Here is a 115,343-nt window from a genome sequence, read left to right as displayed (position 1 = left end):
TTGCTCCCCCACGCAACAGAAATGCCAATACTCGAACTCCGGATCGCACGATCCAACCGGTCGCCCTGTCGCTGGTCCTGCCGATACGTGCCCTCAGGCCTCGCAATGATGCGGCATCAAGCGCTCCCGCAACGTCGCAAACAATCTGTCGCCGACAACGATATTACCGCTTTTGAGTAGCGAAATCCCGTCCGGCACCGACTTATGGATAGGCGATAATCCACAATTTCAGGTGGCACTTGCCGGCTTTCCGCCGCAATCTAGGGCTTAGTAGAGGAGCGATTTGAAGTGATGTGTCGCCGCGCCCCAGCCGATCCGAAACTCGCGGCGCCGAAGAACGGTTCTCCAGGAAATGCTGCACGGCCCGACTTCGCCGTCAGGCCCAATTTCCCGGCGGGAGGTTCGAAATTTGCAGGCACTTTCTATTCCGTTTCCTTCTGTCTCGATTGAAGCAGACACCGAACTATTAGGAAGGAGGAAGGAACCAAGATGACGATTCGAGTTATTGCTGCGGCCGCCGGATATTATGTGATTTGGCCACAGCCAGGGAACATGCGGGGCTTTGGCCGTTCGCCTGTTGTTGCTTGGCAGATCACCCTCGACGACGAGGGTCTGGCCAGTTGGTCCGAGCCGGTGGCGGAAGGCGTTATTTGTTCGGAGCCTTATGCGATCTTGTGCCCCGACGGGACAGTGCAGGAATCGGACAGCGGCGTTTTTCACGACAAGATCGAGGATTGGGTGCGCACCCTGCCGCGAAAGATCACGGCATGACCGGAATGTCGATATCTCCGGTCGATTGGGATCGACCAATCTAACACGCCTGCCGTCGAACGGGACAAATCGACGTCCCGAATTTGTCGCGGTTTGGAAGCAAAGACCGGCTGCCCGTCTTGGTGTTGCGTGGGGGATCCTCCGATCCTGCTCCCGCAGAGCCAGGCAGTTGGACTGGAATTTTCCACCCATTGACATGCCTTTCCGACCTCGAGCCAGCGGATGCTGGAGTTTTCCGGGAGCAGGTCGCAGTGTCTCCGCCTCTGGCTTGCAATCGAGCCTTCGTCGGCGACGTCGGCACGGCACCAATTGGAGCTCGTATCGGCCCTGTTTCAGAATAAGCGATCAATTCCGACCACCCCGCCATCGCAGGCGCCATCCGGCTCGATCCCGAGGAATTCCGTTCCCGTCGCATTGCCGATGCCGTCACGGCCGGTCGCCAGCCGAAGGTCGAAAGGCGCAGCCGCACTCGGCAGGTTCAAGATGGCCTTCCATCCTCCCGTCCGCAGACACTCGTCATAGTCTGTTTGGCAGGTCTTGCCGGTCACGGGGATCCTGAACCACTTGCCGTAGGAACCGCCACGCTCGGCAAGTGCCGCATACTCATAGGCGACATCGGTGATGTTTATGACGCACAGCATCCAGGCCGAGCCCCCGGGTGGGGATTTCAGCGGGTCATAGGAATGATCGATATCCGCATCCTGAATGACGAAATTGTCGAGGTTCGCTTTGCTTTGTAGCCGCTGCAATTTCATCGTCTTTCCTCCCGTTCGTCAGAATGTGAATTGCGCGCTCCGGCATTCTGTCACGATTGCCGAGCCCGGCCGCGCCGCGAGTCCGGGCGGAGCGGCTGACAAAGGCCGGCATTGTTGCCTTGCCGGTCGCAAAGCAACACGCATGCCAAAACAAAAACGGTGGGAGATCCGAGCTTTTGCCACGCAGGGGTCTCCCAATTTCAGACAAATTGTCAGCCCCGGCGTGGACAAAACGTCCAAACACATCGCGATGACAGTGCTCGCTGCCGGCACACGACTCGCCCGCATCGAGCGACCCACCGCGGCACTGGTCCGCGGCTTTCGGCGCTTTTAAGGCCTGGCGACTATAAGGCTTGGCGACACCCGTATTTGCACTAGGACCGCCATGGTTGGCGATCGCACGCAAACGCGGCCCGGCCGGACATTTTGTTCACCGTCTCGGACAGATTGCCCGCAATCGCCGGCCTCCGGCCCCGTAATCCATTGATATTGCTCACCATGTTGGATGGCACGCGTCTTGCTGACGCCATGCCAACGGCTTTGAGCCGAGCACCAGCCCCGCCAAACGATGGGCCGGATCACATCGACAAACACAGCCGACGGGATGCTGAGAAGACAGGGCGGAATTATCATGACAACGGATGTGGACACACCGGATGACGTATTGTCTGCGCCACGAAAAGCCGGATTTCTCGATCGGCAAAGGATCATCGCCAGGCCGGGCTTCAATCGCTGGATGGTGCCACCTGCGGCGTTGGCCATTCATCTGTGTATCGGTATGGCCTACGGCTTCAGCGTGTTCTGGCTGCCGCTCTCGCAGGCCCTTGGTCCCGCCCCGTCGGCTCGATGTCCTGATCTGAGCCTCGTGGCCGCCTTGTTTACCACGAACTGCAACTGGCGCGTGTCGGATCTGGGCTGGATCTACACGCTGTTCTTCGTGCTGCTCGGCTGCTCGGCGGCCATTTGGGGCGGCTGGCTGGAAAGAGCCGGCCCGCGCAAGGCCGGGGTGGTATCCGCCCTGTGCTGGTGCGGCGGCATGCTGCTGGCCGCAGTCGGCGTCATCTTCCACCAATTGTGGCTGATGTGGCTCGGTGCGGGCGTCATTGGCGGCATCGGGCTGGGCCTTGGCTATATCTCGCCGGTCTCGACCCTCATCAAATGGTTCCCGGACCGGCGCGGCATGGCAACCGGCATGGCGATCATGGGTTTTGGCGGCGGCGCCATGATCGGCGCTCCGCTCGCCAATCTCCTGATGGGCGCCTTCAAGACAACGGACAGCATCGGCGTCTGGCAGACCTTCGTCGTCATGGCCACGATCTATTTTGCCTTCATGATGGCCGGCGCGCTGGGCTACCGGATTCCGCCGCCGGGATGGCGCCCCGAGGGTTGGTCCCCGCCCTCCGCGGCCGGGCGCTCCATGATCACCACCCGCCACGTCCACCTGAGGAACGCCCACAAGACCAGGCAGTTCTGGCTGATCTGGCTGGTGCTGTGTCTCAACGTGTCGGCGGGCATCGGGGTGATCGGCATGGCCTCGCCCATGCTGCAGGAGATCTTCGGCGGCCGGCTGCTCGGTCTGCCGGACCTGAGCTTCGACAAGCTCTCCCCCGATCAAAAAGTCGCGATCGCGGCGATAGCCGCCGGATTTGCTGGACTGCTTTCTCTGTTCAACATCGGCGGCCGTTTCTTCTGGGCATCGCTTTCGGACAAGATTGGCCGGAAGAACACCTATTACGTCTTTTTCCTGCTTGGCATCGCGCTTTATGCGGCAGCACCATCCGCGGCGCATTCCGGCAGCCAGCTCCTGTTCGTGGCGATCTTCTGCGTCATCGTCTCCATGTATGGCGGGGGATTTGCGGCCGTACCGGCCTATCTCGCCGACATTTTCGGGACGCAATTCGTCGGTGCCATCCATGGCCGGCTGCTGACGGCCTGGGCGACGGCCGGCATATTCGGGCCGGTGATCGTCAACTACATACGCGAATTCCAGCTGGCGGCCGGCGTGTCACGCGCGCAAGTCTATGATTTCACCATGTACATTCTCGCCGGGATGCTGGCGCTCGGCCTGATTGCCAATACATTAGTGCGACCATTGGCCGACAAGTGGTTCATGTCAGAGGCCGAGGTTGCAGCCCTTCAGGATGCGCCCGCCTCTGGCCAGAACGGCACGACCGGGTCCTTCGGGATCGGCAAGGGCGGCTTGGACGGCAAAGCCCTGCTCGCCTGGGCCGCTGTCGCCATCCCGATTTTCTGGGGTCTTTGGGTCACGCTCAAGAGCGTCATTGCGTTGTTCTGACGCCTGGCGGCATTCTCGGCCGCCGGGATGGCGGTGGAAGGGGGGGCCCGACCAGATCATCCGCGGTGGTCGAGCCGACGCGGGGCAACACCATAGGGGGAGCTTAGCATGGCGGAAGTCAAATGGCTGAAGGACAACGAATACCCCACGCAGCGGGGGGACTGGGTCCTGATCACCAGACAAGGCCCGGTCTGGTCGATCAACAGCGCCACATCCACCGGCGACAGCGTGCCCTCCGTCCCGATCGGGGCCTTCCATTTATTGAACGATCTGCTCGCCTGCACGATCAGATGGGCCGACCGAGCAGGCATTGACTGGATCTATATCCGCCCGGGCGACGATTTTGCGCATTTTTGAGAGCCGCATGGCCCTCGGATGGAACCCGCCCTATTTCTTGGCGTGCAGGAGGGCGACGGCGGCTTCCGCCGTGAGCAGGCGGAAGGTCAGGCTTTCCTGGAAATAGAGCTGCACCGCCGTTGCCGAATGGCTGGCATAGCCGATGGAGATGTCCTGGCCCACGCAGAGTTCGAAATCCCCGCCCCGTGTCGTCAGCACCAGCCCGCCCTCGATCGCAGGGGCCCAGATCACCGGCCCGTCCACCAGGCGCTCGACATGGTGGAACACCGGATAGCCGTCATCGCTGCCCCCGGCCGCCGCCGTATAGGCATCGCCCCCCAGCACCAGCGCATAGGGGCCCTCCACACCCGCCAGCCGCAACTGGCTCACCGCCTGCGCCACCACGTCCGGATAGGCCTTCACCTGGGCCGGAAGCGTCAGCGCCGGGTTGCTGAGACCCGGGCGGATGCCCCCGATCCCGGCCGCGGCAAAGCCGTCGAACACCGCCCGATCCTCGGCAAAGGCCAGCTTGCGCGCCGCCTCCTTCAGCGGCGACCAGTCCGAGTCGAGCGCCCCCCGCTCCACATCGTCGATCGCCGAGCGGGCGAGCTCGAAGCCCACGCGCAGCTCGACCAGCGCCTGCACCTCCCGCTGCACCGCCTCGATGCCCTCGCCAGGCCCGGCAAGCGGGCGCACATGCCCGGTTCCCACCGCCGAGGCCGCCAGGCCCTGCGGGCCCTCCAGGTCGACCACACGCCGCGCCGCCAGATGACGCTTGAGGGTGCGCGCCGCCTCTTCCTCGATCTGCCCCCACGCAGTCTCGGAGATCGGTGCCAGCTCCCGATGGAGATTATTCATGGTCTGCCTTCCTCTTGAGCGATCCAATGCCGAGCGAACCATCGCCGCCGGACGGGCGTAAGCCGGGACTTGCCGCCGCCTCGGGCTCCGGCGGGGCCGCCTCGCCCGCTGCCGGTGCGCCGGCAGCGGCCGCCACATCGTCCAGGAACGTCGCCGAGGGCACGAAGAACAGCGAACCCGTCACCGCCCGGCTGAAATCCAGCAGCCGGTCGTAATTGCCCGGCGGGCGCCCGACGAACATGTTCTCCAGCATCTGCTCGATCCGGCGGGGCGAACGCGCATAGCCGATGAAATAGGTGCCGAACTCGCCCTTGCCCGCATCCCCGAACGGCATGTTGTCGCGCAGGATCTCCACCGCCTCGCCATTCTCCTCGATCGAGGTCAGGACATTGTGGGCATAGGGCGCCTTGAGCGCATCCTCCTGCTCGATGTCCGACAGCTTGGCACGCCCGATGATCTTCTCCTGCATCTCCACCGGCAGCCGGTTCCAGCCCGCCAGGTCATGCAGGTATTTCTGCACGATCACATAGCTGCCGCCGGCAAAGGCCGCATCCTCCCCGCCGATCAGGGTGGCATCCACCGCCGCCTGCTCGACCGGGTTCTCGGTGCCGTCGACAAAGCCGATCAGGTCGCGGTCGTCGAAATATTTGAAGCCGTGCACCTCGTCCACATTGGCCGCCGCCTCCCCGATCCGCGCCATGATCTGCGCCGCCAGTTCGAAGCACAGGTCCATGCGCCGGGCGCGGATGTGAAACAGGATGTCCCCCGGCGTCGACACCGCATGATGCACACCGTGGATCTCGCGGAAAGGGTGCAGCTCCTTCGGCCGGGGCGCCCCGAACAGACGGTCCCACATCTGAGAGCCCAGGCCCATCACGCAGGACAGCCGCCCCTCCAGGTCCCGGAACCCCACAGCCCGCAACAGACCCGACAGATCCGCGCACAACGCCCGGATCGTCCCCTCCGCCTCCGCGCCAGGCTGGACCGTCACCACCAGAAATATCGCACTGCCCGTCAGGGAGGCTACGACAGGCTGCGAAACGATAGAGGGCAAACTCGACTCCATACGGCGGCCATCGCGCGAGCAGGCGATCAAAGACTCAACGGTGACAACTCACCATATCCCGAGCCTTGTGCACAAGCATCCGGAGCGTTTTATGATTTGACGGATTGTGCGAAAGACGAGCACTCCGATCCTTGCCAAACTCGGTCTTGCAAGGACGCCAATGCGTGACCGAGCGGCCCCTCGCGTCACCTGCCGGTCATCGCGGCAGGCCGGGGGCCGGCACTCCTGAAAAGGCCAGCAACCCTGCAAGGGGCGATGGTTCGCTGGAGGCAGGCTCATAGACGCAGGAAGCTGCCAGGATCGCCAGGCCCAGAATGCAAATCGTGATCCGTTTCATTGGAAACCTCGTCGGGCGCGGCAACGCCGCGCCCTGTCGGTTGGAGATGGAAAAGGCGGGCGGGACGAAGAACTCTGCCCTCAGACGAGGGAAAGCTCGACATTGATGTTGCCGCGCGTCGCCTTCGAATAGGGGCAGGTCTGGTGGGCTTCCTCGACAATGGCCTGTGCAAGCTCATGATCGAGGCCCGGCAGGCTGACCTTCAGGCGCGCCTGCAGGAAATAAGCACCGTCGGTGGTGCCGAGATCGACTTCCGCATTCACGGCCGCATCGGTCGGGAGCTTCAGCTTGCGCTTGCCCGCGGCAAGACCCATGGCACCGATGAAGCAGGCCGACCAGCCCGCTGCAAACAACTGCTCGGGATTGGTGCCGGGCTGGCTGCTGCCGGGGGGCGACAGCTTGATGTCGAGCCGGGCATCGTCACTGCGCGCGGCCCCGTCACGACCGCCAGTGGTGTGGGTCCGGCCGGTATAGAGAACCTTGTCGATCTTGGTCATGATACGCTCCTGTCCAGTGGGGTTGTCGATACCGCCCTCTGCGGCATCGGAAAGACCGGCGTGTTTTGGAAGGAGCGTTTGTCCGGCATGTTTCCGAAAAAGCCGGAAATGTAACAGATCGTAGCTTCGGACGAGATCGACATGCTGGCATACCGCAATGCCTGAAAGCCTTGGAAGACACCCAGGCCTTCACCGGATGACGACTTCCGCCGCCAGCCCTCCGCCATCGCGATTGTAGAGTCGGACGGCGCCGCCGAGGGTCCCTGCCAGCTGCTGGGCGATGGCAAGGCCAAGGCCTGTGCCGCCGGTCTCGCGATTGCGCGACTGTTCCAGCCGGAAGAAGGGCTGCATGGCCGCCTTCAGCATGTCTTCGGGGATGCCGGGGCCGCGATCCAGCACCGTGATGATGGTCTTGCCGTCGGCGCTGCGCTCCACGCCGACCTCGGCGGCACCGGCAAATTTCAACGCATTGTCGATGAAATTCGAGAGAATGCGCCGCAGCGCATGCGGCTTGGTGGAAGCGACGCCATCGACATAGCCGACGACGGTCACCGCCTTGCCGGTGTCCTGATAATCATAGGCGATGCTGTCGATGAAGGAGGCGAGATCGATGCGGGCCGCCTTCTCGCCGCTGCTATGCGAGCTGCGCGCATAGGCGATGCCGTCCTGGACCAGGCGTTCGATTTCGCGCAGGTCCCGCACCAGCTTGTCCTTCTCCGGTGAATCGTCGGCCATGTCGGCCCTGAGCCGCATGCGGGTGATCGGCGTTTGCAGGTCATGCGAGATCGCGGCGAGAATCTGGACACGTTCCTCCAGATAATGGGCGATGCGTTCGCGCATCGCATTGAAGGCCCGGGCCGCATGGGCAACCTCGCTTGGTCCGGCCTCGCTGAGCGGAACGCTCTTCCTGGTGGGATCGAGGGCATCGGCGGCGGCCGCCAGGTCGCCGAGCGGGCGGATAGCCTGCCTGACGGCAAACCAGGTGCACAGCAGCAAAAGCGCCATCTGCAGGACCAGGACATAGGGCAGCCAGTCCGCGATCGGCATGACACCGCGCGGCGTGATCTCGATGGTCAGCGGGCTGCCATCGCTCAAGGTCAGATGGGCCTGCAGGTGGTTGCCCTCGCCCGGTATGGCTTCGATGCGCAGCGGGAAACGGGACCCGGCCGCGCTTTCCAGCTTGGCCGCGATTTCCTGGCCATGGCTGGAAGTGTTGGGCACACCGGCCAGGCCGGGCCCCAGGGTGAGGTTGTAATTGCCGCGGCTCAGCCAATCCAGCAACTCCGGCCTTTCGCTCGCCGGCGTCCGATCGAGCACGGCGATCGAGGTCGCGACATCGTTTTCCAGCGTGCGCAGCATCAACGCCTTCGCCGACATATAGCGTTCGGCATAGAGGATGCCGAAGGACAGGCCATAGGCGATCGCCAGACCCGCCAGCAGGATCAGGAACAGTCGGGCGCGAAGGCTCTTGGGCCACCACAGCGGGCGGAACGCGCCATCGACCATCATGACCTGGGCTCCGAGATCTCGACGGGAACGGAGAGAACATAGCCCTCGCTGCGAACCGTCTTGATGTAGGTCGGCTCGCGCGCGTCATCGCCCAGCCGCTGGCGCAGGCGACTGACCAGAAGGTCGATGGAGCGGTCGAACAGGTCGGCATCGCGGCCCTGGGTGAGGTTCAGGAGTTGGTCACGGTTGAGGACACGCTGGGGGTGGTCGATGAAAACGCGCAGCAGCCGGTATTCGGCCCCGCTCAGCGCCACCTCGGTCCCCTGGCTGTCAAGGAGGTGGCGGCCGACGGTGTCGAGCCGCCATTCGCCGAAGGTCAGGAGCTGGCCGGCCTCGCTGATCTGCAGGTTGGGCGGCAGCATCCGGGTTCGTCGCAGGACGGCATTGATGCGCGCCAGGAGTTCGCGGGCGGCGAAGGGCTTGGGCAGATAGTCGTCGGCGCCCATTTCCAGACCGATGATGCGGTCCATCTCGTCGCTGCGGGCCGTCAACATCAGGATCGGTGTCGCCTTGTGCTTTCCGGCCCGCAATTCGCGGCAGAGCACGAGGCCATCCTGACCCGGCATCATCACGTCGAGCACGATCAGGTCGACCGTATTGGCATCGAGGAAGCTGCGCATCTGGCGCCCGTCGGCTGCGACCGACGCACGCAGGCCGTTCTTCTTGAGATAGCTCGACACCAGATCGCGGATTTCGCTGTCGTCATCGACGATCAAGATGTGGTCGACATGTTCCATGCCTGAACTTTCCGTTTTTCGTGCGGTAAGATTACATCGCTGCACCATTACTTCTTCGTTGGCGAGAAAGCTCGCACGAAACGCAGAAATACCCTGCCCTGTCCTCTCCCTTTCGCACCAGACAGAAGAGACATCGCGATGTATCCCCGATATGTCCCCTGCCCGGGGTGATTGCATACGCATGTAGGATCAGCAGCTGCGGATACGTTGCGATACAATCGGGACATCGAGGCGACCGTGACCGCGGCCTCCAAGGCCTTTGTGTCGTTGTGTGGCAAGGCAGGCCTCCTTCTACAATCGGGTACAAGAAGCTGCCGCCATCGACACATCCGAGATACCTCGTCCCTGCCAGATCGGGGCCTTCCTGCCGGCGCCCTACACGACTGGGCACGGCAATCCGATTGCACAGGAGACGATGATGGCCCTGCTTGCCATTGCCTATCTCGGGGGCGTTCTGACCATTCTCAGCCCCTGCATCCTCCCCATCCTTCCTTTCGTGTTTGCCCGGACCGGGCAACCCTTCCTGCGCGGGACGCTGCCCATGCTCATCGGCATGGCCTGCACCTTCGCGCTGGTGGCGACTTTGGCGGCCGTCGGCGGGAGCTGGGCCATCCAGGCCAACGAATTCGGGCGCCTCGCCGCCATCGCGCTTCTTGCCATATTCGGCTTGAGCCTGCTCTCGCCACGTCTCGCCAGTGCGATCAGCTTGCCGATCGTCGACTTCGGCAATCGCCTGCACAGCGCGTCCACGACCTCAGGCAGGTCGACGGCCGCCCGTTCGCTCGTTCTCGGCGTGGCAACGGGCCTGCTCTGGGCGCCCTGTGCCGGCCCGATCCTCGGCCTGGTGCTGACGGGCGCAGCGCTTCAGGGGGCCAATGCCGAGACGACGCTGCTGTTGCTCGCCTATGCCGGCGGCGCCGCCACCTCGCTGGCCGGTGCCCTCCTGGTCGGCGGCAGGCTGCTTGCCGGCATGAAGCGTTCGCTCGGCATCAGCGCGCGCATTCGGCAGGGCCTGGGCATCGCGGTCCTGGCCGGCGTCGGCGTGATCGCCCTCGGCCTCGACACCGGCCTGCTGGCGCGCCTCTCCTATGCCGGGACCGTGAGCATCGAGCAGGCCATCCTCGACAGGCTGCACGTGGATCCGCGGACCGCCATGGCATCCGGTCTCGCCGGCAGCGGCATGCTGATCGCGAGCGCCAACGCGCAGACGCCCTTCCGCAGCACGCTTCCCATCGAGAGCAAGGCCCCGTCGCTCGACGGCGCCGTCGCCTGGCTGAACTCGCCGGCCCTCGACACGGAGCAATTGCGCGGCAAGGTGGTGCTCGTCGATTTCTGGACCTATTCCTGCATCAACTGCATCCGTACCACGCCCTATGTCCGCGCCTGGGCTGAGAGATACAAGGACCAGGGACTGGTGGTCGTTGGCGTGCATGCGCCCGAATTCGCCTTCGAGAAGAAGCTCGACAATGTCAGGCAGGCGGTCGAGGATTTCGGCATCGCCTATCCGGTGGCCGTCGACAACGACTATCGCATCTGGCGCGCCTTCGGGAACAGCTATTGGCCGGCCTTCTATCTGATCGATGCGCGTGGCCAGATCCGCTACCACCATTTCGGCGAGGGCAATTACCGCCAGACCGAGCAGGCGATCCAGGATCTGCTGCGCGAAGCCGGCAGCGACAAGCTGGCGAAAGAAGCGGTCGCACCCACGGCGAAGGGCGCCGAGGCCAGTCCCGATCTGAGCAATCTCGGTTCGCAGGAGACCTATCTCGGCTATGGCCGCGCCGACAATTTCGCCTCGGCGGAACGGGTGTCGCCCGACGCGACCCGCGACTATTCCGTCGCTGATCCCGGGCTCAACCAATGGGGTTTGTCGGGCACTTGGACCGTCGGCGCCGAACGGGCGGTTCTCGACAAGGCAGGCGGCGGCATCACTTATCGCTTCAGCGCCCGTGACCTGCATCTCGTGCTCGGTCCCGGTGCTGCCGGCAAGCCCGTGCGCTTCCAGGTCAGCGTCGACGGCAAGGCTCCCGGTCCCGACCATGGGGCCGATATCGATGCGCAAGGAAACGGCCTGGTCGCCGAAACGCGGCTCTACCAGCTCCTGCGCCAGTCCGGCGGGGTGGCGGCCCGGACTTTCGAGGTCCGCTTTCTCGACCCCGGCGTCGAAGCCTATGCCTTTACCTTCGGATGACGGCTTTCTGGAGCACACAGTTCCATGTCTCGATATGGAATGGCTTCGATGCAACGGGCGAAAGCAGCGTGCCCTTTCAAAATTTTTTCTTGAACATTCGTTCCCGAATATCTAGATGATCAACATGGCAAGATTACGGGAATTCGACACCGACGCCGCGCTCGATGCCGCGATCGGCGTGTTCAGGGAACATGGCTTCGAAGGCAGTTCGGCCCAGATGCTCGTCGATGCCATGGGTATCGGCCGGCAAAGCCTCTACGCCGCCTTCGGCGACAAGTGGCAGCTCTATTGCGCCGCAGTGCGCCGCTATGGGTTGGGCGAATGCTCCGCCCATTTCGAGGCCTTGCGAAGCGGTGCGCGCGGCATGGACGGCATCAAGGCGATGCTGCGCCGGGTGGCCGACACGGCCAATCAGCCTTGCCTCGGCACCGGTTCGGTCTGCGAGTTCGGTGCGTCTCGTGCCGATCTCGCAGAGATCAATGCGTCATTGGCCAGAAGCCTGGGCGGTGTCCTTGCCGGCCGGGTCCGGGACGCGCAGCGCGAAGGCGACGTCGCCGCCGATCTCGATCCGGAAAGGATGGCCGAATTTCTGATGGCCAGCATCGCCGGCATCCGCATTGCCGGGCGCAGCGGCGCCGACCGCCGGATGCTAACCAGCCTGGCCGACATGGCCTTGAGGGCCCTGCGCTAGGTTTTTTTGCATAATTCAGGAACGAACGTTCAATATTGGAGTTAATCAATGAAAGCCATCGTGATGAATGGAATCGGCGGAAGCGACAGGCTGAGCCATGTCGAGCGCGCCGAACCGGTGCCTGGCCGCGGCGAGGTCCTGGTCGAGATCGCCTTTGCCGGCGTCAACTTCATGGATATCGGCGTCAGGCAGGGCATGGCCTGGACCGAAATGCCCAATCCCAAGATACTGGGCGTGGAGGGTGCCGGCCGCGTCCTGGCGCGAGGCGATGGCGTCGCGGACTTCGAGCCGGGCCAGCGCGTCGCCTGGGTCTATGCGCCGGGCAGCTATGCGGAACGGATCGCAATCCCGGCCACCGCGCTGGTGCCCGTGCCCGACGCGATCGACGACCGGACTGCCGCTTCGATCATGATGCAGGGGCTCACGGCCAGTCACTTCGCCACCGATTTCTATCCGGTTCAGCCCGGCGACATCGCCTTCGTCCATGCGGCAGCCGGTGGCGTAGGGCTGCTGCTGACGCAGATCATCAAGCTGCGAGGCGGCCAGGTCATCGGGCGGGTTTCGACGCCGGACAAGGTGGCCATGGCCAAGGCAGCCGGCGCCGACCATGTGATCGTCGACACCGAGGGGCGATTTGCCGAGGATGTCCTGCGCCTGACCGACGGGGAAGGCGTCCACGTCGTCTATGATGGTTCGGGCCCTACCACGTTCCAGGGCTCGCTCGACATCTTGCGCCGGTCCGGCACGTTCTGCTGGTATGGCCCGGTCCTTGGCGGCCCCGGCCCGCTCGATATCATGAGTCTGCCGCGGAGCATCAAGATCGGTTACGCAACCTTTTTCGATCACATCCACACGCCCGAACTGCTGCGCGGGCGCTCGGCCCAATTGTTCGACTGGCTGGCGGAGGGCATGCTCGATGTTCGGATCGGCGGCGAATATCGATTGGCCGACGCGGCCAAGGCCCATGCAGACATGGAAAGCCGCAAGACCACCGGCAAGCTGCTGCTCGTTCCGTGACGGTCGGGGCCTCCCTTTCGCCGAAGCCCGGATCGGACCGGTCCTGACAGTGCTGGCCCGATGGGCATTCCCATCTTGGTCTTCCCTTGTCGGGTCCCGCCATGCTTTGCTTGGCCGAATCCGATGAGGGAGACCGGCGTGGGCGCAGACGATATTTCCGCATTCGCAACAGCCGCTGAGCTCGGCCGCCTGCTGGCGGAGGGGCGCGTGACCTCCGAAGCCATCACAGGCCGTGCCCTGGAGCGCATCGCCGCCCATGACGGCGCGCTCCAGGCCTTTGTCGGCGTCTTTGCGGAGGAAGCGCTCCAGGCGGCCATCGCCTCCGACCAGCGCCGACGCCGCGGCGAGAGCCGGGGCTTTCTCGACGGCGTGCCCTATGCCGCCAAGGACCTGTTCCACGTCAAGGGCTGGCCGACAAGGGCCGGTTCCAGGGCGCTCGGTTCCGAGCCCCAGGCCGTGACAGCCAATGCCGTAACGCGCCTGACCGAAGCCGGCATGGTGCTCGTCGGCAAGGTCCAGACCGTCGAATTCGCTTTCGGCGGTTGGGGCACCAACCATATCACCGGCACGCCGCTCAATCCGCGGGACCCGGATGTGCCCCGGGCACCCGGCGGCTCCTCCAGCGGATCGGGCGTAGCGGTTGCCGCCGGCCTGGTCCCGGCAGCGCTCGGCACCGACACAGGCGGCTCCATCCGCAACCCGGCCGCGATGTGCGGCATCGTCGGCCTGAAGACCACCGTCGGCCGGATCGGACGCGGGAGCCTGCTGACCCTCGCCACCTCCTTCGACAGCGTCGGTCCTCTCACGCGTTCGGTCGAGGATGCCGCCCTTCTCTTCGCCGCCATGGCCGGGCGGGATCCGCTCGATCCGGCGACATTCGGCGTGCCGCCGGTCGCGCTGTCGAGCGCGCCGGAGCATGACCTTGCCGGCCTCCGCCTCACCATCCCTGCCCCACGCGACCTTGCCGGGGTCGATCCCCACGTGCTCGAGCGGTTCCGCGCAGCGCTCGCCGACCTCGAGGCGCTCGGCGCAGACATCCGGGAAAAGGCGATGCCGCGCGCGCCGGAAGCCTATATGGCGCTGACCGGCGAATTGATGTCGGCCGAATCCTGGCACCATCTCGGCCGCTATGCCGGGCCTGACGATAGCCCGGTGCATCCGGACGTACGGTCGCGCATCCTCAAGGGTCGGGAGATCGACGGTGCCCGCTACCAGGATCTCCTGGAGCAGCGGCGTGCCGCACAGATCGAGTTCGCCGCTTATCTGGAGGGCGCGGATGCGCTGCTGACGCCCACGGCTCCGATCCTGCCGCCGCCGCTTGCCGAGATCGACGAGACGAAGACGCCGCTCGGCACCTTCACGCGCTTCGTCAACCTGATGGACATGGCCGCGCTCAGCGTCCCCACCGGCCTCGTCGGGACCGGCCTGCCGACCGCCCTGCAGATCGCGGTACCACGCTTCGAGGAAGCCCTGGCCCTACGCATCGGCCGCGCCCTGGAAATCCGCCGCGGCGGGCTGTTCGAGCCGCCGCCCGCCTATCAGGCGCCCTGAGCCATGCCGTCTGAGCGGAATGATTGACCGATCACCACGCGAGACGGGGTGTTCGGACCTACCCCTTTCAAGGTGTTCGACACCATTGAGCTTTTGTGCCTGCCGTTGAAGTTGCGCTGCCCCTCACCTTACCTCTCCCCGCAAGAACGGGGCGAGGAGACCCCGGCGTCGCGTTTCATGCAGAAAACCTTCCGTCTCGCCCAACGGCAGGGCGAGATGAAAGCTCTGAGGACAGATCGCAACGCTTGCACCCCCTCGCCCCGTTCTTACGGGAAGAGGTAAGGTGAGGGGCAGCGCCAACCTTCGTAATCCCAATAGGTTTCGGACTGTGAGCAAACACCTTGAAAGAGGTGGTCTTCAGACCTGCTCCCCAAAACTGTCGCTCAGAGTAATGGCTTTCCTTGAGGCAGGCCTTTCATGACCCGGTCTTATTCCCCGCTCGCATAAAGCCAGCGCGCCACCAGCGCATCGGTGTCCGTGCCGAAATCGTCGCGTTCGCCTTCCGAGAAGACGGTGCCGTTCTTCACCACATAGACGTAATCGGTGATGGCCAGTGCGGCGCGGATGTCCTGGTCGACCAGCAGCACCGCCTTCGACAGATTGCGCGCCAGGCCCTGCACGATGTCGTAGATGGTCTCGCTGGTCTGCGGGTCCACCCCCGCGGTCGGCTCGTCGATCAGGTAGACGGAGGGGTCGGCCATCAGGCTGCGGGCGATCTCGACCTGCCTCTGCTGGCCGCCGGAAAGCTGGCCTGCCGGCTGGCTGCGTTTCTCCCGGATGACGGGAAAGCGCTGATAGGCGCTATCGAGACGCTCGGCCAGCACCGGCTTCTTCGGCCTCGCATGCCACAGGCCGAGCTTGAGATTGGCCTCCACCGACAGATGGGGAAACAGGCTCGGCCGCTGCGGCAGATAGGCGACACCGAGGCCGAGCATCCGGAACGGCGGGCTGCCGGTAATGTCATCCGTGCCCAGCAGCACGCGGCCGGCACTGGGGCGCAGGAATCCGAACAGGGATTTCAGGAGGGTCGACTTGCCGGTACCGTTCGGCCCGACCACGCAGGAGATGCGGCCGGGCCAGGCCTTCACGGACAGGCCGCGCAGAATGTCGATGTCGCCGGTATAGCCGGCGACGAGATCTTCGCAGGCCAGCAAGCCGGGCCGGTCGCTCCAGCGGGGCTCGGCGGGGGCCGGAGCCGGACTCATCTCAAGGCCCTCCCATGCGCGTGCCGGTATAGGCGCGCACCACGTCGGCATTGCGGAGCACGTCCGACACGGCGCCATCGGCGATCTTGCGGCCCCGCGCCATCACCAGCACGCGGGTGACGACCGAGCGCACCGCATCGAGATTGTGGTCGACCAGCACGATGGTGTGGCCATCCCGGTTCAGGCTGCGGATATGCCCGACGATCTCGTCGAGCAGGCGCGGATGCACGCCGGCAAAGGGTTCGTCGAGCAGGAGCAGGCGCGGCCGCAGCATCAGCGCACGGCCGAGTTCCAGCAGCTTCTGCTGGCCGCCGGAGAGCGCGCGCGCATAATGATCGGCAAGGTGCTCGAGCCTGAGGAAGGCGAGCACGCCGCGGGCCCGCTCCTCGGCCGTTGGGCGGCGTTCCGAGGCGTCCGACAGCGCGGGAACGATCAGGTTCTCCATCACCGTCATGCGCCGGAACAACCGCGGCACCTGGAAGGTGCGCGCGATGCCGCGGCGGGCATAAAGATGGGCCGGCTGGCCCGCCATGTCGGCGCCCTCGACCTCAATGCTGCCGCCATCGGGCTTCGACGCCCCCGTGACCATGTTGATGGTGGTGGTCTTGCCCGAACCATTGGGGCCGATCAGGCCGAGGATCTCGCCGCGCTGCAGGGTGAAGGACAGGTCCTCGACGGCATGAATGCCGCCGAAATGCTTGGCGAGACCGTTGACGGAAAAGAAGGCTGCGCTCTCACTCGGCATGGCGTTTCCCGGCTGGTTGGCCTGCTTGCCTGGTCCGGCGCGCACGGCTCCAGCGTTCGATCAGCGGAAAAAGGCCGTTCTGGGCAAAGCGCTGAACCAGGATCAGCACCAAGCCCATCAGGACGAAGCGCCATTCGCCATAAGCCCTGAGGAATTCCGACAGCACGAAGACCACGACGGCACCGATGACCGCGCCGGGCAGGCTCTCGATGCCGCCGATCACCGCCATGGCGATCACCAGTCCCATCTCGGGCAGGATGGCGATGTTCGGCGTCAGAATGCCGATGAAATGCCCGTAATAGATGCCGGCCACGGCGGCGATCATGCTGGTGACGACGAAGACCAGGATCTTGTAGCGCGTCGTGTCGATGCCGCTGGCCCGCGCCGCGCCCTCATCCTCACGAATGGCGCGCAGGAACAACCCGACACGCGTCGCCAACAAGCCGTTCATCGCCAGCATGGCCGCAACGACGAGGCCAAGGCCGAGATAGTAATAGGGCAGGTCCGACCGGCCCGCGAACAGGGTCGGCACCGGCAGGCCGAGCATGCCGCGGGTGATGCCCTCCTCGGCCACCAGCACCATGCGGAAGATCTCCGCGAGGGCGAGCGTGAACAATGCGAGATAGGGACCGGATAACCGCAGCACCAGGGCACCGATCAGCGCGCCGGCGATCGCGGCGAGGATGATTGCCAGCAGCATGGAAAGGGCGAGCGGCAAGCCGAGCAGGCTGGTGCCGAGCGCCGAGCCATAACCGCCAAGGGCGGCGAAGGCGACATGGGCGAAGGAGAACTGCCCGGCGAAACCGGCAAGCATGGCCCAGCTCGCCGCCAGCAAGGCGTAGTACCAAGCGATGGCGCCGACATGGATCCAGTAGGTTCCGGCGCCCAGTGGCGCGAGCAGCGCCGCGATCAGCAGGATGGCCTGGACGACCTGGGACAGGGAGAATCGCGCCATGGTCTGCCTGGCCTATTCGAGGCGCAGATGCGAGCGGCCGAAAAGGCCGGTCGGCCGCACGAGCAGGGTGATGACGAGCAGCAAGGCACCGAAGGCCTGGGTATAGGCCAGCGCCCGGTTGGGATCGGGCAAATAGCCGACGCCGAGGCTCTGGACGAGGCCGAGCAGGATACCGCCGACGATCGAACCGCCGACCGAGCCCATGCCGCCGAGCACGATGATGATGAAGGCCTGCACGCCCGGCAGGTCGCCCATCGAGGGCGACAGCGCAAAGACCGGTGCGATCAACGCGCCGGCCCCGCCGGCCAGGGCCGAGCCAAGGCCGAAGGCAACCGTATACATGCGATGCGGATCGATGCCGATGACGGCCGCGGATTCACGGCTCTGGCTGACGGCGTCGAGCGCCTGGCCGAGCGTCGTGCGCTTGAGAAAGAAGGCGAGCCCCGCCAGCAGGATCACCGCGACGACGGCCGCAATCAGCCGGTCATAGGGCAGGATCAGCGGGCCGGCGATCAAGACCCCCGCCATGAAGGAGGGCGGCGATTTGGCGAACGGCCCGAAGACGACGAGGCCGAGATTGGTGAGCAGGATGGTAAGGCCGAAGGTGACGATGATGGCATATTCGTCCTTGCGCTCGACCTTGTCGGTATACATCGGTGCGATCACCAGCCGCTCGAAGGCGACGCCGAAGACGAACAGGCCGATCATCGCGCCGGCGACGCCGAGCAGCGGATGCAGGCCGAGGCCGGTGATCAAATAGTAGGAGGCATAGCCGCCCAGCATATAGAGCGAGCCATGGCCGAAATTGACCACCTTCAGCACGGAGAAGACCAGCGTCAGGCCGGAGGCGATGAGCGCGTAGATCAGGCCGATCACCAGCCCGTTGACGGCGAGAAGAAGAAAATAGCTCATGATCCCCTCACCATCGGCTGCGACGGGCGAGGACCGGCGGAAAAAGCCGGCATCCGTCGGTACGCGCCATCAAGGCAGGATCTTGTCCGTGGTCGCCCAGTTCTTGGGATAGACGATGGCCGCCTCCTCCGGGCTCTGGTTCTCCGCCGTGTACTGGATGATGGTGAAGGGCACATCCATGAACTGGTGGAAGGCCCAGGCCGGGGTTTTGGTCGCCGGGAAATTGTAGGTGGCGTTGGCGCCTTCATACTTGACCGCCTCCAGGGCCTTGACGATCGCGGCGCGGTCGGCGGACCCGGCCTTGCGGATGCCTTCGACCACCACGCCCAGCGTATCATAGGCTTCCAGGGCAACGCCGGTGGGCGCCCGCTTGTAGCGCTCGGTGAAAGCGGCCACGAACGCCTTGGCCTTGTCGTTCCATTGCGACTTCGGCTGGGCGACATTGACGATCAGGAGGTTCTTGGCACAGGCACCCGTGACCTCCCAGACCTCCTTCTGCAGCAGGCCGGACGAGCCGATCAGCTTGGTCTCGGCGGTCGGGGCAAGGCCGAGCTGGCAGGCCTGCTTCACCAGCTGGTACTGGGCCTGGCCGGCGATCACCATCTGGATGGCGTCGGGGCGCGGGCTCTGGCTCATCAGGCGCAGCAGGGCCGGGGTGAAATCCTGCTGGTTCAGGTCGATGGTGACCAGGGTGTTGGCAACGTTCTTGGCCTGGAGTTCGCTGGCGATGATCTTGGCGCCGCCCTGACCGAAATCGGTATTCTCGGCGATGATGGCGACGTTCTTGAAGCCCTGCTCCACCGTCCAGTCGGCGGCCTTGACGTAGACCAGCGAGTTGGCGGGAGAGACCCGGAAGACCTCCGGATATTGCTTGGCGGTGACGTCGTCGGCCCAGACATCGGTGCCGACCCAGGGCACGCCATATTTGTGCGCCTCTTCGATCTCGGCCAGGGCCACGGAAGAATGGAACTCGCCGAAGATCGCCGAAACATTGTTCTTGGTGATCAGCCGGACCGCCGCCGCGCTGCCTTCCGCGGGCTGGCCCTTGGTGTCTTCGTAGATGACCTGGAGCTGGCGGCCGAGCACGCCGCCGGCCTTGTTGATCTCGTCGACGCCGAGCTGCACGGCCCACTGCATCTCCTGCCCGCCGGAGTAATTGCCGGGCGGGGAAAGGGGCCCCACCCAGCCGAGCGCGATGGGCTCCTCCGCCAGGGCCGGCGTCACGGCCAGCGACATAGCGAGCATGGCGAGCGCCCCGAGACGGCTGCGGGTCGAGTTGTTCATGCCGATGTCCCCCTTCTCGTTCTAGTGCTTTTTTTCAGACAATTACACCCGTTGGTGAATTGCAAATAAAAAGTCACCCGCCGAAGCGACGGGTGCTGTTGAGATCAATAATATCATTACAATTTCTTCGTCACCTCCGGCTCATCGCGCGTGACGAAAGCCGCGAACACAGCAAAGTTCTCACCGGGAAGCTCGCCGCTGCCTCCAGTATTTCTCAGCGAAGAACCGCATGACCGACGCAACCCTTGCAGGTCCCTCCACGAAAGCTGCCCAGGCGGGCAAACAACAACGTCAAGGTTTCAATGGCGCCCGCCTGGATGGGCGGACGCCGGTGGTGACCGCCTCAGCGCAGCGACCTGAAGGCGGCGCGGACTTCCTGCACGAACAGCTCCGGCTGCTCCCACGCCGCAAAGTGGCCGCCATTCTTCGCCTCGCTGAAATAGACGAGGTTGTGATAGCAGCGCTCTGCCCAGCTCCGGGGGGCGCGATAGATCTCACCGGGGAAGACCGTGACGGCGACCGGCAGTTCGGGAATGTCGACGGCGTTGAAATTGTTGGAATGGTCTTCCCAATAGATGCGGGCCGCCGAAGCGCCCGTCTGGGTCAGCCAATAGAGGGAGATGTCGTCGAGCATCTCGTCCTTGGTCAGCACCTTCTCCGGATCGCCGCCACTATAGGTCCAGGTCGCAAATTTCTCGTACATCCAGGCGGCCATGCCCACGGGAGTATCCACCAGGGAATAGCCGATGGTCTGCGGGCGCGTGACCATCATGGTCGCGTAGCCTGAACTGTCCTTGTAGAAGACATCGAGAGCGTCGAAGGCCCGCCGTTCGTCCGGCGTGAGATTTGCCGGCGCCGGGCCACCGGCCGTCAGGATCGCGGCGATTTCCTTGGGCACCGTTCCCGGCATGTTGACGTGGATGCCGATCAGGCCGGGCACCTTCTGCAGGGCCATGCGGTGGGAGATCACCGAACCACAGTCGCCGCCCTGCGACACATAGCGCTCATAGCCGAGGCGCCGCATCAGCACGGACCAAGCCCGGCCGATATGGTCGGAGCCCCAGCCCCTGGCCGTCGGCTTGCCCGAGAAGCCGAAGCCGGGGATCGAGGGCACCACCAGATGGAAGGCATCCTCGGCCTTGCCGCCATATCTGGTGGGGTCGACCAGCGGATCCATCACCTTCATGAATTCGAGGATCGAGCCCGGCCAGCCATGGGTCATGATCATCGGCATGGCCTTGGCATGCGGCGAGCGGATATGGATGAAATGGATGTCGAGGCCGTCGATCTCGGTGACGAACATCGGCAGGGTGTTGAGCCGGGCCTCGACCTTGCGCCAGTCATAAGATTGCGCCCAATAGGCCACCAGCGGCTTCAGCCTTGCCAGCGTCACCCCTTGCGAGAAGTCGGACACCGTCTCTTCAGGCCAGCGCGTGGCGCTCAAGCGCCGGCGCAGATCGACGATATCCTCCTCGGCAATGGCAATCTTGAAGGGCCTGATATCGCTCCCGGCTTCCGCCGCGTAGAGCGCGGTGGGGATCAGGCCGACGAGCGCTGCGGCGGCGGCCGATTTGAGCAAACTGCGTCGGGACGTACCGAAATCATGTGAAGGCAAATTGCTCGAGGAAGACGAATTGGTCGAAGACATCTTGTTTGAAGACATGGGGCAACTCCATTCATTTCACGGCAGCCCGGCCGCCGGTACCCTGTCTTTGGCGATGCCATGTTTGCCCGATATGTCCCCGCGGCCCCCGATCCGCATCCTGCTGTATCCGGCTGGCGTGCCGATACATTGCCATACAGGCGCCGTTCCCAAAGGCCACCCATGCCGGCGGCTGCGATGGTCGATTGTATCACTGTGTATCGAGGCGGAACGGGCTTACACAGCCTTTCAAATCCAGGCGATGGCGACATAAGGCCGATACAGTGTTGCGGCTTTTTACGGTCACAACTTCAGCAATCGGGAATCATGTCGATGTCGGAACAGATCGATCAATCGCGCCGCGGCCTGCTCGGCACCCTGGCGTTCGGTGCCGTTCTCGCGCAGCTCGGCGCAATCGGTACCGCCAGTGCGCAAGCCAATTCCTCCGCGCCCGCCTCCGGCCGTGGCACCCACACGTCCTTCGCCGCGCTCAAGCAGGTCAGGGCCGGTGTGCTCGATGTCGGCTATGCCGAGGCCGGGCCGGCCGATGGCGCGCCCATGCTGCTGCTGCATGGTTGGCCCTATGACATCCACAGCTATGTCGATGTCGCGCCGATCCTGGCGGCCGCCGGCTACCGCGTGATCGTGCCCTATCTGCGCGGCTATGGCAGCACGCGCTTCCTCTCCGCGGACACGCCTCGCAATGGCCAGCAGGCGGCGCTGGGCAGCGACATCATCGCGTTCATGGATGCGCTGAAGATCGAGAAGGCCGTCATCGGCGGCTATGACTGGGGCGCCCGCACCGCCAATATCGTCGCTGCCCTCTGGCCCGAGCGCTGCAAGGCGCTGGTCTCGGTCAGCGGCTATCTCATCGGCAGCCAGGAACTGAACAAGGCGCCCCTGCCTCCGAAGGCTGAACTGCAGTGGTGGTACCAATATTATTTCGCCACCGATCGGGGCGCGGCCGGCTATGCGAAATATACCCATGATTTCGCCCGGCTGATCTGGGAGCTCGCCTCGCCGCAATGGAAGTTCGATGATGCGATCTTCGCCCGTTCGGCGCAGGCCTTCGACAATCCCGACCATGTCGCCGTCTCGATCCATAATTACCGCTGGCGGCTCGGCCTGGCACAGGGCGAAGCCAAATATGACGCGCTGGAAAAGAAGCTCGCCGCCTTGCCGACGATCACCGTGCCGACGATCACCATGGAGGGCGATGCCAATGGTGCGCCTCATCCGGAACCGGCGGCCTATGCCAAGCGGTTCTCCGGCCGCTACGAGCATCGCCTGATCACGGGCGGCATCGGCCACAATTTGCCGCAGGAAGCCCCTGAAGCCTTCGCCAAGGCGATGCTCGACGTTGCCCGTTTCTGAACCAGGCGAAGGAGCTTCCTGATGAAGACCTCAGTGATCATGCCCTTGGCCGGGGCCTGCCTCGTGGCTGTGGTCGTCGCCGCGGCCGGGGCACTCGCCCAGGACACAGACATCACCAAGAGCAAACCCAAGCCGGCCTCGCCGATCTATGGCGTCACCATTCCGGACGGCTACCGGCAATGGGAACTGGTCGCCCCGGCGCTGGAACACGAGCCCCTCAACGAACTGCGCACCGTGCTCGGCAACAGGACCGCGCTCGACGCCTATCGCGCCGGGACCCTGCCCTTCCCCGACGGGACAGTGCTGGTCAAGCTTGCCTGGAAGCATGTCCAGTCGCCTGAATTCGAATCCGCCTTGGTGCCGGGGCCGGCGACCACGGTGCAGGTGATGGTCAAGGATTCGAAGAAATATGCCGCGACGGGCGGCTGGGGGTTCGGGCGCTTCATCGACGGCAAGCCGGTGGACCAGGCCCAGCATGAGACCTGCTTTGCCTGCCATGAGGCGCGCGTGAAGGCGCGTGACTATGTCTTTACCAAGCTGGCGCCCTAAAGCGCCCTGCTCCTGACGATCCGGGAATTCACATGCCGCTTCATCTCATCCTGTTCGCCGTCGCCGCCTTTGCCTGGCGCCTCATCACGCTCGTGATTTCGGCACGGCACGAGAAGGCCTTGAAGAGGGACGGCGCGACCGAATATGGCGCGAAGAACAGCATCTTCCTCGCTGCCTCTCACGTGCTCTACTACATCTGCGCGGTCGCCGAGGCGGCGGCCGGCCTACATGAGCCGAACACGCTGGTGTCTGCCGCGGGCATCGTGGTCTATCTCGCCTCCGCCCTCGTCCTCGTCTCGGTCATCCGCTCGCTCGGCCGCCTGTGGACGATCAAGATCATCATCAGCCCGCAGCATCGGCGGGTGCAGAGCGGCTTGTTCTCGTTCGTGCGGCACCCCAACTATTTTCTGAATATCCTGCCGGAACTCATTGGTTTTGCTCTGGTTCTCAATGCCTATTGGACGCTGGTGATCGGCATCCCTCTCTATCTCATTCCCCTGGTGACCCGCATCCGGCAGGAAGAGGCCGCCATGCGCGCCACCTTCGCCCCCGAGATGTAGCCGGGCGTTTTCATCCTCCACCCGACACAGGCTGCGGGTGACAACCCGAAGGAAAATCCGATGAAGAACTTCGCGAAGGGGCTGGCCGTCGCCGGCGCCCTGCTGCTGAGCGCGCCCGCACTGGCGGAGAGCGGCAAGCCGACGGTGGTGCTCGTGCATGGCGCCTTTGCCGATGCCTCGAGCTGGAACGGCGTGATCCAGCGCCTCGAAAAAGACGGCTACCCCGTCGTCGCCGCCGCCAATCCGCTGCGCAGCGTGCGCGGGGATGCGGATTCCGTGGCCAGCGTGATCGACAGCATCAAGACGCCTGTGGTCCTGGTCGGCCATTCCTATGGCGGTTCCGTCATCAGCGAGGCAGCTGCCGGCAGGGCCAATGTCCAGGCCCTCGTCTATGTCGCGGCCTTTGCGCCCGATACCGGCGAGACCGCTATCGGACTCACGGGGAAGTTCCCCGGTTCGACGCTCGGGCCAACACTGGCCCCGCCGGTACCGATCTCGGGCGGCGGCAAGGATCTCTATATCCAGCAGGCCAAATTCCCCGATCAGTTTGCCGCCGATGTGCCCAAGGGCGAGGCAAAGCTAATGGCCGCCACGCAGCGCCCGATCGCCGAGGCCGCGCTCGGCGAAGCCTCGACCGAGCCGGCCTGGAAGACCATCCCCTCCTGGTTCGTCTATGGCGACAAGGACCGCAACATCCCACCGCAGGCTCTCGCCTTCATGGCGGAGCGGGCCCATTCCAAGCAGACCGTGGTGGTCAAGGGCGCTTCGCATGTGGTGATGGTGTCGAACCCGGCTGCGGTCGCCAAGCTGATCGAGACGGCGGCCCAGGCTTCGCCGGCCAAATAAATGGCTGATGCCGGCCAGGGCTTCGGGCACCAAGGCGGTCCCGGAGCTTGGCCCGATGCCAGGACTCTCGACAGAAGGAAGCCGTCCGGACTTCGAAGCCGGGCGGCTTCATCCAAGACAGGATTCGTCGATTTTTACGGAAGACCCGCCGCGCGCCGCGCGGAGGGAGCGCCCCCCGCCGAATATCGATGCCGGCAGCAAATGAATGAGAGACGAGCTGTTCGCCCCCTCTGCCTGCTCCTCAATTGTCCCGCGCGGCCGTGACGACCCGCTCGAGGAACTCGACCAGCTGCGGTTCGAACCGTTCGCCGAGAAGGCACAGGCAGTCATGGCGGTCGTAGATGATCGCATAGCCGCGCTCTTCGAGAAACGCGCCGATCGCCTGCGAGGCGTCGGCCGAGAGCGCCACGTGCTCGAACAGGATCGCGGAAGGGCGGTGACGGTCGAAATCGAAGGTGCGCAAGACGATGTCGTCGCAGCCTTCGACATCGACCACCAGCAAATCCGCCGTCTCGAATCCAGTTTCCCGGCAAAGCGAATCGAGCCGGCGCGTGGCGACCGGCACGGTCTCGATCATGCCGGGCAGATCATCATATTTGAGCTCGTGCATCATGATCGTCGGCAATGAGAAGCTGCTCAGCACGTCCTCACCGCGAACGATGTGGAAGTCTCGCCTGCCCTCCTCGGACCAGATTGCCTCGCCGCGAAAGACCAGCCCGGGGCATGCGTCGTAATGGGCACGCAGCCTTTCCATCGCAGCCGGTACGGGCTCGACCAGCAATCCGCGCCAGCCTCCCTGGATGACATGCCGGCTGATGGGATCGCCGCGCACGCCGTCATTGGCGCCGACCTGCACGAAGGTGACCGGCGCCGCATCGGGCTTGATCCTGGAGAGCACGTAGTCGACGATCTCGGCGAAGATGTACTTCGTGTTGCGCGGCTCCTTCTTGCAGAACACCGAGCTCGAAAGGCCGGCAACGCCGGGATAGACAGGTCGGTTCATCGCAATTCGTCACTTTCTTTCATCGTGGTGAGGCGGCATGCCACTCCGCAAGGACATGGCCCTTCGGGTGCGACGGCTTGTCGGATGCCGACGGCCGGTACGAGGCTGGACGAAGACCATGCCTCCGCCACCCCACGATCGCCCGGGTGGTGGGGCACCATAGGAAATCGAGGCAGAGATTGCCAGGGTAGCGCCGATCCTTGCCTTAGCCGATCCTTGGCTTGACGGCGAAGGTCGTGCCCGCTGCAACGGCGGCTCTTTGCTATCGTGAAACCGAGGCTGGCCCAGGAATTTCACATTGCAACAGGATTGCCGCGCTTGAGAGGCTCGGGACATGCACGCTACAGCAAGCCACACAAAAGGAGCTGAGCATGGTTCGTGAAAGCGAAATCAGGCAGAATGAGGTAGCGGTTACCCCTCCCGAGCCGACGGATGCGGGGCTGGTCTTCATTGGCCTGATACGGACGCCATGGACGTCCAGACTGATGGCGCCGCGGCAGGGGCGATCCGACGGACCGGTCTGCCGTATCGAGATCTTCGAGCCCTGGCAGGCAGCACTGGATGGCATCGAGCGCTTCGAACGCCTGGAGGTGTTGTACTGGCTGCATCTGTCGCGGCGCGACCTCGTCCGTCAGAGCCCGGCCGACAACGGCACCACCTATGGCACCTTCGCACTCCGCTCGCCGGTCCGCCCGAACCCGATCGGCACCTCGATCGCGACGCTGGTGGCTCTCGAAGGATCGACCCTGCTGGTCCGCGGGCTCGATTGTCTCGACGGCACCCCGTTGCTGGACCTCAAGCCCGACCGCACCCTGTTCAAACCGATCGCACCGGAGCAGCCCGGCGATCGGGAGACGCAGGCCTGACATGGTCCCCTCACCTTCCTGTCCCGCAGCACTGCAAGCGGGAAGCATGCCGTCAGGGCCATAGCTTTTCGCGTGCCCATCCCGTCGCTCCGTGCCGGTAGTGCAGGCGTCGATGCCGACGTTCCGTGTCGCCTTGCCAGAACTCCACTTCGCGCGGGGCTACGATGAACAGGCCCCAATGCGGCGCGACCAGATCCGGCCCTTGTCGCAAGCGCTCCCGCTGCAGTTCGAGCGCCTCCTCCAGTTCCCGTGGGGATGCCAGCCTCTCGCTTTGCCTGGCCGTGAGCGCAATCGCCCGCGCGCCCAGCGGACGGGCGAGAAAGTCGGCGTCGCGCTCATGCATGTCCGCTCGCCGGACCATGCCGCGAATGCGTACCTGGCGTCCGAGCTTCGTCCAATAGAAGGTCAGGGCCACCTGGGGGTTGAGCGCCATCTGGCGCCCCTTCGGGCCCTGGTCGGTGGATGCGAAATACCAACCGCGATGATCGAGATGCTTGAGGATGAGGATGCGCGCATCCGGCGACCCCTGCTCGTCGACGGTCGAGAGCACCATGGCATGCGGTTCTTCCACCCCGGCCTGCACCGCATCGCGGAACCAGGAGGAAAACAAAAGCCGCGGATCGTCCGGCACCTCCTCCATGTCGAAGGTCGGTAGAGGACCGGCCAGCGACTTCAGGGCGCGTAATTCGTCCTTCATCATCGCACCTCACGGTCTCGATACGATCAATCGCAAGGATCCCTCGAAGAAGGGTTGGTGGCGCAGTCCACCGTAGCGATCGTCCCAGGTGCCATCCTCGAGATCGCGGCTGAGATCGGCCACGAAGCGCGCGCCGACGGCAGGATCGACGAAACTCCAGGCCGAGTTGGCAAGCCGCGCACCGGACTCGAGCAGACGCTCCGGCCTGCCGTAATAGGCTTCGCCGAACCCGTCGATGCAGTTGAGCGGGATGGGTACGGGCCGGATCTCGACATGCCCTGCGAGCGCATCGGCAATGGCCGCCATGGCCGGATAGCGGCGTGCCTCGACGGCGATCATCTCCGGGGCATAGGCATGCAGCCAGCAGCGTTCCAGCGCATCGGGATCGCAACTGAGAACCACCACCGGCCCACGCGTAACCCGGCGCATCTCCCTCAGCCCCTGCCCGAGATTCGCCCATTGATGCACCGTGAATGTCGCCATACCGGCATCGAAGCTGCGGTCGGGGAACGGCAGGCGTTCGGCCGTCGCATCGATTGCAGGCGACAGATGAACCGGCCGCTGTGCCCGCATCGAGACGGAGGGCTCGACCGCCGTCACCGTGCGATCGACCGGTTCATAGGACCCGGCGCCAGCGCCGACATTGAGCACGGTTGCCGCATCGCCCAAGGCCTCCAGGATGAATTGCGCGATGTAGGGATCCGGCTGGCGGTAGGTCCTGTAGCCGCTGCCGATCACGCCGTAATCCGCGTCACCGGCGCTGCCGTCCCCGTGTCTGCTGTGCATGTCCTGTCTCCTGCGCTGGCTTGGAACAAGGCGCGGCATCTGTTTGCCGACCGTCCTTCTTTGTTCCAAAATGGAAAAGTATATCGACCGAGAGATAGAAAACCCTATGATTTACAGAATGAAAATCGATATGATCGAACATTCATTGTTCGGAAATTGCACATGGCAAGGCATATCCCCTCGCTGAACGCGTTGCGAGCCTTCGAGGCGGCAGGCCGACACGGCCTGATGACGCGCGCGGCCGAGGAACTCAACGTCACGCACAGCGCCGTCAGCCGCCAGATCCAGCATCTGGAGCAGGTTCTCGGCGTAGCGCTTTTCGAGGGCCCGAAGAACAGGCTGCGCCTGACCGATGCGGGTTCGACCCTGCTGGCCGGGCTGGTGAAGGCCTTCGACCAGATCGACATCTCGGTTCGCTCGGTGGCCGATATCGAGCAAGGGGCGCTGGACGTATCCTGCCCCGGCACCTTCACCATGCGCTGGCTCATTCCGCGGCTCTACCGCTTCCAGGCCGAGTTTCCCGAGATTGAAGTGCGCCTGACGGCCTCGTCCCGTCCCGTCGATTTCAGCAGGGACGGCTTCGACGTCGCCATACGTGTGGGCGCACCGCCATGGCCTGAGGGAGCTGACGTCATCGGCCTGTTTCCCGAGCAGACCGGCCCGGTGCTTGCTCCCTCGCTGGCCGCGGCATCGCCCAGGGGCCTTGACGGCGTACCCCAGCTTCACACACGGACGCGCCTGCGGGCCTGGGACGACTGGCATGCGCGCTCCGGACAGTCGATCGAGCCCGGGCCGCGCCTCGAGTACGAGCATTTCTATTTCATGCTGGAGGCCGCCCGGGCCGGCCTCGGCGTCTGTGTCGCGCCATGGCCCTATGTCAGCGAGGACATCCATTCCGGCCGGTTGCAGGCATCGATGGGGTTCCTCGACAGTGGCCACGACTATGTCGCCTTGCGCCGGGCGAGGCGCAATCGCAAGTCCAGCCTGTTTTGCGACTGGCTCCATGCCGAAGCCGCCGCCTTCCAGAAATCCGACCCGCCAACCACACGTGGCGCCGCGCCATAAATCTCAAAGGCGGAGCGCTGGAGCGCCCCGCCTTTGCATCGTCGCTACGGCCGCTCGGGCGGATCCGTCAGAGCCTGGCCGCGACGGCTTTTGTCTCGGTGTAATGTTCCATGACTTCCTTGCCCATCTCGCGGCCCCAGCCGGATTGCTTGTAGCCGCCGAACGGCCAGGCCGGGTCGCCGTAATTGTGGGTATTGATGCAGATTGTGCCTGCCCTGATCTTGCGGGCCATCATATGGGCGACCTTGAGATTGCGGGTCCAGACACTGGCCTGCAGGCCGTATTCGGTGTCGTTGGCAAAGCGCGCGACCGCATCGAGATCGTCGTCGTCATAAGATTGGACGCAGACCACCGGCCCGAAGATCTCCTCGCGCACGACACGCATGTCCCGGCTGGTCTGGGCCAATACCGTCGGCTCGACGAAATAGCCCTGATTGCCGATGATGCTGCCACCGGTCACGACCTCCGCGCCTTCCTCCCGGCCCGATTGCAGGAAGCCGGTAACCCTCTGGTGCTGTTCCTTGGAAACCAGCGGGCCGAGATTGACGCTCGGATCCAGGCCATGGCCGACCTTCAGCTTGCCCGCCGCTTCCGAGACCCCTGCGACCACCCGATCATAGATCGACTTGTGGGCGAACAGGCGAGAGCCGGCGGTGCAGCACTGCCCCTGATTGTAGAAAATCGCATCGGCCGTGCCGGCGATGGCGAGGTCGAGATCGGCGTCGGGAAACACGATGGCCGGCGACTTGCCGCCGAGTTCGAGCGATACGCGCTTGAGATTGCCGGCCGCTGCCCTGACGATGATCTTGCCGACCTCGGTCGAGCCCGTGAAGGCGACCTTGTCGACATCGGGATGCTCGGCGAGCGCGGCACCGGCGGTCTCGCCGAACCCGGTCACGATGTTGACGACGCCGGCCGGAAAGCCGGCCTCCTGAATGAGTTGGCCGAAGCGCAGGGCGGACAAGGGCGTCTGCTCCGCCGGCTTGAGCACGATGGTGCAGCCCGAGGCAAGAGCGGGCGCCAGCTTCCAGGCGGCCATCATCAGGGGAAAGTTCCAGGGAATGATCTGGCCGACCACGCCTACCGGCTCGCGCAGCGTATAGGCGTGCCAATTGCCCGCGCTCGACACCGGTATGGTCTCGCCGTTGAGGCGCGTCGCCCAGCCGGCCATGTAGCGGAACATGTCGATCGAGCCCTGGACATCGCCTTGGCGCGCATTGGTCACCGGTTTGCCATTGTCGAGCGCCTCGAGCTCGGCGAATTCGTCTGCATGCTGCTCCAGAAGGTCGCCGAGCCGCCAGACGAGACGGGAGCGTTCCGCGGGAGAAATCCGGGACCACGGCCCCGTCTCGAAAGCCCGGCGTGCGGCGGCAACCGCAAGATCGATATCGGCCTTGTCTCCCGCGGGGACCTCGGCGATCTTCTCCTCGGTCGCGGGATCCTCGACGGCAAAGGTCTTGCCGCTGCGAGCATCGACCCATTCCCCATCGATCAGGAGCTTGTGCCGCTTGGCGATGAACGCCGCGGCAGCGGAACCGAGTGATGGTTTGCGGATTGCAATATTCATAAAATCCTCCCGTGTTCGAACGTTTGCCGGTATTTCATTATATTCGTTAGGATATAACGTTGGTGCCAAACCTGCGTGATGGCGGAGCGATTCCGCCATCGTGGCGTGAGTGAGCGATCGGAAATCAGCGACGATCCACGATCATCGCAATATTCTGACATATATAGCGATAGGCAAAATACTACCTGATGGCAACAGCCTATCTTCGACGGATCCTGCGGATGTCGACAAGGGAACCTCGGTTTGGCGCCCCGACGGAAACTGTGCTCGATGCCACCTGCCGATCCCCCCTTACGACGGGCCTGTGCATCCGAAGCGGGCCCCGATCATATCCCGGCGAGGAAGCTTATTCCGATCCTGTTTCAGTCGATGGCGATCATCACGTCGGAGGCCTTGATGGCCGCATAGGCTTCCTGGCCCTTCTGAAGTTTCAACGCGTCCACTGCCTCATTGGTGATCGAAGCGGTCACGATGGTGCCGCCGACATCGAGCCGCACATGCGCCGTCGTCGCCCCCTTCACGATGTCCACGATCTTGCCCTTGAGCGTGTTCCGTGCGCTGATCTTCATCGAACATCTCCCGTGAAAAGAAAGGGGCGGAAACTTGCCGGCATCGACAATCGCACCGACAGCGTTCTACGATGCCACTATATCTCGTAACGAACCAGATAGGCGCAACCCGAACGCTGGCGGAACACCGCTCCGTCCCTGAGCCTGCGCATCGATCTTGGCCCCGAAGGCCGCATCGGCCTCGGAAAAATCGAGCTTCTCGAGAACATCGCGTTGCTCGGCTCGATCTCCGCGGCCGGACGGGCCATGGGCATGTCCTACCGCCGGGCCTGGGATCTGGTCGAGGAAATCAACCAGATTTTCGGCAAACCCGTCGCCACGCGCCGGATTGGCGGCAAGAATGGCGGCGGAGCTGTCCTCACGCCCCTGGGCCTTGCTCTCATCGCACGCTTTCGCGCCATTGAGCGGGCCGTCAGCGATGTCGCACATGATCATATCGCAGCCCTGCAGAACGAGATCGTACGCCGGCCAGCTCATGAGGAGCAGGCAACACCGCAAGCGCCGCCGCGGGCGAAGAACTGAGCTGCAGATCGGGATTCAGCCCGCCCCGCCTCTCCGAGCAATGTCTGCCTCAAGAATGAAGAGGCGTCGACAAGAAGGCGCCAACAGCCCGCAACTATGGCTTAATTCGCTTCTCCCCTGTCCGACTTTGGAGAAGTTGCAATGGCTGCCATCGATCCCGTGACCGCCGGCGCCGTCCTGCTGGCAACCGCCGCCACGGATGCGGTCTATGTCATGTTCACCGCTGCGGTGGTGGCACGCAAGCGCGTCCCCGCCGCGACCTGGAGCAGCGTCTGGTATCTGCTGTCGTCCTATGCCGTCATCAGCTACACCGAGAACTGGGTCTATGTCGCCTTTGCAGCGCTGGGGTCGTGGCTCGGCGCCTACGCCTCGATCACCTTCCTGCACCGCCCGCCCGGCGGACCGCCGATCGGCGCGGCGCCAGACTAGGCCGCCGCAACCTTGCAGATCCGGCAACAGGCCATGCGAGAACCATCCGCCTTGCCGATACATGCCGCATGCGTCTCTGGTCGGGTCCAGAAACTGTATGGCCCGCCTCGGCCATACAGATTGGCGCAATTTGCATGGGACCGTTCCTGTGCACCTCGATGGTGCGTCTGTATGAGGCTGTCTTCGAGCGGCACGAACGGGTTGCTCCCACGGGCGCCAAGCCTCGCGGCCCTGACGCCCGCCCACGATCCCGACCCATGGCGTCCAATCCCGGGAGATGCCACCTCATGAAGACGTCGTCCCCCCGTCAAGAGCCGACCAACGGGCCAACCATTCGGATCGGTGCCCTGGCTCCGCTCACCCAGCCTGGCTGGGTCGAGGCAGGCCGACATCTGCTCGCCGGGCTCGAATTGGCCGTTGGCGAGGTCAATGACGCCGGCGGCATCGGCGGAAGAGTGCTCGAACTGCTGGTCCGGGACACGGCCGCCGACCCACAAAGAGCCGTGGCAGCGGTCGATGAATTGAATCACTTGGGCGCGGCCGCCCTGGTGGGGGAATATCACAGCGTCGTCGCCCGCGCCGCGGCTGGCAGAGCCGATGCCCTTGGCCTGCCGTTCCTCTGCTCTTCGGCAGTTCTCGACGCGCTTGCCGAGCAACCGACAAACTGGGTCGCGCGCCTCGCCCCGGCTCAATCCCACAGCTGGCAAGCCTACGCCGACTTCCTCCTTGATGCGGGCCATGGCCGTATTGCCGCAGCGACCCAGCCGAGTGTCTACTGGGCATCCGGCGTCCGCCTGCTGCGGGATTACCTTGCCTCACACGGCGGCACCGTCATCGAACTCGACATGACCTCGCTCACCCCCGTAGCGATGTGCGACGAACTCGCCGGCCTTGGCGTAACGGCCCTGCTTCTGCTGGTCGGGTACCCCGAGCCGGCCCTGGCGATCGTCGAGGCCGTCCGCCGCGATCACCGGCTCGCCGGGATGATGATCGGTGCCCCAGCCGGGCAGCCGGAGTTCGCTGAATGGGCGAGGTTGCTCGGCGCCGATGGCATGGCCATCCCGTTCCTGCGCTATCTGCCCGGGCGTCTCGGGCCTCTCGGCACCCGCATCGAAATGCTCCTGCGCGAACGTCTGGCCGAACCTCCCTCCTTCGTCGCCTTCGAAGGCTACGACACCATCGCCGTCCTCGCTGCCGCCCTGCACGCTCACGGCACGGATCGGGCGCGCATTGCCGAATCCTGGCCCCAACTGGCCGTTACAGGCACCCGTGGCGAGATCCGGTTCTCCCGCATGCCGGGCATCGGTGTCTGGCAATGGGCCTGGCCACCCGTCCAGGTCGTCGATCGAGATCCGGCGGAGCCGGATCGGTTTCGGGTCCTCCATCTTCGGTGAGAAAGCCGAAAAGGCCCGATCGTGGCCTTTTCTTTCCGGTCTCTTTTGTTTCGAAGTGTCTTTGCAATTCGACGCCGCCTCGCAGATGGCGGCCCCTTCGGCCCGGATTTGCCGTGAAGCGGCTGTCAAGCCATTCTGCGGCATTCTGTTCGACATCCGAGGTCATCCCCTTCATGCCGATCCTGATCCTCCGTCTCGCCACCGCATGGGCCAGCGTCGCCGCCTTCCAGTTCCTGGCAGATCCCCTGCTGGGACAGCTCGACATGCCACTGGTCGCGGTGGCGGTCTTCGCGTGGCTCCTGGCCGTGATCATGTGGACGGCGTTCGGCGTCGTACATGAGGCGGAGGTGCTGGCGCACCGCCTCGGCGAGCCCTACGGCACGCTGATCCTCACGCTCGCGATCGTCATCATCGAGGTGGCACTGATCTCAGCCGTGATGCTTGGCGCCAAGGGAGCACCGACGCTCGGGCGCGACACCATGTTCGCCGTGCTGATGATCGTCCTCAACGGGGTGGTCGGATTGGGCCTTCTGCTCGGCGGCATGAAGCACTTCGCCCAGCGCTACAATCTGAAGGGTGCCTCGTCCTATCTCGCCATCATCATACCGCTGGCCGTCATCCCGCTGATCCTGCCGAACTTCACCACCTCCGTCAGCGACGGCTCGCTGACGCGTTTCCAGGCGATCAGCTTCTCGATCTTCACGCTCATGCTCTACGGCGCCTTCCTGGTGCTCCAGACCGGCCGCCATGCCGAGTTCTATCGCGAGCCGTCGACCGAGGCGCCTCCGGCGCAAGAGGAGGAGGCGGAAATCGAGGAGGCAGCGGCAGGCGGCCCGATCGCAGCGCCTCTCCTCCTGCTTCTGCTGAACATCCTGCCCATCGTCCTCCTGGCGAAAAGCCTGGCCAAGGTGCTCGACTTCGGCATCGCCCGGCTCGGCGCGCCGACGGCGCTCGGCGGCATTCTGATCGCCATGATCGTGTTCACGCCGGAATGCATCACGGCTTTGCGGGCCATCACCGCCAATCAGTTGCAGCGGGCCATCAATCTGTGTCTCGGTGCAGCCGCCTCGACACTGGGTCTCACCGTGCCGGCCATTCTCGTGATCGGCCTCCTGACCGGGCAGAATGTGGTGCTTGGGCTCTCGGCGACCAACATGATCTTGCTGGCGATGACGCTCGTGCTGTCGACGCTCACCTTCACAGGCACCCGGACGACGATGCTGGAAGGCGCCGTGCATCTGGGCGTGTTCTTCGTCTTCCTGGTCCTGGTCTTCAGCCCGTGAAAAACACGCCGCCGGATGCCGCAGGTCAATCTCCCGCTTTCGCGAAAAGGCGGGACCAGGCCAGCATTCCCAGGATCATTGCGGCGACGAACAGCAACACGACCGGTCTCGCCGTCGACAGCGCCGCGATCGCTGGTCCCGGGCAAAATCCGGCAAGGCCCCAGCCTACGCCGAAGAGCAAGGCGCCGAGGAGAAGCGGCCGATCGATCCTGGTCTTGGCAGGAAGATGGAAGCGCTCGTCGAGCCAGGGACGAGACAGGCGACGCTGCAGGAAAACACCGGGAATGGCGACCAGCACAGCGCCTGCAAGGACGAAGACCAGGCTCGGATCCCAATGGCCACTGGCAACGTTCAGGAAGCCGAGCACGCGGGCGGGATCGATCATGCCCGATATCGCAAGCCCCAGTCCGAAAATCATGCCGGCCAGCAGCGATACGGCCGGCCGGAACAGGTTGCCGTCCTTCATCGCACCAGCTCCAGCAAGGATGCCGTGAGCAAGCCGCCGCCCAGGAACATGGCGGTTGCCGCAATCGAGCGCCGTGAAAAACGGGCGAGGCCGATAATGCCGTGCCCGGACGTGCAGCCCGATCCCATCCGCGTGCCGAAGCCGACCAACAGGCCTGCCAGCACGACCAGCGGCCAGGGCGTGGATACGGTCATGGCAGGCAGAGATCCATTGGAGACGGCAAGGACGATCGGGCCGAGCACCAGCCCGACGACAAAGGCGCCATTGTCGACAACGCGCTGGCCTGCCAGAAGGCGACCGGCAATGCCGCTGATGCCTGCCACCCTGCCATTGGCAAGCAGAAGGAGCACGGCGGCGGCTCCGATCAGCATTCCGCCGAACAATGCATTCCAATAAGCCGCCATGGCGTCCTTCCGGCCTGATCGGGCATGGCGCAGCCTTCCGGCCCAGGCTGCCTCGCCCCGCTCCTCGTCAATTCGGCGAGCATAGGTTCGCAGATCCTAACATTCGCCTTCGCGGGCCGGAAACGCCGCCACGGCCAGCCGGCCCGATCAATGCGCCATCAGAACGGGGAGTTCTGCTCTGTCGAGCACATGCTGGGTCAAGCCGCCGAGGAAGGTCTGGCGCAGGCGGCTATGGGTGTAGGCCCCCATGACCAGCAGCGTCGCGCCAGCCCGGTCGCAGGCTGCCAGGATCTTTTCGCCATCGCTTCCGGCGAGATCCGGCACCAACCCCGCCTTCTCCACGATCACGCCGTGCCAGTGCAGATAGTCGGCCAGATCCGCGATGCCGTTCTGCCGGTCTGCTTCGGAGGGAATGGTGACGATCGAGATGCGTTCCGCCTCATGCAGCAATGAGATGGACTGGCCGACGGCACGCGCCCCTTCCAGGCTGCCGTTCCAGGCGATCACGACATGCCGGAGCAGATTGTCCGGCAGGCGCTCCCCCAGCATCAGGGTCGGTCGCCCCGAAGAAAACACCGCCGCGTCGAACGCCGCTGCATCGAAGGGCCCGCCTTTGGTCGGGTTGTCGACGATGATGAGGTCATTGACGCGGCCATTGAGCGCCACGAGCGTCTCGACGTCGCCGCCCCTTTCGGTCCAGGAGGCGAAGGTGGCATCGAGCCGGCGATTGGGCTGCAGCTCGACCCGACTGCTGAAACACCAGCGTTCGAATGCCTGCCTGCCAGCCGCGGCCAGAGCCTTGGCCTCGCAGGAAGCATTGCATTGGGGCGGGACACCGCCTGCGCCGACCAGAAGAACGGGCGGAGCCACGATCTCCAGGTCCGGCCTGACATAGAGTGTGTTGATATGGGCATGCGTGCGCCTGGCGAGCCCCAATGCGGCCGCCAGACGACGCTCGGGCCGGATGCCCGGGCCGGTGGGAACCAGAATGCAGCGAAGTGGCACGGCGGATCTCCTTGGATGACACTCTTGTTCTAGGCTCGGCGTTTCCCCCGACATTGAGCTGCATCAAGGCCAGCCAAAAGCGCTCTCGAATAGGTTGGCCTGCCGCCCACGCAGGACCGATGGACACTCTGGTCGTGCCGGGGCTCCAAGCCGGGAACATCCCGGGCCGGCAATTGATTTACCAAAAGAGTCAGATGCGGCGGGTCCCGCCTTCTGCGCTCTGACACCAGGCGTCCTCACCGGCAGATCATACTCGGCCGACGTTGCTTCCATCTCGATCGCACTCGCCAGAGTGGCGGCCAAAGGAAAATCTTTCGATGAACGGCATCCTTCTCACCTGCAATCCCGGCTCCTCCACCATCAAGCTCGGGCTGTTCAAGCGTGAGGACAGGAAGCTCGAACGCCTGGGCATGGGCATCATCGACCTTCGCCGCAAGCCGCTCGGTCTCCACATCGTGGAGGGTCCCGAGGTCGTCGATATTCCCCTGAAGGCCTCAGCCACCGAGGACTTCCACGACGTCATCGACGAGACCCTCGACCTGTTGAGCAGACATTTTTCTCTCGACGAATTGGTGGCCGTCGGCCACCGCGTCGTCCATGGCGGCGACGTCTTCTCGCGGGCCGCCCTGATCGACGATGCGACCTTGAGCGCCATCGAGGACCTGGTTCCCCTGGCTCCGCTGCACCAGCCCCAAAGTGTGCGGCTGATCCGGGCCGTCCGGCACCTCCGCCCCCACCTGGTGCAGACCGCCTCCTTCGATACCGCCTTCCATCATGCCCAGGCCGATATCGTCCGTCGCTTCGCGCTGCCTCGCGATCTCTTCGACCAGGGCATCAAGCGCTACGGCTTCCACGGCCTGTCCTATCAATTCATCGCCGGCAGGCTGAGAGAAATCGCACCACGCCTGGCCACCGGACGGGTGGTGGTCGCCCATCTGGGCAGCGGCGCAAGCCTGTGCGCACTCGCCGACGGGGTCAGCCGCGATACCTCGATGGGGTTCTCGACCCTGGACGGCATTCCCATGGCCACGCGCTGCGGCGCCCTGGATCCCGGCGTCCCGCTCCATCTCATGAAGCAGCGCGGCTATTCGCCCGAGGCTCTCGAAGATCTGCTCTATCACCGCTCCGGCCTGCTCGGGATCTCGGGGTTGAGCGCCGATACCCGCGACCTCCTGGCCAGCGATGCAGCCGAGGCGGCCGAAGCCATCGACCTGTTCTGCCTGCGGATCGCCCGGGAAATCGCGGCGCTGGCGACAACCGTCGGCGGGCTGGATGCACTGGTCTTCACGGCCGGCATCGGCGAGAACCAGCCCCTCATCCGAGAGAAGGTCTGCGGCCACCTCGCCTGGCTCGGCCTCGATCTCGACTTCGAGGCCAATAGCGAGAATGCACGCCGGATCAGCGCCGATACCAGCGAGATATGCGCCCTGGTGATGGCGACCAACGAGGAACAGGTCATAGCCGAGGAGGCGCTCGGGCTTCTCGCCAAACTCGACGGTGAATAGGCGTTCGCGCTAACGCATGCTCGCCAGATAACCGGCGGCTCCTCCCGCCGCCACGGCAAGCAGGCTGATCGCGCCGAAAGGCAGGGCGCAACGCCATCCCCCGGCATAGGCGGCCATGCCCACCTTTGCCAAGGCATTCACGGCGACAGCCAGGCCGATGGCCAAGGCGGCGGAACCAAGGCCAAGATCGGCAAGGCTCATGCGGGCGATCGAAACGGTGGCCGCATCGACATCCGCCAAACCTGACACCGCCGCGAGCATCATGACGCCCGCTCCTCCATAGGCCTGCTGCAGCAATTTGCCTGCCACCAGGACGACAGCCATGAAGGCTGCCAGCTTGAGTGCCGAACCGAGTTCGAGCGGATTGGAAAGCTCCAGCTTCGGGGCCTCGTGGTCCACACGCCTGATGGCCAGAACGCAGGCGCCGATCGCCTGCGTCACCGCCGCAGCCAGGGCCGGAAAGGCCAGGCTGGCGAGCAGGCCCGGATTGAGAAGGGCAGCGATGAGGCCGACACGCAGCACCATGATGGCGCCCGCCGACAGCATGCCCGCAACCAGGATCGACCAGGATTGCGGATGGGTTCCGGCCATACGGGCCAGAGCCATCGTGGTCGCGGTGGAGGACGACAGGCCCCCGGCGAGGGAGGCCAGAATGACGCCGAGCCTGTCGCCGAACAGGCGGATGGCGACATATCCGCCGAAGGAAATCCCGGCGATCAGGATCGCAAACAACCAGAGCTGCCACGGATTGAGGGTCTGCCACGGGTCGACGGTTCGATCCGGCAGGATGGGCAACAGCACGCAGGACATGGCGAGCAGCACCAGCACGGCCTTGATCTCCGGCCAGGTCAGTCCGCGCACCCACCCGTGCAACTGTTCCCGCAAGGCGAGCAGGATCGTCATTGCCACCCCGGCGGCGGCAGCAATCTGGACCTCACCGGTCAGCGCATAGGCGCCGAGGAGGAAGGTGAGCAATCCCGCCACCAGCGAGGTCGCCGAAAAATTGCCCTCGGCCTTCGCCTCCAGCCAATGAAACGTCGTCAGGGCACCCGTGAACCCCAGGAACACGAAGCCGAGGATCACCGGACCGACCGCATGGGACAGGGCGCCGGCGACGCCTCCGGTGAGTCCGGCAAGCGCGAATGTACGAAGCCCGGCGACCCGTTGGTGATCCTCCTCCTCGCGGGTCCGCCAGCCCCTTTCCAGGCCCACGAGCAGGCCAATGCCGAGGGCGACCGCAAGGCGGGCAAGGATCTCGGTCTGGCTCATGCCGATCTTGCCCTGCCGGGCAGCTTTCCGCCCGGATCAGTCTGTGCGGGACTTGCCATTCGCGCATCTGAGCGCCAGGCACGACAGGGCTTCATCTTCGACATCCTTGCGCGGCAACGTGGCATCGAGACGATGCCACGAAATACGCCCCAGATCATAGTCCGCCTGTTTGCGCACCACGTTGACATCGGCATCGGAGGCGTCGTTCGCCCGGCTGGCTACGCGCTGCTCCATGACGGGCAGCGGCGCGTGCAGCCAGAAACCGGTGAAGCCGACGCCGGCACGCAGCGCTATGCCCTCCGCGACGTGCCTTTGGGGCAAATTCGCATAGACGGCATCCAGGATGACGCTGCAATCCGCAGCCAGGACAACATCCGCCTTGCGGCTGAGCGTGTCATAGACGGCGGTGCTGGAAGACGGCGTATAGGTCGAGGATGGCAGCTTCTGTGTCTGCTCGATGCCGGCAAGGCGCTTGCGCTCGATGTCGCTGCGCAGGACGACGGCACCGGGCGCCCTGCCCAGGAACGGGGCCAATGCCAGCGCCAATGTGGTCTTGCCCGTGCCCGACAGGCCGCCGATCGCCACCAGCCGTGGCGGCAGCTTGCCCAGGAAACGACGCGCGAGCTCGAAGTAGCGCCGGGCTTCCAGCCGGCTTGCCTCGGCCTCCGACGGTGCCTGGACCATCGCCGCTGCAGCTGCGATCTTGGCCCGCAAGGCTGCCCTGATGGACAGGAAGAGAGGCAAGGCTGCAAGGCCGGCCAGATGAGCTTCGGACGCTTCCCACAAATAACGGTTGAGCACCACATTGGCATGGCGATGCAGCCCGCGATCCCAGAGGTCCATCAGCAGGAAAGCCAGGTCGTACAGCACGTCGCAGGTCGCGATCGCCTCGTCGAATTCGATGGCGTCGAACAAGGTGGCCCGCCCGTCGATGACGGCGATGTTGCGCAGATGCAGATCCCCATGGCAGCGCCTGACGAAACCAGCCTTGCCGCGTTCGATCAGGAGATCGAAGCAATCGCGATGAGCCCGGCTGGCCGCCTCGGTCAGGACCTCGATTTCCTGCAGCGGAAACAAGGTCGGGCTTTCGCGAAATGCCTCGTCATTCTGCCGGATGTAGCGTTCCAGGCTCCGGGCAGCCTCCAGGCCATCTCGGATCGGGGCCTGTTCATGGGAAGCAAGCACGGCCGCGACGATCTCGGCCAGGAGGCTCTCGCTGATTGCGTTTCGGTCGGCGAGCCGGTCGAGCGTGCCGGTTTCGTCGAAGCGTCTCATCCGCACGACCCAGTCGACGGCCTCCCCTTCGCCGTGCAACTGCAGCCCGTCGCCGGACCTGGTGATCGGGACGGCGTCGAGATAGATCTGCGGCGCATAGGCGCTGTTGACCTCGACCTCCCGCTGGCAAGCCCATTCCCGGCGTTCCACCGTCGACAAATCCATGAACGGGAAGCGAACGGCTCGCTTGAGCTTGTAGACACGGTCTCCCGCCAGGAAGACGATCGCACCGTGGGTGTCGATGCGTTCTACCGGCTCGGTCCTGCCATGCGTACCGGGTGAAAGCAGAAAATCGATCACCTCACCTTGGTCGGCAACGACATGAGAGGTCGCGGAAGAAGATTTTCTCAAGGTTGTGGACGTTGCCATGGTTATCCCCCTTCAACGATGCCGGGTCGATACATGGCTCCATTGAAGGGCTTCACGGTGCGAGCGAATTGATCCAGCGCAAGATTGTCCAATTTGGCGTCTGGGAAGGCAGCCGATTCACCCAAAATGAAATCGCCGGCCGGGCCTTTGTCGAAAACCAACCGATCGCCACCCGAAATGGGCCCGTAACTGCTCCCCGTTTTGAACAATTCTTCTTGAAAGATCGCCTCCGCCTCCCTCTATAGAGGAAATCTCTCGCGGAGGCCGGATGTGGTCGCACCATTGCAGGATGGGTCTGTTCCAGGCCAGGAGGATCGCGCGATCCGGACCGGCCTCGACTGCACGGGCATCGGCACCTGGATCTTCGATGTCGCCTCCCGGACGTTGAACATATCGGACACGACGCGCGCGCTCCTCGGATATAGCGCCGGGCAGGCCCTCGACGACCGCACTTTCCTTGCCTTGCTGGACCCCGCCGACATCGAGGCAGCGACGGCCGCACTCAGCGCCTCGATTGCATCGGGTTCAGCCTTCGACATTTCCTGCCGCGTCCGTGCCGAGAACAGCCCCGGCCGCTGGCTGCGCCTTCGGGGCGGTGTCCAGCAGGGCGAAGACGGCAGGGCAATTTGCCTGGGCGGCATCGTCATCGACATCGACGAGGAAAAGCGTCTCGAAGAGGCCTTGCGCACGCGCGAGGAGCATCTTCGCTCCATCCTGGAGACGGTTCCCGATGCGATGGTCGTCATCGACGAAGCCGGGATCATGCAGTATTTCAGCCGCGCGGCGGAGAGGCTGTTCGGATATGCCGGATCAACGGCGATCGGCCAGAATGTCAGTATCCTGATGCCGGAGCCGGACCGGTCGCGCCACGACGACTACCTGCATCGTTATCAGCATACCGGGAACCGCCACATCATCGGCATCGGCCGCATCGTCACCGGCAAGCGCGAGGACGGCTCCACTTTCCCGATGCACTTGTCGGTGGGCGAAATGCAGTCGGGCGGGCGCCGCTACTTCACCGGGTTCGTACGGGACCTGACGGAATATCAGCAGACGCAGGCCCGCCTGTCCGAACTGCAATCGGAACTCGTGCATATGTCACGGCTGAGCGCCATGGGAGAGATGGCCTCCGCCCTGGCGCATGAACTCAACCAGCCCCTGGCGGCGATCAGCAACTACCTGAAGGGTTCGCGGCGCCTGCTGAGCGCCTCCAACCTCGAAGGCCTCGACAGGGTCGAAACCGCGCTCGATCAGGCAGCGGAGCAGGCCTTGCGGGCCGGGCAGATCATCCGGCGCCTGCGCAGCTTCGTGACGAGAAGCGAGAGCGAGAAACGCATCGAGAGTATCGCCAAGCTCGTCGAGGAGGCAGGAGCGCTCGGCCTGGTCGGCGCCCGCGAACAGGGAATTGTCCTGCGTTTCGACCTGGATCCCGCCTGCGACCTCGTCCTGGCGGACCGCGTCCAGATCCAGCAGGTCCTGGTGAACCTCTTCCGCAATGCGCTCGAAGCCATGCAGGGCTCCCCGCGGCGTGAACTAACCGTTGCCAATGCCCCGCTCGGCGACGACATGATACGTATTCGCGTCGAAGATACCGGCCATGGTTTTGCCGAGGACGTCCGCTCGAGCCTGTTCCAGCCCTTCTTCACCACCAAGCAGACCGGAATGGGCGTCGGCCTTTCCATCAGCCGCTCCATCATCGAAGCCCATGGCGGAAAGATGTGGGCCGAGACCAATCAGGCCGGCGGCGCCACCTTCCAGTTCACCTTGCCGCTCGGCACCCTTGCCGACTCCCAGAACTTGTCCGAGACTTCTTCCGATGCCTAACAATGCCAGGGTCTTTATCATCGACGATGACGCGGCTGTACGGGATTCGCTGGCGTTCCTCCTGTCGACCTCCGGCTTTGCCGTCACCGCTTTCGAGACAGCCGAGCACTTTCTCGAGGCCCTGCCCCGGCTCGGCTTCGGCTGCGTCGTCACCGATATTCGCATGCCCGAGATCGATGGCATCGAGCTGCTCAAGCGTTTGAAGGCGACAGCTGCCGATCTGCCGGTGATCGTCATGACCGGCCATGGCGATGTTCCCCTCGCGGTCGAGGCCATGAAACTCGGCGCACTGGATTTCATGGAAAAGCCTTTCGAGGACGAACGTCTCATCAATGTCCTGCAGGCGGCGTTCGAACAAAGCAGCAAGGCGACCAAGGTCGCTGCGGATGCAAGCGAACTGGCAGCCCGCCTCGCCTCCCTCAGTCCGCGCGAGCGACAGGTCATGAACGGCCTGGTTGCGGGCCTCTCCAACAAGGCGATCGCCAAAGAGTATGATATCAGCCCACGCACGGTGGAGGTCTACCGCGCCAATGTCATGATGAAGATGCATGCCGGCAGCATCTCGGAACTGGTCAGGCAGGCGATACGCAGCGGTGCCCTGATCGATTGATCGCCTGCGTATCGCAATAGCTCCGCCGCGCATCAGACCGGCGCCAGGGCCGGACCTTGAGCTGCATCAATTCCGCACCGGGAACACCGGCATATGCTCCCTCTTTGCACCGTCCCGTCCGGGCCCCTGCGGTGCCGGGAACCGCCATGACGTCCTCTCAGCCTCTCTTCGTAATTGCCGTCATCGATGACGACCGCGACGTGCTCGGCTCGCTCCGCTTCCTTCTGGAAGCCGAGGACTTCACGGTACGCACCTATTCGAGCGGCGTCGACTGCCTGTCGCAGATGGCCTCCTTCGCGCCCGACTGTTTCGTCATCGACTACAAGATGGCGGAGATGGATGGTCTCGAACTCGCCCTCCATCTGCGCGCGAGAGGACAAGGCGGGCCCGTGGTGCTGATCACCGGCTATCCCGACGAGACGATCGAGCACAAGGCGCACCGTGCCGGCATCCAGCACGTCGTGCTCAAGCCTCATATCGCCGAAAGCCTGGTTGCCAATGTCCGCGCGGCCATCGCCGACAGGAGCTTCCCCCGCGACATCCGGTAAGGCCCTTAGGGGTCCTTCCCTAGGGATTCGACCGAAATTTTCGCAGGCCTCGTTCGGGCCTACGACTTGGCCATCCGCCGCATCCAGGAGATGGCCACGATGTTCTCTCGCCACGAAATGTCCGCCCGGCCGAACGCCGACGCGCCACCACCTGTCGCCATCGGCGCCGCCAGTTTCGGCTCCTCCGGCTTTACGCTGCTGCCTACGCTGCTCGGGACGGTGCATGGCTATGACAAGGGCGAGGAGATCTATGGCGACGATGAGCCGGCGGACTATGTCTACGAAGTCATCAGCGGCGCGGTTCGTACCTGCAAGCTCCTGGACGATGGCCGCCGGCAGATCGGCGCCTTCCACCTGCCCGGCGACATCTTCGGCCTGGAGATGGGGTCGGTGCATCGCATGACCGCCGACGCGGTCGTCGATACCACGGTGCGGCTGGTGCGGCGCAAGAGCCTGGAAGAGGCGGCCCTCAAGGATATCGGCGTCGCCAACGCCTTGCGCGCGCTGGCCTTGCGGGACCTCAGGCATGCCGAAGACCATATGATCCTGCTCGGCCGCAAGACGGCCCTCGAGCGTGTCGTCACCTTCCTGCTCGAAATGGATCGGCGGCTTGCCGTGGCCGGCATGTTCGAGCTGCCGATGTGTCGCCGCGACATCGGCGACTATCTCGGCCTGACGCTCGAAACCGTCTCGCGCGTGATCTCCCAGCTTCACGGCAAGGGCGTGCTCGGCCTGTCCAATGCCCGCCGGATCGTTTTGCGCAATCGGCAACTTCTCGGCGCCATGGCCGTTTAACTGGAAGCACCTTCGACCAGCACCCCATCCCGCCCTCCTGGAAATCTCGAAGACCTTGCCATGACCACAGCCTTGAAGCCCGCAGAACTCGCCCTCATCGACCGCTATTGGCGTGCTGCCAACTATCTGTCGGTCGGGCAGATCTACCTCCTCGACAATCCGCTCCTGCGCGATCCCCTCACGCTCGACCATGTCAAGCCGCGGCTGCTCGGCCATTGGGGCACCACGCCGGGCCTGAACTTCCTCTATGCGCATCTCAATCGCGTCATCAAGCGCGACGACCTCGATGTCGTCTTCATCTGCGGGCCGGGCCATGGCGGACCGGCCATGGTGGCCAACACCTATCTGGAAGGCAGCTATAGCGAGATCTATCCGGAGATCGCCGAGGACGAGGATGGGCTGCGCCGCCTGTTCCGGCAATTCTCCTTTCCGGGCGGCATCCCCAGCCACGCTTCCGCGGACACGCCCGGCTCGATCCACGAAGGCGGTGAGCTGGGCTATGCCCTGGTTCACGCCTATGGCGCGGCTTTCGACAATCCGGACCTGATCGTCGCCTGCGTCGTCGGCGACGGCGAGGCCGAGACCGGCCCCCTCGCCGCATCCTGGCATTCCAACAAGTTCGTCAATCCCGTCCATGACGGCGCGGTGCTGCCGATCCTGCATCTCAACGGCTACAAGATCGCTGGCCCCACCATTTTGGGCCGGCTCGGGGACGAGGAAATCCGCAAGCTCTTCGAGGGCCTCGGTCACGAAGTCCTCTTCGTCGAGGGGTCGGAGCCCGCCTTGATGCACCAGGCCATGGCTGCGGCCTTCGATCAGGCCTTTGGCCGCATCCGCGCCATCCAGAATGCGGCCCGTACCAAAGGCGAGACGGGGCGTCCGCGCTGGCCGATGATCGTGCTGCGCAGCCCCAAAGGCTGGACGGGCCCCAAGGAGGTCGACGGCCTCAAGACCGAGGGCTTCTGGCGCTCCCATCAGGTGCCGCTCAGCGGCCTTGCGGAAAAGCCCGGTCATCTGGCTTTGCTCGAATCCTGGATGCGAAGCTACCAGCCCGACCAGCTCTTCGATGCCGAAGGCCACCTCCTGCCGGACCTGAAGGCGCTCGCTCCGAAGGGAGACCGGCGCATGGGCGCCAACCCCCACACCAATGGCGGCCGGAAATATCACCTGCACTGCCCCGACCCGCGCGCTTTCGCGGTCGCGGTGACATCGCCCGGCAAGAGCAATGCAGAGGCGACCCGGGTCCTCGGCCGCTATCTGGGCGAGGTGATGCGCCTCAACGCCGAGGCCCGCAATTTCCGCATCATGGGACCGGACGAGACCACGTCCAACCGGCTCGATGCCGTGCTGGAGGTAACGGATCGCACCTGGATGGAGCCTCGCCTGCCGGAAGACGTCCATCTGTCGCCGGACGGGCGCGTGATGGAGGTCTTGAGCGAGCATCTATGCCAGGGATGGCTGGAAGGCTATCTGCTGACCGGCCGCCACGGGCTGTTCAATTGCTACGAAGCCTTCATCCACATCGTCGATTCCATGTTCAACCAGCATGCCAAATGGTTGAAGGTGTCGCGCGAGCTCGCCTGGCGCCAGCCGATCGCCTCGTTCAACTATCTGCTCAGCTCCCATGTCTGGCGCCAGGACCATAATGGCTTCAGCCACCAGGATCCGGGCTTCATCGATCTTGTCGCCAACAAGAAGGCGGACATCGTCCGGGTCTACCTGCCGCCGGACGCCAACACGCTGCTCTATGTCGCCGACCACTGCCTGCACACCTACGACCGCATCAACGTCATCGTCGCGGGCAAGCAGCCTTCTCCCCAATGGCTGGACATGGAAGCGGCGGTACGCCATTGCCGTGCCGGCATCGGCCTGTGGGATTTTGCATGCAACGAACAGGGCAGCGAACCCGACGTGGTGATGGCCTGCGCCGGCGACGTGCCGACACTGGAAACGCTGGCTGCCGTCGACCTGCTGCGCCAGCATTGCCCTTCGCTGAAGATCCGTGTCGTCAATGTGGTCGACCTCATGGCCCTGCAGGATCCCAGCCAGCATCCGCATGGGCTCGAGCAGCGCGAATTCGACGGGCTGTTCACCACCGACAAGCCGGTGATCTTCGCCTATCATGGCTATCCCTATCTCATCCATCGCCTGACCTACAGGCGGACCAATCACGACAATTTCCACGTGCATGGCTTCAAGGAAGAGGGCACGACCACGACGCCTTTCGACATGACGGTGATGAACGGTCTCGATCGGTTCCATCTCGCCATAGCCGCCATCGATCGCATCCCTGGCCTGCTGCCGGCGGCCGCCCATGTAAAGCAGGCGCTGCGCAACAAGCTGATCGAGCATGAGGACTATGTGCGCCGCCACGGCGACGACATGCCCGAGATCAAGAACTGGGTCTGGCCGCATGGCACGAATTGAGGTTCGCCCAGTCCGGCGCCAACCACGCGGCCTTGCGTGAGATCAATGCAGCCTGCGCTTCAGCCGCTATCCGACAGCAACCAGGGGTCGCGCCATATCCCGGCCGCCCACCCATCAGTAAGGAGGCCACCATGCGGGTCGTAGACGTGATGACACGCAACATCGTCAGCGTGACGCCCCAAGCCACTTTATCCCAGGCGATCGACCTCATGGTCCGCTCGCACATAAGCGGCCTGCCCGTTGTCACCGAGGACGGGCGGCTGGCCGGAATCCTCAGCGAAGGGGACCTGCTGCGCCGCCCCGAACTCGGCACGGAAAAGATCGGGGCAAGCTGGTTCAGTTCCCTGTTCAAGGCAGGGCACCTGGCACAGGCCTATGCACAGACCCATGGGCGGCGGGTCGATGAAGTGATGACCAGGGACGTCGTCGTCGTCGCTCCGAACCAGCGGCTCGAGGAAGCCGTGCTCCTCATGGAACAGCACGGCATCAAGCGCTTGCCCGTCGTCGAAAACGAGCGGGTCGTCGGCCTGCTGTCCCGCGCGGATCTGGTGCGGACCCTGGCCGAGTTCCTGCGCCAGCCCTATGAGGAACAGCCGGTCAGCGACGAAGGCATCAAGGCCGCGATCGAGGCCGAGTTCCAGGCCCAGCCATGGGCGCCGGCCGGCGCCATCCGGGTCGAGGTCCAGAACGGCCGGGTGGAATTGAGCGGTGTGATCACGGATGAAAACCAGCGCAGCGCCATCCGAATCATCGCCGAGAACACGCCCGGCGTGCAATCGGTACGCGACAATATCAGCTGGGTCGAACCGATGACCGGTATTGTCCTGTCTTCCCCCGAAACCCGGGACAAGACGGACTGATCCCTCTTCCCTTTGCAGCAGCTGAGAGAAATGCGATCGGCCGTTGTGATCAAACCGAGCTGCGGCCGTCGCGTATCATCGAAAAATAGTCGTCGCCGCCGACCTGACCGCCTTTGAGCGCGATCTCCAGGCCATCGAAGGCCGGCGCGGCCGCATAGGCCGTGCACAGGGGGGAGCCGGGGCATGACGGCAAGGGCAGCCTCGTCGTCAGCGCGAAGATCCCGAGCTCGCGCAAGGCGTGGCTCGACGTATCACCGCCGGCAATGACCGCCCGGCGTAGGCCCGCCCGTTCGACGAGGGCCTTCTGGATCCGGCCCAGCGCCACGCCGATGCGGTTGCGGTCCCCGTCATCCTCGAACCCGTCACCGATGTCGGTGCCTGGTCCGAGCGCGGTGTAGAGGACGACGCTGCGTCCCTGCTCCAGCCTTTCAAGGCCGGTGGTGACGGCTTCGGCAATGGCCGCCTCGCCATGGCTGATGAGCGCACGCGGGTCCAGCGCAACGCCGTCGAACCCGTTGGCGGTGGCATGGCGGATCTGCCGCTCCGTGGTGGGGGAGCAGCTCCCCGACACCACGGCGATGCGATCGGCAATGCCGGGCGCAGCAAAGGAGGTTTTCCCGCCGACTACCCCGCTTTCCTGCCAGGCGCGCAGCAGCGCATATTCGACACCCGAAGACCCGGCCATGAAGGGCCCAAGCCTTGATTGCAGGCGCAGAAGCTGGCGCCCCGCCTGCAGTTGCGTGGCATCGTCGTTGACATCGAGGAGGACGATGTCCTCGCCTCTCGCCAGCACGGCATCGACGATGTCGTCGGCATCGGCCGCTGCCAGCGCCGCGATGTCGACGAGGCCGATACTGCCCCGCGTCTGCCGGGCAAGGTGCAGGCGAAGGTCCGCCTCGTCCATCGGCGTCACCGGATGGCGGCTCATCACCGGATGGCGGTCGATGCGATAGACCTGGCCCTGATAGCCGGCGAACAGGGTACCGAAGCTGGTGTAGCGCCGGAGCTGCGGGGCCCCAACCACCAGTGGAACCTGCCGCTGTCCGAAGACCTTGCTGCCGATCTCGATGGCGCGGCCGATATTGCCGATCGCCGGGCTGGAGTCGAAGGTGGAGCAGACCTTGTAGTGGCAGACGCCTGCTCCGAGCTGCTTCAGCCATTCGAAGGCCGGGGTAAGCTCGGCATCCATCCAGGCCGGACTTTGGCTGCGGCTGGTGCCGGCGAGGCCGATGGCGTCGCACTCACCCAGGCGTTCGCGCTGCGCCGCGGTGGGCGGCTGCAGGAACAGGGCGGTACGCACGCCATGGGAGGCTAGTGCCTCCATCACATCGGTGGAGCCGGTGAAGTCGTCGCCATAATAGGAGAGCAGCAAGCCCGGCATCGTTCTTTCCTTGTGGGGCTCAGGATGCAGCGGCGTCCGCGCCGAATTTCTGCAGGGATTGAGCGAGTTCGCGATGCTCGCGCGCATAGGCTTCGAGCGGCACGCCCTCGACCGCGGCCTCCCAGGCTTGCCTGACAGCGCGCACGCCCGCCGCCGGGCCGCCGGGATGGCTGACCACCCCGCCACCGCACAGATAGAGCAGGTCCACGGTCTTGCCGGTACGGGCATAGGTATCCGGCGCCTGGCCGCCCCATTGGCCCGAACAGACGACCGGCACGGGACAGACATCGCCCTCGAACAGGGGCGTCGTCACCGCCTGGAAGGAGCGCACGAAAGATTCGTCCGACTCCCAGTATTTGGCGCGGATACCGTTGATCTGGAACTGATCGATGCCGAGCAGCCGCCAGAACTGCTGGTAGACCTCGAAATCCATGCCGAGGCCGGGATGCCGCGTGAGGATATCCCAGCCATTGCGATGGGCGTGCAACGCCAGATGCGAGCGCTTGCGCAGGAAAGACAGACCGCCAAGGCCCACCGAATTGATGTTGATCACCGCAGCATTGCCGCCGGCCCGCACGACGATGTCGTGGTTGCGCATCATCTCGTCGGGATCGCTGTGCGAGATGCCGAAGGCATACATCACCTTCTTGCCGGTCTTCTGCTCATGATCGAGAATGACGGGCATGATCGCCTTCACGCGATCCTCGAGGCTGGAATAGGCCGGGCTCGCCAACTTCTCGTCGTCCTTGATGAAGTCGACCTCGGCTTCGACGAGTTCGCGCACCTGTTCGGCCGATTCGGGCGGGCGCAGGCCCAAGGCAGGCTTGACGATGGAGCCGATCACCGGCCGATCGACGACGCCGGTCAGCCGCCGGGTACCCGCCATGCCGAATTGCGGGCCGGGATAGGCAGCCGTGAAGGCCTCTGGCAATTGCATGCCAGCGACGCGAATACCGCTGAACCCCTTGATCGAATAGACGCCGCCTATAGTGATCGTCATCAGCGCCGCCAGGTCGGTGCCGATCGCCTCGATCGGAAAATCGATGTCGACATCGGCACGCCGATAGATTGCGCCGACCGGTGCCGACGGGTCGGGAATCGAGGGAACATCCAAGGCCTCCAGGGGGCGGATTGCCGCGACCCGTGCGGCGACACGCGCCTTGAGCTCCGGCGTCTCGCCCGGCAGGCTGACGAAGGTACCGGTCGACTGATCACTGGCAATCTTGGCGGCCAGCTTCTCGACATCGCCGGCCGTCTCGATGCGATAGGTCATGCGGATGACGGACATGGTACCCATTCAGTCTGGGCACTCGCAGCGCCCGGTCTGGAATTGCTTAACAGGTATGATGAGTATATCATGACTTAAGTTGAAGCAACGGAAATTCGCCTTGTCTGTTTCCAGACAGCGGTGGCACTGTTGCAGGAGCGGACTTGCCTCGCGGAAGAACAGGCGGCAAAGACCGCCGAACCCACTGCCTCAATCGGAATGCCCCATGCCCCTCACCGATCAACGCATTGTCCGTCGCAAGCTCTCCGACGAGGTTTTCGACCGCCTCAAGGCGCTGATCACTGGCGGGGAACTGCAGCCGGGAGACCCCTTCCCTTCCGAACGCGAATTGATGGACCGCCTTGGTGTCGGCCGTCCCGCCATCCGCGAAGCCATGCAGCAGCTGAGCATTTTCGGCCTGCTCACCATTTCCCATGGCGAGCGCGCGCGCGTTCGCCAGCCGACCGCCAAATCGATCTTCCAGCAGGTCGACGATGCCGCCAGCGTGCTCCTGTCGAGCTCCCCGGCCTCGCTGGAGCATCTGAAGGAGGCGCGCCGTTTCTTCGAGCTGGGCATGGTGCGCCAGGCGGCGCAGAAGGCCGACGCACAGGCGGTCACCGGGTTGCAGGAAGCCCTGGCGCGCCAGCGCGCAAGCCTTGGCGACGCCGATGCCTTCATCAATGCGGACATGCTGTTCCACACGCGCATCGCCGCCATCTCCGGCAACCCGCTGTTCGAGGCGATGAGCGAGGCCATGCTCGGTTGGCTGAAGCAGTACCACACCGACCTGCTGATCTGGACCGGCAAGGAGAACTACACCTTGTCCGAGCATGAGGACATCCTCAACCGCATCATCGCGCATGATCCGGACGGGGCCGAACAGGCGATGGTCCGACACCTCGATCGTTCCGCCTCGCTCTACGTTCACCAGACCGTAGCGTCGGCCTGAGAAAGCGTCGAAGAATAAACGAATTGAATTGGTTTGACCTTTGTCATTGCCGGGCTTGACCCCGCAATCCAGCTCCCCATCCAGTCTTTTGAAGACGGGGCCGCTGGATGCCCGGGTCAGGCCCGGGCATGACAAAGGCGGCGTTTCAGTTATTTCCAGACAATTCCTAAACGCCCCAGCGGGAGGAACGAAGCGCCAGGGATGCCGACGCCTCGTGGCTCATGGGGCGGGCGGCATCAGATCGAGGCCATCTCGATCGTCTGGCCACTGGCGGCGCTGGCATAGGCCGCCTCGACCAGGGCCATCGTGGCGATGTTGTCCCGCCCGCTGGTAGAGGGTTCCTTGCCGTTGCGCAGGCAATGCAGCCAATGGCGCTGGATGGCGAGCACGCTCTCCTGGATATTGTGCCAGGGACGCGAGGCCCAGGGCAGCAGAGGCGGCGACAGGTCGACCTCCTCGCGCCCGCCGGGCCCGTTCACGACGAGCCGATAGCCCGTGCCGAGCCGCAGCGTGCCCGCCGAACCGTCGATCTCTACGAGCGTCTCGGGGAAAGGATCGACCGGCAGCCTTGTGGCATAGCTGCAGTCGACCACCGAGGACAGGCCGCCCTCGTGATCGAGCAGCATCGTGGCGACGTCCTCACCCTTGATGGCAGGGTTGACCCGCTGGGTGCGCGCGCTCAGCTGAGTCACCTCGCCAAACAGGAAGCGGGCGATGTCGAGGATATGGATGCCTAGGTCCTCGATGATAAAACGCTTGCCTTCGGCGAGATAGGGTTGGCCGCTGAAGACGTCGAAGCCGGAACGGAAGGACACGCGTGCCCAGAAGGGCCGGCCGATGGCATTGGCGTCGAGACGCGTCTTCACAGCCTGGATCGCACTCTGCCAGCGGAAGTTCTCATGCACCATCAGCGGCACGCCGGCGTGGCGGCAAGCCTCGACCATGGCGCGCGCATCCGCCATCGAAAGCGCGAAGGGCTTCTGGCAGATGACTGGAATTCCCATCTTCGCCGCGAGCTCGACGAGCGGTCGGTGGCTCGCCACGGTGGTGGCGATATCGACGAAGTCCGGCTTCTCCGCCCGGAGCATCTGCTCGGCATCGCCATAGCGCCTGTCGATGCCGAAAAGCTCACCGGCATGGGAGAGACGTTCCGGGTCGCGGTCACAGAGGGCGACGATGTCGACGCCCTCGGCGTCTCGCCAGGCATGGAGCTGGTTGATGGCGAAGAAGCCGCAACCGATCAAGGCACCGCGATAGGACGCCATCAGGCCAGCCTCGCCATCTGGCGCAAGGCAACGCGCTGCTGCAGCCGGCGCTGGGCCTGGTCCACCACCACGGCAATGACGATCACCAGGCCCTTGATCACCATCTGCCAGAACTCGCTGACCCCCATCATCACCAGCCCGTCGGAGAGAATGCCGATGACGAAGGCACCGATGATGGTGCCGCCGATGGTGCCGCGCCCACCCGACATCGAGGTGCCGCCGAGCACCGCCGCAGCGATGGCATTGAGTTCAAAGCTCTCGCCGGTGGCCGGATGCGACGCCATCAATTCGGAGGAAACCACCAGGCCGACGACGGCGGCGCAAAAGCCCGAGAACATGTAGACGAAGAGCTTCACCCGGTTGACCCGGATACCCGATAGCCCCGCGGCGCGCTCATTGCCGCCCACGGCGAAGATGTGGCGGCCGAGTGGCGTGCAGCGCGCCATATAGGCGGCAGCCAGCGCCAGCACGGCAAGGATCCAGACCGAGGCCGGCAGGCCGAGGAGGCGTCCGGCTCCCAGGACGGCATAGCCCTGCGTACCGAAATCGGCGCGGCCGACCAGATTGGGGAAGGTCGCGCCATCGGATGAGAGAAGCGCCAGGCCGCGGGCGATATAAAGCGTGCCAAGCGTCGCGATGAAGGGCGCGACATTGAGCTTGGTGATCAGCAATCCGTTGACGGCGCCGATCAGGATGCCCACCAGCAGGGTGATCGCCATCACCTCGTAGATGTTGAAGAAGATGGTGTAGCCGATGCGAAGGTCCAGGCCGTTGAGGATCAGTCCGCCGGCGACCATGCCGCACAGGCCCACGATCGATCCGACCGACAGGTCGATGCCGCCGGTGACGATGACGAAGGTCATGCCCATCGCCAGGAACGCATTCAGCGCCACGTGCTTCGACATCAGGATGAGATTGGCCGTGCTGAGGAAGTTCGGCGCCGCCAGCGAGAAGAAGATCAGCACGGCGAACAGGGCGATGAAGGTGCGCAGCTTCATCAGGTTCAGCGCAAGCGAGCCGCTTCCGGCGGACGGATGGTTCAAGGTGTCCTGCGCGACTGTCATGCCGGCGCTCCGTGATTTGCAGAAGATGGGGAAGGAACGGGGCCATGGCCGAGCGCGGAGGCAGCCACCACCTTGGCGGCCGTCGCCTCGGCCCGCTCGAACAGGGCGGTGAGCTTGCCGTTGCTCATCACGGCGATGCGATCCGACAGTGCCATCACCTCGTCGAGATCGGAGGTGACGAACAGGATGCCGAGGCCGTCGGCGGCGAGCCGCCGCATGGTGCGGAAGACATCGGCCTTGGCGCCGACATCGATGCCGCGGCTGGGCTCGTCCATCAGCAGCACTTTCGGGCCGGTCATCAGCGCCTTGCCGATCACCACCTTCTGCTGGTTGCCGCCGGACAGGGAACTCACCTCCAGCTCGGGATCGGCCACCTTGATCGACAAATCCTTGACGGCGGCGCGAATGGCGGCCTGCTCGCGGGCCCGCCGGATATGGAAGCCGGCGAGGAAACGACCGAGGGAGGCCATCGACAGATTGGCGGCGATCGAGAGGATGCTGACCAGCCCTTCCCTCTGCCGGTCTTCCGGAATCAGGGCCAGGCCCCGGCGGATGCGCCCCGTCACATCCTTTTCCGCCACCGGCTTGCCGTCGACGAAAAGGCGGCCGGTGGCGTGGCGGTGGCGTCCCATCACGCATTCGAAGAATTCGCTGCGTCCGGCTCCCATCAATCCGTAGATGCCGACGATTTCGCCCTGCCTGACCGACAGGGAGACATGGTCGACGGCGAGCCCTCCGCTCACCCGCGGCAGGCAGACGTCCTCAGCGCGGAAGACTTCCGGACCGAGCGGATGATCCTGCGTCTTGGCGAAGTCCTTGGCGTCGGAGCCGATCATCTGGTGCACGATCCAGGGCACGTCGACATTGGCGATGCGCTCCTGCCCGGTGACACGGCCATCGCGCAGCACGGTGATGTAGTCACCGATGCGGATGAGCTCTTCGAGCCGATGGGAGATATAGACGATGGCGACGCCCCGCGCCTTGAGATCGGCGATGACGCGGAAGAGGATCTCGACCTCGGCGGCACTGAGGGCGGAGGTCGGCTCGTCCATGATCAGGATGCGGGCATCCTGCGCCACCGCCTTGGCGATCTCGACCAGTTGCTGCTGGCCGATGCGCAGATCCTCCACCGGCGTGCGGGCATCGATGCCGGCCTCCAGCCGTTCCAGGAATTCGGCGGCACGGCGCTCCTGCTCGCGATGGTCGATGCCAAGGGGCAGCCGCACGATTTCGCGGGCCGCGAAGATGTTCTCGGCAACCGAGAGATTGCCGAATAGGTTGAGCTCCTGGAACACCATGCCGATGCCATGCGCCACCGCCTCCCCGGCATCGCGGAAGGTGACAGGCTTGCCGTCGAGCAGGATGCGTCCGTCCGTGGGCTGCACGACCCCGGCAATGATCTTCATCAGCGTGGACTTGCCGGCGCCGTTCTCCCCGACCAGAACGTTCACGGCACCGCGCCGCACGTCGAAATCGGCATGCCTGACGGCGACCGTGCCGGAATAGACCTTCGACACGCCTTCCAGGCGCAGGACGACGTCGTCATCGGACATGGCAGGGCGGCCTTCCTGGGTCATGACCCTGCCCCGAGGCTCAGTTCGGCCGGCGTCACCAGCGGCGGCTTGCCGCCCGGCTCCAACACATAGGCGCCGAGCACCGTCACGGAGCGGCCGACCAGCTTTTCACGCGGCAAAGCCTGCAGCACATCGGCATTGACCCGGGCGTTGAAGGCCTTGCCGAACTGGGCGTATTCGATCTGGTTGGTGAAGGCGTTGAAGGACACGAAATCCAGGCTGTCGCGCAGCGCAGTGCCGCGCAGGGCCGGACCGATCTGCACCACCATGTCGGCCTTGCCATCCCCGTCGACATCGACGTCGATGGTGGCGGCGCGCGAGCCGGTATTCGCCGCCACGACGCGGCCCTCGGCCTTGACCACATAGGTCCAGGGCACGGTGCCTTCCTTGGCGCGATACCCATATTTCTGCCCGGCCTCGTCTGCATTCTTCGCGGCGAGGTCGCGGACGACGACGAAATCGCCCGCCTTCGCCTTGAGATAGGGCAGGACCTTGGCTGCCCAGATCGCGTCGACGGCTTTGTCCGGGTCGAAGACGGGGCCAACGCCCGAAGCGCCGACCTGTCGGGCAGCCTGTACTTCGGCAGTCGGCGCGATCTTGCACGCTGCAAGGGTGAGCGCCATGGCGGCGATCATCAGCCTGTTGGCAAGCCTGGGCATGGATTGGCTCCGGCCTCGATTGTCGGGATCAGGAACAGGCCCGGGACGCCCCGTGGGAGGCAGATCCCGGGCAATCTTCATCGCAGCGTCAATTCGCCAGCGCGAAGGTTTCGAGCTTGCCGGCATTGTCGGGCGTGATGAGCACGCAATCCATCAGCTGCTTTTCCTGCGCGGGGCCCTTCTTGGTCTTGATGTAGGTGTCGGCCTGCTCGACGGCGGTCTGGGCCTGGAGATAGGCGGGCTGCAGGACCGTTGCCTTGATGCCGCCCTGCTTGATGGAATCGCGCACATCGTTGGAACCGTCGAAGCCGACCACGATCACGTCCTTGCGACCGGCGGCCTGCAGCGCGGCGATCGCCCCCATCGCCATGGTGTCGTTGCCGGAGATCACGCCCTTGATGTCGGGATTGGCCTGCAGGATGGTCTCCATCTTGCTGTAGGCCTCGGTCTGGCTCCAATTGGCCGACTGGCGCGCAACCATCTTGAGGTCGGGATAGTCGTCGATGACGTCGTGATAGCCCTTGGAGCGGATGCCGGCATTGGTGTCGGCCTCCCGGCCGACCAGTTCGACATAATTGCCCTTCTCACCCATCAGCTTGACGAACTCCTGCGCGCCGGCCTGGGCACCCTGGTAGTTGTTGGAGACGATCTGGGCGACGGCAATGCCGGCGACGTTGATCTCGCGATCGATCAGGAAAGACGGCACGCCGGCATCCTTGGCTTTCTGCACGGCGGCCACCGTGGCGGCGGCACCGGCATTGTCGAGGATGATGGCCTTGGCGCCGCGGGCAATGGCGGTGTCGATCAGCTGCGACTGCTTGTTGGCATCATCGTCATGCACCAGCACCAGCGTGTCATAGCCAAGCGCCTTGGCCTTGACCTCGGCCCCCTGCGCTTCCGCCTTGAAGAAGGGGTTGTCGTGCGACGGCGTGATGATGGCGATGAGATCGGCGGCCAGGGCCGTGCCCATTGCCGCTGATGCCATCACGCCGGCAAGCGCAGCGCCCAGCAAAAGTCGTTTCAAGCTCATGTCGTCCTCCCATTTGTCTGTTGGCGGTTCAGTCTGTGATGGCCGCCGGTTGCATCCGGCGGGTCTTTCTTGGCTATTGGCGCGAATACGCCCTCATGGCTTGAGGGCTGCGTAGGCCTGCGAGGCCTCCCCGCTTTTCCTGATCTCCCGTCCGACCAGGAAGGCGAGGACGGCCGAGAGCAGCATGAAGGCTCCCACGATGATCATCGGGGCCTGGTAGAGGCCGGTGTAGTCCTTGACGGCGCCGGTGACGTAGGGTGCGGCGAAGCCGGCGACATTGCCGATCGTGTTGATGAGGGCGATGCCGGCAGCGGCCGCTGCACCCGACAGGAAACGCCCTGGCAGGGACCAGAAATTCGGCAGGGCCGCGAAGATGGCGCAGGCCGTGACGGTGATGCAGGCGACCGTGGTCTCGGGCGACGGCATATAGAGAGCCAACGGGATGCTGACCGCGCCGACCAGGGCCGGAATACCGATATGCCAAGCCCGGACCCCGCGCTTCGTCGCGTCCCGGCTCCACAGATAGAGCGCGATTGCCGCGGGAAGATAGGGAATGGCGATGACCAGCCCGGCCTGGAACACGGTGAACTTGGTGGCGAACTTCGCCTCGAAGCCGGAAACGATGGTGGGCAGGAAGAAGGCCAGTGCGTAGAGGCCATAGATCATGCCGAAATAGATCAGCGCCAGCATCCAGACCCGGCCGCTCGACAGGGCCGCGCCGATCGAACCATTGTGCGGCTCGCGCTTGGTGCTGTCCTCGCGGGCAAGTTCGCCGATGAGCCAGGCCTTCTCCTCGGCGCTCAGCCATTTCGCGTCCTTGGGTGAATCCGGCAGGTAGAACCAGGTGACGATGCCGACCAGGACGGCCGGGATCGAGACGCCGAAGAACATGATCCGCCAGCCTTCGAGGCCGAAAAAGCCATGGGCCTGGATCAGGGAAGAAGCCAGCGGCGCGCCGATCACCGTCGTCATCGGCTGGGCGATGTAGAAGAGGGCGAGAATGTTGGCCCGGTGGCGGGCCGGCACCCAGGTGCTGAGATAGAGGATCGCGCCGGGGAAGAAGCCCGCCTCGGCGATGCCCAACAGGAAACGCAGGACATAAAGCTCGGTAACGCCGCTGACCCAGGTGAACAGCAGCGAAACGATGCCCCAGGTCACCATGATGCGGGCAAGCCAGCGGCGGCCGCCGAATTTATGCAGGGCCAGATTGCTGGGAATTTCCAGCAGGATGTAGCCGATGAAGAAGATGCCGGCGGCAAAGCCGAATTGCGTGGCGGTAAGCCCGAGATCCTTGGTCAAGCCGTGCGGGCCGGCGAAGGAAATTGCGGTCCGGTCCAGGAAGTTGATGAAGAACATCAGGCCCAGGAACGGCGCGAGGCGCCAGGTCGCCTTACGAATGGCCGACCGTTCGACGGGGGCGATCGCGAGGGTATTCGAGCTCATTTTTCCTCCCAATGAGCAAAGCGTCGCCTCCTGTGTGTTCTTTTATGGAGGGCGCCGGCGGTAGGCTGCTCGACGGATCGTCGGCAAGCCCGGTCAAATGCGGGCAGCCGCCACCAAGGGGTGACGGCTGTCGCAAGGTCCCGTTCAGGTGATGCGGCGGATGCTGTCGGCGATCTCGTTCGGCTCGAAGACCCGCTTCCAATCGTTCCGCATGAGGGCTGGCTTGCCGAAGGCAATGGCCTTGTTGCAGGCGTCGGAGAACACGCCCTTGACCTCGTCGAAGATCACGGCGCCGAGCACGTTCATGTGGCCGAGCAGGAAGTCGCGAGCCGCCTCGTGGGGAACGCCCCGGGCCACGACCTCGTCCATGGCCTCGCGCATCACCACCAGAAGGGTCGCGCAGACGGTCTCTGACAGACCCGGCTCCAGCAGCGCCATCTGCTCGACGGTGACGCGATGGGAGCGCATGACTGGTGCCCAGATCACCTTGGCGATCTCCTCGCCAAGCGCATAGGCACTCTCGGGGCCCTGCATCAGCGCGCTGACGATGTGCTGCTTGGCAGCGATGCCGCCGAAATGGTCCTGCTTGGCGGCCATCTCCGTCTCGTCGTTGAAGATCGGCGGGTGGCAGGGATGGGTTACGAAATAGGTCAGGTCCGGGCGATCGGGCAGATGGCCGGCGAAAGGCGCGGCGGCGTCGAGCACGACCACCATGGTGCCAGGCTCGAGCTTGTCGGTGATGCCGGCGGCAACCTTGCCGATCAGCGTATCCGGCACGGCGAGGATGACCACGTCGACCCCTTCCAGAGCGGCATCCGGCGCGACGCTGTCGAGGCCAAGGCCGGTCTTGAGACGTTCCTGACCAGCTGCGCTCACCTCGACATGCCGCACCTCGAAGCTCGACGCCTTGAGGTTGCTGGCCAGCCGGTAGCCCATCTTTCCGCCGGCGCCAAAGAGCGCGATCGTCGTCATGCAGATCTCCTCTCGAATTCGAGAGGCTTATAGATCTACTGGTATGATGAGTCAATCATCACTTATGATAATGATGTGCTTTCGACCTTTTTCTCCGCTCAATGGTGCCGATGCCGCCATACCGGCGAACGGCCACCATCCCGCGCGGGAGAACGCGCGCAGGATTTAGCCTTATTGTAAATATATATCAATATGTTATGCGTATTCTTGAAACTATTGCATAAAGACATGCAGGCAACGCTTATACCTGGTCCAAACGGTAACGCGCCCCAGCATTACAGTTGCCATCTCCACGCGAAAGAGATTTGGAGTGTCGGCCTCCCGGCTGACACTCCGCGTATTCCGTTCCCTTTAGACAAACGCAATTGCCGTGCTAGGCGGATCGCCATGCCACTCGTGGAAGGTGACTTACATCCCTGGCGCGGGCACCATCATCGACCACGGCGTCGGGCTACGCCTCCAGGCGCGCCTGCCACCATTGTATCGTCTCCGACAGCCGGTCGCGCATGGTCCCCATCGGTCGATATCCGACCTCGTTGCGCAGCCTCGTCACATCGGCAACGATGACCGGCGGTTCGTTGGGGCGATCCGGCAGGGCGCCGAAGCAAAGCTCTCCGACACCGCCCGCAACCGCGCGGATCTCTTCGGCCAATTCCTTGATCCGCAAGGCTTCTCCCGAAGCGATGTTGACCGCGCCATTGACCTTCGACACGGCAAGCCGCGCCAGGGCTTCGCCGGCATCGCGCACATTGGTGAAATCCCTGACCTGCACGCCCGACGACATCAGCACGGGGCGCCGGGCCAGGAGATTCATGACGATCGAGGAGACCAGCCTGTTAGGATGTTCATTCGGCCCGAACAGAAAGAACAGCCTGCCCCAGGCGAACTCGATGCCGCGCGTTGCGGCCAATTCCTCGATGATCCGGCGGGCGGCATCCTTGGAAACGGCATAGAGCGTGCTTGGTCGAATGTTGGTTTCCACCTCGCTGCAGGCATGGCCTGACGACAGGTCATATTCCATGCAGGTGCCAGCACACACGATGCGCCGCACCCCCGCCTGGTGGGCGGCCGAAACGAGCTGGATCGTCGCCACCGTCCATCGCAGATTTGCCTCCGCATCCCAGAACTTTCCATGCTCCACATCCCAGGCCAGGTGAAGCACGACTTCCGGCTTGGATACGGCAAGGGCGACCTCCGCCATCGAAGGATCAAGCAGGTCGGCGACGATGATCTTGCATCCCTGCATGGTCGCGAGTTTACGCGAGACGACGAAGACTTCGTGTCCCGCCGCCGCGAGCGACGCGGCGGCCCATCTGCCAATAAACCCCGTCCCGCCTGTAACGAGTACACGCATTATTGCCTGCCCATGATATTACTCAGAAATCTGTATTGTAGCTGGCACCGCCAAGATCCATGAGCAGCTTTCTCTTGATAACCTTGCGAATCTTGTAGACACGCCGATCAACATAGATCGGCAGTATTGACTGAAGGATTAGCTTTTCAACCTTTGAATACTGAGATCGTTCGATATATAGGCGGCACTGTGCGGAAAATTTCTTGCGAAGCCCGGTCATCAATGCAAGCGGAGGAGAGGCCCCCTTCTGAGGCGAATACCCCTTGACGACGAGGCGCTGAACGAAGAGCGCCTCGGGCACGACGACGACCGCCTTTTCGAGCAGCGACGGGAACAGGATCAAATGATCGAGGGCCCAGGGATGGGCGAATGCGCGCCAGCATTCCTCGAAGTCCGCGAGCAACCGGTCCCGGCGCCACAGGCCGTAGAACCATCCGGCATGCGAATTGAACATCAGCTGGATGATCGAGATCAGGTTTGATTGACCGACGAAGGGCTTTGGGCGGCTGATGCGCACCGTCTTGCTGAGGGTTTGCGTGCGGGTGGTCGGTACGGCCACGTTTGCGCTCGGCTCAGCCACAAGAGAAACGTAGAGCCTTTCGATATAGTCCGGCGCACACAGATCATCATGGGCACGCCACATGACGAACTCGGCTTCACAATCTCTCAGGACACTGAGGAAATTGGGCATCGCCCGAATATTTGTCGGATGCCTGATATATTTGACGCGGCTATCCCTGGCTGCGAACTCCTGCGCAATCTCAGGCGTGGAGTCCTGAGAGGCGTTATCGTATATGCGTATCTCGATATCTCGAAATGTCTGAGATATCAGGCACTCAAGACAGTCTCGCAGCTGCTCCGCGCCATTATAGACTGGAACACCCACTATTACTTTCGCAGTCATTGCATTTATCTACCTGCACCCGATGGACAGAAAGGCGACCCAGCACCCCGGGCGCCGCGCAGCGCCCCGTGTGAACGTTGCGGGATTCAACGGAAGGCACCGGCCGGACCCCGAAAGTCTTGCGGACTTTCCATGCTCCGTATTCCTGGCCTTGGGTGACCGGAACATCAGCACTAAGGACATGGACGGTGACTGAAACTTGGCGCTTCGATTAAGATTTGTTACGAGTTGTTATGCCGCAGGAATATCTCTCGTCGACGCGAAGTTTTTACTGCTGATCTACTGATATTCGATCCGTCGCAGCATTCGCTGTACGGAGGCGCTATCGGGCCTTCGGCGCGCAAGCGAGCTGCCGCCGCGTTTATATTTGGTCAGCCGGCCTGCCAGGAAAGCGAGCAATGCGATGATGATCGCATCGTCGACATATCCGTAGAAGGCGGAATCGGGGATCAGGTCATTGGGCATCAGGCTGTATGAAACGGCCGCGATACCGAGCAGCACCGGTGCCACAAAGCGGACAAGATGGTCGTTCTTCCACCATTGCTTGCGCTTCCTGGCGATCCGCACCCGGGATGACCGGTCCCCAGCCAGGTTCTTCGGCCGTGCCGGCGCATCGCCGGACAGGATGTCGCGCCCCTGCTCCCTGAGCATATGGAAATAGGGATCGTCGGCGGACTCGGGGTAGAAATCCAGCAGTTCGAGAATGCCCCTCACCGTTTCGTGGTCGAGACCATTGCCGCGGCCGCGAACCCCGACATTGAGGCGGCTGGCCGCCTTGCCCTGTACGGCTTGAACTGCCTGCCTGATCTGGTCATCGGAGACGGCGGCCTGCGCGAAGTTCAGCACCTCCTTGGTGATCTCGACAGGCCCCTCGATCAGTTCTTCATAGGTAATCAGCAATCTGTTCGGGGCATTGCGCCAGCTGACATAGAAGTTCAGGTACCAGGGAATGGCGAGGCGAGCGATCATGCGATCCAGGGTCGCGTCGTCCAGATGCGCATGTTCCGGTCTCAGCCAGATCATCGGCCACAGATTTCCCTCGCGCCGGATGTGATCGCGCAGGCTGACGACGCAATCGAAGAGGCTCCGAACCAAAACGATGGGGGTGATGCCATAGTCCTGGCACATCTCCTCGGTCCAGCGATGGTTTCGGATGTGCAGCTGGGCGACATAGTCCTGATCATCGATCTGTTGCAGATAGAATTCGTCGAGCTCCTGCTCCCTGCGTCCGGCGGCCGGAAGCGGAACGGCTCGCTTGAAATCTCCGATTTCGCTGATGATGTCCGAAAGGAAGGTCGATCCGGACTTCGGCATGCAAGCCAGAAGGATGTGAGTGCGCCGCTTTCCGTTTTCGGTCATCGTCTCTCGCAGTTGGCATATTTGGTCGTTTGAAGGGGACTGAGGTGCGAATGCCGGATCCCGGCCGGACTCAGCCGACATCCGGCTTGTTCACGACCACCTTTGACCCGACCGGAAATTCCAAGCGCTCTCCGGCAAAGGGGGACGCCGATTGCCGGCGCCATCTGGAGACAGGCGCAAACAGGCGCGCCCTGATATGCTCGCCGTCGACCGAAAGGTCCTTCGGCACGGGCCCCGCCGCGGCCAGCCCGGCGAAAATCCGGTGCCAGACATGCCGTTGCGACCAACGATGGAAACGATTGTAGATCGTGCTCGGCCGGCCATAGACAGACGGCACGTCGCACCATCGACAGCCCGTCCTCAGGACATGGAGTATACCCGAGATCACCCTACGGTCGTCGACACGGGGTTTTCCGGCCTCCCCGTGCGGAAGATGCGGCTCAAGAGCCCCCCATGCTTCATCTGACAGCCAATAGAGGCTCTCCGCCATATCACGTCCTCTCGAGATTCACTCCGGCTCAGGCATATGAGTACGCGCACCAGGCAGAGCCGCCTTCGCAAAATTCGCGGATTAACTTTCCAAGAATCGCCCCTATAAAATTAATTACTTTTAGAATCGTATATTTATTAAAGATAATTGATAAATAATATTGAATTACGATTACTATATATTGATATATATTTGTTATAATAAATATTCAAAATTATTTACTTACAATTCAAGATATTAAGAAATATTACGGAATAGCGAGGTCGATCCGAGTCATGCCTGGAGCGGCCTTCCATGGTTGCGGAAGGCGGCCATTTCTGCCCGGTAATCGATGCTCGGTTTTCCGGCAGGCGTTCAGTTGGGGAACACTCTGCGCCCAGGGTTGGCTGGCCGCCCGGTCATTCTGCGCAACAACTGGTCGAGAGCGGCAAGGCCGTCCCCGATTATGTCAAGCGGACCTCTTGGATAATGCCACCACAGCCAGGCTGCGGTCCGCCTGGCGAACGAGCCTTTGCTGGCCACCCCATCGTTCCCCCAGGCCCGCATGATCAGACGAGCCCGCTTGCGTGGGCTTCCGCAGGCATACTGGCTCGTTCGATTGTCTGCAACGAGGAGCCCTCCCTGCTCCCCAGCGCGAAATGTCTGGCTCTGCATCCAGCGCCCCGGCGGCCAGGCGGCGCCGAAGCGATCGACGACGAAAGGCGTGAGGCCCCGCGCCATGACCTGCCTGGTCATCCCATTTGGACCAGCCTCGAACAGGTGATCGTCCAGGACCGTCCTGGGATCGCCGAGTTCGAATGCGTTGAACAGTGCGGTCCGGACCATGAAGGCATTGCTGCGGATCGCCATGTTGGGAAAGGGCTGGTCCCAGGCCGCTTCATGGGAGCCGGTGGCACCGACCAAACCGCAATCGGCATTGCGATCGAACGCTCCGACATAATGCGCGAGCCAATTGGCGGCGAGGACCCGGCTCCACGAATTGAAAACCAGGATGAACTCGGTGCCGCAGCTTTCCGAAACCTCCCGATAGATCGAGACCGGCGTGCGCTCGTCGGCAAAGTGCATCACCTTGGCGGAGGCGCAGGGCAAAGCCGCGAGGTCGGGCTGGTGCGGAAGCCGGTCGCCGATGGCATACCCCTTGGCGGCAAAGACGAAATCATACTCTGCGCCAGCCGGAAAGCGCCTGATGCTGCGAAAGAAGGCGCGGGCGTAACGAAGATCGTTCACGTGTCGCCAAAGATACAGGACGGTAATGCGGGGCACGAAGTCCTCATTGTGAGACACGCGATGCGAAGCTCCCGAAGCCCGCTGCGCGAGCGCAGGACGGTTCAGCGCGGATGATCGAGTGCGCCGGCGGACAGGGAGAGCTTGACCTTGAGGCCATGCGGAACACGGTCTGCGAGGACGATGTCGCCGCCGTGCCGCCGCACGATATCCCTGGCTATCGACAATCCCAGCCCGAAGCCCCCGCCGTCCTGCGTGCGGGCAGCATCAGCCTTAAAAAAAGGCTCGAACACCCGCTCGCGCAGATCGGCGGGAATGCCTGGCCCGTCGTCGTCGATCTCGATCTGGGCCTGAGGCTGGGGCTGACGGTCGATGAGCGTGACGGTCACCGCACCGCCATGCTTGACGCCATTCTCGACGATGTTGGTGATAGCGCGGGTCAGTTCCCTGGGCCTCGCGCTCCAGGTCAGCTTTGCGGGGCCCTGATAGGTGACGGCATGACCCACGTCGACGAACTGGGAACATATCGTCTGCAGCAGGCTCGGCAGGTCGATCCGCGACATCGCCTCGAACCGGCCATCCTCGCGCAGATAGTCCAGCGTCTCGTTGAGCATGTGCTCGACATTGGCAAGGTCGGTCAGCATCCCCTCGCGGAGCCTGTCTTCCGGCACTCGCTCGGCGCGGAGCCGGAGCCGGGTGAGCGGTGTCCTCAAATCATGGCTGATGGCGGCCAGCATGCGCGTGCGATCGTCCAGCAGGGCCTTGATACGGGTACGCATATCGTTGAGGGCTTCGGTGACCTGCACAATCTCGCGGGGGCCTCCGCCGAGAATGGGTTGCACATCCTGCGGGGAACGACCGAAGGACTGGGCCGCCGCTGCGACGGCCGCCAACGGCGCGGTGATCGAGCGCACCGCATAGACGGACAGCAGCATCACAAAGATCAGTACGATCGAGAGAACCAGAGCCGTCGGTGTCAGGAACAGGGGCCACGGCGCAGCACCGATCGCAGCGTCGAAGACCAGGGCATGGGCCGCGTCGAGCCGCACGACGATCTGCTGCAACGGTCCGGGCGCGTAGTGCCGCCCTTCGAGGACCTCGACGCCATTTCCCGACCGGACGTGCCGCGGAACCGGGCTGCTCCACAGGGACCAGTGGGCCTCCTCCGGGGCGGACGCCAGATCCGACAGGGCGACCCGTTCCACCTTCACGCCGGCGTTGCGGATGGCAGCAAGGACGATGTCTGCCTCCGCGGGCGTCCTCGCTGCCTTGATGAACTGGGTGACCCGCACGATGCGCGAGGCCACCGCCGGCGGAGAATCGTCCGGCGGAGGCGCGCTGAACAGCAGGAGCGCGAGGATGATGTTGATGATCGTGCCCAGCAGCACCGAGACCACGACGAGACCGGTGACCTGCGTCGTGATGCTGCGCGGGACCAGACGTTCCCAGGCTCGCATCAGTCCGGCCCGACGGCAGGCGTGAAGACATAGCCGCCCAGCCGGACGGTCTTGATCATCAGGGGATCACGTGGATCCGCCTCGATCTTCTGGCGGATGCGGCTGATATGCACGTCGATGCTGCGCTCGATCGGCCCGACCGAGCCGCCATGGACGAGTTCGAGAAGATGCTCGCGCGACAGGACCTGGCCGGGATGGCGGCAGAAGGCGAGAAGCAGGTCGAACTCGACGCTGGTCAACGAGATGCGCACGCCCGCCGGATCATAGAGTTCCCGGGCCGTTGGATCGATACGCCAGCCGGCAAAGCACAGGCCGCGTTCGCGCGAAGGCCCTGTTTGCGCAGTGGCCGCCGCCCGGCGCAGGAGAGCCCGGATGCGGGCGACCAACTCACGCGAATTGAAGGGCTTGGAGACATAGTCGTCGGCACCGATCTCCAGGCCGACGATACGGTCGATCTGGTCGCTGCGCGCCGTGACCATGATGATCGGGATGGCGGATACGGCCCGCAGCCGCCGGCAGACGCTGAGGCCATCCTCGCCCGGCAACATCAAATCGAGCACCACGAGTTCGACGCCGCCGCGCTCGAGCACCCTGTCCATCTCCGCCGCGGAACCGACGCAGGAGGCGGCAAAACCGTTCTCCTCCAGCACGTCTGCGAGCAGGCGCGCAATCTCGACGTCGTCCTCGACGCAGAGAATATGCGGCCTCGCCATCGGCGTGGTGTGAGAAGCGGAAGGAAAGAGGGTCTGTTCGGCTGCCATGGCAACATCTTAGCGGCGCGATGCCCGAGAGGCACCGCCCCGATTATAATTTTTTGTTGCACAAATCACGCTCCACTTCCGGACGAGGCAACAATTCGTAACATGACTTAATCCCAGCCCGGCGAGGCAGGGACTATCCTGTCATTCGATCAGAAGGCGGCATGACGTCGGCGTCGCCTCGGCAGGAGCCACTTTTTTCCAGATGACTTCATCTGCACGAGCAGCCCAGCGTCCCAGACCGTATGGCAATTGTCACGCGAAGCGTCTGGCGGCCAGGGCCATGTCTTCACGTGAAAGCCATGGTCATGCCCAGGACTAAGAGCACCGCAACCCTGCGCGAGGCCCTTCCGGGCGAGCATGAGCATGGTTCCGACGCCACCCGGCCTGGCACCGCGACGCCACATGCCCGATCGCCAAGTCCTTCTGCGCCGCGCCGCGGGCACTGGCAGCGCCGGATCTTGCGGTTGGTGCTGATATCAGCCGCAACCGTGCTGCTCGGCTGGCTCGCCAAGACGCAATTGTCGCCCGTCCCTGCCGCCAACCTGATCACCGCACCCGCCATGCTCGGCAACATCGAAGAAAGCGTCGTGGCAACCGGCACGCTCAAACCGGTCAAGCTCATCGCCGTCGGTGCCCAGGTCTCCGGCCGGATCACCGCCCTCAAGGTCGCCGTCGGCCAGAAGGTCCGGGCCGGCGATCTCATTGCCGAGATCGACGCCTTGACCAAGGAGAACGACCTGCGTTCCGCCCAGGCCACGCTCGACAATGTCCGCGCTCAGCGCGACGAGAAGGTGGCGAACCTGGCCAGGAACCAAGCCACGCTTGCCAGGCAGAAGCTGACCTTCGCCCAGAATGCCTCTTCGCGCGCCGACTATGACTCCGCCGAGGCGGACGTGAAGGCGACACAGGCCCAGATTGCCCAGCTCGACGCCCAGATCGTCGAAGCCGAGGTCTCGGTGTCCACCGCCAAGGTCAATCTCGGCTATACGAGGATCACGGCACCCATCGATGCCACCGTGCTCGCGGTCAGCGTGCAGGAAGGCCAGACGGTCAATGCCACCCAGTCGGCCCCGACGCTCGTGGTGCTCGGCGATCTCGACACCATGACGATCCGGGCGCAAATCTCCGAGGCCGATGTCGTCAAGGTCAGGCCGGGCCAGCAGGTCTACTTCACCATTCTGGGTGAGCCGGAACGGCGCCTGCATGCCAGCCTGCGCTCCATCGAGCCCGCGCCGGAATCGGTCAAGACCGACAGCAGCTTTTCGACCGACAGCGCTTCGACGAGCAGTTCGTCCTCCTCCTCCACCTCATCGGAGGCGATCTACTACAATGGCGTCTTCGACGTACCCAATGCCGACGGACATCTTCGAACCTATATGACGGCCGAAGTGCACATCCTCCTTCGAGAGGCCCGAAACGTCCTTACCGTCCCGGCAGCGGCCCTCAGCGGGCCCGAGGCGGACGGTGCCTTCAAGGTACGGGTCATCCAGGCGGATGGCGCCGTTGCAAGCCGGCCCGTGAAGGTCGGGCTCGACAACAAGATCAATGCCGAGATCTGGGACGGTCTGCAGCCCGGCGAGCGCGTGGTGATCGGCGAGACGGAAGCCGCGCCGACCAAGACGATGGCGGGGCCTCCGCCGGGAGGCATGTGACCATGGCCTCGCCCCTGATCCTCCTTGAAGGCGTGCGCCGCGACTATCCCTCCGGTGAGGGATCGGTCGTCGCACTGGACGATATCGACCTGTCGATCGAGGCCGGCGAGATGGTTGCCATTGTCGGTACTTCCGGCTCCGGCAAGTCGACGCTCCTCAACATTCTCGGCTGCCTCGACCGGCCGACCGGTGGCAGCTACTGCGTCGCCGGGCGCGATACGGGCTCGCTCTCGGCGGACGAGCTTGCAGCGCTCAGGCGCGAACATTTCGGCTTCATCTTCCAGCGCTACCACCTGCTGGCCGAAATGACGGCCATCGGCAATGTCGAGATGCCGGCGATCTATACCGGCCTGCCGCCGTCGAGACGACAGACGCGAGCGCAAGCGCTGCTGGACCGCCTCGGCATGGCCGATCGCCTCGACCACCGCCCCACCCAGCTCTCCGGCGGTCAGCAACAGCGTGTCTCGATCGCTCGGGCCCTGATGAACGGTGCCGGTGTAATCTTCGCCGACGAGCCGACCGGTGCCCTCGATAGCGCCAGCGGCACGGAAGTGCTGCGCATCCTGGACGAGCTCCACGCCAGCGGCCAGACCATCGTTATCGTCACGCATGACATGGCAGTCGCCCGGCGCGCGGAACGCATCATCGAACTTCGCGACGGCGCCGTGATCTCCGACAGGCCCAATCGGCGGGCGCAGCAAGCCGAACCGACGGGGGCCGATATCGGCTTCGGCGAAAGGGCGCAGGCGCCCGCATCGCCGTGGCGGGTACGGATCGACCAGTTTCGGGAGGCCTTCCGGATGGCCTTGCGGTCGATGAATGCCCATCGCCTGCGGACGATCCTGACCATGCTCGGCATCGTCATCGGTGTGGCTTCCGTCATCGGCGTCGTCGCGCTCGGGGCGGGCACGCAACAAAAGGTCCTGGCCGACATCAACAGCCTCGGCACCAACACATTGGAAGTGTTTCCCGGCAAGGACTTCGGCGACGTCCGCTCAGGCAAGATCACCACCCTCGTGCTCGCCGATGCCCAGGCGCTCGCCGGCCAACCCTATATTGCCGCCGCCTCCCCCACGGTCTCGACCAGCAAGACCCTGCGCCTGGGATCAATCGAGGCCACCGCGCAGGTCAACGGCGTCGGCGAGGACTATTTCGCCGTGAAGGGGACCCAGCTCGCCGCCGGCGCCTTTTTCGATGCCGATAGCGTCCGCCGGATCGCCCAGGACGTGGTGATCGACGACAACACCCGCAAGGCACTGTTCGCCGGAGCCTCGGCCAGCCCGATCGGGCGCATCATCCTGGTCGGACAGGTGCCCTGCCGCATCGTCGGCCTGACCCGCCCGCAGCAAGGCGGGTTCGGCTCGAGCGCCAACCCATCGGTCTACCTGCCCTACACCACGGTTCAGGCCCGCTTCCTGGGCACGACGTCCCTGCGCAGCATCACCGTGCGCGTCGTCGACGACGCGCCGACCGATCGCGCTGAGCAGGCGGTCACCGCCCTCCTCGCCGCCAGGCACAATGCGAAGGATTTCTTCATTCTCAACACGGACGACATCCGCCGCACCATCACCAGCACCACAGAGGTCCTGACGCTGCTGGTGGCAGCCATTGCCGGCATCTCGCTGGTGGTCGGCGGCGTCGGCGTCACCAACATCATGCTGGTATCGGTATCTGAGCGCATCGCTGAAATCGGCGTGCGCATGGCCGTCGGAGCCCGCCGTAGCGATATCCTGCAACAGTTCCTGATCGAGGCGGTGCTGGTTTGCCTGATCGGCGGCATGATCGGCATCGGCCTGGCACTCGGCCTCGGCGCCATCTTCAATATCGTCAGCACGGCCTTCAGCCTGCGCTACTCCACCACCTCGATCATCATTGCCTTCCTGTCCTCGATGCTGATCGGCATCGTCTTTGGCTACATGCCGGCACGCAACGCCTCCCGCCTCGATCCCGCAACAGCCCTGGCCCGGGAATAGTCTGGTGCCGATCCTTCAAAAGCACACCGCCTTGGCGCTTAAAATCGTCTCTTCACGCACCATTCCATATAGTTTTAGAAAATTATCGCATATATATTCAACAATTTATACCAATACATGGAGTACATTTCATATATACTTTAATTTATATTCAACCACATTTACTAAAATTGCGCCTACCCGTTTCGAGCCCATTGGCAAGACTGTCGATCGGGCAAGCGCTTAACTGCAATGCCTTGTAGCACAACAGATTGGGTCCGATCCTGATGTCGGCAACTTCATCCCTCATCCGATACCCTCGCCATGCCTCGGGTGCCTTCCGCACCATGCGCATGCTCCGTCGAGCCAGCCTCCTGTCCATTTGCATCCTGGCCGCTGGCTGCAACCAGGAGCAGCAGGGGAACCAGCCGCCCGCCGGCGCCGTCCGGCCGCAGGTCAGCGTGGTCACGCTCCATCCGCGCGCCGTCGCCATCACGGCGGAACTGCCGGGGCGTATCGGCGCGTCGTTGACGGCAGACGTCGTCCCGCAGGTGACCGGCATCATCAAGACGCGCCTGTTCAAGGAGGGTACCGAGGTCAAGGCCGGCGATCCGCTCTATCAAATCGACCCTGCCAGCTACCAGGCAAGCTATGACAGCGCCGAGGCAACCTTGCAGAAGGACCAGGCCGCCATTCCCAGCGCCCAGGCCAAGGTCGACCGCTATCAGAACCTCATCAAGCAGAACGCCGTCAGCAGCCAGGACCTCGACGATGCCCGCGCCACGCTGGCCCAGGCCAAGGCCGATGTCGCTGCCGCCAAGGCCGCCTTGGAGACGGCCCGCATCAACCTCGACTACACCACGATGAAAGCGCCGATCAATGGCCGGGTCGATGCCTCCACCATCACCGAGGGTGCGCTGGTCAGTTCAGGCCAATCGACCGCGCTGACGACGATCCGCCAACTCGATCCGATCAATGTCGACGTGACGGAATCCAGCACCAACCTGCTGAACTTCCTGGAGGCAGTGAAGTCGGGCCGGATCAAGACCGCAGGCCCGGACATCTCCGTCAAGCTCAAGCTGGAAAACGGCACGACCTACGCGCATTCCGGCACGCTTCGTTTCGTGGAGGCCAATGTCAGTACCACCACCGGCACCTTCACTGTCAGGGCCGAATTCCCCAATCCCGATCGCCTGCTCCTGCCGGGCATGTATGCCCGCGCCATCCTCGAGGTCGGTCTGGCCCAGGACAGTTTCCTGGTGCCGCAGCGGGCCGTCAGCCACAACACCAGGGGCGAGGCGACAGCAAGCTTCGTCGGCAGCGACGGCAAGGTCGTCCAGCGCGTACTCTCGATTCAGCGCAGTGTCAGCAACAACTGGCTTGTCGATGCCGGCGTATCGGACGGCGACAGGGTGATCGTCGAAGGCACCCAGCTGGTACGGGCCGGCCAGGACGTGACGGCCACCGAGGTGAGCGTGGACGATGCCACCGGCGATATCCGCCCGCTCTCCCAGAGCTCGGCCCTCGACAAGCCACCGGTCGCTTCGGCACCGGTCCGGGCCGAATAGGGCTGCATCGACATGTCGCGCTTTTTCATCAACCGTCCGATCTTTGCCTGGGTCATCGTCATTTCGGTGATGCTCGCGGGCATCCTGGCCATTACCACCCTGCCGATCGAGCAATATCCGCAGATCGCGCCCCCCTCGGTCTCCATCAGCGCCACCTATTCGGGCGCCGATGCCCAGACCGTCGAGAACTCGGTGACCAAGGTCATCGAGCAGGGTCTCACGGGTATCGACAATCTCGATTACATCACCTCGACCTCGACCTCCTCGGGCAGCGCCTCGATCACCGTGACCTTTACCAGCGCGGCCGATCCCGATGTGGCGCAGATGCAGGTGCAGAACAAGCTGCAACTGGTAGAGGCTCAGCTGCCGCAGACCGTGCAGAACACCGGCATCACCGTCGCCAAGGCCTCCACCGGCTTCCTGATGGTCGTCGCCTTCGTCTCCACCGACGGCAAGATGACGGCCACGGACGTCGCCGATTACGTCAAGAGCAACCTCAACGACACGCTGTCGCGCGTGGAGGGGGTCGGCACCACCACGCTGTTCGGAGCCGGCTATGCCATGCGGATCTGGCTCGATCCGGACAAGCTCGCCAAATATGCGCTGATGCCGAGCGACGTCTCCTCGGCAATCGAAGCGCAGAACACCCAGGTCGCCGCCGGCCAACTCGGCGACAATCCCCAGCGCAAGGGCCAGCAGCTCAACGTCACCGTAACGGCCCTGAGCCGGCTGCAGACCCCCAGGCAGTTCGAGAACATCATCCTCAAGAGCGCAAGTTCGGGCTCGATCGTCCGCCTGAACGACGTTGCGACGGTAGAGCTGGGGGCCGAGAGCTATACCAGCAACTCCAAATATAGCGGCAAGCCCTCGGCCGGCCTGGCAATCAGCCTGGCGACGGGCGCGAATGCCATCAGCACCTCGAATGCGGTCAAGACGACGATCAACAGCCTGGCCCAGACCTTCCCGGAGGGCCTCAAGGTCTACTATCCCTACGACACGACGCCCTTCGTGCTGCTGTCGATCGAGGACGTGGTCAAGACGCTGGCGGAAGCCATCGTCCTGGTCTTTCTGGTGATGCTGCTGTTCCTGCAGAACATCCGGGCCACCCTCATCCCGACGCTTGCGGTCCCGATCGTGCTGCTCGGTACCTTCGGCATCCTCGCCTTGTTCGGCTATTCCATCAACACGCTGACGATGTTCGCCATGGTGCTCGCCATCGGCCTTCTCGTCGACGACGCCATCGTCGTGGTCGAGAATGTCGAGCGCGTCATGCAGGAGGAAGGCCTGGGGCCACGCGAGGCGACGTTGCGCTCGATGGACGAGATCACGGGCGCCCTGATCGGCGTCGCCACGGTGCTCTCGGCCGTCTTCGTGCCGATGGCCTTCTATTCGGGTTCGGTGGGTGTGATCTATCGCCAGTTCTCGGTGACCATCGTCTCGGCCATGGTGCTCTCGGTACTGGTGGCTCTCGTTTTCACCCCGGCGCTCTGCGCCACCATCCTCAGGCCTCCCAAGAACCACGCTACCCAGAAGGGCTTCTTCGGTCTTTTCAACCGAGGCTTCGACCGCAGCGCGCAGGCCTATCGCAAAGGCGTTGGCGGCGTTCTCGCCCGGCCCTGGCGCTTCCTCTTGGTCTTTGTCGCCATCGCCGGCGGCATGCTCTTCCTGCTCGATCGCCTGCCCAGCTCCTTCCTGCCGGAGGAGGACACCGGCGTGGTGATCACCAGCGTGACGCTGCCGCCGGGCGCTACGCAGGACCGCACTGAAAAGGTGCTGGCTGAGGTTACCAACCACTATCTGAAGGACGAGAAGGCCTATGTCGAAGGCGTCTTTTCCGTGGTCGGTTTCGGCTTCGGTGGTTCGGGTCAGAATGTCGGCCTCGCCTTCATTCCGCTGAAGGATTTCAGCGAGCGGACAGATCCCAATGGCAAGGCGCAGGCGATCGTCGGTCGCGCCATGAAGGCCTTCTCGCAGATCCGCGACGGCAATGTCTTCGCCCTTACGCCACCGGCCGTCACCGGCTTCGGCAATACCAGCGGCTTCGACTTCTACCTCCAGGATCTCAACGGCGCCGGGCACGACAAGCTCATGCAGACACGCGACCAATTGCTCGGCATGGCGGCCAAGAGCCCCCTCATGGTCGGCACCCGCCCCAACGGGCAGGAGGACACGCCGCAATATTCGGTTGCCATCGACCAGGAGAAGGCCAGCGCTCTCGACCTCAGCCTGTCCGACATCACCGCCACGCTGTCCACCGCCTGGGGCGGCACCTATGTCAACGACTTCATCGATCGCGGCCGGGTCAAGAAGGTCTACATGCAGTCAGCCGCGGATTTTCGCATGCAGCCGGAGGATCTCGGCCGCTGGTTCGTCCGCAACACCGACAGCGCGATGGTGCCCTTCTCGGCCTTTGCCAGCGGCAAATGGAGCTACGGTTCACCGCGCCTGGAACGCTATAACGGCGCTTCGGCCGTCGAGATCCAGGGAGCGGCCGCCCCCGGCGTCAGCTCGGGTGACGCCATGAACGCGATCGATGCCATGGTGGCGCAATTGCCGCCGGGCTATCGTCACCAATGGACCGGCCTGTCCGCGCAGGAACGCCTGTCGGGCAGCCAGGCGACGCAGCTCTACCTCATCTCCGCGCTGGTGGTGTTTCTTGCCCTCGCCGCTCTCTATGAGAGCTGGTCGATCCCCTTTGCCGTGCTGCTCTCCGTGCCGCTCGGCATCTTCGGCGCCGTCCTGGCGGCCACGGTGTTCGGCCAGTCCAACGACGTCTATTTCAAGGTCGGTCTGCTGACCACGATCGGCCTCGCGGCCAAGAACGCCATCCTGATCGTCGAATTCGCGATGGAGCAGCAACAGGCCGGCAAGAGCCTGATCGAAGCGACGCTCGACGCATCTCGCCAGCGACTGCGCCCCATCCTGATGACGTCCCTCGCCTTCATCCTGGGCGTGACGCCTCTGGCGGTGGCCTCGGGTGCCGGCTCCGGCAGCCAGAATTCGATCGGCATCGGCGTGATGGGCGGCATGCTTGCCGCCACGGTGCTCGGCATCTTCTTCATACCGCTCCTGTTCGTCGTGGTTCGGCGCCTCTTCTCGCGCCGCCCCTCGCAGACACAGGAAAGTCTCGACTCCAATTCAGCCGCAGGAGCGATGTGAATGCAGTCCCTTAGTCGATCGGCGTCGGATATGTCGCCTGCGGGTCAGTCCTCCATGGCATCGCGGAGCGAGCCCAAACGGCCTCTCCGGTCGCTCCTGCAGGTCGCGGCACTTCTTACTGCCACTGTCATGCTCTCCGGCTGTGCTGTGGTCGGCCCCGACTACAAGACCCCCAGCCTGGCCACGCCGTCACGCTGGAGCGGCGCCGACGCGAGCCAGCAGCGGCGCAAACCCGAGCTCTCGCAATGGTGGCGACGCCTCAATGACCCTGTCCTCGACGGACTGATCCAGGAGGCGATCGCCGACAATCTCGACGTGGCTACCGCCAAGGCCAAGATCCGCGAAGCTCGGGCCAGCCGACGCGAAGCGATCGGCGGTCTCTATCCCTCGCTCAGCGGCTCGGGCGATGCGTCACGCAGCCGGGTTGGCGGGACTTCCACAAGCGGCGCGGGCAGGACGAGTACCTCCAACGCCTTCAGTGCGGGTCTCGACGCCAGCTGGGAACTCGATTTGTTCGGTGCCAACCATCGCAATGTCGAGGCAGCGAGCTACGGCGTCGACGCGGCGGAAGCCGATCTGCGGGCCACGCTGGTCACGCTCGTCGGCGATGTCGCGACCGCCTATGTCGATGCGCGCGGCTACCAGGCCCGTATCGCGCTGGCGCGGCGCACCGTCGCCTCCCGGCGCGAGACCGTCGCGCTGACCCGCACCAAGCTCCAGGCCGGCTCCGCCTCGGCAGTCGATGCGGCCAATGCCGAGGCGGAGGCGGCTTCGACCGCCGCCGACATCCCCCTCTACGAACAATCCTTCGCGCAGGATGTGCATCAGCTCAGCATCCTGCTCGGCCGTGAGCCGTCGGCGCTGGCGGAACGCCTCAAGCGGGCCAGGCCCATCCCCATGCCGGGACGCCCCCTGCCAACCGGCATACCGGCCGACATCCTCTCGGCTCGGCCCGACATCCGCGCCGCCGAGCGCCAGCTCGCCCAATATACGGCCAAGGTCGGCCAGGCCGAGGCCGCTCTCTACCCCAGTGTCAGTTTGACGGGCTCGCTCTCGACCTCCGGCACCAAGATCGGCGACCTTGCCAAGAATTCCTCGATCAGCTGGTCGTTCGGCCCCACCCTGACCGTGCCGATCTTCCAGGGCGGCCAGTTGCGCGCGGCGGTCGAGGTCGCGCAGGCCCAGCGCGACCAGTATTTCATCGCCCTGCGTTCCACCGTGCTCACCGCTCTGCAGGACGTCGAGGATGCGCTCGTCAACCTCGCGACCCAGCGCCGAAACGCCCAGCAACTCGGCCAGGCGGTGAAAGGCTACCAGCAGGCGGCAAAGCTCTCCCACACGCTCTACCAGGTCGGCTCGCAGAGCTTCCTCGACGTGCTCACGGCCGACCGCTCGCTCTACTCGGCACAGGATTCGCAAATCCAGAGCCAGGTGGCGATCACCAAATATTATGTCGCCCTGGCCAAGGCGCTGGGCGGCGGCTGGGACGGAGCGATCGACAGCTCGAAGCCGGCGGTGGTGGACACCAACACCGGCCCCCACCTGGCGGGCCGGGAATGAATGCCGGCGCCGGAGGCGCGCCAAAGCGAGGCTTCTCCCCGGCCCGTCAGTGCAGCCGGCCGGCCCCCTGCCCGAGCAAGGTCTCGGCCGCCGCGACGATCTCCTGGGTGGACGGGAATTTCCCCAGCCCCGCCAGTCCCTCGCTGCATTCTATATGGGTCCAGCGCACCAGCCCGTCGCTGTCGATGAGAAACTGGGCCTTCAGCTGAGGCCATTGCCGCTCCATGTCGGCATGGTCGGTCGGGTTCTCGACATAGCCGTCGAGCTTGGCCAGTGCATCGGCAGCCTGCCGCACAGGCAAAGGTTCGGGCAGATCGCCGGTAGGATTGACTCGGAGCTCCGCCAGGGCCGCCATCAGGTCGGGTGTCGGCACCGGCTTGGGGACGCCATAGGCCCGATGCGTCGAGAGCCCCGGATCGGTGGCGATGCGCAGACGGCTCGGGCGAAACTTGAAATAGAGACGTGCATTTTCAAGCTCGGTTGCAACGATGCCAAGCGTCTCGACCCCCAATGCCTGCAATTGAGGGCCCGCAGCCGCCATCTGCGCGATCGACCTGCGGCAGAATGGACACCAGAGTCCGACGAACAAGGCAAGGAACAGCGAGCTCTTGCCGCGATAGTCGGCCAGCGACACGGTCCCCGATCCGTCGAGGGCGGGCAGCGAGAAATCCGGCGCAGGTTCGCCCGGGGCAACCGGCACCTGTATCGGCTGCATGTTCATGCAAAACCCCTTTCATCTCGAGGCGGAACGCGTTGTCTTGAAACGGTTTTCGGCTTTTTGCCCTTCGCTTCGAGGCACTTCGGATTCAGGGTGTCTCGATCAAGTCACTGAGCGCTCAAGCCAAAATATCGCGTTGAAAAATGAGATGCCGGCTTTCGGCAGAAACGCGGCGACGACACGCAATCGAGCTAGCACAGAAACGGCAGAACCATCAGGGCATCCGGTTCGAGGCCGGCACGCTGACAGACCTCTTCCGACTTGGCCAAGTATAGCGCGGCTTGGTCCTGGTTCCCAGCATCCAGATGGAGCGTGCCCAGACCGTCATAGCAGGGAAACAGGAATTGCGGCTCACCCATCTGCTCGGCCAGGCGCAAGGCCTCCTCATAGGATGCGAAGGCAAGCGCGTGCTCGCCCCGGCACTGATAGATCTGGCCGAGAATGATCAGCGGCGCCGCCAGATGGTCGAGCAGACCCAGCCGACGGTCGAGATCGACCGCCATTTGCGCCGCCTTGACGCCTTCCGCCTCGCACCGATCCGTCAGGGCACAATAGGCGACGGCGAGATTGGCATAGATGCGGGATTGGAAACCGAGATCTCCCACCTTCTTGGCGGTTTCCAATCCGCGCAGGCAGGTCGCGATGCTGCGCTCGGGATCGAAGGTGCTGTAGAGCACGCCGAGATTGGTGTAGCCGCGGCAAGCCGACTGCAGCAGATGGTGATCCTCGGCCAGCCGGACGCTGCGCTCGATCTGCTCCACGGCGACCGCCGGCCGGCCGGTCCGTGCCAGTGCCACGCCCATCGTATTGTAGGCCTGGACGCGTATCGCCGCCAGTTCACGCATGCGGTCCGGTTCGGGATCGACGCCGGCATTCCGATCCGCCTCGGCCAGCGCCCGTTCCGCCCAGCCAATCGCTCCCTCATTGTCGCCCGCACGGAAGGTGAGCCGCCCGACCTCCTGGAACAGTTGCGCGCGCTCTGGCAAATAGCCTTCGTCGCCGAGCAAAGCGAGGCCCTGCATGAAACAGGCCCTGGCACCTTCTCGGTCACCCGCCTCCCAATGCAGGCCGCCGATCTTGCGCTGGAGCCGGGCTGCTCCCACCCGATCGCCTGCGGCCTCGAGCGCCTGGCGCACTGCCTCGTAGTGATCCGCCGCCTCGGTTCGCCGCTCCGCCAATGCCAGGAGATCCGCCAGCCGTTCCCGCGTGGCCAGGATGTCATTCTCGCAGTCCCGGCAATCGGCCAGCGTACGCAGGGCCCGCTCATAGTGCCGGATGGCGTCTTCATTGGCGTAGACCGCACGGGCCCGATCGCCGGCCGCCATGAGATAGCGCGCCCCCTTGACCCTGTCGAAACTCAGGCTCCAGTGATGCCCCAGCGCTTCGAGATCGCCCAATCGCTCGGGCTGGCTGCCCACGGCACGTTCGAGCGCGAGGCCCGCCCGTTCATGCAGTTCCGTCCGGCGGGAGAGGAGCAGATTGTGATAGGCGGCTTCGTGGATAAGCGCATGGGTGAAGCGATGGCTCCCGCCCTCGCCCTCGACCCGGCAGACAAGACCAGCTTCGGCGAGGCGCCGGAGCACGGCGCCGACGGCAGCCGGTTCCGCGGCGACATCGCCGAGAAGGGTCTGCTCGAACACCATGCCGAGCACGGCGGCGGCGTACAGCACGCGCCGCTCCTCGACGGCCAGGCCGTCGACGCGTGAGAGCAGCAGCCCCTGCAGGGTTGGCGGCACCTCCTCGGCGTCGAACGGAGCTGCGCGGATCCAGCGATCGCCTTCCCTTTTGAGGACACCCCTGGCCACGAGGCTTCGAACGATCTCCTCCACGAAGAGAGGGTTGCCACCCGCCCGCCGGGCGACGAAGGTCCGGATATCCTCGAGCGCACCGCCATCGGCCTCACCGAAAAGTGCGCCGACGAAGGCCCGCGTCTCATCCGCCGAGAGCGGGTCGAGGTGAAGGCTCGACTGCAGGGCCCGGGCGAGGTGCAAGGGCGGCCTGCCGGGGCGATGCGACAGCACGATCATCAGGCGCCGATCGGCAAGATGGTCGGCCACGTCGCACAGGAGATCCACCGAGGCCGTGTCAGCCCAATGGAGGTCTTCGACGACGATGAGCAAATGCCCCTGATCGAGGCGCCGGTCGATCAGCATCCGTGCGGCTAGCGCAATCTGGCGTTTCAGCTGTTCCGGCGCAAGGTCGCCCGGCGGCTCGCCCTCCACGCCCAGCATGTAGTTCAGGACCGGTGCGAAGGCCTCCGTCATGTCGGCCTGGGCACCGAGCGCGACGAGGCCCGCGGCCAGTTTCCGGCTCGCCACTTCGAGCGTGTCGTCACGATGCACCTGATAGGCTTCGCGGAACAGGGCAGCGAAGACGCCATAGGCGGGCTCGCCCAGGGACGAGCAGGCGGCACGGCGGACAGCGCCGCCGGCAAGCTTTCCCTGCGCTTCGAGCGTGGCAAGGAATTCGGCAATCAGCCGCGATTTGCCCGAGCCGGCTTCCCCAACCAGAGTGACGACCTGGGCCGATCCGGCCTGCACCCGCTCGAAGAGCGCGACGAGCCGTGCCAGTTCCGCCTCGCGGCCGACCATCCGGCTTTCCAGCCCATGCACGGCCAGCCCTCGTCCGGACGCCGGCATGGCCAGGCGCCCGGTCAATCGATAGGCTGCCACGGGGGCCGCCTTGCCGCGCAAGGTCAGGTCGGGCACGGGCTCGAAGCCGAAACGATGCCGGGTCAGCGCTTGGGTCGCTTCGGAGACCAGGATGGCCCCCGAGGCCGCCGCCAGCAGGCGGGCCGTCGTATTGACGGTGTCGCCGGTCACCGCATAGGTCGCGCCGGCGGCCTGGCCGAGATGCCCGGCCACGACCAGACCGGTGTGGACGCCGATATGGAGGCTCACCGGCTGGCCGAGGCGCCCCGCCCAGCACGCATCGAGGCGGACTGCCTCGACGGTCATGTCCAGTGCTGCGTCGAGAGCCCGCTCCGGGTCGTCCTCATGGGCCAGGGGCGCTCCGAACACTGCCAGCACGGCGTCGCCGACGAACTTCTCCACGAAACCCTGATAGTGCGCCACCACATTCGCCAGCGTTTCGAACAGGGCGTTCTGGAAGGCCCGGACGTCCTCCGGGTCGAGGCGCTCCGCAAGGGCGGTAAAACTGGAGACATCGGCGAAAAGCACCGTCACCTGCCGCCGATTGGCCTCGGGACGATCGAGTGTCCCGGTTGAGGCGACCGCATCGACAGGGGGCACGGGCGCAATGTCGGCGGCAGGCATGCCTGGGGTACGTGCCGTTCCGCAGCGCGGGCAGAAGGCGAAACCCGGCTCGCAGACAAAACCGCAATTCGCACAGGGTGTTGACTGCGATCGCCCGCAATGCGGACAGAACGCGAAATCCGATGCCAGTTCCAGACCGCAACCCCTACACGCCATGGAACGATCCGCCGCGGGTGAAACGAGCGTCCTACCCTGCCTTCGGCCACAAGCCCGGCCTCGGATCCGATGGATCGGACGTCGTCAGCGGAAGACAACCTATCTTCCTGCTCCAAAGTCAGGATTTTACTCACTTTTCCCGATCTTGGGCAGCCCATACCTGCACAGCAGGCTTCGTCTTTGTCAGGGCCTGCGGTCGCCGGGCGCCAGCCCGTCCGGCGGATATCCGGACATGCCATGGGGAGTTCGAACTGGGGAGCGGACGGGACTGCGCGGCAAGTTCAGGGCATGGGATCCTCCTTTGTTCGGAAGAGGTAGATACAATTGTCGACGGGCTCGCTATAAATTTGAAATGCCTCAATCCATAAGATAAATTCAATATAATCATTCGTTTACTTGGACTTTCGACTTCGGACGACGGTTGAAAAGGCGTCGATCGAGTTGCGTGGACTGTCGGTACGAGGTTCCCGGTGAAGCGAGCATTCATGGCGACCACATCGCCCGGCGGGCCGGCCCGGAAACTTGCCGAGCCGGCAGCGGCCGGCAAAGGGTTGCCACCCCTGTTTTCCTACATCTGGCAGAACAGCCGCCGGCAACAGGTCGTCATTCTCCTTGTCGTACTCGCGTCCCTGCCTTTCTATTTTCTATCGCTCGACCTGCCACGCAGCATCGTCAACGACGCCATCCAGGGACGCGCTTTCCAGCATGGCATCACCGAGGCTCCGCTTTTCGCCTTCAACCTGGCCTTGCCGGCCTTCCTGGGAGGCGGCAGCCTGCACTATCCCGGCATGACGTTCTCCCGCATCGCCTATCTGATGGTGCTGAGCTCGGTGTTCATGCTGCTGGTGCTGATCAACGGCGCCTTTCGCTATGTCATCAATATGCAGAAGGGCAAGCTCGGCGAGGACCTGCTGCGCCGCCTGCGCCTGGATCTCTTCAACCTGCTGCTGCGTTTCCGGCCGGAGGCGGTCCGCAATGTCCGATCGGCCGAAGTCGCCACCATCATCCGCGACGAGGTCGAGCCCATCGGCGGCTTCGTCGGCGATGCCTATATCCAGCCCGCCTTCCTCGGCAGCCAGGCGCTTACCGCGCTTGGCTTCATCCTGCTGCAAAGCCCTCTTCTCGGCCTACTGGCCGCGGCGATGGTACTGGTGCAGGGTGCGGTCATCCCGCGTCTGCGGCGCGAGCAGCTCAGGCTCGGGCGCCAGCGCCAGGCGCGCTCGCGCTCGCTTGCCGGCCATATCGGCGAGATCGTCGACGGCATAGGCGAGGTCAGCAATCACGGCACGGCCGCCTATGAACGGCAGAAGGTTACCGGCCTGCTCGATGAACTGTTCTGGATCCGCTATCGGCTCTACGGCCGGAAGTTCATGGTGAAATTCATCAACTCCGTGCTGGCGCAGGTAACGCCTTTCCTGTTCTACGCGCTGGGAGGGTATTTCGCCCTGCGCGGTTCGCTCGACATCGGCCAGCTCGTGGCGGTGATCGCCGCCTATCGCGACCTGCCGCCGCCCATCAAGGAACTGATCGACTGGGACCAGCAGCGCCAGGATGTCGAGGTCAAATATGAGCAGATCCTGGAACAGTTCTCCCTGGCCGAACTGCCCGAACTCGCTGGTGAGACACCGGACCTGGCCGCCGGCGGCGCCATCGCGATCGAGGCGCTGAGAGTGCGGGCGCCGAGCGGCGACGTCCTGCTCGACAATGCCAACCTGGTCCTGCCCCTAGGTGCGCATGTCCTGCTGACGGGATCCCGAGGCGAAGGCTTCGTCACCCTGGCCCAGCTTCTCGCACGCCGCCTGACGGAATTCGACGGTAATGTGCGCCTTGCCGGACAGGATCTCGCTGCCTTTTCCCCGGGCTGGATCGGGCAAAATCTCGGCTATCTCGGCCCTGATTTCGTGATTTTCGGGCGCTCCATCCGCGAGAACATCGTCTACGGCTTGCGCGGGGCGCCCATCGGGCAAGACCTGCCGCTTCCAGCCGATCAAGGCGACCGTCAACCCGGCCATGGGCCTGGCCCCCACAGCGAGGGGGAAGCTGCAGCCCCTTCCATCGATCTGCGCAGAGCTGGCGCAGCCGATGCCGGCGAGCTCGACGACATGATCATCGCCCTGCTGCGCGAAATCGGCCTGGCGGATGCCATCTATGGCTTCGGGCTCTCGCGGAAATTCGACGCCGAACCCGATCGCGATCTCGCCCAACGCCTCATCGACTGCCGCCGACGCCTCGTCCGGGAACTCGAGGAAACCCATCTGGCAGACCTGATCGAGCCTTTCGATCCGACCCGCTTCAATCGCTATGCCACCATCGGCGAGAATCTGTTCTTCGGCGTTCCGGTTGCCGAAGGTGCCATCGAGATACTGATCGAGGACCCGGAAATTGCCGCGCTGCTCGCAGAAGGAGGGCTCGACGACAGCCTCGTTGCCCTGGGGCTGAAAGTCGCCGCGACCATGGTGGAAATCTTCTCGCAGATCTCCAGCGATCACGCCGTGTTCGAGCGCTTCTCCTTCATCTCGTCGAGTGAGCTGCCGCGCTTTGCCGAGATTGCTTCTCGCGCCGGCACACGCGGCGCGGGCACACTCGCTTATCCGGAACGCCGCTCCCTGCTCCTTCTGGCGCTCCACTATATCGAGACCCGCCATCGGCTTGGGCTGCTCACTGCCCCCCTCGCCGAAGAGATCGTGCGAACCCGCGGACGGATCATGGCCCTCGATCCGGCCCGGTTCGCCGGGATGCTCGAATTCCATGCTCCCGATCGGCTCTGCCCCGCCGCGCCGCTGCGCGACAATCTCCTGTTCGGGCGTATCGATCATGCCATGGCGCATGCCGAGGAACGGGTCATGGTGACATTGCACAAGGTCGTGCATGATTGCGGCCTTGATCGGATCATCTACCAGCTCGGTCTCAACCAGGAGGCCGGCCCCGGCGGGCGCCTGCTACTTGCGGCCCATCGATGTGCCCTTGCCCTGGCTCGCTGCCTCGTCAAGCGCCCCAGAATTCTCATCCTCGATCAGCTCGACCTGATGTTCCCGGAGGGTCAGCGCGCCACCATCCTGGAGATGGTGCGTCGGCGCATGGAGGGCCGCACGCTTATCGTCGCCATGCGCGATGCCCCCCCGCGCGACCCGTTCGATGTCGTGGTCACGACCCGCGGCAACCGCATTGAATCCGTGTCGAAACCTTCTGCGCCCTTGGCCGTCCAGGAGACAGCGCCGGAAGCGCCGATCGAGGAGCTCGCCGAGATCCAGGCCCTGCGCGACGTACCGATGTTCGCAGCTCTCGACACGCCGCGGCTGAAATTGATCGCCTTTACCTGCGAGCGCATCTCCTTCGAACAGGACCAGATCCTGTTCCGCCAGGGAGACCTCGCCGATGCAGCCTATATCATTCTCTCCGGCACCGTCGACGCCTTCATCGAACTTGCAGGCGAGAGACTCCTTCTTTCGACCACGGGACGACATTCCATCGTCGGCGAAATGGGCCTGATCAGCGGCGCGCCCCGCTCGGCTACCGTGGTGGCAACCACCGAGGTCGCGGCCTTGAAGATTGCAAAGGACATCTTTCTCAATCTCCTCGCCGAGTTGCCCTCGGTCGCGCTCGTGGTGATGCGCGACCAGGTAAGACGGCTGGTGATTGCGGAGGAACGCCTGACCCGCCTGCTGCAACACCCGTCGACGTCTTCCCGAAATCCGGCAAGCTCCGGAAACCATCGCCCCTGACGATGATGGCGGGTTCGATCCTGCATAGCCTCGTCGTAAACCCGCTCCAGATCCATCAAACCGCGCGGCAGACCGGCGAGCTGCGGATTTGCTTCAGCTGTTTTTCCGTCAGCGCCAACGGCGTCGGCCCGTTGCTCGAAGTTGCGAACATCAGGTTGCGCGTACTGCCCGAATGCACCGGTGCGAAGGAACTCGTCAGCATCACGTGCCCGATCTCATGCGCCGGATCCCAGCGCGAGCAATCATGCGTGACGGCGCAGGCCGGCTTGCCCGTAGCATGGCCGCCGCAGCCCAGTACGTTGTTCTCCTGGAACCTGTTGACGAAGAACAGCTTCACATCATTGTTGGGGACGGGCGTTCCGAGCGCGTGGAGCGCTGCGAACTCGCCCGAATCCATCTGCCAGGTGCAGTTCTGGCCCACCACGTTGAAGCGGTTCTCTTCGTCCTGCGTCAGGCCGAGCGACTCGCCGGAGGCGAAGAAGATCTCGATGCCATATTGGGCATAGACGGCCTGGGCGCTCGACAGGATGCGCTCGAACGGCACGTCGCTCAGGGCCAGCGACCGGAAATGCACCCGCACGCGATGCTTGAATCCGCCGATCTGCTTGTCGATCTCGCGTATCGTCGCCTGCCCGAGCTTGCCATCGTCGGCAAGAGGCGGGTTGCGCCGCTGGAACGCCTTCACCACCGATTCCGTTTCGATGCCGTAGACGCCGTCGGGGCTGTAATCCTGGCTCTGGGTCGAGACTGGCATGGCGAAGCCGAGATCGATCAAGGCCATCTGCAGGAGATGGACATGACGGCCGGACATGCCGCGCAGCAGAACGTCGTTGCCGGCCTCGATGCGCTGCAAAGAGGGTTCATTCTTGAAACGAACGGATGTCAAAGCCATGATGGCCTTCCTTCTCGCTGTCTGCTTGACGATGTTTCCGAACAATTCCAAGCACTATCCAGGTCTTCGACATGGCAGATCAGGACCATCCGTGCGGCTCTTCATCATTCGGGCGCTTGAAGATGTATCTGAAGGAATCAACCGGCTTGACGTTGCTTCTGGCTGCCCAGCCGATGCCATAGGCCTTTTCCGGCCCCTGGACGATGGAATAGGCCTTCGCCTCCTTCGAATAGTGGACTTCCTCGCCGCCATACCAGCCCCATTCGACCAGCTGGATGTTCGCTGTCGAACCACTGACGGTGCAGGAGTCGATCAGGGCGATATGCTCATAGGGTGAGGCAGCACAATGGGTGACGACCACATCGCCCTGCTGGATATCCTCGATCCTGGTCCGGCGCCGGGCGGTCGAGGCATAGGCATCGATGGAGGCCGAGGGGCTGCCGCCATAATAGTTGCCGACCAGCCCATTGCAGTCGAGCGTGATGAAATCCGTCGCATAGGCCTGGGCCGTCGCCCGGGCGCAGGGCTGTCCCGCAACATCCTTGCCAGTGCCGATACGGCCGATCGCATAAGCGAGGCGGAGCGTGTCGATGATCTCGTCGGGGCTGCCCTTACCGACAAAGGCCTGGATGAAGGTGGTGGCGTAGAAGTCCTCGGTCGGCTGGATCAGGCCGAGCGGCTGCTGGTCGAAGAAGAACTTGGTCCCGCACGGCTTGTTGACATTGCCATGGTGGGCCATCCGGAGCGCCGCCGTGAAGGCGGCATGCTCGCGCTGCATCACCTGGCCGGTGCCGGCCTTGCCGTTTCGGAAGTCCCAGCCCGAACCGTACATGCTGATACCAGCCGAGATCAGCTCATTGTTGAGCGGGCTGTAGAACTTCAGATAGGTGTATCGATCCAGATATTCTTTTGGTGTCACATCGCCCCCTCTGCCTTCGATGGACTGAAAAAATACTTCCAGTGCAACTATGCGTACCTGAATAGATCTATCTACTTCTGATCTTACTCTCCACGGCACCAACAGCACATCCTGCGAATAAGGGATGGCGGCGGCGTGGTCGGCGTCGCGCAGGACGCCTTACGAATTCCAGGCCATATCGCCATCATGTCGAACTGTGGCGGTACCAGGCGGCCATCAGGTGCCACAGCCGTTGTTTCGATTCTGCCTGGGCAGATAAGCGGGTTGCATCGCGACGATGAACCATTCGTAGCAATAGGGGTTCATCAGGGCTTCCTCCGAGGAGGTCACGTTTGGATCGCCCAGATGGGGCGTCACGCAGAAGGGATTGTCCCCCGTACCTGGATGCCCGTTTGCGCGAAAGATCGTATGGCAGCGCTCGTGAGCCACGGTCACGGCCCTATCATCCTGCGTTGGCATGATCTGCTCATCGAAATAGTGGCGTGTGAAGCGGACGGTCTCGTCCTTTGGATTGCGCGCATCGACAAAGGCGGCAAAGAAGCTCAGGGGCGAACCGCGAAAGGTTCCCATCGTGTAGAATTCGCGTCTGAACGGGCGGTCCAGGCTTGCCTGCAGGTTGGCGTAATTCTCCAACAGAACGGAGAAACTGAGCTGATCGGAGATATCGCCGGCCTGCTCCGGCAGCCCCTTGAAGCCCGAGAATTCCCGTGTCAGTCGTTGCACGACATCCGCTGGCGCGGGCAAATCGTCTTCCCGGAAAGAGTTGATATGGAAGACGTTGAGTATCTTTAATTTCGTCTCATAGTAAAGGTAGTTGCGCGGCATGATAACCAAGCCACCGTCCTTGCCTATCCCGCCAACCAGACGAAGCCTCGCGACCACGTTGGCTACCATGACCTTGGCTCGGGCAATATCGTCCTTGACCAACGCCTTCTGGTCGTCCTTGAAGAAGAAATAGTCCGGATCGTCCTTTTCCTTTTCAACGAGTTCGCCGTCGATCTTTGCCATCGTCATCTTGCCAACGATGGAATCCGGGCTTTGTTGATAGGTGTGGTTGATGACTTCCTTGCCCTTGCGCGATTTGTAGGCCTTCACCGTCTTCTCGGTGGTCTCGCCATATTTGGCATCGCTCAGTTCGGCACGTTCGATATTTGCCTCATCGAACAACTGCATGAGCGCACGCTGGACCTTGGACACGTGCTCACCGGACGCTCCGCGCAGGATGTGGGCCGGATCGGAAACCGCCGCGGCCTCGAGCCTGCTGTCGCCACCGAAGCTCTTCGACTGTAATGCCATCGCCTTCTCCTGGACTTTTCGAGAGGTGCCTGTACCCGACCGGCCTGATGCATCGCTGGCTTGGCTGAGGATTCCTAGGCGGCAGAGATCCGCCGCTTAACACACTGCATAAGAGAACTCCCCGTTCTCCACCCCCACCCTGGCTTCCTCGATCTGCTGCCCCGCGATGGCCTTACCGAGAATCTGCTGGGACAGCGCCGGCAGCAGCGTGTTGGTGACGATGTTGTCGACCATGCGCCCCCCCGAATCCGGATCGTTGCACTGGGAAACGATCTTCTCGACCACGGCATCGTCATAGCTGAACCTGGCGCCGTGATTGTCGCGGATGCGCTTGCCAATGCGATCAAGCTGCAGGCGCACGATGGCGCCCAGCATGTCACCGGACAGCGGGTAATAGGGAATGGTGACGATGCGCCCCAACAGCGCCGGCGGGAAGACCTGCAGGAGATGCGGCTTGAGCTCGACCGCCAGCGCCTCCGGATCGGGCTTTTGCGCGCCGTTCGCCGCGGCATCCATGATCATGTCGGTGCCGGCATTGGTGGTGAGGATGATCAGCGTATTCCTGAAATCGATGCGCCGGCCCGAACCATCCTCCATCACCCCCTTGTCGAAGACCTGGAAGAAGATTTCGTGCACGTCGGGGTGGGCCTTCTCCACCTCGTCGAGCAGCACCACGCTATAGGGCCGGCGGCGCACGGCCTCGGTGAGCCGGCCGCCTTCGCCATAGCCGACATAGCCGGGCGGTGCCCCCTTCAGGGTCGAGACCGTATGCGCCTCCTGGAACTCCGACATGTTGATGGTGATCATGTTCTGCTCACCGCCATAGAGCGCCTCGGCCAGCGCCAGCGCCGTCTCGGTCTTGCCGACTCCGGACGGGCCGGCAAGCATGAAGACGCCGATGGGCTTGTCGGGATTGTCGAGCTTGGCGCGGTTGGTCTGGATGCGCCGGGCGATCATCTTCAGGCCATGATCCTGGCCGACCACGCGCCTGGCCAGAATGTCGCCGAGATTGAGGATGGTCTCGACCTCGTCCTTGACCATGCGGCCGACGGGAATGCCGGTCCAGTCCGAGACCACCGAGGCCACGGGCTGCTCGTCGACATAGGGATAGACCATACGTTTTTCGGGATCGATGGCGGCAAGGTCGGCCATGATGCCGGTGAGCTTGCCGCGAGCCGCATCGGCGCCCTCCCCGCCTTCGGCGATAGCACGGCGGGCCGCCATCAGCTCGGCGACAACAGCCTTCTCCTCGCCCCAGGCCTTCTCCAGCGACGCCAGCTTCTCCCTGGCGGCAGTGATGGTCTCCGTCACCTCGCCGATGCGTTTCTCGTCGGCATTGCCGACATCGCGTTCACGCTCCAGGGCCTTCAACTCGCGCTCGCCTGCCTCGATGGCGACGCGCACATCCTCGACCGCCGCCGGCGTCGCATTCTGTGAGACCGCCACGCGCGCGGCCGCCGTGTCGAGCAGGCTGACAGCCTTGTCCGGCAGCTGGCGCGAAGGGATGTAACGGCTCGACAGCTTGACGGCGGCGACCACCGCGGCTTCCGAGATATGGACGTTGTGATGCTTTTCCATCGGCGCCAGCAGGCCGCGCATCATGTTGCAGCACTGCTCGATGCCGGGCTCGCCGACATTGATCGGCTGGAAGCGGCGGGTCAGCGCCGGATCCTTCTCGATGTGCTGGCGGTATTCCGACCAGGTCGTCGCGGCGATCGTCCTCAGCGTGCCCCGGGCCAAAGCGGGCTTGAGCAGGTTGGCGGCGTCCCCCGTGCCAGCCGCACCGCCAGCGCCGATCAAGGTATGCGCCTCATCGATGAACAGGATGATCGGTATCGCCGAAGCCTGGACCTGGTCGATCACCGAGCGCAGGCGCTGCTCGAACTCGCCCTTCATCGAGGCGCCGGCCTGCATCAGGCCGATGTCGAGCGCGTAGAGCTTGTTGCCCTTGAGCGGCGGCGGCACGTCGCCGGCCGCGATGCGCTGGGCAAAGCCTTCGACCACCGCGGTCTTGCCGACGCCGGCCTCGCCGGTGAGGATGGGATTGTTCTGCCGCCGGCGCATCAGGACGTCGATGACCTGGCGGATCTCCTCGTCGCGGCCGACGATGGGATCCATCGTACCGCTGGCGGCGCGCTCGGTCAGGTCGACGGCGTAGCGGTCGAGAGCGCTGGTACCCTTGGCGGCAGGCCCTGCCTCCCCGCCCGCTCCCTTGGCGACCGGTCCCGAGCCGTCCATCGGACGCATGTTTTCTTCGGCAGATTGCTGCCAGATCTTGCGATGTTCGTTGGTGAGTTGCTCCACGTCGATCAGACGGAACTGCTTGGACAGGCCGTTGAGCGTGCGCGCCAGGCGTGGCTCCTTCAGGATGGCGGTGAGCACATGCCCGGTGCGCACCTGGGTTTCGCCGAACATCAGGGTGGCATAGTTCCAGCCCTGGCTGAGCGCGTCGAAAATGTCGTCGGAAAAGCCCGGCAGCTCGGTCTTGTTCATGGCAAAGCCGGCGGTGACGGCATTGAGGTCGGCCGAGAGCCGGCCGGCATCGAGTTTGAAATGAGTAACCGTCAAGGCAAGGTCGCTGCGGTCGGCCTGCAGCACCGCCTGCAGCCAATGTGCCAGTTCCAGATTGCGGTTGCCCGCTCCCTGCGCCAGGCGAAAGGCCTGCATGAAGCTGTCATAGCCGAGCGGATTGAGCTTGCCGGTGAGGACTTCGAGGCTGACATCGGCCATGGCTACGACCCTTTTTTCGGTTTGCGACGCCGCTCAGCGCGGATCTCGGCGGGATGGAAATGGCAGTCCCAGCGCATGCGATCGGATGCAGGATCGGCAGCCCCCTTCCTGCCCATCCAGCAGGTCCATCCCAGGCGGCCGAAGCCGCCAAGCTGGGCGGGTTTGGTCTTGCTTTCCGCCAGGCCGAATTCGACGTCGTAGATGAAGGTTTCACCGAGATAGAAGCGGATGATGTCGGCGAGGGGCTCGAAATGAAGGCCATCGGGCAGGAAGGTCTCCAACTCGTCGAGATTGGCGACTTCCAGCCTGATGCGGAACTTGTCCTTGAGGCTGTAGGCCGAGCGGCCGATGATACTGTCGACGCCGAGCGCACAGCTGCCTGCTGCCAGCACGGCCTGCTCGCGCGCCTCGAGCGGCAACCACACCCCAACGAATTCCTGCACCTCGACCTTGGCATCGAACAGCCAGCCGAGCATGCCCTCGATGCGCGAGGCGCTCTTGATCGCCGGCGCCATCAGGCCGGCCAGTGCCAGCTTTGAGAAATCATGCAGTTGGCCGCGCCCGCGCATGGCCGGCGTGCCGATGCCGATCATGGCGCCGAGATAGGTGAGGAACTGGTTTTCCTCTGGCCGGTCCGCCTGTACGGCCGGCCGGGCATTGGCCCAGGCCCGGAAGAACAATTGCTGGAAGCGGTTGTTGAAGATGTCGAGGAAACGCGCGAAAGCCACGTCGCGCATATTGGCCCAATGGGTCGCTTCATAGCTGGTGTGCAGCGGCAGGGCGCCCTGCGGCCCCAGCATGCCGAGGAAGCGACTCTCGACCGCGGCAGGACCTCCCTCGGATGGGGCAACGTGGCTGACGTTGTCGTCGGAAAAATCGATGTGGGGCTGCTGGCCTAGCTTCGCTACCGCTTCGGCCGAGGACGCACTCTCGCCGATGCGCGGCTTGGCACCTGCCAGGTGCTCGAGGCGGCGCAGAAGGTCGAGGAAGTCTCGACTGCCCGGCTCCTGAGCAAAGGGCGATTTATCCGAACCGCCCTTTTTCTCTAACTCGTTGTTGTGGCGCACTTTCTCAACCGAAAAGTCTATCGGCTCTTCCGGAAAACGCTCCTGCGGAAGGTCGGGAGGCGTGCTCATAGCTGCTGCCGCCGCCCGAGCTGCGCCGGCCAGCGCATGATCTCGCCGCGTTCGGTCGAGCGGATCACGGTCTCGACCACGTTGTTCAGGCCGACGAATTCGGTGAGAAAACGATCGAGGATGGCGCCGAGCAGAAAAATGCCGCTGCCTTCGAAATGCTTTTCGTCGAGTGTCACCGTGACTTCCAGCCCGCGCACCACGCCCGCGCCTGTGCGTTGACGGATGCGCCGGGTGATCGGCCTGCTGTCGACGGCAATGACGCCCTGGATGCGTCGTTCGATGGCCGCGCTGCCGCGCGTAGCGAAGAGCGAGAGGATCTCGCGCAACGACGCGGCCGAATCCCGCGTACCATAGCCGGAGAGCCCGAGATGATTGAGGCTGAGCATGCTGATCAGCCGCCAGGCCGAGGTACCGCCCGCGCCATGCTGGCCGCGTGCCTCCGGATCGGTGGCGATGGAATCGCGCGGCAGGGTCGGTCCGACCACGCAGTCCACCCTCAGCGTGGTCTTGTCTTCGAGAATGAAATCGGCCCCTCCCTGCCCAACCGGCAGATGTTCGGTGAGGTGGCGGTTGGAGCACAGCGCCCGCAGGCTGAGTTCGGCGACGTGGAGGCCATCAGGCCTGTCGCGGTGATTGGTGAGCGTGACGAACATGTCGCTGCCGACATATTGCGTCGGCTGAGCATTGCGCCGTTCCTCCTGCGAGCGGCGGCGGGGCAAGCGCCGCACGGTATAGAACATCGTCTGGGTGGCGGAGACCCCGAGCGGCGGAGCGGCGTAGAGCGGATAGACCTCCATCTTGTCACCGCTGCCGGTGACGTGGGCATGCATCCGGATCAGGCGGTGGGCCTCGAAATCGAGATGACGCGAGCGATCGGTGACGACATGGTACTCATGCTCGTTGTCCTTCACGGGCACGCGCGCCAGCTGCATCTCGAAGAGGTTGGAGCCAGCGGCGGCGTAAAGGGCGAAGCTGTCGGCCCTCACCACGGATTGCAGCCGGCTGTCACCCTGGCTGAAGGCGATGACGATATCGCAGCGATTGGTGCGGATCGCCGAGAGGACAGGCTTGAGATTGGTGAGCTTGAAGCCGAGGAATTTCGCCGGCAGTACGAAATATTCGCGCAGGAGATCGAAGCCCCTGAACACCCGCCGGTCGGACGGAAACAACGGTTCGTCGGGCGCAAAGCCGATCTGGGCCAGGCAGCTCCTGGGCAGCGGCAGGATGACGGGATCGCCGGCCTCGTCGAGATAGCGAACATAGATGCCGGTGGTGGCGCCGAAGAGCTGCTCGTAGAGCCTGACGGCATCGCCCTCCTGGCCGATGATATGGAACGTAAGCTCATCGGTCCGGCAGTTGGCAAACCAGCAATCGGGCCGCTGTGCCACCTGCTTGTCGGCCGGCTCGGTGAGGCGGTCGGCGGCGGAGCGCCGCAACAGGGACAGCCTGAGGCCCGCCTGGCTGGTGGGGCCAGCCTCGATGCCGAGAGCCTGCAGCGTCGCCGGCCCGCTCAGGAATTCGGCCTGGCCGAGTTCGAACGGCCACAAGGTGATCTCGCTGGCGAGGCGATATTTGCAGGCAATCCGGCGTTCACGCTCGACGAAGCGCGCATCGGCATAGGAGCCGGCGGCGATCTTCATGCCATCCTTGAGATTGGGGTCGCCATAGGGCGGCTCCACCCGCAGCAGCGCTGCCGATGGCACCGGCGCCAGATAATCGGGCACGAGCTGGTCGAGCAGATTGTCGGTGAACTCGGCATATTCATGCTTGAGCTTGAGCTGCACGCGGGAGGCCAGATAAGCGGTGCCTTCGAGCAACCCCGCAATCATCGGGTCGGTGTTGTTCTCCAAAAGCCCACCCAGGCGCTCGGCAACACCGGGAAATTCAGCCGCGAACTGCCTGGCTTCCTCCTTGAGAATGCCAAGTTCACGATTGTAGAGCTCGAGAAATTCACGGTTCATGGCATCACAATTTGAAGACTCTGATCTTGCCGCTCTCCACCTCGACGTCCGCCACGAACTCTATCGGGATATCGGTGGGCGTCGACACCATTTCGGCGCTGATGTGGAACCTCAGTTGGCCGGAAGCGCTATCGTCGAGCGGCTCGCCGGATATGGTGACCGTGCCGGGTACCAGCCGGCAGTCATAAAGCTCCAGCCTCTGCTTGAGCAGATGGGCGACCCGTCGCGCCGCCTCGGGACTGGCAACGATCGCGGTCAGATCCGGTACGCCGAAATTGAGGATCGAGGCCGCCACGGCGTCGAAGCCGTTGAGATCCTCGATCGCCGCCAGCTCGACGGTGTTGAGCAAGGAGGCAAGGTCCTCGCCCAATTCCGAACGCAGCACGGTCTCGCCGACGGCCGAACGCGGTGAGGTGCGCCGCCCGGCAATGACCCGCTCGCCGGCATCGTTGCGATTGTCGATAGGCTTGGCGGCATCGCGCAGGCGGAAAGCCTCCCGAAAGGCATGCATGATGGGAGGTACGAAACGATCGCTCTTGACGGCACGGAAACGGCTCAATGGATCTTCCACATGCTGGAGCGTCTCGAGCCGAACCTCGAAGACGCGTCGAAACAAGGAATTGGTCCCTCAGTCGTGTTTTCGGCGTCGGTGATCGCCTAGCCGTCACTGAAAACCGGCATGAGGTTCTGCTTGCACTGTAGTTCCAAGTCCCGCGGGCCGACGGATCAGCCCCTGCCGAGGCCGGGCGGCCGCCACGCTCGTGCGGCCGCCCGGATCCGAAAGGCGAGGATTTACTGATCCTTGCCCGTGGCGACATTGTAGGTGAATTCGATCGAACCGCCATCGGCAGCGCCGGACTTGTCCTGCGGCTGGTACTCGTGGTTGATCTTCTCATAGGTGACCGAGAAGCTCTCCATCGCGCCGCCGTCGGACCCACCGCTCGTCTGATAGCTGGTGATGAAGCAGTTGGTCAGGGTGATGGTGATATAGGTGAGCTTGTCTTCGCCCGCCGCCTTGCGCACGACGAGCTTGACCTCGTCGATGTGATTGCCGAAGGCGCAATATTTGAAGATGTTGGCGGAAGCCTTGTCCGCCGCCTTGGTGCAATGCAGGTCCTGCAGGACCGACTTGCCCTTGCCGCCGCCGGTGCCGCTGCCGAAGGTCGAGGAGTTCGAGCCGCCGATGCTCCAGCTCAACAGCTCCATGTAACCGTCGAGGCTGTCCTGCTGGGTTTCACCCTCGATACCATTGATCTGAAGTAGTGCGTCTGATTGGGCCATTTTACTCTCCTGTGATGTGAGCGGATGTGCCTTTTTCCGAAGGCGTCCGTCGGATTGAATTGGCCAAGCGGGATCGTTCGCTCGCCGGAGCGTTCAGGCGGACCCGCTTGGATTGTCGTGTTACTTCTGGCTATTGGGCAGTCTCGAGACGAGACTGATGCCGATATCCATTCCTTCCAGCTGGTAGTGTGGCCTCAGATAGAACCTGGCGGCGTAGTAGCCGGGGTTTTCCTCGTCGGGGAACACTTCGACCTTGGCCGCGGCCAGCGGTTTCTTGGCCTTGATTGCCTCGGTCGAGTTCTTGGGATCGCCGTCGACATAACGATTGATCCAGGTCTGCAGCCATTTCTGCAGTTGGTCCTGCTCCATCGTGGCGCCGATCTTGTCCCGCACCATGCATTTGAGATAATGCGCGAAGCGCGACACCGCGAACATGTAAGGCAGCCGGGCCGAGAGGTTTTCGGAAGCGGTCGCGTCGTCTGTATCCATTTTCCGGGGCTTGTACAGCGACTGGGCACCGATGAAGGCCGCCTTGTCGGTGTTCTTGCGATGGATCAGCGGCAGCACGCCCGACTTCGACAGTTCCGCCTCGCGCCGATCGCTGATGGCGATTTCGGTGGGGCATTTGAGGTCGATGCCGCCGTCGTCGGTGGGGAAGGTATGGGTGGGCAGGTTGACGACTTCGCCGCCCGACTGGACGCCACGGATGCGCACCGTCCAGCCATATTCCTTGAAGGCTCGGTTGACATTGACTGCCATGGCGTAGGCCGCGTTCATCCAGGCATATTTCCTGCCCTGATGGCCGTCCGTGTCCTCCTCGAAAGCAAACTCTTCCACCGGTTCCGACTTGGCGCCATAAGGCTGGCGCGACAGGACGCGCGGCATGCACAGGCCGACATAGCGTGAATCGGGCTGATCACGCAGCGAGCGGAAAGCGGCGTAATCGGGCGTATCGAAGATCTTGCCGATGTCACGCGGATTGGTGAGCTCGTTCCAGCTGTCCATGCCGAACAAGGCCGGATTGGCCGCCGCAAAGAAGGGCGCATGGGCCGAGGCAGCGACCTTGCTGATGTCGCGCAGCAGCTGCACGTCGGGCGGCGAGTGGTCGAAGTAATAGTCGCCGACCAGGGCGCCATAGGGGTCACCGCCCAGCTGCCCATACTCGGCTTCGTAGAGCTTCTTGAAGATCGGGCTCTGGTCCCAGCGAGCGCCGGGATAGACCTTGAACTCGCGGAAGAGCTCTTCCTTCGACACGTTCATGAAGCGGATCTTCAGCGTGGTGTCGGTTTCGGAATTGAAGACGAGATAATTGAGGCCGCGCCAGGCACTCTCCAATTTCTGGAATTCGGGCGCATGGATGACTTCGTTGAGCTGGATCGACAACTGCTCGTCGAGCTTGGCGATCATCGAATCGATGGTATCGAGGACGTCTTCCTTGACCAGCGAGGTATCTTCGAGCGCCTGGCGGACCAGGGTGTTGACGGCATTCTCGACCTCGGTGGCAGCACTGTCGTTGCGCGGCTTGAAGCTCTTGCGCAACAGGCTGGAAAAGCTCTCCAGGTCACGGGTTTCGGTCGCGGGAACGGTCTGGGGGGTAGCGGCTGTTTCGGCCATGTGGCTGAACTCCTGACTTGATCTTCTGGCTTGATCTACTGGCGGGAGCCGCCGTCAGTTCTCTTCAGGCTTGGCCTGCTCGCTATTGTCCTTGAGCAGCCGCATGAGTTCGGGGTCCTTCAACAGGGCCTTGATCTGATCCTCGGCCGCAACCTTGCCGTCCATGTAGCGCTGCAGATTGGCGAGCTGCTCGCGCGCCTTCAACAGCTTGGCCAGCGCCGGTATGTTGCGGACGACCTGGGCCGGGTTGAAGTCGCTCATCTTTTCGAAGCTGAGCTTGACCGACATCTTCTCGTCGCCCTTGGCGTCACCGAGCCGGTTGGTCACCTTGAAGCTGGTACCGGGCTTGATGGCCTTCATGCGGTCGTCGAAATTGTCCATGTCGATGTCGAGATATTTGCGCTCGGCGATCGGCGCCTTCTCGACCTCGGATGCATTGCCGGACAGGTCCGACATCACCGCCATGACAAAGGGAATCTCGACGAGTTTTTCCGCATTGTAGGGGTCTTCATACTGGATCTGGACGCGCGGCGGGCGGTTGCGCTTGATGAACTTCTGTCCGCTGTCAGCCATGACTTTGCCTCTTTCCTCGACACTGCGCTGGGAGTTCCCGCCCGCCGAAGGAGACCGGCAGAAGAGGTCCAACCATCGCACTTGAATTCATTGAGGTTGGTGAGCGCCGGCCCAGCGGGCGGTGTCATCCCCCTTGCGAAACCAATCTTGCGCCAAACCCCCTTCCCCGTAATCCCCTATTTGGGGGGCCGGCACCGAGCCCCCTCCGTCGAATACTGTGATCGATGGCACATACCGACTCTCTCAAGGTAAAACCGGCCGTGCTGCGGGAATTTCGGGAAACGAGACTGGCCCGATGTCAGTCTAGACAGGCCAAGTGATTCCGGCGTGACACCATGCAGGGAGCGCACCTGCAAGAGGCCTTGATCCACCCGGCACCGGCCCGATGCAATCACGAGCCGGTAATCTTGTGACGAAGACTTCCCCCTGCTCGCCTCCTTGTGAATGTTACGACGATCAGAGAAGCGTGCGGCGGTGACTGAGCCTGTTGGAGGCGTATCTTCTCTTAACTCAGTATAGAACGCAAGATTGATTCCAAGCCCAAGATGAGGCCTAAAAAGGAGTAGGCAATCGAGCCGACATATGGAGAGAAAGTCCGACAAAAGCGGGTCGACCCAGGCAAAGGCTCGAACTGCGCCAGGCGTTCACCCCGCCGCGCGAGGAGGGCTCGGATATTTTCGAGCTTCGGTCCGTTCCGTCGGATTTCCGGTGCGCCTAGGAAGCTGTCGCAGGCTGTGACAGCCTCTTAGCGCGGCATATTGATGACGCCCATGCTCGAGGCTTCAAAGACGGCCTCGGCACGCGAATTCACTTCGAGCTTCTGGTAGATGTTCTTGACATAGGTCGCCACGGTGCTGCGGCCGATCTTGAGTATGTCGCCGATCTCCACGAAGGTGAAACCGCGCGCCAAGAGCTTGAGCACTTCGAGCTCGCGCTTCGATAGCAATTCGAGGCCCTTCTTGTCCGCTTCCTGCTCGCGCGGCTGGAACTCCTTGAGCAATTGGCGGGCAATGACCGGACTGATCGGCGAACCACCGCGCCGTACCTCGCGGATACTCTCGGCAAAGCTGTCGAAACGCTCATCCTTCAAAAGATAGCCGCGCGCGCCGGCCTTGATGCTCTCCAATACCTTGTCCTGGTCGGCGAAAATCGTGATGACCATGATATCGACGTCGGCATATTTCTGGGCCGCATAGCGGATGAGGCCGATGCCGGAACCATCCGGCAGCCCGAGATCGCACAGCAACACGTCGAACCCGCCCTTGTCGATCAGGGTTTTGCCGGTGGCGGTATTCGGCGCGCTGGCCGTGACCGAGATATCCGGCGCCGCTTCCAGCGCCGCGGTGATGCGTTCGAGGGCCGCCGGGTCGTCTTCGACCACGGCAACCCGGACGATGGGTTGGGGTGCTTGCGCGGAGGGTGCATCCGTCATGGTGTGATATCCTCCAGTCCGGCGTTGTCTTCGCGACGGAACGGCGATCAACGCTGCAAGGCGCGCTCGCAACCCATCCGCCCGGTGCTGCCGGAACCGTTTATTTGCCTGCTCCCCGCGAGCTTGCCAATCCCCGCCTTTGGCGTCAATCGCGCTGTCACAGGCCGCTCGATCCGGCGCGCCTTGGATAGACCGGCCGCGCCGGCCAAAGCGGGACCAAGCCCTCTCGCCACAGTTCCCCGCCCCGACTCCCTTGTTTGAAGGATGTGCCATGGGTCGCCTCGGCCTATGATCGGCGTGCACCATTGCCGTGGCGTGACAAAACCACTGCAATCGGACAGATTAGGCGACCAGCTCGTGCGTTCGCTCCTCACTGACGCGGAACAGGAAGTGGCTGATGGGACAACCGGCTTCACGTCTAGGCGACATGCATGTCTGCCCGCTGGTGAATGTGCTGGTGCCCCATGTCGGTGGCCCGATCGTGATGGCGTCGGTGAATGTCTTCACCGGCGGCCAGCCGCAAGCGCGGGTCGGGGATCTCTGCATCTGCGTCGGGCCGCCCGACGTGATCGCGCTGGGCTCGACCACCGTCCTGGTCAATGGCCAGTTGGCGGCGCGCATCGGCGACCTCACCGCCCATGGCGGCACGATCGTGGGCATGTGGCCGACCGTACTCATTGGCGGGTAGTCATCTCGACGCCGGCCGTTCCCCGCATCCACTTCCCGGCTGTTTGCCAAGGCAATTAAGGCCACACTCGAGGTCGGCCCGACGGCGACACCCGGTCTGCCCGGCAATCGCCCGAAATGCCGATATACGCCGGGGCTGACCGGCAACATCGTTAATTGGGACTATGTCTGGGAGCCGCTCAAACCGCGCAGCGCCGCCAAGGGTCCAAATTAGATTGCCTGGAAGGATTGCGGGCCGGATTCGCGCAATGATTGCAACGCCCCGGCCCCGATCACCCGTCATGCATGGTTACAAGAAGCGCAGCAGATGAATATTTTTGGTACGCACCCAACGGATCATGCTGAAATTCACATAGGTCCCGAGACTGAAATAATTGCCCGTGGGTGAAACTTGTCCAAATATTTTTTCCGTCCATTCGTCCACGGGAAAAACCATGGCCGCTTTCGCATGGAAGGGACTCCATGGATCGAGATCTACCACCTTGATGATGTTCTCATTCGCCGTTTTATCCTCCAGAAGCGGCACGTGGACGGCTTGCCGGCCATTCATATTGTACCAGTAGACCTGGCTTGGTGGATCAAGGACGACAAAATCGACATTGGTATTGGCCGGTAATTCGACGCTCGTCTCGACCACATCGTCAAAGCCACCAAGAATGCTGAAATCCACCTGTTGAAATTTCGCCTTGTTGGAGTCGCCAAGGAAGAATCGCCCTACCGCAACAGGTTTAAAGGGACATTTGGCGGTCGTGATGGCGGATTTCTGAAGCGGCGCGATCCAGACTTCCTGCGAAAAGGCTCGTTCATTTGGCCCGACGCCCTGCGATAGTGTCGGCACGCTCAAGGCATCGCGCAGCGCCTCGTCTCGGGTGGTTCCTTTTCCCCAGGCCAGGTGATCGAACACAGCACCCGGCTTGATGAGGCTCTCATCGGCAGCCTGATACTGGCTATAGTAAAACAACAGCAGGATACCCATTCGCGGATTGGAGGCGCGTTCGCCGGCTATGGTTTGCCTGACCTGGTCCAGTGCCTGCGTGACCTTTTCCTTCTGGATGTAGTCGTTGACCAGGTTGAGGACGAAATTGACCCCTTCGAAGGCCAGTTGGATCCCGGCTATCGTCGCCATGCCCTTCGGGGACGGTCCCACGAATTCCGGCACGCTGTTGTCCGCTATCCCGATCGAATAGCTGCCGCCGGAGCCGCCCCCCGATCCTCCCGATGGCGGCACCGGCTTGCCGTCGGCGCCGATGGTGCGTGGATTCAGTCCGAGTAATTTCCGGCCTATCGCCACGTCCTCGACGCCGCTGCGGTCGCCAATGCTGCATTCTGGCGCCAGTCTGACACCGAGCGCGGGTGCCGCATTCTGCACCTTCCTGTCGAAGGTCCACAAACGCGCATTGATGGCCTTGGCCTGTGCCACGACAAACACGTCGCCGGGCTTCGTGGTATCGTCCTTGCGCGAGAAATCCTTCAACTGCGGCCGATTGGGAGCAGGAGCATATTGGATGTTGTCGGCATAGACGTCACCGCGATCCTTGATGCTGCCTGCCGGGGCGATCGTGATCCGCGCATCCTTGAGCAGCCAATCATACTCGCCGCCTTGTTTTTGCGTTTGCGCCCGCGTCACCAACTCGTCGTAAGCAGCACGTGAAATATAAACTGGCGTACCGGCGTTTAAGTATTTCTTCAAACTCTCAGCAGCCGGCTGATTATTTCTCGCGATCGATGTAATTACGTTCTTATCCAGCATGATGGGGTCAGCCATAGGGACTCCAATTGATTTTAACCGGAAGTTTTTGCGTTTTTCTATATTATTAATACTTCAGTACCATAACGTAATTGGCTTAAATATTTACTGAGAAAAACATTATGAACAAATGCTATCGGTAATTCTCTTGTCGATCTTTATCGATTCAAGGAGAATTGGTAAGTGCTCAAAAGCACACTCTAGAAAACAATGCTGAAAATCGGACGTCGGATTTCTGAAAAAGCGACGCAGCAACAATATTTTACAATGTCACGCTCGATACAGTGAGCAAACACGATGCTGAAAAAAGATCAGTATTCTCTTTAGCAAAGCAAATCATGCCGGTCTTTTACATGAAGAAACAGCACGGCATTCTCAGGAGATGCTGTAGAGATTCTCAGCGCCTGTAACCTCTTGGAGGAAGAAGGGTTGCGTCCCTCCCCCAGGACATGCCCCTCAGTCTGTCTTTCTGTGCGCCGTCACTGGTCGCGCAGCTTGAGATAGCCCACCGCCGTGGTAACGTCGCGGGCATTGGCGATCTCCTTGAGGAAAGGCGCGATGAAATCATCCGCCTCGAAGGCATCCTGCGCATTGATGCTGATCAGCGGCCGCGACGAGGCCACCGCGAACACCAGCATGGGGAAAAAGGCTGGCCGAGCTTCGCCCTCGATCTTGGCCGGCGCCGACAGGCTGAGTCCGGCCTCGATTTCTCCCGTCTTCATGGTGATGCAGGAGGCACAGAGCCGATTGATGTTCTGGATTCCGCCCTTATGGTCCATCACGAACAGATAGATGTTACGTTCGCCCGCCCCGGTCACGGAAACAGTAAGCGGATCGCCCGGCGTCCCCTTGTCCGCGTCGCCGCCTCGAATTTCCGCTTTGCTCAACACCATCTTCAACGGCGGCGCGCCAACAACCGACATCCGGCGCAACGCCCCGACGAAGCCGCACTGCTGGTCGGAGACCGCATCGAGTTTCACCGTCGGCGCAAAACCCGCCTTCAGCTTGAAGGCATCGGCGAAGCTCTGGTCCGTCGCCGCCGTGCCGAGCGCGGTGACGCTTGCGGAACTCGCCGTTACATCGTCCGCCGTCGCAGAAAAGCAGCTATCCGCTCCAAAACCGGCGACGAAATCCCTGAGCGCGGCCGGCGTCGGTGATGTAACCGCCGCCAATTTGGTGCCTTCCAGCGCGGCTTTCGCCTTTGCAGCCAGATCATCGGGACAATCGGCACCGCATTGATCAAGGAACCGCCTGAGTGCTGCGGCATTCTTGCCGGCAGCCGTGAGCTGGGCCGCGAGGCGATCATGCTGCACGGCCAGTTCTTTTGCGGCATCGATACGGGTCCGGGCTTGCTGGGCGAGATCGCCGGGGCAGTCCGCGCCGCACTGCTCGAGGAAGCTCTTCAGCGCCGCCACGTCCTGACCAGCGCTCGCAAGCTGGTTTGCCAGGTCCGCACGGCGCTTGGCCTGCACCTCCTGGGTGCTGATGCTGCCCCTCGCCTGGCGGGCGAGATCGTCGGGGCAGTCCGCGCCGCACTGGTCGAGGAAACTCTTCAGCGCCGCCACGTCCTGGCCAGCGCTCGCAAGCCGGTTTGCCAGGTCCGCACGGCGCTTGGCCTGCGCCTCCTGGGTGCTGATGCTGTCTCTCGCCTGGCGGGCGAGATCGTCGGGGCAATCCGCACCGCACTGATCGAGGAAGCTCTTCAGCGCCGCCACGTCCTGGCCGGCGCTCGCAAGTTGCTTGCCCAAGCGCTCACGGCGCTCAGACTCCTGTCTGGCCAGGGTTTCCTGGCTGTTGCCATCCGGCTGCTTGTTGTCGGGTTGACCGCCAATGGGCGGGGTGTTGCCAGAGAACAGCCCCCCCTCCGTGTAGATCCAGCCTCCCGCCACACCAAGGCCGATGACCGCGACGGCAGTGACGGCAAAAGCCGTGTTGCGCAGGACGTGCGAAGGCCTTGTCGAGGAAGCTTCCGACGATCTGGCCGCAACAGCCTTGGGCTTTTCGGCTTTCGGCTTCTCGGCCTTCGCCTTGGGTGTCGCCGGCCCGTCCGGCCAGTCGCGGATGGCGGCCATGTCCTCCGGCCGCCCCGCCGGATCGGGCGCCAGCATCGCCGCCAGCACGGCATGGAACTGCCTGGGAACGCCATCGAGATCGGGCACGTTGCGGCGTTTTTCGATGATGTCGAGTTGCGAGCCGGTCATGTCCAGCGCGCGGCCGCGCATCGCGGCCGCCATCACCAAAGCGAGGCTGTAAATGTCTGATTTGGGCGTGACTTCGCCGCCGAAGAGGCCGAGCTGCTCGGGCGAGACGAAATTATATTTTCCGGCAAAACTGCCGCCCAGCAAGGTTTCGCCACCGACATTGGCTGAACGCGCAATGCCGAAATCGATGATCTTGGCATTCTGGACCAGGCCGCCCGGCAGGATGACATTGTCGGGCGACATGTCGCGGTGAATCACGCCGGCAAGATGCGCCCGATGCAGGCCGTCGGCCAGCCGGCGCAGCAAGGGCATGAATTCGGCGGCCGTGAGCGGTGCATTCTTCACATGGGCCGCGAGCGACGGGCCGTCCACATACTCCATCGCCAGATAGGGTCGCGACAGCGCCGGATCGATCGAAAACACGTAATAGCGGACGATTGCCTCGTGATAGAGATGGTTGAGGATCCGCGCTTCCTTGCGGAACAGGCCGAGAATGGTCTCGTCCTCGGCAAATTCCGGCAGAACGATCTTGATCGCCACCGGGTCGCCGGTCTGGATGTTGTGGCCCTTATAGACTTCTCCCATGCCGCCGACGCCGAGAAGTGCGTCGATGCGATAGGTCTGATTGAGTTCGGCGCCGATGCTCACAGCCGAACCGCGGATCGCGATCCGCGTTCGCTCATCGTTCGAGGACGGTTCCATCGGCGCCATTATCGCATCACAAGCGTTGTCGCGCCCCTGTCGACGACATTGACGACGACAACGGAGATATTGTCCTTGCCACCGCGCGCCAAGGCAAGTTCGAGAAGTTCGTGGCTCGCCTGGTTGGCGCTCAGCCCGGTGCTCACGGCGAGGATTTCCTCATCCTTGACATGCCCGGTCAGGCCATCGCTGCACAGGACGAAACGATCCCCCGACTTTATCACACCGGTGGCCTGTTCGAGCTCGAAATCATCGATGGCGCCGACAGCGCGGGTCACCACGTTGCGGCGTGGCCAGCTTACCGCCTCTTCCTGGCTGATGATGCCGCGATCCACCAATTCCTGCACTTCGGTATGGTCATGCGAGAGCTGCTCGATACGCTCCCCACGCATCAGGTAACAGCGGGAATCGCCGGCCCACAAGCAGCAATAATTGCCATCAACGGTCAGCAGCGCCACGACCGTCGAGCCGACGATAAGCTCGGGCCGGCCCTGGGAGCGGGCCAGCAGTTCGGCGTTGACGGTGGCGATCTCGCGCCGGAACGCCTCCGCGAATTCCATCAAGGATGCGGTCTTGCCGAGGCCTCGCGCGGCATCGCCGATCATCGCGCTGGCGAGATTGCCGTCGCGGTGGCCGCCCATCCCGTCTGCCACCATCCAGATGCCACGCGCGCCATCGGTAAAGATGCAATCCTCGTTGAAGCGACGCACATGGCCCGGATGGGTCAGCGCCGCGGTTTCGAATTTCAGATGCTCGCTGGATGCCCAAGGGTCCATCAAACAGCCTCCCCTGTCATCAGGAACGAAAAGAACTGGGCGCCGGGCTTGCCCTCAGTCACCACGAGCCTGGCGGTGTGCCCGCCAGGATGCGCCCCTTGGCCGCCATGCGTCCACCAATAGCTGCGGGCGCCGTTGCGCGCATCCCCATCCGCCATGTCGAGCGAGCGGAAAGCATCGGCAATCGGCAGGTCTTCGCCAGGCCAGAGCAGCAGACCACCATCGCGCTGCGGCGGCGGCAGGCGCGATGCCAGGGGCGGGAACGGGATCTGCGCCAGCAGATGAGACGGCTCGCGCTCGAACTGGTCATCGAGCATATGGAGCAGGAACTGCTCGCAGCCTTCGTGCCACTGGTCGAGCCCCCGCGAAGGCGGCGGCTCCAGATAGGCATCGGGCGGCTCGCAGGCGCATATCGTCAGCGGGAAATAACGCCCGACCCCGTCGACCGAGGCCATCAGCGCACCGGTCACCGGCGTGCCGAAGACCCGCCTGCCGCACCAGAAGCGCCAGATCGGAAAGCTCAGATAGATCTCTTGCCAGCGCTCGGCGAGCGCGTGCCGGCTGGCGGCGACGGCACTCTGGAGCCACTCCTCCCATTGGTCGAGGAAGGGCCGCGGCATGTTGTAGGCCACGAAGTCCCGCTTGGAGGGCAGCTTTCCGAACATGCCGCACATTGTCATCATGAGGGCCGCTCTAGAGATCCGACGGACAGGCGAATTTGAGTTGCGACAGGATGGTGAAGGGATTGTCGAGTGTATCGAAGGTCAATTGATAAGTGACTTCCCGGCCGCCGACGACGAAACGGGCCGTCGCCTTGTTGCCGGATTGGCGCATGTCGCCCTTCTGCAGCAGGCGATAGAGCGCCCAGCCGCCGGTGAAGCGCAAGCTGGGTGATGTGCCGTCGCTTTCGGGCATGGTGATCGAGGCGGTGCCGTCGGGAGAGCGGCCCGGCCATTCGAAATCCCCGCGCGAGCTCACGCCGAACGGGCTGTCGAGCTTGGTGCCGTTGACCTCGAAGCTCACCGAGGCCGTCTTCTGGCTCATCGACTGGGTCACCAGTGCGAATTTCACATTGGGCGAGGTGCCGCGTCCGCTGAAGAACGCCTCCTTGATGCGCGCCGCGTTCTGGAACTGGCGCAGCGTCTCGGGCGACAGCGCCTGGCTGAACTTCGAATTCTGCTTCCAGCCCCAGGCCGCGCCGGATGTATCCACCAGCCCCGCCAGCTTTTCGCGGAAGAAGGTATCGAAGATGCCGTTCGGCCCGAACAGGCGGCCGAACTCGCCGATCGGCACCTCCTGCTTGCTGCCGGGCGAGAAGGGATATTTGTTGCCGACGATATTGAGGCATTCGCGCGTCACGGAACCTTTCAGCGCGCCCTTGAGGTCATCGACCTTGTCGCCGACGATTTTCTGCTCGAACTCCGCCATGGCATCGCGGAACACGACGTCGAAGGGAGCTTCCAGGCGCGACGAGCTGGTGGCGATGGAGCCGAGGAAGGTCTGCATGTTCTGGCGGGCCTGTACGGCACGCTCGAAGTCCTGCTCGTCGATCAGGCTCTGGTAGAGACCCTTCAGCTGCTCGACCAGGAGGTCGATCTGGCTCTTGTCGCCGTTCTTGCGAACAAGGTCGTGATAGCGGCGGAAATGTTCCTGGATGATAGCACCGGGCACGAAAGGCGCCTCGACATTGCCGCCACGGCCGGCGGCTTTCTTGGCGGCGTCGAGGCCGATCGCTGCCATGTCATCGAGCTTGCTGCCGGCCGCTCTGGTGACAGCCTTGGTGGCGGCCTTAACCGCCGCATCCTTGAGCTTGCCGCCGACGTCGCTATCGGCGCCCTGCCGTGCTTCCGTCAGCCTGGTTTGCGCCGAGATGGACTCAAACAAGAGCTTGATCGGCGAAGCGGCGCCGGTGGCAGCCCGCAGCGTGGCATAGCCGGGCTTGTCGGCAGCGAAGCTGTTGAGTTTCAACTTCGCCAGCGCCGCCGTCCACGCCTTGATGAATTCCTGGTCGTAGATGCGGTAGAGATCGGGGCCGAGATTGGCATATTGCTCGTCGATGGCCTGCGTGCTGCCCGCCTCGCCCAGGACCCAGCGCTCATTCTGCAAAAGCGTGATGACCGACTTCATCTTGTCGAGGAACAGGGCGTAGAAGCCGTCATAAGTGAACAGCGACTGGACGCCGACGCTCTCGATGGGTGAACCGTCATTGGTGCCGAAGACGACGGCGGCATCGGGGCCGGCATTGCCCGCCACGGTCCAGTCCCTGACGCTCTGGTCGTGGGCGGTCGACTTGATGATGGCAAAGGCGCGTTCGGCCAGCGACAGCCGCGTCAAGGCCACCTGGCTCGCCTTGACGAGATCGCCATTGAGGGCGATCGGGCGCGGCGTGCCCTCGATGCCGAGCATGGCGTCGAGATGCCGGTCCAGGCTGTCGCGTGTCGCCTTGTTGGGCTCGCCCGGATAGAGGCTTTCCCAATCTCCCCGCATCCAGCCCTCGATCAGCGCGGTGTCCACCGGAATGACGGGATCGCCGCCCAGCATCATATAGACCTTGAGCGGCTCGTAGAGCTGCTCCGGCTGATCCTGCAGGTCGGCGAGCCGCTTTTCGAGATGGAAGAGGATACGCGGCCGCAGCAGCCGATCCAGCCCATCGCGATAGGCAGCCACGCTTGCCGTGCCGATGCGCTTGTGCTGGCCCAGTCCCAGTGTGTCCTTGATCTGCGGTTCGTTGTCGAGCCGGTCATAGCCCCAGGGAAAATCGCGCAGCTTGTCGAGCGGCCCGACGATCTTGAGGAAATCGGCATCGTTGATCGGATCCTCCTTGAGCAGGCCCGCCGTGTCGTTGGCATAGGCGGCGGTGGCGGCATCGGTGCGGTCGATCAGTGTCTTGTTACCGTAATAGCTGGTCAACCAGCCGCCAAGCGCAGCCAGCGTCACGCCGGCGACGAGCACATAGCCCGAGGTCTGCAAGAGGATCTTGCGACGCACTGCGGCGGCATTGGTGGAGACCCAGCCCGCCTCGCCAAACACGACCTTGGTGAGCAGGTGCTCCAGAAAGAAGCTCTTGGCTTTTCCTGAATAAGCAAGGCTGGCGCCCGCCTGCAGACCGAGATCGCGCGACAGCGAACCCAGCAACTGATCGATCGGCGTGCCTTCCTGGGTGCCGGAGGTGAAGTAGAAGCCGCGCAAGGCGGCACTGGTCTGATAGCGCGTCGGCTCGAAGATCTGGTTGAGGAAGCGGGTTATGGTGGGCTTCAGCGCCGCAAGCTGGGACGGCAGGCCGGTGAGCCTCACGCGCGAAATCGGATCAGGCTCCTCCTGCAGGCGATCGGACAATTCGGCGCTCAGCCTTGAGACCAGAAGGTCGATCTCCGGTCCGACGTCGCTGACCCGGTTTTCCTTCTTGTTCCTGGTCTGGAAGGTCGCCCCCCAAACCGCCTTGCGCTCCTCGGGGTCGAGATTGCCGAAATACTCCATGAAGCCGGCAATGAGGTCGGCCTTGGTGAAGATGACATAGACCGGGAAATCGACCTGCAGGCGATTGTTGAGCTCGGCCAGGCGCTTGCGGATGGCGACGGCGTGAGCGCCGAGTTCGGCCTCCTTCATCGACAGGAGGTCGCCGATCGAGATGGCCACCAGCACGCCATTGATGGGCTGGCGCTCACGGTGGCGCTTGAGGAGGTCGAGGAAGGAAAGCCAGCTCTTGCGGTCGGATTCGGTGTCGGAATCCTGCGTGGTATAGCGGCCGGCGGTGTCGATGAAGACGGCGTCCTCAGTGAACCACCAATCGCAGTAACGCGTGCCGCCGCTGCCCGCGATCGGGCCGGTATGGGCAGCCAGCGGGAATTTCAGGCCGCAATTCATCAGGGCCGTGGTCTTGCCGGCGCCAGGCGGCCCGACGATGAGATACCAGGGCAGTTCGTAGAGAAAGTCGCCCTTGGTGCGGCGTGAGCCCTTGAGCGTGAGCAGGGCGTCGCGCATCTTCTCGGCCAGCACGGAGGCATCCGAGCCGTCATCCTCGGGCTCCTGCACCGCGATGTTCTCGGCGAGCGCCCTGGCCGATTGCCCGTGCTTGTAGATGCGATAGGCCAGCCAGCAGAAATAGATCGCCAGCAGCAGGCCGATCAGCGCCAGCCGCAGCCAGGGACTGTCGAAGGGCTCGATGCCGGCGACGGTGACAAGCGGCAGCACCAGCCAGATCACTGCGCACAGCGCCACCACGGCCAAAAAGCTGACGACGAAGATGACCCAGCGCTTCATCACATATCCTCGCGCGGGATGAACACTTCGACGCGCCGGTTCTTGGCCCGGCCCTCGGCCGTGTTGCTGAGATCGATCGGCGCTGTATCAGCTTGCCCCGACGTCGTCAGGCGCTTGGGATCGGCAATGCCGCCGACCAGGATCTTCTCGACCGCCTGCGCCCGCTGCTCGGAAAGCTGCTGGTTGTCCTTGTAGCGCAGGGTGGCGCGCACCGGCGTGTTATCCGTATGCCCGACGATGCGGATCTGGCCGGGCTCCTTGTCGAGCGCTGCTGCGATATGGCCAATGACGGGCACGGCATCCGGGCGCAGGGTGGTGCTGCCCTTGTCGAACAGGGAATCGTTGAGGAGGCGCACCACGATGTCCTTGCCGGAATAGTCGGCCGAAGCCTTCTTGGCGGCGATGTCGTCCTTCAGGCGCTCGCGGATGCGCTCGAGCTGGGTGGTGACCTTGATCGGCGGGGGTGGCGGCGGAGGCGCCGGCACGGTGCGATAGATATGGATATCGCCATTCGGATGCAGCGCCAGCAGGCCGGCGCTCGCCGTATCGGACATGCCGCCGAGCAGCCAGCGGAATACCAGGAAGCTGAGGAGGAGCAGGCCGGCGGCGACGGAGGTGATCGCCCACAAAGGCACGGTCCGGCGCACATAGGCCGCAGCGATGTCCTGCCCCCGCCAATGTGGCGAGATATGATCCGTCACCCGCGCTTCCCGAGCGCGCAGGGTTTCGTAGAGGTCGCGGCGGATCTGCTGATGCGGGACGTCGCCGCCGGCAACCCGGTATTTGCCTTCGAAGCCGAGCGACATGCAGGCATGCATCAGGCCGAGCAGATTGTGGTTGATCTGCGGGTGCTGCCGCAGCTTGGCCAACTCGTCGAAAAAGCCGACACCGCTGTCGCGCACCTGGAAATAGCGGCTCAGCATGCTGTATTGCGTCCACAGATTGCGGTCCGAGCTCGGCAGGTTCTGCACGATGTCGTCGGCGGTGGCGCAGACAGCATATTTGGCGGTGCGCACCTGGGGTTCGGGAATGCCACGCGCATTGAGTTCGGCCTCGAAGGTCTCGATGCCCTGCGCCACCGTGCTCATCATCGGCGCAACCTGGGGAACCTGCCTGGCGATCCGGATATTGGCCAGCACCAGCAGCAGGGGCATGGCCGCTTCGAGGATGGGATTGGGCCCGCCGGTCTTGTCGCTGACGCCGAGCGCTTCGAGATCCACCGTGGCGGGCCCGATCGGCAGGGGAGGCTGGGCGCGCGGCGTCTCGGCCAGGGATTGATAGGGGTGGCCCTGAGGAGGCTGCGGCGCTGCAGCACCTGCCGCCACGCGGGGGCCGCCCCAGATGTCCTGGGCAGGCGCGGGGGTTGCGCCGGGATAAGGCACACCCTGGCCGTCACGCCGGCCGCCCGGATTGGGCTTGATCACCGTCTTTTCGGAGTCGGGGTTAGACCCGAACGGGCCCTTGCCGTTCGTCATGTGCCCACATCCTATTTCACGTCTTCCTTGACGACCCACAGATTGAGCTCAAGCCCGGGCCAGTCGCCGGAAAAATGCATGCCGATGCCGCTCGCGGTGCTGAATTCGGGCCAGAGCGGCGACATGCGGTCGAGCGCGAAATAGACGTGGCTGGTAATCGCCCGGATCTGCGCCGGTGGCGTCGGCAGATGAATGAGCCCGATGCCGGGAAGGTGGGCGTGCACGATCTCGTTCATCCGCGTATTGGGGCCGACCTTGAACAGAGCCGGGAACTGCGTCTGCAACTCGGTGAGCGAACGCTGCGCCGCCACTTCGAGCACGAAGGTCGACGCCCGGAACAGATTGCGGTCGGTCACGGTCGCCAGGAAGGCATTGGTGGCCTTCTCCACGATCTCCAGCCGGATAGCGCGGCTGATGTCGACGCTGAGGAAGCGCTGAATGTCGGCCAGCACCGGAGCGAAGGTGGTGCCGGGATTGTCATGGTCATAGGCCGGATAGTCGTTGGCGCGCCGCTCCCGCGTGGAATAGGTCGCCAGCTCCCCGGCCAGACGCAGCAACTCCACATAGAGCCGCTCAGGATGGGTGTATTTCGAACGGCGCATGTGCCGAAGCGCCGGAATTTCGCGGTTGAGCATCTGCAGCACAAAATAGTCGACGCTCTGCATGCCGCCGCTGGAGCGCGGGTCCGAGGCGAAGCGCGCCAGTTCGTCGAGCTTGGTCTCCACCCAGCCGATCACACGGTCGAGCCAGCCGGTAACGGCAGCATGGGCGGCGACCACCAGCACGGGCGGGGCAAAGCGCTCGTCGAAGACGATGGTCTTGTCGTTGACCTCGATAATCCGGGCACAGAGCATGCAGACGAAGCCCGGCTTCGGCGTCCGGCGGATCTCGTAGCTGAAGCGCGGCACCGCAACGTCGATCTCTTCCTCGATCTGCAGGGCGGAGGATGCATCGATCAGCGTCTCCGATTGCACCACATAGCGGCTGCCGCTTTCGCTCTCCGGCTCGTCGATCTCGCGGCTGTTGGGCTGGGCCATGGGCATGCACAGCCAGACGAACAGCCCGGCGGCATTTTCGGGCACCATGGCGGGCGGCGGCGGCGGGCAATCGCCGGGGAAGCGAAACGGCGTACCGTCCGACAGGATGCCCGCGGCGCGGCGCAGGCCGAACTTGCTTTGCTGCGCCAGGTCGCGATCGATCTCGATCTCGCTGAAGCCCCAGGGATAGGGCGTGATCTGGCTGGTGCGGCCCTCGAGCAGATGTTCGAGATAGCGATCGCCCTGCTGCAAATGATGTGGCCGGAGGAACAGACCTTCCGACCAAGCGACTTTGCTATACCAGGACATCGATCAGCCGCCCGAAGGATTTGGTTGTGTGATTGTCAGGCTCGGCAATGCTGTCGCAAGGCCTCGCCCAAAAACGTTCGGCCGTTGCGCGAGCAAATTCTCTCGGCTTCTTGCGAACTGTGCCATATGACCTGAGGAAGTCAAGCGATCCACCGGCTTACATCGACCCTACCACTGTAGCTTAGAACAAGCGCCCGGCTCTCGCCTCCCCCATTGTGAGGTAGACAGAAAGTGGTGCGGCAGATACGAAATTTGTATTCGCGTGCTACAATCGTTCAGTGCTCTCGAAGCTGTTCCCTCAATGTCTGCGGATGCGAAGGCTGTGGCGTTTTGCGATGTATTGGACATACCAAGCATCGCAAAGACGCGTCGAAACAAGAAATCAGAGAAAAAGGGCGTTTTGGCCAGAACGCGCCTTGCCTTAGGCTTTGCCATGGTGCCGTTCGGCTTGGTTTGGGGCCATGTCGACCGTGCCGAAGCAGCCTTTCGAGTGTGCAACCAGTCGGTCACTCTATACAATGTCGCCATCGGCGCCGAAATCGACAAGAAATTCGCCACCGAAGGCTGGTGGACATTACCGGGCAATACTTGTGTCACGCCGATCAAGGAAGATCTGGCCGATCTCAAGCTGAGATATGTCTATATCTACGCGACGACCGCGACAGGCGACAGCGCATTCGAGGGAAACTGGGACATGTGCGTCGACACCAAACGCTTCAAGATCGAAAAGGTGCAGGACCAGCCCTGGGACTGCTGGGTGCGCGGTTTCGTCCAGGCCAAGTTCAAGGAGGTCGATACCGGCGATACCGGCTCGTGGACGGTCTTCATCCGCCCTGACGACAAACCCTGACCTGGCACGCCCCCGCCATGGACGACAAGACAGTCATAGCCGGGCAAAAATCCTCCGATCCCGCGGACCCGTCCCGGCCGGCCGCGATTGAGCCGCAGACCGGACCGGCCGGGGAAGACACCAATGCCACCATCATCGTGCCGGCCAAGCCTCCCGCGCGGAGCGCGAAGAAGGCTGCCAAGCCAGTAGCCGACAAAGCCGGCCCTGCCGGGAGCGCGCCAAAGGGCGCGGATACCGCCAGGCCTGGGCCATCAGGCGCCCGCCCCGCGGGTGCGCTGGTCTATCTCACCATGGCCGCGGCCCTCCTTTTTCTCGGCCTTGGCTCGGCCGTGACCACCATCTATCTGCTTGCTCCCGATCGGACCCGCCAGCAGGTCACGGTGACGGACAGCGACCTTCAGGCCAGCCTGGTTCCGGTGCAGGGCGAGGACAATGAAGCCGAAGACGAAGCCCTGATCCGGGCGGCGATCAAGCCCCGCATCATCGATCTCAGCGGCGACCCGGTGATCGTGCCGCAGCTCGCCGACGCTCCGCGCCAGTTGATCAAGCTGGCAAGCGATACGCAGCGCAAGGCGGCGGGCAGCCTTGGCATCAAGAACGAGGTGTTCCGCCTGAAGGACGTGCTGGACCTGCCCACGCCGCAATCGCAGGTCGCGGTGCTGGGTTCGCAGGAGGATATCGCCATCGCCCAGGAGGCGCCCGCTGCCGGTGGCACGACAGACGGCGAAGGCGGTGCCGATGCCAGCACCGGTTCCTCCTCGATCGCGGCTTCGAGCACGAGCACGGGCGACCGCGTCGCGGATTTTGCTCAAAAGGCCAAGGCTCGGATCCGCCTCGCCGACGCGCTTAACAATCTCGGCCTGGATACCCAGCAGGCCGGTGCGGCCGGCGATGCCTTCAATGCCTTCTACAACCGCCCGATGCTCGAGGCCGATGATCGCTATGTGGTGCGCGCGGTCGCCTTGAACGGCGATCCCAACCACATGCAGCCGGTGCAGGTGTCGGTCTATGCCAAGACCGAGCTCGTCGGCTCCATCGCCCTCAACGATGTCGGCACCTATGTGCGTTCCGAAGATCCCTGGTATCGGCGTGATCCCTTCGCGGCGCCGCTGGCGCCGGTGCAGGTCGATCCGGAGAACCAGCCGCGCCTGCTCGATGCAATCTATGTCACGGCGCTGCGCAACCGGCTGCCGGCCCCGGTGATCGGCGAGGCGATCATGCTGCTGTCGCGGGCCCAGGACCTGGAGCAGAAAGTGCAGCCGGGCGACACGATTTCGCTGATCTACTCGCCGGCCCCGCGCGATTCGAAGCAGGGTCTTGGCCGCATCGTCTTCGTCAGCATCGGGCGCACCACCGGCAATCTCGATTGCTATGTGATGCAGCCCCAGGCCGGCGCCCCCTTCGAATGCGTGTCGTCGGCGGGCCAGGGCAGCCTGCCCGATGGCGGCGGCATGGTCACGCCCGTCAACGGCGTGATCGTCGCCAGGTTCGGCCCGCAGGGCTCGGACACTTCGGCCGCGTCCATGAATTACGGCATCGACTGGACGGCCCCGGTGGGTTCGCCCGTGGTTGCCGCCTATCCGGGCAAGGTCACCGCCATCGGCGAGGAAAGCAATTTCGGCACGGTGGTGCGGCTCTCCCATGACGACGGCAAGACATCGATGTATGGCTATCTCGCGCGGGCGGCGACCGGGCTTGCCGTCGGCAGCAGCGTCCAGGCCGGCGAGGCCATCGGCTATGTCGGCACGCCGGCCTCCAGCCGCGAATCGCGCCTGCATTTCGAGGTTCGCAACAATGGCGTGCCGGTCGATCCGGTCGCCGACAGCCAGGTGAGCGCCACCACCGCCAGTGCTAGCGCCGCCACTGCCACCAGCACCGCCGGTGGCGCCAACGGTGCCGTCGACCAGTTCGTCGGCCGTATCATCACCATTGAAAGCGGCAACAAGTGCAATGCCGCCAATCCGCTCTCCACCGCTGTCGGGCTCGGCCAATTCATCGAATCGACCTGGATGACCACCATCCGCCTGCATCGACCCGATCTTCTGGTCGGCCGCAGCCGCCAGGAAGTGCTGGCGATGCGCACCAATTGCGACCTCGCGCGGGCGATGACGACAGCCCATACCCGCGACAATGCCGCGGTGATCCGGCAGGCCGGCCATGCCGTCACGCCCGGCAATCTCTATCTGGCGCATTTCCTCGGATCGGGCGGAGCGGTGAAGGCACTCCGAGGCCCGCAGAACAGCCTGATCTCCGACGTGTTCGGCGCCGCCCATGTGCGGGCCAACCCCTTCGAGCAGGGCAAGACGCTGAGCTTCCTGATCGCCTGGG

Annotated in this window: 92 protein-coding genes and 2 pseudogenes (2 of these 94 cut by a window edge); 34 read left to right on the top strand and 60 right to left on the bottom strand. The window is 63.7% G+C overall.

Annotated features, from left to right (window positions below; all coding sequences use genetic code 11):
• Positions 1-56: the start of a hypothetical protein gene (locus ACIGJE_RS28080; RefSeq protein ID WP_311944902.1), read on the bottom strand. The gene continues 136 nt to the left of window position 1, outside the view; 56 of the gene's 192 nt are visible here — the first part of the coding sequence; the start codon lies at positions 54-56; the stop codon falls past the left edge of the window.
• A 433-nt stretch (positions 57-489) separates the two neighbouring features.
• Between ACIGJE_RS28080 and ACIGJE_RS28075 the strand changes: the two genes are divergently transcribed.
• A complete protein-coding gene (locus ACIGJE_RS28075; protein ID WP_311944904.1) occupies positions 490-771 on the top strand; it encodes a hypothetical protein in 282 nt (93 codons plus the stop codon).
• 332 nt (positions 772-1,103) lie between these two features.
• Here ACIGJE_RS28075 and ACIGJE_RS28070 read toward each other — a convergent pair whose 3' ends face one another.
• The gene (locus ACIGJE_RS28070; protein WP_483681019.1) at positions 1,104-1,526 is read right to left on the bottom strand and encodes a hypothetical protein; all 423 of its coding nucleotides are present in this window, start codon (positions 1,524-1,526) and stop codon (positions 1,104-1,106) included.
• 631 nt (positions 1,527-2,157) lie between these two features.
• Between ACIGJE_RS28070 and ACIGJE_RS28065 the strand changes: the two genes are divergently transcribed.
• On the top strand, positions 2,158-3,822 hold the full coding sequence (locus tag ACIGJE_RS28065) for an OFA family MFS transporter (RefSeq protein WP_483681017.1): 1,665 nt from the start codon (positions 2,158-2,160) through the stop codon (positions 3,820-3,822).
• Positions 3,823-3,930: 108 nt separating this feature from the next.
• A complete protein-coding gene (locus ACIGJE_RS28060; protein WP_311944907.1) occupies positions 3,931-4,179 on the top strand; it encodes a hypothetical protein in 249 nt (82 codons plus the stop codon).
• A 30-nt stretch (positions 4,180-4,209) separates the two neighbouring features.
• On the opposite strand, the gene ACIGJE_RS28055 is transcribed toward ACIGJE_RS28060, so the two are convergent.
• The 5 genes from ACIGJE_RS28055 to ACIGJE_RS28035 form a co-directional block, all read right to left on the bottom strand.
• Positions 4,210-5,016: a family 1 encapsulin nanocompartment shell protein gene (locus ACIGJE_RS28055; protein WP_483681015.1), complete on the bottom strand. Its 807-nt coding sequence runs from the start codon at positions 5,014-5,016 to the stop codon at positions 4,210-4,212.
• Positions 5,009-6,082, bottom strand: a complete 1,074-nt coding sequence (locus ACIGJE_RS28050; protein ID WP_483681013.1) for a Dyp-type peroxidase — start codon at positions 6,080-6,082, stop codon at positions 5,009-5,011. The genes ACIGJE_RS28055 and ACIGJE_RS28050 overlap by 8 nt, the downstream gene beginning before the upstream one ends.
• A 417-nt stretch (positions 6,083-6,499) precedes the next feature.
• The gene (locus tag ACIGJE_RS28045) at positions 6,500-6,916 is read right to left on the bottom strand and encodes an organic hydroperoxide resistance protein (protein WP_311943425.1); all 417 of its coding nucleotides are present in this window, start codon (positions 6,914-6,916) and stop codon (positions 6,500-6,502) included.
• 189 nt (positions 6,917-7,105) lie between these two features.
• A complete protein-coding gene (locus ACIGJE_RS28040; RefSeq protein WP_483681011.1) occupies positions 7,106-8,425 on the bottom strand; it encodes an ATP-binding protein in 1,320 nt (439 codons plus the stop codon).
• Entirely contained in the window at positions 8,422-9,162 is a 741-nt protein-coding gene (locus ACIGJE_RS28035; RefSeq protein ID WP_068287811.1) for a response regulator, read from the bottom strand. The genes ACIGJE_RS28040 and ACIGJE_RS28035 overlap by 4 nt, the downstream gene beginning before the upstream one ends.
• 418 nt (positions 9,163-9,580) lie before the next feature.
• Between ACIGJE_RS28035 and ACIGJE_RS28030 the strand changes: the two genes are divergently transcribed.
• The 4 genes from ACIGJE_RS28030 to ACIGJE_RS28015 all read left to right on the top strand — a co-directional run bounded on the left by ACIGJE_RS28030 (position 9,581) and on the right by ACIGJE_RS28015 (position 14,612).
• On the top strand, positions 9,581-11,353 hold the full coding sequence (locus ACIGJE_RS28030; protein ID WP_483681196.1) for a cytochrome c biogenesis protein DipZ: 1,773 nt from the start codon (positions 9,581-9,583) through the stop codon (positions 11,351-11,353).
• A gap of 124 nt (positions 11,354-11,477) precedes the next feature.
• The gene (locus tag ACIGJE_RS28025) at positions 11,478-12,044 is read left to right on the top strand and encodes a TetR/AcrR family transcriptional regulator (protein WP_311943616.1); all 567 of its coding nucleotides are present in this window, start codon (positions 11,478-11,480) and stop codon (positions 12,042-12,044) included.
• Between the two features lie 48 nt (positions 12,045-12,092).
• Positions 12,093-13,061: a quinone oxidoreductase family protein gene (locus ACIGJE_RS28020; protein ID WP_367624532.1), complete on the top strand. Its 969-nt coding sequence runs from the start codon at positions 12,093-12,095 to the stop codon at positions 13,059-13,061.
• A 138-nt stretch (positions 13,062-13,199) separates the two neighbouring features.
• Positions 13,200-14,612 (top strand): amidase, encoded by a 1,413-nt coding sequence (locus ACIGJE_RS28015; protein WP_367624533.1) that lies wholly within the window; start codon positions 13,200-13,202, stop codon positions 14,610-14,612.
• A 428-nt stretch (positions 14,613-15,040) separates the two neighbouring features.
• Here ACIGJE_RS28015 and ACIGJE_RS28010 read toward each other — a convergent pair whose 3' ends face one another.
• From ACIGJE_RS28010 to ACIGJE_RS27985, 6 genes are all read right to left on the bottom strand, one after another.
• Entirely contained in the window at positions 15,041-15,817 is a 777-nt protein-coding gene (locus ACIGJE_RS28010) for a branched-chain amino acid ABC transporter ATP-binding protein (RefSeq protein ID WP_483681009.1), read from the bottom strand.
• 1 nt (position 15,818) lies between these two features.
• A complete protein-coding gene (locus tag ACIGJE_RS28005) occupies positions 15,819-16,562 on the bottom strand; it encodes an ABC transporter ATP-binding protein (RefSeq protein ID WP_415084549.1) in 744 nt (247 codons plus the stop codon).
• A complete protein-coding gene (locus ACIGJE_RS28000) occupies positions 16,552-17,517 on the bottom strand; it encodes a branched-chain amino acid ABC transporter permease (protein WP_415084547.1) in 966 nt (321 codons plus the stop codon). Before ACIGJE_RS28000 ends, ACIGJE_RS28005 begins: the two co-directional genes overlap by 11 nt.
• Before the next feature lie 12 nt (positions 17,518-17,529).
• Complete coding sequence (locus ACIGJE_RS27995) at positions 17,530-18,429, bottom strand: branched-chain amino acid ABC transporter permease (protein ID WP_149249899.1); 900 nt, start codon at positions 18,427-18,429, stop codon at positions 17,530-17,532.
• 69 nt (positions 18,430-18,498) lie between these two features.
• Positions 18,499-19,713, bottom strand: a complete 1,215-nt coding sequence (locus tag ACIGJE_RS27990) for an ABC transporter substrate-binding protein (RefSeq protein ID WP_415084545.1) — start codon at positions 19,711-19,713, stop codon at positions 18,499-18,501.
• 343 nt (positions 19,714-20,056) lie between these two features.
• Positions 20,057-21,361 carry an epoxide hydrolase family protein gene (locus ACIGJE_RS27985; protein ID WP_483681194.1) on the bottom strand — a complete coding sequence of 435 codons (1,305 nt, stop codon included), beginning with the start codon at positions 21,359-21,361 and terminating at the stop codon, positions 20,057-20,059.
• A 327-nt stretch (positions 21,362-21,688) separates the two neighbouring features.
• On the opposite strand from ACIGJE_RS27985, the gene ACIGJE_RS27980 reads away from it, so the two are divergent.
• The 4 genes from ACIGJE_RS27980 to ACIGJE_RS27965 are packed head-to-tail and all read left to right on the top strand — an operon-like array spanning position 21,689 to position 24,684.
• Entirely contained in the window at positions 21,689-22,729 is a 1,041-nt protein-coding gene (locus tag ACIGJE_RS27980; protein WP_367624537.1) for an alpha/beta fold hydrolase, read from the top strand.
• Between the two features lie 21 nt (positions 22,730-22,750).
• Complete coding sequence (locus ACIGJE_RS27975; RefSeq protein ID WP_483681007.1) at positions 22,751-23,278, top strand: cytochrome P460 family protein; 528 nt, start codon at positions 22,751-22,753, stop codon at positions 23,276-23,278.
• Positions 23,279-23,310: 32 nt separating this feature from the next.
• On the top strand, positions 23,311-23,838 hold the full coding sequence (locus ACIGJE_RS27970; protein ID WP_367624539.1) for an isoprenylcysteine carboxyl methyltransferase family protein: 528 nt from the start codon (positions 23,311-23,313) through the stop codon (positions 23,836-23,838).
• A gap of 60 nt (positions 23,839-23,898) precedes the next feature.
• On the top strand, positions 23,899-24,684 hold the full coding sequence (locus ACIGJE_RS27965) for an alpha/beta fold hydrolase (protein ID WP_367624540.1): 786 nt from the start codon (positions 23,899-23,901) through the stop codon (positions 24,682-24,684).
• 241 nt (positions 24,685-24,925) lie between these two features.
• Here the strand turns inward: ACIGJE_RS27965 and ACIGJE_RS27960 are convergent, their stop codons facing one another.
• Entirely contained in the window at positions 24,926-25,687 is a 762-nt protein-coding gene (locus ACIGJE_RS27960) for an FkbM family methyltransferase (RefSeq protein ID WP_367624541.1), read from the bottom strand.
• Positions 25,688-26,058: 371 nt separating this feature from the next.
• On the opposite strand from ACIGJE_RS27960, the gene tsaA reads away from it, so the two are divergent.
• On the top strand, positions 26,059-26,553 hold the full coding sequence (tsaA, locus tag ACIGJE_RS27955; protein WP_311943453.1) for a tRNA (N6-threonylcarbamoyladenosine(37)-N6)-methyltransferase TrmO: 495 nt from the start codon (positions 26,059-26,061) through the stop codon (positions 26,551-26,553).
• A gap of 52 nt (positions 26,554-26,605) precedes the next feature.
• On the opposite strand, the gene ACIGJE_RS27950 is transcribed toward tsaA, so the two are convergent.
• Together ACIGJE_RS27950 and ACIGJE_RS27945 are read right to left on the bottom strand one after the other, a co-directional pair.
• On the bottom strand, positions 26,606-27,253 hold the full coding sequence (locus ACIGJE_RS27950; protein WP_483681006.1) for a pyridoxine/pyridoxamine 5'-phosphate oxidase: 648 nt from the start codon (positions 27,251-27,253) through the stop codon (positions 26,606-26,608).
• 6 nt (positions 27,254-27,259) lie between these two features.
• A complete protein-coding gene (locus ACIGJE_RS27945; RefSeq protein ID WP_483681004.1) occupies positions 27,260-28,036 on the bottom strand; it encodes a class I SAM-dependent methyltransferase in 777 nt (258 codons plus the stop codon).
• A gap of 162 nt (positions 28,037-28,198) precedes the next feature.
• On the opposite strand from ACIGJE_RS27945, the gene ACIGJE_RS27940 reads away from it, so the two are divergent.
• Entirely contained in the window at positions 28,199-29,101 is a 903-nt protein-coding gene (locus ACIGJE_RS27940; protein WP_483681003.1) for a LysR family transcriptional regulator, read from the top strand.
• A 67-nt stretch (positions 29,102-29,168) separates the two neighbouring features.
• Here the strand turns inward: ACIGJE_RS27940 and ACIGJE_RS27935 are convergent, their stop codons facing one another.
• Together ACIGJE_RS27935 and ACIGJE_RS27930 are read right to left on the bottom strand one after the other, a co-directional pair.
• Positions 29,169-30,668 carry an aldehyde dehydrogenase family protein gene (locus ACIGJE_RS27935; protein WP_483681001.1) on the bottom strand — a complete coding sequence of 500 codons (1,500 nt, stop codon included), beginning with the start codon at positions 30,666-30,668 and terminating at the stop codon, positions 29,169-29,171.
• A gap of 362 nt (positions 30,669-31,030) precedes the next feature.
• On the bottom strand, positions 31,031-31,237 hold the full coding sequence (locus ACIGJE_RS27930) for a TOBE domain-containing protein (protein ID WP_068284405.1): 207 nt from the start codon (positions 31,235-31,237) through the stop codon (positions 31,031-31,033).
• Positions 31,238-31,381: 144 nt separating this feature from the next.
• Between ACIGJE_RS27930 and ACIGJE_RS27925 the strand changes: the two genes are divergently transcribed.
• From ACIGJE_RS27925 to ACIGJE_RS27910, 4 genes are all read left to right on the top strand, one after another.
• Positions 31,382-31,759, top strand: coding sequence for a winged helix-turn-helix domain-containing protein (locus tag ACIGJE_RS27925; RefSeq protein ID WP_483681192.1), 378 nt, complete (start codon positions 31,382-31,384; stop codon positions 31,757-31,759).
• Positions 31,760-31,900: 141 nt separating this feature from the next.
• Positions 31,901-32,188, top strand: a complete 288-nt coding sequence (locus ACIGJE_RS27920; protein ID WP_068284402.1) for a hypothetical protein — start codon at positions 31,901-31,903, stop codon at positions 32,186-32,188.
• Between the two features lie 287 nt (positions 32,189-32,475).
• Positions 32,476-33,582 (top strand): ABC transporter substrate-binding protein, encoded by a 1,107-nt coding sequence (locus ACIGJE_RS27915; protein ID WP_483681000.1) that lies wholly within the window; start codon positions 32,476-32,478, stop codon positions 33,580-33,582.
• A 173-nt stretch (positions 33,583-33,755) separates the two neighbouring features.
• Positions 33,756-34,865 (top strand): calcium:cation antiporter, encoded by a 1,110-nt coding sequence (locus ACIGJE_RS27910; protein ID WP_311943467.1) that lies wholly within the window; start codon positions 33,756-33,758, stop codon positions 34,863-34,865.
• A 25-nt stretch (positions 34,866-34,890) separates the two neighbouring features.
• Here ACIGJE_RS27910 and ACIGJE_RS27905 read toward each other — a convergent pair whose 3' ends face one another.
• The 3 genes from ACIGJE_RS27905 to ACIGJE_RS27895 all read right to left on the bottom strand — a co-directional run bounded on the left by ACIGJE_RS27905 (position 34,891) and on the right by ACIGJE_RS27895 (position 36,740).
• Positions 34,891-35,331 carry a DUF6691 family protein gene (locus ACIGJE_RS27905; RefSeq protein ID WP_483680998.1) on the bottom strand — a complete coding sequence of 147 codons (441 nt, stop codon included), beginning with the start codon at positions 35,329-35,331 and terminating at the stop codon, positions 34,891-34,893.
• Positions 35,328-35,768 (bottom strand): YeeE/YedE family protein, encoded by a 441-nt coding sequence (locus ACIGJE_RS27900; RefSeq protein WP_483681190.1) that lies wholly within the window; start codon positions 35,766-35,768, stop codon positions 35,328-35,330. Before ACIGJE_RS27900 ends, ACIGJE_RS27905 begins: the two co-directional genes overlap by 4 nt.
• 114 nt (positions 35,769-35,882) lie before the next feature.
• Entirely contained in the window at positions 35,883-36,740 is an 858-nt protein-coding gene (locus ACIGJE_RS27895) for a universal stress protein (RefSeq protein WP_483680996.1), read from the bottom strand.
• Positions 36,741-37,057: 317 nt separating this feature from the next.
• Here ACIGJE_RS27895 and ACIGJE_RS27890 point away from each other — a divergent pair, with 317 nt between their 5' ends.
• Complete coding sequence (locus tag ACIGJE_RS27890) at positions 37,058-38,245, top strand: acetate/propionate family kinase (RefSeq protein WP_415084526.1); 1,188 nt, start codon at positions 37,058-37,060, stop codon at positions 38,243-38,245.
• Between the two features lie 9 nt (positions 38,246-38,254).
• On the opposite strand, the gene ACIGJE_RS27885 is transcribed toward ACIGJE_RS27890, so the two are convergent.
• Complete coding sequence (locus ACIGJE_RS27885) at positions 38,255-39,514, bottom strand: MgtC/SapB family protein (RefSeq protein ID WP_483680994.1); 1,260 nt, start codon at positions 39,512-39,514, stop codon at positions 38,255-38,257.
• Between the two features lie 36 nt (positions 39,515-39,550).
• Positions 39,551-41,158 carry a bifunctional aminoglycoside phosphotransferase/ATP-binding protein gene (locus tag ACIGJE_RS27880; protein ID WP_483680992.1) on the bottom strand — a complete coding sequence of 536 codons (1,608 nt, stop codon included), beginning with the start codon at positions 41,156-41,158 and terminating at the stop codon, positions 39,551-39,553.
• 321 nt (positions 41,159-41,479) lie between these two features.
• Here ACIGJE_RS27880 and fixL point away from each other — a divergent pair, with 321 nt between their 5' ends.
• From fixL to ACIGJE_RS27850, 6 genes are all read left to right on the top strand, one after another.
• Positions 41,480-42,982: a sensor protein FixL gene (gene fixL, locus ACIGJE_RS27875; protein WP_483681188.1), complete on the top strand. Its 1,503-nt coding sequence runs from the start codon at positions 41,480-41,482 to the stop codon at positions 42,980-42,982.
• Positions 42,975-43,592: a response regulator FixJ gene (gene fixJ / locus ACIGJE_RS27870; RefSeq protein WP_367624549.1), complete on the top strand. Its 618-nt coding sequence runs from the start codon at positions 42,975-42,977 to the stop codon at positions 43,590-43,592. The genes fixL and fixJ overlap by 8 nt, the downstream gene beginning before the upstream one ends.
• A 146-nt stretch (positions 43,593-43,738) precedes the next feature.
• Positions 43,739-44,140 carry a response regulator gene (locus tag ACIGJE_RS27865; RefSeq protein WP_483680990.1) on the top strand — a complete coding sequence of 134 codons (402 nt, stop codon included), beginning with the start codon at positions 43,739-43,741 and terminating at the stop codon, positions 44,138-44,140.
• A gap of 99 nt (positions 44,141-44,239) precedes the next feature.
• The gene (locus tag ACIGJE_RS27860) at positions 44,240-44,935 is read left to right on the top strand and encodes a helix-turn-helix domain-containing protein (protein WP_415084516.1); all 696 of its coding nucleotides are present in this window, start codon (positions 44,240-44,242) and stop codon (positions 44,933-44,935) included.
• A 60-nt stretch (positions 44,936-44,995) separates the two neighbouring features.
• Positions 44,996-47,362: a phosphoketolase family protein gene (locus ACIGJE_RS27855; RefSeq protein ID WP_415084514.1), complete on the top strand. Its 2,367-nt coding sequence runs from the start codon at positions 44,996-44,998 to the stop codon at positions 47,360-47,362.
• Between the two features lie 131 nt (positions 47,363-47,493).
• A complete protein-coding gene (locus tag ACIGJE_RS27850; RefSeq protein ID WP_415084512.1) occupies positions 47,494-48,222 on the top strand; it encodes a CBS domain-containing protein in 729 nt (242 codons plus the stop codon).
• A gap of 49 nt (positions 48,223-48,271) precedes the next feature.
• On the opposite strand, the gene ACIGJE_RS27845 is transcribed toward ACIGJE_RS27850, so the two are convergent.
• Both ACIGJE_RS27845 and oiaX read right to left on the bottom strand, forming a co-directional pair.
• Positions 48,272-49,603 carry a four-carbon acid sugar kinase family protein gene (locus ACIGJE_RS27845; protein WP_415084510.1) on the bottom strand — a complete coding sequence of 444 codons (1,332 nt, stop codon included), beginning with the start codon at positions 49,601-49,603 and terminating at the stop codon, positions 48,272-48,274.
• A 19-nt stretch (positions 49,604-49,622) separates the two neighbouring features.
• Positions 49,623-50,891, bottom strand: coding sequence for a 3-oxo-isoapionate-4-phosphate decarboxylase OiaX (oiaX, locus tag ACIGJE_RS27840; protein ID WP_483680987.1), 1,269 nt, complete (start codon positions 50,889-50,891; stop codon positions 49,623-49,625).
• Positions 50,892-51,096: 205 nt separating this feature from the next.
• Here oiaX and ACIGJE_RS27835 point away from each other — a divergent pair, with 205 nt between their 5' ends.
• Complete coding sequence (locus tag ACIGJE_RS27835) at positions 51,097-51,819, top strand: transcriptional regulator NanR (RefSeq protein ID WP_311943496.1); 723 nt, start codon at positions 51,097-51,099, stop codon at positions 51,817-51,819.
• 236 nt (positions 51,820-52,055) lie between these two features.
• Here the strand turns inward: ACIGJE_RS27835 and ACIGJE_RS27830 are convergent, their stop codons facing one another.
• The 14 genes and pseudogenes from ACIGJE_RS27830 to ACIGJE_RS27765 form a co-directional block, all read right to left on the bottom strand.
• Positions 52,056-53,084 carry a Gfo/Idh/MocA family protein gene (locus ACIGJE_RS27830; RefSeq protein ID WP_415084506.1) on the bottom strand — a complete coding sequence of 343 codons (1,029 nt, stop codon included), beginning with the start codon at positions 53,082-53,084 and terminating at the stop codon, positions 52,056-52,058.
• On the bottom strand, positions 53,084-54,148 hold the full coding sequence (locus ACIGJE_RS27825; RefSeq protein WP_311943500.1) for an ABC transporter permease: 1,065 nt from the start codon (positions 54,146-54,148) through the stop codon (positions 53,084-53,086). The genes ACIGJE_RS27830 and ACIGJE_RS27825 overlap by 1 nt, the downstream gene beginning before the upstream one ends.
• The gene (locus ACIGJE_RS27820; RefSeq protein ID WP_367624556.1) at positions 54,145-55,701 is read right to left on the bottom strand and encodes a sugar ABC transporter ATP-binding protein; all 1,557 of its coding nucleotides are present in this window, start codon (positions 55,699-55,701) and stop codon (positions 54,145-54,147) included. Before ACIGJE_RS27820 ends, ACIGJE_RS27825 begins: the two co-directional genes overlap by 4 nt.
• A 20-nt stretch (positions 55,702-55,721) precedes the next feature.
• The gene (locus ACIGJE_RS27815) at positions 55,722-56,381 is read right to left on the bottom strand and encodes a DUF2291 family protein (RefSeq protein WP_415084503.1); all 660 of its coding nucleotides are present in this window, start codon (positions 56,379-56,381) and stop codon (positions 55,722-55,724) included.
• Positions 56,382-56,469: 88 nt separating this feature from the next.
• Positions 56,470-57,411 carry a D-ribose ABC transporter substrate-binding protein gene (locus ACIGJE_RS27810; RefSeq protein ID WP_367624558.1) on the bottom strand — a complete coding sequence of 314 codons (942 nt, stop codon included), beginning with the start codon at positions 57,409-57,411 and terminating at the stop codon, positions 56,470-56,472.
• Positions 57,412-57,504: 93 nt separating this feature from the next.
• A complete protein-coding gene (locus ACIGJE_RS27805) occupies positions 57,505-58,854 on the bottom strand; it encodes an MFS transporter (RefSeq protein ID WP_415084501.1) in 1,350 nt (449 codons plus the stop codon).
• A 144-nt stretch (positions 58,855-58,998) separates the two neighbouring features.
• The gene (locus ACIGJE_RS27800) at positions 58,999-59,826 is read right to left on the bottom strand and encodes a phosphogluconate dehydrogenase C-terminal domain-containing protein (protein WP_415084499.1); all 828 of its coding nucleotides are present in this window, start codon (positions 59,824-59,826) and stop codon (positions 58,999-59,001) included.
• Between the two features lie 451 nt (positions 59,827-60,277).
• Positions 60,278-61,180 carry an NAD-dependent epimerase/dehydratase family protein gene (locus tag ACIGJE_RS27795; RefSeq protein WP_415084497.1) on the bottom strand — a complete coding sequence of 301 codons (903 nt, stop codon included), beginning with the start codon at positions 61,178-61,180 and terminating at the stop codon, positions 60,278-60,280.
• 22 nt (positions 61,181-61,202) lie between these two features.
• The gene (locus tag ACIGJE_RS27790; protein WP_415084495.1) at positions 61,203-62,084 is read right to left on the bottom strand and encodes a glycosyltransferase family 2 protein; all 882 of its coding nucleotides are present in this window, start codon (positions 62,082-62,084) and stop codon (positions 61,203-61,205) included.
• Positions 62,085-62,363: 279 nt separating this feature from the next.
• A complete protein-coding gene (locus ACIGJE_RS27785; protein ID WP_415084493.1) occupies positions 62,364-63,443 on the bottom strand; it encodes a YkvA family protein in 1,080 nt (359 codons plus the stop codon).
• A 187-nt stretch (positions 63,444-63,630) separates the two neighbouring features.
• Positions 63,631-63,933 (bottom strand): annotated as a pseudogene (locus tag ACIGJE_RS27780) (transposase); the annotation flags it as partial.
• A 354-nt stretch (positions 63,934-64,287) separates the two neighbouring features.
• Positions 64,288-65,160: a hypothetical protein gene (locus ACIGJE_RS27775; RefSeq protein ID WP_415084491.1), complete on the bottom strand. Its 873-nt coding sequence runs from the start codon at positions 65,158-65,160 to the stop codon at positions 64,288-64,290.
• 101 nt (positions 65,161-65,261) lie between these two features.
• Positions 65,262-66,614 carry an ATP-binding protein gene (locus ACIGJE_RS27770; RefSeq protein WP_415084489.1) on the bottom strand — a complete coding sequence of 451 codons (1,353 nt, stop codon included), beginning with the start codon at positions 66,612-66,614 and terminating at the stop codon, positions 65,262-65,264.
• Positions 66,614-67,375: a response regulator gene (locus ACIGJE_RS27765; protein ID WP_415084487.1), complete on the bottom strand. Its 762-nt coding sequence runs from the start codon at positions 67,373-67,375 to the stop codon at positions 66,614-66,616. The genes ACIGJE_RS27770 and ACIGJE_RS27765 overlap by 1 nt, the downstream gene beginning before the upstream one ends.
• Positions 67,376-67,680: 305 nt before the next feature.
• Between ACIGJE_RS27765 and ACIGJE_RS27760 the strand changes: the two genes are divergently transcribed.
• From ACIGJE_RS27760 to ACIGJE_RS27740, 5 genes are all read left to right on the top strand, one after another.
• A complete protein-coding gene (locus ACIGJE_RS27760) occupies positions 67,681-69,027 on the top strand; it encodes an efflux RND transporter periplasmic adaptor subunit (RefSeq protein WP_483680982.1) in 1,347 nt (448 codons plus the stop codon).
• Between the two features lie 2 nt (positions 69,028-69,029).
• Complete coding sequence (locus ACIGJE_RS27755; RefSeq protein ID WP_483680980.1) at positions 69,030-71,000, top strand: MacB family efflux pump subunit; 1,971 nt, start codon at positions 69,030-69,032, stop codon at positions 70,998-71,000.
• Between the two features lie 326 nt (positions 71,001-71,326).
• The gene (locus tag ACIGJE_RS27750) at positions 71,327-72,547 is read left to right on the top strand and encodes an efflux RND transporter periplasmic adaptor subunit (RefSeq protein ID WP_311943524.1); all 1,221 of its coding nucleotides are present in this window, start codon (positions 71,327-71,329) and stop codon (positions 72,545-72,547) included.
• A 12-nt stretch (positions 72,548-72,559) separates the two neighbouring features.
• Positions 72,560-75,706 (top strand): efflux RND transporter permease subunit, encoded by a 3,147-nt coding sequence (locus ACIGJE_RS27745; protein WP_483680978.1) that lies wholly within the window; start codon positions 72,560-72,562, stop codon positions 75,704-75,706.
• Positions 75,707-75,760: 54 nt separating this feature from the next.
• Positions 75,761-77,266 (top strand): efflux transporter outer membrane subunit, encoded by a 1,506-nt coding sequence (locus tag ACIGJE_RS27740; RefSeq protein WP_483680976.1) that lies wholly within the window; start codon positions 75,761-75,763, stop codon positions 77,264-77,266.
• Positions 77,267-77,312: 46 nt separating this feature from the next.
• Here ACIGJE_RS27740 and ACIGJE_RS27735 read toward each other — a convergent pair whose 3' ends face one another.
• The 3 genes and pseudogenes from ACIGJE_RS27735 to ACIGJE_RS27725 form a co-directional block, all read right to left on the bottom strand.
• The gene (locus tag ACIGJE_RS27735; RefSeq protein ID WP_367624571.1) at positions 77,313-77,987 is read right to left on the bottom strand and encodes a redoxin domain-containing protein; all 675 of its coding nucleotides are present in this window, start codon (positions 77,985-77,987) and stop codon (positions 77,313-77,315) included.
• A 188-nt stretch (positions 77,988-78,175) separates the two neighbouring features.
• Positions 78,176-81,259, bottom strand: coding sequence for an ATP-binding protein (locus tag ACIGJE_RS27730; RefSeq protein WP_483681186.1), 3,084 nt, complete (start codon positions 81,257-81,259; stop codon positions 78,176-78,178).
• Between the two features lie 30 nt (positions 81,260-81,289).
• Positions 81,290-81,415 (bottom strand): annotated as a pseudogene (locus ACIGJE_RS27725) (double zinc ribbon domain-containing protein); the annotation flags it as partial.
• Between the two features lie 485 nt (positions 81,416-81,900).
• Between ACIGJE_RS27725 and ACIGJE_RS27720 the strand changes: the two are divergent.
• Positions 81,901-85,137 (top strand): cyclic nucleotide-binding domain-containing protein, encoded by a 3,237-nt coding sequence (locus ACIGJE_RS27720; protein WP_483680974.1) that lies wholly within the window; start codon positions 81,901-81,903, stop codon positions 85,135-85,137.
• A gap of 55 nt (positions 85,138-85,192) precedes the next feature.
• Here ACIGJE_RS27720 and ACIGJE_RS27715 read toward each other — a convergent pair whose 3' ends face one another.
• From ACIGJE_RS27715 to ACIGJE_RS27665, 11 genes are all read right to left on the bottom strand, one after another.
• Positions 85,193-86,029 carry a peptidoglycan-binding domain-containing protein gene (locus ACIGJE_RS27715; protein ID WP_311943537.1) on the bottom strand — a complete coding sequence of 279 codons (837 nt, stop codon included), beginning with the start codon at positions 86,027-86,029 and terminating at the stop codon, positions 85,193-85,195.
• 79 nt (positions 86,030-86,108) lie between these two features.
• On the bottom strand, positions 86,109-86,948 hold the full coding sequence (locus tag ACIGJE_RS27710; RefSeq protein WP_068284329.1) for a hypothetical protein: 840 nt from the start codon (positions 86,946-86,948) through the stop codon (positions 86,109-86,111).
• 216 nt (positions 86,949-87,164) lie between these two features.
• On the bottom strand, positions 87,165-88,244 hold the full coding sequence (locus tag ACIGJE_RS27705) for a peptidoglycan-binding domain-containing protein (protein WP_311943541.1): 1,080 nt from the start codon (positions 88,242-88,244) through the stop codon (positions 87,165-87,167).
• A gap of 96 nt (positions 88,245-88,340) precedes the next feature.
• The gene (gene tssH / locus ACIGJE_RS27700) at positions 88,341-90,974 is read right to left on the bottom strand and encodes a type VI secretion system ATPase TssH (RefSeq protein ID WP_311943544.1); all 2,634 of its coding nucleotides are present in this window, start codon (positions 90,972-90,974) and stop codon (positions 88,341-88,343) included.
• Positions 90,975-90,976: 2 nt separating this feature from the next.
• A complete protein-coding gene (gene tssG / locus ACIGJE_RS27695; RefSeq protein ID WP_415084469.1) occupies positions 90,977-92,110 on the bottom strand; it encodes a type VI secretion system baseplate subunit TssG in 1,134 nt (377 codons plus the stop codon).
• Positions 92,107-94,071 (bottom strand): type VI secretion system baseplate subunit TssF, encoded by a 1,965-nt coding sequence (tssF, locus tag ACIGJE_RS27690; RefSeq protein WP_415084467.1) that lies wholly within the window; start codon positions 94,069-94,071, stop codon positions 92,107-92,109. The genes tssG and tssF overlap by 4 nt, the downstream gene beginning before the upstream one ends.
• A gap of 4 nt (positions 94,072-94,075) precedes the next feature.
• Positions 94,076-94,630 carry a type VI secretion system baseplate subunit TssE gene (locus ACIGJE_RS27685; RefSeq protein ID WP_322432232.1) on the bottom strand — a complete coding sequence of 185 codons (555 nt, stop codon included), beginning with the start codon at positions 94,628-94,630 and terminating at the stop codon, positions 94,076-94,078.
• A gap of 233 nt (positions 94,631-94,863) precedes the next feature.
• Entirely contained in the window at positions 94,864-95,352 is a 489-nt protein-coding gene (locus ACIGJE_RS27680; RefSeq protein WP_311943552.1) for an Hcp family type VI secretion system effector, read from the bottom strand.
• A 120-nt stretch (positions 95,353-95,472) separates the two neighbouring features.
• Positions 95,473-96,966: a type VI secretion system contractile sheath large subunit gene (tssC, locus tag ACIGJE_RS27675; protein WP_311943554.1), complete on the bottom strand. Its 1,494-nt coding sequence runs from the start codon at positions 96,964-96,966 to the stop codon at positions 95,473-95,475.
• Between the two features lie 54 nt (positions 96,967-97,020).
• A complete protein-coding gene (gene tssB / locus ACIGJE_RS27670; protein ID WP_311943556.1) occupies positions 97,021-97,539 on the bottom strand; it encodes a type VI secretion system contractile sheath small subunit in 519 nt (172 codons plus the stop codon).
• A 745-nt stretch (positions 97,540-98,284) separates the two neighbouring features.
• Positions 98,285-98,971, bottom strand: a complete 687-nt coding sequence (locus ACIGJE_RS27665; protein WP_311943558.1) for a response regulator — start codon at positions 98,969-98,971, stop codon at positions 98,285-98,287.
• Positions 98,972-99,368: 397 nt separating this feature from the next.
• Between ACIGJE_RS27665 and ACIGJE_RS27660 the strand changes: the two genes are divergently transcribed.
• Positions 99,369-99,659 (top strand): PAAR domain-containing protein, encoded by a 291-nt coding sequence (locus tag ACIGJE_RS27660; RefSeq protein WP_311943561.1) that lies wholly within the window; start codon positions 99,369-99,371, stop codon positions 99,657-99,659.
• 288 nt (positions 99,660-99,947) lie between these two features.
• Here the strand turns inward: ACIGJE_RS27660 and ACIGJE_RS27655 are convergent, their stop codons facing one another.
• The 7 genes from ACIGJE_RS27655 to tssK form a co-directional block, all read right to left on the bottom strand.
• Positions 99,948-101,423: a PIN domain-containing protein gene (locus ACIGJE_RS27655; protein WP_483680969.1), complete on the bottom strand. Its 1,476-nt coding sequence runs from the start codon at positions 101,421-101,423 to the stop codon at positions 99,948-99,950.
• Between the two features lie 461 nt (positions 101,424-101,884).
• Positions 101,885-104,308, bottom strand: a complete 2,424-nt coding sequence (locus ACIGJE_RS27650) for a serine/threonine-protein kinase (protein ID WP_311943565.1) — start codon at positions 104,306-104,308, stop codon at positions 101,885-101,887.
• An 8-nt stretch (positions 104,309-104,316) separates the two neighbouring features.
• Complete coding sequence (locus ACIGJE_RS27645; protein WP_311943567.1) at positions 104,317-105,084, bottom strand: PP2C family protein-serine/threonine phosphatase; 768 nt, start codon at positions 105,082-105,084, stop codon at positions 104,317-104,319.
• A complete protein-coding gene (gene tagF, locus ACIGJE_RS27640) occupies positions 105,084-105,767 on the bottom strand; it encodes a type VI secretion system-associated protein TagF (protein WP_311943569.1) in 684 nt (227 codons plus the stop codon). Before tagF ends, ACIGJE_RS27645 begins: the two co-directional genes overlap by 1 nt.
• Positions 105,768-105,777: 10 nt before the next feature.
• Complete coding sequence (tssM, locus tag ACIGJE_RS27635; RefSeq protein ID WP_415086536.1) at positions 105,778-109,344, bottom strand: type VI secretion system membrane subunit TssM; 3,567 nt, start codon at positions 109,342-109,344, stop codon at positions 105,778-105,780.
• Complete coding sequence (gene icmH, locus ACIGJE_RS27630; protein ID WP_394312830.1) at positions 109,344-110,819, bottom strand: type IVB secretion system protein IcmH/DotU; 1,476 nt, start codon at positions 110,817-110,819, stop codon at positions 109,344-109,346. The genes tssM and icmH overlap by 1 nt, the downstream gene beginning before the upstream one ends.
• 11 nt (positions 110,820-110,830) lie before the next feature.
• Positions 110,831-112,165 carry a type VI secretion system baseplate subunit TssK gene (gene tssK / locus ACIGJE_RS27625; RefSeq protein ID WP_311943575.1) on the bottom strand — a complete coding sequence of 445 codons (1,335 nt, stop codon included), beginning with the start codon at positions 112,163-112,165 and terminating at the stop codon, positions 110,831-110,833.
• Between the two features lie 301 nt (positions 112,166-112,466).
• Here tssK and ACIGJE_RS27620 point away from each other — a divergent pair, with 301 nt between their 5' ends.
• Positions 112,467-113,015, top strand: a complete 549-nt coding sequence (locus ACIGJE_RS27620; protein ID WP_483680967.1) for a DUF1036 domain-containing protein — start codon at positions 112,467-112,469, stop codon at positions 113,013-113,015.
• A 17-nt stretch (positions 113,016-113,032) separates the two neighbouring features.
• Positions 113,033-115,343: the 5' portion of a M23 family metallopeptidase gene (locus tag ACIGJE_RS27615; protein WP_483680966.1), read on the top strand. Its footprint extends 152 nt past the window's final position; only the first 2,311 of its 2,463 coding nucleotides appear in the window; it begins with the start codon at positions 113,033-113,035; its stop codon lies beyond the right edge, outside the window.

Source organism: Labrys sp. E2SS-1L (assembly GCF_057073705.1).
Note: the sequence above shows the minus strand (reverse complement) of the source record. Positions and strands in the feature narration are given on the sequence as shown.

What these genes read in the sequence shown, in the direction of transcription:
- ACIGJE_RS28020 (WP_367624532.1), top strand. Translation starts at nt 12,093, where the DNA reads ATGAAAGCCATCGTGATGAATGGAATCGGCGGAAGCGACAGGCTGAGC.
- ACIGJE_RS27650 (WP_311943565.1), bottom strand. Translation starts at nt 104,308, where the DNA reads ATGGAACCGTCCTCGAACGATGAGCGAACGCGGATCGCGATCCGCGGT.
- ACIGJE_RS27750 (WP_311943524.1), top strand. Translation starts at nt 71,327, where the DNA reads ATGCGCATGCTCCGTCGAGCCAGCCTCCTGTCCATTTGCATCCTGGCC.
- oiaX (WP_483680987.1), bottom strand. Translation starts at nt 50,891, where the DNA reads ATGTCCGTCATCCGCATGACCTATCGCATCGAGACGGCCGGCGATGTC.
- ACIGJE_RS28040 (WP_483681011.1), bottom strand. Translation starts at nt 8,425, where the DNA reads ATGATGGTCGATGGCGCGTTCCGCCCGCTGTGGTGGCCCAAGAGCCTT.
- ACIGJE_RS28000 (WP_415084547.1), bottom strand. Translation starts at nt 17,517, where the DNA reads ATGGCGCGATTCTCCCTGTCCCAGGTCGTCCAGGCCATCCTGCTGATC.
- ACIGJE_RS27745 (WP_483680978.1), top strand. Translation starts at nt 72,560, where the DNA reads ATGTCGCGCTTTTTCATCAACCGTCCGATCTTTGCCTGGGTCATCGTC.
- tsaA (WP_311943453.1), top strand. Translation starts at nt 26,059, where the DNA reads ATGGTTCGTGAAAGCGAAATCAGGCAGAATGAGGTAGCGGTTACCCCT.
- ACIGJE_RS27835 (WP_311943496.1), top strand. Translation starts at nt 51,097, where the DNA reads ATGCCCCTCACCGATCAACGCATTGTCCGTCGCAAGCTCTCCGACGAG.
- ACIGJE_RS27705 (WP_311943541.1), bottom strand. Translation starts at nt 88,244, where the DNA reads ATGGCATTACAGTCGAAGAGCTTCGGTGGCGACAGCAGGCTCGAGGCC.
- ACIGJE_RS27765 (WP_415084487.1), bottom strand. Translation starts at nt 67,375, where the DNA reads ATGGCAGCCGAACAGACCCTCTTTCCTTCCGCTTCTCACACCACGCCG.
- ACIGJE_RS27985 (WP_483681194.1), bottom strand. Translation starts at nt 21,361, where the DNA reads ATGTCTTCGACCAATTCGTCTTCCTCGAGCAATTTGCCTTCACATGAT.
- ACIGJE_RS27645 (WP_311943567.1), bottom strand. Translation starts at nt 105,084, where the DNA reads ATGGACCCTTGGGCATCCAGCGAGCATCTGAAATTCGAAACCGCGGCG.
- ACIGJE_RS27945 (WP_483681004.1), bottom strand. Translation starts at nt 28,036, where the DNA reads ATGCACAGCAGACACGGGGACGGCAGCGCCGGTGACGCGGATTACGGC.
- ACIGJE_RS27715 (WP_311943537.1), bottom strand. Translation starts at nt 86,029, where the DNA reads ATGGCTTTGACATCCGTTCGTTTCAAGAATGAACCCTCTTTGCAGCGC.
- ACIGJE_RS27990 (WP_415084545.1), bottom strand. Translation starts at nt 19,713, where the DNA reads ATGAACAACTCGACCCGCAGCCGTCTCGGGGCGCTCGCCATGCTCGCT.
- ACIGJE_RS27790 (WP_415084495.1), bottom strand. Translation starts at nt 62,084, where the DNA reads ATGACTGCGAAAGTAATAGTGGGTGTTCCAGTCTATAATGGCGCGGAG.
- ACIGJE_RS27655 (WP_483680969.1), bottom strand. Translation starts at nt 101,423, where the DNA reads ATGGCTGACCCCATCATGCTGGATAAGAACGTAATTACATCGATCGCG.
- ACIGJE_RS28030 (WP_483681196.1), top strand. Translation starts at nt 9,581, where the DNA reads ATGGCCCTGCTTGCCATTGCCTATCTCGGGGGCGTTCTGACCATTCTC.
- ACIGJE_RS27785 (WP_415084493.1), bottom strand. Translation starts at nt 63,443, where the DNA reads ATGACCGAAAACGGAAAGCGGCGCACTCACATCCTTCTGGCTTGCATG.
- ACIGJE_RS27805 (WP_415084501.1), bottom strand. Translation starts at nt 58,854, where the DNA reads ATGAGCTCGAATACCCTCGCGATCGCCCCCGTCGAACGGTCGGCCATT.
- tssC (WP_311943554.1), bottom strand. Translation starts at nt 96,966, where the DNA reads ATGGCCGAAACAGCCGCTACCCCCCAGACCGTTCCCGCGACCGAAACC.
- ACIGJE_RS27995 (WP_149249899.1), bottom strand. Translation starts at nt 18,429, where the DNA reads ATGAGCTATTTTCTTCTTCTCGCCGTCAACGGGCTGGTGATCGGCCTG.
- icmH (WP_394312830.1), bottom strand. Translation starts at nt 110,819, where the DNA reads ATGACGAACGGCAAGGGCCCGTTCGGGTCTAACCCCGACTCCGAAAAG.
- ACIGJE_RS27795 (WP_415084497.1), bottom strand. Translation starts at nt 61,180, where the DNA reads ATGCGTGTACTCGTTACAGGCGGGACGGGGTTTATTGGCAGATGGGCC.
- ACIGJE_RS27660 (WP_311943561.1), top strand. Translation starts at nt 99,369, where the DNA reads ATGGGACAACCGGCTTCACGTCTAGGCGACATGCATGTCTGCCCGCTG.
- ACIGJE_RS27965 (WP_367624540.1), top strand. Translation starts at nt 23,899, where the DNA reads ATGAAGAACTTCGCGAAGGGGCTGGCCGTCGCCGGCGCCCTGCTGCTG.
- ACIGJE_RS27975 (WP_483681007.1), top strand. Translation starts at nt 22,751, where the DNA reads ATGAAGACCTCAGTGATCATGCCCTTGGCCGGGGCCTGCCTCGTGGCT.
- ACIGJE_RS27720 (WP_483680974.1), top strand. Translation starts at nt 81,901, where the DNA reads ATGGCGACCACATCGCCCGGCGGGCCGGCCCGGAAACTTGCCGAGCCG.
- ACIGJE_RS27865 (WP_483680990.1), top strand. Translation starts at nt 43,739, where the DNA reads ATGACGTCCTCTCAGCCTCTCTTCGTAATTGCCGTCATCGATGACGAC.
- ACIGJE_RS28070 (WP_483681019.1), bottom strand. Translation starts at nt 1,526, where the DNA reads ATGAAATTGCAGCGGCTACAAAGCAAAGCGAACCTCGACAATTTCGTC.
- ACIGJE_RS27880 (WP_483680992.1), bottom strand. Translation starts at nt 41,158, where the DNA reads ATGGCAACGTCCACAACCTTGAGAAAATCTTCTTCCGCGACCTCTCAT.
- ACIGJE_RS27665 (WP_311943558.1), bottom strand. Translation starts at nt 98,971, where the DNA reads ATGACGGATGCACCCTCCGCGCAAGCACCCCAACCCATCGTCCGGGTT.
- ACIGJE_RS27970 (WP_367624539.1), top strand. Translation starts at nt 23,311, where the DNA reads ATGCCGCTTCATCTCATCCTGTTCGCCGTCGCCGCCTTTGCCTGGCGC.
- ACIGJE_RS27815 (WP_415084503.1), bottom strand. Translation starts at nt 56,381, where the DNA reads ATGCCCAGGCTTGCCAACAGGCTGATGATCGCCGCCATGGCGCTCACC.
- tssM (WP_415086536.1), bottom strand. Translation starts at nt 109,344, where the DNA reads ATGAAGCGCTGGGTCATCTTCGTCGTCAGCTTTTTGGCCGTGGTGGCG.
- tssG (WP_415084469.1), bottom strand. Translation starts at nt 92,110, where the DNA reads ATGAGCACGCCTCCCGACCTTCCGCAGGAGCGTTTTCCGGAAGAGCCG.
- ACIGJE_RS27885 (WP_483680994.1), bottom strand. Translation starts at nt 39,514, where the DNA reads ATGAGCCAGACCGAGATCCTTGCCCGCCTTGCGGTCGCCCTCGGCATT.
- tssB (WP_311943556.1), bottom strand. Translation starts at nt 97,539, where the DNA reads ATGGCTGACAGCGGACAGAAGTTCATCAAGCGCAACCGCCCGCCGCGC.
- ACIGJE_RS27910 (WP_311943467.1), top strand. Translation starts at nt 33,756, where the DNA reads ATGCCGATCCTGATCCTCCGTCTCGCCACCGCATGGGCCAGCGTCGCC.
- ACIGJE_RS28055 (WP_483681015.1), bottom strand. Translation starts at nt 5,016, where the DNA reads ATGAATAATCTCCATCGGGAGCTGGCACCGATCTCCGAGACTGCGTGG.
- ACIGJE_RS28035 (WP_068287811.1), bottom strand. Translation starts at nt 9,162, where the DNA reads ATGGAACATGTCGACCACATCTTGATCGTCGATGACGACAGCGAAATC.
- fixJ (WP_367624549.1), top strand. Translation starts at nt 42,975, where the DNA reads ATGCCTAACAATGCCAGGGTCTTTATCATCGACGATGACGCGGCTGTA.
- ACIGJE_RS27940 (WP_483681003.1), top strand. Translation starts at nt 28,199, where the DNA reads ATGGCAAGGCATATCCCCTCGCTGAACGCGTTGCGAGCCTTCGAGGCG.
- ACIGJE_RS27930 (WP_068284405.1), bottom strand. Translation starts at nt 31,237, where the DNA reads ATGAAGATCAGCGCACGGAACACGCTCAAGGGCAAGATCGTGGACATC.
- ACIGJE_RS27680 (WP_311943552.1), bottom strand. Translation starts at nt 95,352, where the DNA reads ATGGCCCAATCAGACGCACTACTTCAGATCAATGGTATCGAGGGTGAA.
- ACIGJE_RS28075 (WP_311944904.1), top strand. Translation starts at nt 490, where the DNA reads ATGACGATTCGAGTTATTGCTGCGGCCGCCGGATATTATGTGATTTGG.
- tssH (WP_311943544.1), bottom strand. Translation starts at nt 90,974, where the DNA reads ATGGCCGATGTCAGCCTCGAAGTCCTCACCGGCAAGCTCAATCCGCTC.
- ACIGJE_RS28005 (WP_415084549.1), bottom strand. Translation starts at nt 16,562, where the DNA reads ATGCCGAGTGAGAGCGCAGCCTTCTTTTCCGTCAACGGTCTCGCCAAG.
- ACIGJE_RS27820 (WP_367624556.1), bottom strand. Translation starts at nt 55,701, where the DNA reads ATGTCCGATGACGACGTCGTCCTGCGCCTGGAAGGCGTGTCGAAGGTC.
- ACIGJE_RS28065 (WP_483681017.1), top strand. Translation starts at nt 2,158, where the DNA reads ATGACAACGGATGTGGACACACCGGATGACGTATTGTCTGCGCCACGA.
- tssK (WP_311943575.1), bottom strand. Translation starts at nt 112,165, where the DNA reads ATGTCCTGGTATAGCAAAGTCGCTTGGTCGGAAGGTCTGTTCCTCCGG.
- ACIGJE_RS27730 (WP_483681186.1), bottom strand. Translation starts at nt 81,259, where the DNA reads ATGCCTGCCGCCGACATTGCGCCCGTGCCCCCTGTCGATGCGGTCGCC.
- ACIGJE_RS28010 (WP_483681009.1), bottom strand. Translation starts at nt 15,817, where the DNA reads ATGAGTCCGGCTCCGGCCCCCGCCGAGCCCCGCTGGAGCGACCGGCCC.
- ACIGJE_RS27920 (WP_068284402.1), top strand. Translation starts at nt 31,901, where the DNA reads ATGGCTGCCATCGATCCCGTGACCGCCGGCGCCGTCCTGCTGGCAACC.
- ACIGJE_RS27800 (WP_415084499.1), bottom strand. Translation starts at nt 59,826, where the DNA reads ATGACGACGATCGCGCTCTTTGGCGCCGGCGGAAAGATGGGCTACCGG.
- tagF (WP_311943569.1), bottom strand. Translation starts at nt 105,767, where the DNA reads ATGATGACAATGTGCGGCATGTTCGGAAAGCTGCCCTCCAAGCGGGAC.
- ACIGJE_RS27740 (WP_483680976.1), top strand. Translation starts at nt 75,761, where the DNA reads ATGGCATCGCGGAGCGAGCCCAAACGGCCTCTCCGGTCGCTCCTGCAG.
- ACIGJE_RS27760 (WP_483680982.1), top strand. Translation starts at nt 67,681, where the DNA reads ATGCCCAGGACTAAGAGCACCGCAACCCTGCGCGAGGCCCTTCCGGGC.
- ACIGJE_RS27905 (WP_483680998.1), bottom strand. Translation starts at nt 35,331, where the DNA reads ATGAAGGACGGCAACCTGTTCCGGCCGGCCGTATCGCTGCTGGCCGGC.
- ACIGJE_RS27980 (WP_367624537.1), top strand. Translation starts at nt 21,689, where the DNA reads ATGTCGGAACAGATCGATCAATCGCGCCGCGGCCTGCTCGGCACCCTG.
- ACIGJE_RS27755 (WP_483680980.1), top strand. Translation starts at nt 69,030, where the DNA reads ATGGCCTCGCCCCTGATCCTCCTTGAAGGCGTGCGCCGCGACTATCCC.
- ACIGJE_RS27935 (WP_483681001.1), bottom strand. Translation starts at nt 30,668, where the DNA reads ATGAATATTGCAATCCGCAAACCATCACTCGGTTCCGCTGCCGCGGCG.
- ACIGJE_RS27620 (WP_483680967.1), top strand. Translation starts at nt 112,467, where the DNA reads ATGTCTGCGGATGCGAAGGCTGTGGCGTTTTGCGATGTATTGGACATA.
- ACIGJE_RS28050 (WP_483681013.1), bottom strand. Translation starts at nt 6,082, where the DNA reads ATGGAGTCGAGTTTGCCCTCTATCGTTTCGCAGCCTGTCGTAGCCTCC.
- ACIGJE_RS27850 (WP_415084512.1), top strand. Translation starts at nt 47,494, where the DNA reads ATGCGGGTCGTAGACGTGATGACACGCAACATCGTCAGCGTGACGCCC.
- ACIGJE_RS27825 (WP_311943500.1), bottom strand. Translation starts at nt 54,148, where the DNA reads ATGACAGTCGCGCAGGACACCTTGAACCATCCGTCCGCCGGAAGCGGC.
- ACIGJE_RS27830 (WP_415084506.1), bottom strand. Translation starts at nt 53,084, where the DNA reads ATGGCGTCCTATCGCGGTGCCTTGATCGGTTGCGGCTTCTTCGCCATC.
- ACIGJE_RS27735 (WP_367624571.1), bottom strand. Translation starts at nt 77,987, where the DNA reads ATGAACATGCAGCCGATACAGGTGCCGGTTGCCCCGGGCGAACCTGCG.
- ACIGJE_RS27770 (WP_415084489.1), bottom strand. Translation starts at nt 66,614, where the DNA reads ATGCGAGCCTGGGAACGTCTGGTCCCGCGCAGCATCACGACGCAGGTC.
- ACIGJE_RS27915 (WP_483681000.1), top strand. Translation starts at nt 32,476, where the DNA reads ATGAAGACGTCGTCCCCCCGTCAAGAGCCGACCAACGGGCCAACCATT.
- ACIGJE_RS27960 (WP_367624541.1), bottom strand. Translation starts at nt 25,687, where the DNA reads ATGAACCGACCTGTCTATCCCGGCGTTGCCGGCCTTTCGAGCTCGGTG.
- ACIGJE_RS27810 (WP_367624558.1), bottom strand. Translation starts at nt 57,411, where the DNA reads ATGAGCTTGAAACGACTTTTGCTGGGCGCTGCGCTTGCCGGCGTGATG.
- ACIGJE_RS28060 (WP_311944907.1), top strand. Translation starts at nt 3,931, where the DNA reads ATGGCGGAAGTCAAATGGCTGAAGGACAACGAATACCCCACGCAGCGG.
- ACIGJE_RS27890 (WP_415084526.1), top strand. Translation starts at nt 37,058, where the DNA reads ATGAACGGCATCCTTCTCACCTGCAATCCCGGCTCCTCCACCATCAAG.
- ACIGJE_RS28025 (WP_311943616.1), top strand. Translation starts at nt 11,478, where the DNA reads ATGGCAAGATTACGGGAATTCGACACCGACGCCGCGCTCGATGCCGCG.
- ACIGJE_RS27855 (WP_415084514.1), top strand. Translation starts at nt 44,996, where the DNA reads ATGACCACAGCCTTGAAGCCCGCAGAACTCGCCCTCATCGACCGCTAT.
- ACIGJE_RS27950 (WP_483681006.1), bottom strand. Translation starts at nt 27,253, where the DNA reads ATGATGAAGGACGAATTACGCGCCCTGAAGTCGCTGGCCGGTCCTCTA.
- ACIGJE_RS28045 (WP_311943425.1), bottom strand. Translation starts at nt 6,916, where the DNA reads ATGACCAAGATCGACAAGGTTCTCTATACCGGCCGGACCCACACCACT.
- ACIGJE_RS27845 (WP_415084510.1), bottom strand. Translation starts at nt 49,603, where the DNA reads ATGCCGGGCTTGCTGCTCTCCTATTATGGCGACGACTTCACCGGCTCC.
- tssF (WP_415084467.1), bottom strand. Translation starts at nt 94,071, where the DNA reads ATGAACCGTGAATTTCTCGAGCTCTACAATCGTGAACTTGGCATTCTC.
- ACIGJE_RS27860 (WP_415084516.1), top strand. Translation starts at nt 44,240, where the DNA reads ATGTTCTCTCGCCACGAAATGTCCGCCCGGCCGAACGCCGACGCGCCA.